Here is a 114531-nt window from a genome sequence, read left to right on the forward strand (position 1 = left end):
TCTGGCGGCGCTGACGATGCCGGTCGCGATCGCGCTGGCCGCCATGTGCTAGCTGGTGCCGGCCAGCCAGAACGTCTGAATCGTCGCGGCCAGATTGTTGATGCCGTGCAGGACGATCGTCAGCCAGGTCGAGTTGGTGCGATAACGCAGATATCCCAGCAGCACGCCGATCGAAAACACCTCGCCGAAAAAGAACCAGTCATACTGCAGATGCAGCGAAGTCCAGGCCAGCGACGACAGAAAGATGGCGCCGGCGACGCCAAGCCGTGATTCCGACCAGCCGCGGTAGAGAAACCCGCGCGCGAATATCTCTTCCCACATCGGCGCGGCGACAGTGAACGCGATCACCAGAAGCCACAGCGCGCCGTCGGCCTGGGCGGATTTCAACACGTCGCCCATGAAGCCCGGCGTCACCTCGCGCCCGAGCGCCCGCGACAGCAGATCCCACCCGCCGACGAGGATCGCCAGCGCCGCAACGCCGATGAAGAAATTGCGCCATGAGGTCCAGCGCAGCGCCAGATAGTCGATAAAAGATATGCGCGTCGGACGGATCGCGATCCATGTCGCCAGCAGCACGGCGGGCAATCCGAGGATGACCGAGAGCGAGACGGTCAGACCGCCGCCGACGACGCGGATCGCTTGGGCGACGTCGAACGATCCGCCCTGCCGCAGCACAAAGTAGGCGATGACCGCGACCTGGCCGAGGAACATCGCCGCAAAGATGAACAGGCCCCATAGCACTGTGCCCCAGAATTTCCAGGCGCGCGGCGGCCGCGGATCGGGGATCCCCGGCGGAACTGCCACCGGAACTGCGGGAGTAAGGGAATCCATCAGACGGCTTTCGTTAGCGAGGTCGTATTCAAGGCAGCGCACGCCCCAGCAGGCCGCTTACGTCGTCATGGGCCAGATCGACTGCGCCGTACATGGCGGCGTGATTTCCGGCAAGGCGCGTGGCCGCGAACAACTGCGCATGCTGCGGCGATACGGCATTGAGCGCGGCAGCCGCCGCCAGCAGCGCCAGCCTTTCGACCGCCAGCCGCGCCACACGCTCGCTGTCCGGCCGGCGGAACGCCTTGCCGATGAAGGTGATGACTTCACCCGCGCCGGGCAATCCGAGCGTCTCGCCGGTCAGTTCATGCACGATGCTGGACGCCACTTCCGGCTCGCGCGACAGCGCGCGGAGCACGTCGAGGCACATCACATTGCCGGAGCCTTCCCAGATCGCATTGACCGGCGATTCCCGGTAATGCCGCGCCAGAATGCCCTCCTCGACGTAGCCGTTGCCGCCTAGACACTCCATCGCCTCATAGAGAAAGCCTGGCGCGCTCTTGCACACCCAGTATTTGATGGCGGGCGTCAGCAGCCGCATGTAGGCGGCTTCCTTGGCGTCGACAGGCGCGCGGTCGAACGACCGGCACAGCCGCATCACCAGCGCGACGGTAGCCTCGACATGCAGCGCCATGTCGGACAGCACCGCCTGCATCAGCGGCTGGTCGGCGAGATGCTTTTGGAACACACTGCGATGCCGCGCATGATGCAGCGCATGCGCAAGGCCTGATCGCATCAGGCCGGCGGAAGCAATCACGCAATCCTGCCGCGTCAACTGCACCATCTGGATGATGGTGCGGATGCCCTTGCCCTCGGCGCCGACGCGCTCGGCATAGGCGCCGTGAAACTCGACTTCCGACGAGGCATTGGAGCGGTTGCCGAGCTTGTCCTTCAGCCGCTGGAACCGGATCGCGTTGACCGAGCCGTCAGGCGCAAAGCGCGGCATCAAGAAGCAGCTCAGTCCCTCTTCGGCCTGCGCCAGCACCAGAAAAGCGTCGCACATCGGCGCCGACATGAACCATTTGTGCCCGGTGATACGGAAGGCGTCCCCATCACGCTCCGCCCGCGTCATGTTGGAGCGCACGTCGGTGCCACCCTGCTTCTCGGTCATGCCCATGCCGAGCGTCATGCCGCGCTTGGTCCACCATGGCGCAAACGCCGGATCGTAGGACCGCGTGCCGAGCACCGGCATCACCTTGGCCAGCAGATCGGGCTGCTCCGCCAGTGCGGCGACAGAGGCCCGCGTCATGGTGATCGGGCAGAGATGCCCGGTCTCGACCTGCGAGGCCATATAGAACTTTGCGGCGCGTATTACCTCCGACGCCCCACCGGCGGGCTTGCCGTCGGCAGTCCAGGTCGAATTATGCACGCCGGCATGCGCGCTGTGCGCCATCAATTCGTGATAGGCGGGGTGAAATTCGACCTCGTCGCGGCGGTTGCCTCTGGAATCGAAGCTGCGCAGCTTTGGCGTGTTCTCATTAGCGACGCGGCCGCGTTCCGCCATCGCCGCCGAGCCCCAATGCTTGCCGAACTCCGACAACTCGCTCTCAGCCGAAGCGCCGCCATTGGCGGCGACCGCCTCGACCAACGGCCGGTCGACCGCATAGAGATCGACATCCCCAAACGGCGGCGACTGATTGAAGACCTCGTGGGTCGAGAATGTTGCCTGGCTCATGGCTGGTCCTGGAACCGTGAATTACTTCCGGGGCGTGATAGGGAAATCATAGGCCTGCCCGCTCGCTGCCGGCAGCGAAAAGTGCCACCACTCTTTCGAATAGTTTACAAATCCTCGCCGCGCCATCACCAGAACCAGCTTCTCGCGCCAGCGGCGCTGGCCCGCGGTAATGGATTTCGCCGCCGTGTGCGACTTGACGTCGGAACAATCATAGCCGGTGCCCATGTCGACGCTTCCGTCCGGCACGCGAAGGTTCACATTGGCGGTGCAGTCGCCATAGTCCTTGGTGGAATCGAACACGGCCGAATTGTCGGCTTTCAGATCAACCAAGGTGAGGTCGAGCGCGGCGCCGGTGGAATGGCCCGAATGGGTGGCGATATAGCCGAGCCGAAACAGGTCGGCCTTGCTGAACGCCGGATTGTAGCGCTTTCCGGCCACCGTCTCCTTGCCGTCGCGCGACCACGCCACCATGTTGGCAACCGCGCGCGTCGGCCGGTAGCAGTCGAACATCTTCAGCGACAGGTTCTGCAGCGCGAGTTCTCCCTGAATGCTCTTCAGCAGCGCGCCGACCTCGCGCTTCACCACGCATTCGGCAGCCTCATATCCCCTTAGCGGACGGCCGACGAAATTATTCGCACCGGCGTAGCGGATGTCCTGGATGATGGACGGATCGATATCGCGCAGATAGACGAAACCGGCCGGCAGCTTTTGGGCCTGTGCGGCGCCGCCTGCCAGGCAGCTCGCCGCGAATACAGCCGCGAGTGCCATCCGCCTTCCGGCGCCCCTGCCGGAGTTCGCCAATAGCCACAACGTGATCCGGGCGGATTGAACGAAATGTTGCGCGTTCTTCACGGCTTGATGCATCGCGCGCACTCTAGCGGAAACTGCCGGCGGGGAACATCGGCCAGCGTTTACCCTGCCGCCGAAGCGCTAGTGGATAAGTCCGGACGCGGGATTTGAAGCTTGCCCTGCGTGGCATCTCTGCCTATAGCAAGGCTTTAATGACCCCTGCATCGAAATCGACCTTCGTCCTCGGGCACCGGCATCTGCTGGGAATCGAGGGGCTTTCCGCTGCCGATATTTCCGGCCTGCTCGACCTTTCCGAGGAATATGTCGAGCTCAACCGCCAGGTGGACAAAAAGCGCACGTCTCTGCGCGGTCGCACCCAGGTGAACCTGTTTTTCGAGGCCTCGACCCGAACCCAATCCTCGTTCGAGCTGGCGGGCAAGCGCCTCGGCGCCGACGTCATGAACATGTCGGTGTCCTCGTCCTCGATCCGCAAGGGCGAGACGCTGATGGATACCGCCGTGACGCTCAACGCCATGCACCCGGATATCCTGGTGGTGCGGCACCACGCCTCCGGCGCGGTGGAACTTTTGGCGCGCAAGGTTGATGGTTCCGTGATCAATGCCGGTGACGGCGCCCACGAGCATCCGACCCAGGCGCTGCTGGATGCGCTGACCATCCGCCGGAATAAAGGCCGGCTCGAAGGGCTCGTGATCGCGATCTGCGGCGACGTGATGCATTCCCGCGTGGCGCGCTCCAATATCCTCCTGCTCAACACCATGGGCGCCCGCGTCCGCGTCGTCGCGCCCTCCACGCTGCTGCCGCGCGGCATCGAGCGGATGGGCGTCGAAGTCGCGCGCGACATGCGCGAGGGCCTCAATGGCGCCGACATCGTGATGATGCTGCGGTTACAGCGCGAGCGCATGAACGGCTCGTTCGTGCCGTCGAGCCAGGAGTATTTCCATTATTTCGGTCTCGACCAGAAGAAGCTCGCTTACGCCAAACCGGACGCGCTGGTGATGCATCCGGGGCCGATGAACAGAGGGGTCGAAATCGACTCGATCGTGGCGGACGGCGCGCAATCGCTGATCCGCGAACAGGTGGAAATGGGAGTGGCGGTGCGGATGGCGGTGCTCGAAGCGCTCGCCCGCAACCTGCCGAACGCGTGAGACCATGCTGACTGATCGACGCCCCATTCTGCTCGCCAATGCCCGCGTCGTCGATCCGTCCAGGGATTTCGACGGCCCCGGTGACGTCCTGATTGCCGACGGCACGATCCGCGACTCCAAGCGCGGCATCGGCGCCGCCGGCGTCCCCGAAGGCACCGACATCGTCAATTGCGCCGGCAAGATCGTCGCCCCCGGGCTGATCGACATGCGCGCCTTTGTCGGCGAGCCCGGCGCCAGCCACCGCGAGACGTTTGCCTCCGCCAGCCAGGCGGCTGCCGCAGGCGGCATCACCACCATCATCTGCCAGCCGGATACCTCGCCGGTCATCGACAATTCGGCGACGGTCGACTTCGTGCTGCGCCGTGCCCGCGACACCGCGATCGTCAATATCCACCCGATGGCCGCATTGACCAAGGGCCTGGGCGGCCTGGAGATGACCGAGATCGGGCTATTGAAAGCCGCCGGCGCGGTGGCCTTCACCGATGGCGACAAGAGCGTGACCAATGCGCAGGTGATGCGCCGCGCGCTGACCTATGCCCGCGATTTCGACGCGCTGATCGTGCACCACACCGAGGACCCGGATCTGGTCGGCGAAGGCGTAATGAACGAGGGCGAGTTCGCCGCGCGGCTCGGCCTGGTCGGCATTCCCAACGCCGCCGAAGCGGTGATGCTGGAGCGCGACATGCGCCTCGTGGCGCTGACCGGCGGGCGCTATCACGCCGCCTCGCTGTCCTCGCTGGAGTCGCTGGAAATCCTCAAGCGCGCCCGCGATGCCGGCCTCGATGTCAGCGCCTCCGTGTCGATCAACCACGTCACCCTGAACGAAAACGATATCGGCCCCTACCGCACCTTCCTGAAGCTGTCGCCGCCGCTGCGCACCGAGGAGGACCGCCTCGCGCTGGTCGCAGCCGTCGCCTCCGGCCTGGTCGACATCGTGATGTCCGATCACAATCCGCAGGACGTCGAGGTCAAGCGGCTGCCGTTCGCTGAAGCGGCTGCCGGCGCGGTCGGGCTGCAGACCATGCTGCCGGCGGCGCTGCGGCTCGTTCATAATGGCGAGATGGACTTCAAGACGCTGATCCGGGCGATGTCGACCCGCCCGGCCGAACTGCTGGGCCTCCCCGGCGGCACGCTACGGGCCGGTTCCCCAGCCGACGTGATCGTGATCGACCCCGATACGCCCTGGGTGCTCGATCCCGCCGACCTCAAATCGCAGTGCAAGAACACGCCGTTCGATGAAGCCCGCTTCTCGGGACGCGTCGTGCGTACTATCGTGAGCGGGCGGACGGTCTATGAACATGTCTGATTCGTCCGGAACGGGCCGCGGTGGGAGCTGCCGCAATGTCTGACGCATTCCTCGTCGTCGCCTTGCTGATCGGCTATCTGCTCGGCTCGATCCCGTTTGGCCTGGTATTGACCAAACTGGCCGGCACGCAGGATCTGCGCTCGATCGGCTCCGGCAATATCGGCGCGACCAACGTGCTGCGCACCGGCCGCAAGGGCCTCGCCGCGGCGACGCTAATCGGCGACGCACTCAAGGGCACGGTCGCCGTCATCATCGCGGGCTATTACGGCGGCGCCAATGCGGCGATGCTGGCGGCGCTCGGCGCCTTCCTCGGCCACCTCTTCCCGATCTGGCTGAAATTCCAGGGCGGCAAGGGCGTGGCAACCTATATCGGTGTGCTGATCGGCCTGTTCTGGCCGGCGGCCGTGATGTTCTGCCTGATCTGGTTAGCTACCGCCCTCACCACGCGCTATTCGTCGCTGTCGGCGCTGGTTGCCGCGTTTGTCACCCCGCTGTTCCTGTGGTGGTTCGGCCACCCCGCACTGGCGTCGCTATTCGTGGTGCTGACGCTGCTGTTGTTCTGGAAGCACGGCGAAAACATCAAGCGCTTGCAGGCGGGGACTGAGGGGCGGATCGGGGCGAGGTAGCCTACTTCCGCCGCAGCGCCTCCTCAACAAATCGCGCCGCCGTCAACGCCTCGGCATCGGCGCGATATCCCGCAATCACCTGCACACCGACCGGTAATCCGCCTTCCGCGATGTGCGCGGGTACATTGACGCAGGGCACGCCCATCAGCGTCCAGAGACGGTTGTAACGGGCGTCGCCGGTCGAGCCCAATCCCTTGGGCGCCACGCCGGGCGCCGACAAGGTCAGTAGCACGTCCACCTCTTCGAACACTTTTGCGAGCGCGTGCCTGGCGCGGTCCGCTACGCCCATTGCCGCGTCATAGTCGGTCGGTGTCATGCCCCTGCTCTCGTCCAGCTTTGCGCGCAGCAGCGGCGCCATTGCGTCGTAGTTTTCACCGTACTCCCAGGCCAGCGCCTGATGTGCTTCGAATTCCTGGATCACCGAATGGGCTTGCCACGCCTCCGCAATGATCTCCGGCAAATCAAGCGCCCGCACCGAGGCGCCTGCCTTCTCCGCCGCCCGCGTCGCGATTCGTAACGCCTCGCCGCCTGACGCTTCCGGCGCGCCGGCGAAATCCTGCGTCACGATGCCGATGCGCGGCGTCGGAATGCTCGGCGGCAGCAGCAGTTCGGGCCGGCCCGTCATCGCGGCAAGCCCGCGCGCCACGTCATCGACGCCGGTCGCAAACAGGCCGACGGTATCGAGCGTCCACGAATAGCACTTCACGCCGACGGTCGGCAGCAGGCGGTAGGACGGCTTGATCGCGGCGACGCCGCAGAACGAGGCCGGCCGGATCACCGAGCCGCCAGTCTGCGTGCCTAATGCGAGCGGAATCATGCCGGCCGCCACTGCTGCCGCCGAGCCGGACGACGATCCGCCCGGCGTGTGGCCATGGTTGCGCGGATTGAGCGTCGGCGTCGGATCCACGGAGGCGAATGCCGTCGTCGTGGTCTTGCCGATGATGGTCGCGCCCGCCTGTTTCAGCATCATCACCACGGCTGCGTCGCCGCGCGGCCGATATCCCCGGTAGATCGGCGAACCCATTTCGGTCGGGAAATCCGCCGTATCCATGATGTCCTTGATACCGACCGCAATCCCGCGCAGCGGCCCGGCGGTTTGCGCGCGAGGACGTTCGTCCCGGCAAACGAAGGCGCCGATGGACTTTTCATGCACACTGGTTGCTTCAAGCGACTGCGCGATCGCAGCGTCTGCGGAAAGGTCACCGGCATCGATGCGGCGCTGAAGTTCTGCGAGCGAGATCATGAAGGCTTTCCTATGATGAGGACACAGGTTACGAAGGGCCTTGGCACGGAGCAAGCGTAACACCCATCACAATCAAACAGGTTGATTGCAATCTCCGGTTGGGCAAAGCTGCTCCGCATGCATGACCGGACACAACTCGCGCCCCACATCTCCGAGACCGACCGGATCGACCGGCTGCGCCTGATCCGCAGCGACAATGTCGGGCCGCGGACCTTTAACTCGCTGCTTAACCACTTCGGCGACGCGCGCACAGCGCTGGAGCGGCTGCCCGATCTGGCGCGGCGCGGCGGCGCGGCGCGTTCAGGGCGCATCTGCAGCGAGGAGGAAGCACGGGCTGAGATCGCCGCGGCGAAGAGGATCGGCGTCTCGCTGGTCGCGCCGGGCGAAGCCGCCTATCCGCCAAGGCTAGCGACGCTCGACGATGCGCCTCCCCTGCTCGGCGTGCGCGGCGCGCTCGATGTGCCGGCGCGGCCGATGATTGCGATCGTCGGCTCGCGCAACGCCTCCGGCGCCGGCTTGAAATTCGCCAGCCAGTTGGCGCGCGATCTCGGCGACGCCGGCTTTGTCGTCATCTCGGGGCTGGCGCGCGGCATCGATCAGGCCGCGCATCGCGCGACGGTCGAAAGCGGCACCGTCGCGGTGCTGGCGGGCGGACACGACCGGATCTATCCGCCGGAGCACGAGAATTTACTGGCGGCGCTGCTTGAACGCGGCGGCGCGATTTCCGAAATGCCGCTGGGCCACGTGCCGCGCGCCCGCGATTTCCCCCGCCGCAATCGCCTGATATCAGGCGCGTCGCTTGGCGTCGTCGTGATCGAGGCCGCGCATCGCTCGGGCTCGTTGATCACGGCGCGGATGGCGGCCGAACAGGGCCGCGAGGTGTTTGCGGTGCCCGGCTCGCCGCTCGACCCGCGCGCCGCCGGCACTAATGATCTGATCAAGCAGGGCGCGGCGCTGGTCACCGAAGCCAGTGACGTCATCAACGCCGTTCAACCGATCCTGGAGCGCCCGGTCGTGCTCGAGGCGCGCGAAGGCGACGACGAACCGCTCGACTTCGATACCGACCCAAGCGAGCGCGAACGCATCGTCTCGCTGCTCGGGCCGAGCCCCGTCAGCCTCGACGACCTGATCCGAATGTCGGGGCTATCAGCCACCATCGTTCGCACGGTGCTGCTCGAGCTCGAGCTCGCCGGACGGCTGGAGCGTCACGGCGGCGGGCTGGTATCGATGGTCTGATCAGGCCTCGCTGTTGCGTGCGTCGAACGTCGTCCGCGCACGTTGGATTTCCGGCTGATGCTCAATCGCCCACCTGCCCAGCGCCTGCACCGGCGCGGACAGGCCACGCCCCAGATCGGTCAGTTCGTAGTCGACCCGCGGCGGAATGGTCGGAAACACCGTTCGCGTCACGAGACCATCCCGTTCGAGGCCTCGCAGCGTCAGCGTCAGCATCCGCTGCGAGATACCGTTGATCATACGCTTGATCTCGTTGAACCGCTTCGGGCCATCGCCAAGCATCATGATCACGAATACGCTCCATTTGTCGCCGACCCGCGCCAAGACGGAGGCCGCGCCGCGGCAGTCACTGTCGAGGTGGGGACCGGGTGGAAAGGCAGGCACTTTTTTGTGCTCGGGTCTCATGGATGTGCTCGGGTGTAAAAAATGTGCGTTCTTGCGGGGTTTTGCCACGGTCACTCATATAGCGCCAGTTACAAACCTATACCGAAGAGTGACATCAACCATGAAACTTCTGCACATCGACTCCAGCGTTCTCGGCCCCCACTCCGTCAGCCGCCAGGTTTCCGCGGCAATCGTCAACCGGCTGCGCCAATCCACCCCCGGCCTCGAAGTCAGCTACCGCGATCTCACGCTTTCGCCATTGGCGCATCTCACCGGCTTACACCTCGCCGCTGGCCAGGGTGGCGCCCCGGAAGCATCGCTGCGCGCGGATATCGCCGCCGGTCAGGCTGTGCTGGAAGAGTTTCTGGCCGCCGACGTCGTCGTGCTCGGCGCGCCGATGTACAATTTCACCATCCCAAGCCAGCTCAAGGCCTGGATCGACCGCATCCTGGTCGCGGGCAAGACGTTCAAATACTCAGCGCAAGGCGCCGAAGGTCTGGCCGGCAACAAGCGCGTCATCGTCGCGATCTCGCGCGGCGGCTTTTACGGCCCGGACACACCGGCCGCCGTCGGCGAGCACCTGGAAACCTATTTGCGCTGGGTGTTCGGCTTCATGGGAATCAAGAATCCGGAATTCATTTCCGCCGACGGTATCCAGGTCGGTCCCGAGCATCGCAAAAAAGCCGTGGCCGGCGCGCTGAAAGCCGCAGGCGATCTGAACGCCGCCTGAGTTGAGGCGACAGCGGCTGCTGTTACCAGGCCCGACGGCAGCCGCTTGCGCATGAACGCGAACAGCCAGGTCAGAAAATGCCGTGCATGCGGCAGATAACTATAACGAGGGAAATCAAAAGACCGACGCCGGAGAACAGCGCAATTGAAACGAACTGAGCCGTATCCGAGTCCCGGAAGGCGGATGAAGAGACGTCGACCCTTTTCGGCATGACTGCTCTCCGGTTCTTTGTTGGCAAGAACTCCTGCCCTCAAAATGTCCAGCAGCTACAGACCGGGTTCAATGCGCATTCTGGCTCAGCGCCAATCCGCCGCAGGGCGCCGAAGCCGGCCAGCGCCCGAGATCGATGTTATCATTCTGACGGCCGGTTCCGATGTTGGCCGAGCCTTAGCCCCGATAGATCGGCGCACCGCTCGGCGAAGCCGTGGCACCGCCATCGACGAACAATTCCTGGCCCTGGATATGCGCCGAATCGTCCGAGGCGAGGAACAGCACCGTCTTCGAGATATGGTCGGGTTCGCCCAAGCGGCCGAGCGGGGTCGAAAGCGCGATGCGCTTTTCAAAGGCCTTTTCGGCTTCCGGCGTGGCGATCGCCGGACCCCAGATCGGGGTGCGGATCGCGCCGGGCGCCACGACATTGACGCGGATGCCGCGCGGCGACAGTTCCGATGCCATGATCCGCGCCATGGCCCGTACGCCAGCCTTGGCCGCGCCATAGGCCGAATAGCCGGGGATGCCGAGCACGGAGATGACAGAGCCGTTGAGAATGATCGAGGCATTGTCATTGAGATGCGGCAGCGCCGATTGCACGGTAAAGAACACAGCGGTGAGGTTGGTACTGATGACCCTTTCAAAAGCCTCGCGCGCGGTGGCGCCAAGCGGCGTACCGCCTGCGATACCGGCATTGGCGAATACGATGTCGTATTTGCCGAACTTGGCGGCCCCCTTCCCGATCGCGGCTTCGGTGGCGGCAATGTCGGTGGCGTCGGCCGCCACCGCTAACGCGTTTGGACCCAGCTCCTTGGCGGCGGCATCGAGCGTCGCCTGATTTCGCCCCGTTATGACGACCCTGGCGCCTTCGGCCACGAACAGCCTTGCGGTCGCAAGCCCGATGCCGCTGTTGCCTCCGGTGATCAACGCCGTCTTGTTCGCGAGCCTCATGGCCGTCCCCAATGGTTGCATAATTAAACTAGATTGCCTACCTAGGGCATCTGGTTTAATATTGCAACTACACAAGGCCGTGATCGGTCTCAGCGCGTTTTCAAGCGAACTGGGGACCGGTTCGCGTGAAGAGCGCGTCAAACAAGGATTCGAACGGAGCCCCGTCATGGTGAAACGGACCAGCTTTGAGCACGACGTTTGCCCGATCGCGCGCTCGCTGGATGCGATTGGCGACTGGTGGTCGATGCTGATCATTCGCGAGGCGCTGCTCGGGGCCAGCCGCTTCGGCGAATTCCAGAAAGGACTGGGGCTGGCCAAGAACATTCTCACGGTGCGGCTGCGCGCGCTGATCGACCAGGGCATCCTGAAGACCGTGCCCGCCTCCGACGGCAGCGCGTATCAGGAATATGTACTGACGCCGAAGGGGCGCGGCGTCTTCCCGATCCTGGTCGCCTTGCGGCAATGGAGCGAGGCGTTCGACGAACGTCCGGAGGAGATCACCACTATCCTGGTCGACAAGGAAAAGGGCCGGCCGGTCCGCAAGCTCGAACTCTATTCGCAGGACGGACGGCTGTTGGGACCGGGAGATACGGCGTTAAAGCCGCGGACGGCCAGGAAGCAAGGCAAGCGCGTTACGGCGTAGCGCTCACCCGTCATCCCTGCGTAACGGCTAAGCCGTTATCGCTGGAGGTGCGAGCGGAGCGAGCCTCGAAGGATGAGCTACCCCACCCCAGCCGCGCCGTCGCCCTTCGAGACGCGCTGCGCGCTCCTCAGCGTGACGGGCTGACAGTGTGCGTCGCCGCGTCCCTTACGACAGCTTGTGCTTACTCCTTGTGCGCAGGCGCTCTTCCGCCTCGAGTTGCGCCATGCCGAGCAAATGGCTGAGCACTTCCAGCCGGTGGCGCTCCGCCAGCTTGACCAGTTCGGCAACGGTTTCCGCGATAAAGGCCACGGCCTCGTCGGGGCCGCCCTCCTCGCCTCGTTCATCGGTGGGCGACTTCCGATTTTTGCCTGAAGCTTTCCGCTTCCGGCCGCCTGCAGCCTTGCTCAAAAAATTTGCATCCTAACGACACAAAGTATTGCCCAGAAATAACCCCTTTGATGGCGCAACTCTAGGGCGTATTTCGCAACTCGATAGATATAAAGTCGCCCCCAAAGGTTCCCTGACGGCATTTGTAGATTTGACAGGGGCCGCCTCACCACCCATGTTCGGGTCCAATCGGTGGGCCGCGAGTCTCGCGGAACCCGCCTTTATCTTTTCCCGTAAGCCATTGGAATGACATGAATATCGTCATCGTGGAGTCGCCGGCGAAAGCCAAGACTATCAATAAGTATTTGGGCGCCTCCTACGAGGTTCTGGCCTCGTTCGGCCATGTCCGCGACCTCCCTGCCAAGAACGGATCGGTCGATCCGGACGCCAACTTTCAGATGATCTGGGAGGTCGACCCCAAGGCGGCCGGCCGGCTCAACGACATCGCCAAGGCGCTGAAGGGCGCGAGCCGCCTGATTCTGGCGACCGACCCTGATCGCGAGGGCGAAGCGATCTCCTGGCACGTGCTGGAGGTGATGAAGGAGAAGCGCGCGCTGAAAGATCAGAAGATCGAGCGCGTGGTGTTCAACGCCATCACCAAACAGGCGGTGACCGATGCGATGAAGGCGCCGCGGCAGATCGACGGTGCGCTGGTCGACGCCTATATGGCGCGCCGCGCGCTGGACTATCTGGTCGGCTTCACGCTCTCGCCGGTGCTGTGGCGCAAACTGCCGGGCGCGCGCTCGGCGGGCCGCGTGCAGTCGGTCGCGCTGCGGCTGGTCTGCGACCGCGAACTCGAAATCGAAAAATTCGTTCCCCGCGAATACTGGTCGCTGGTCGCGACGTTGACCACGCCGCGCGGCGACAGTTTCGAGGCGCGCCTCGTCGGCGCCGACGGCAAGAAGATCCAGCGTCTCGACATCGGCTCCGGCGCCGAAGCCGAAGACCTCAAGAATGCGATCGAAGCGGCGAACTTCACGGTTTCGACCGTCGAGGCAAAGCCCGCGCGCCGCAATCCGCAGGCGCCCTTCACCACCTCGACGCTGCAGCAGGAAGCCAGCCGCAAGCTTGGCTTTGCGCCGGCACACACCATGCGGATCGCGCAGCGGCTCTATGAGGGCATCGACATCGGCGGTGAGACCACCGGCCTCATCACCTATATGCGAACCGACGGCGTGCAGATCGACGGTTCCGCGATCACGCAGGCACGCAAGGTGATTGGCGAGGATTATGGCAACGCCTATGTGCCTGACGCGCCGCGCCAGTACCAGACCAAGGCCAAGAACGCGCAGGAAGCGCATGAAGCGATCCGCCCGACCGATCTGTCGCGCCGACCCGCCGAGATGCGCCGGCGCCTCGATACCGATCAGGCCAAGCTTTATGAGCTGATATGGATCCGCACCATCGCGAGCCAGATGGAATCGGCAGAACTCGAACGCACCACCGTGGATATCGCGGCGAAAGCCGGCTCCCGTGTGCTGGAACTGCGTGCTAGCGGCCAGGTCATCAAGTTCGACGGCTTCCTCGCGCTCTACCAGGAGGGCAAGGACGACGACGGCGATGACGAGGATTCCCGCCGCCTCCCCGCCATGAGCCAGGGCGAAGCCTTGAAGCGGCAGAACCTCGCCGTCACCCAGCACTTCACCGAACCGCCGCCGCGCTTCTCTGAAGCCTCGCTGGTGAAGCGGATGGAAGAACTCGGCATCGGCCGTCCCTCGACCTATGCCTCGATCCTGCAGGTCCTGAAGGACCGGGGCTATGTCAAGCTCGAGAAGAAGCGGCTGCATGGCGAGGACAAGGGCCGCGTCGTGGTCGCGTTCCTGGAAAATTTCTTCGCACGCTATGTGGAGTATGACTTCACCGCGGCGCTGGAAGAACAGCTCGACCGCATTTCCAATAACGAGATTTCCTGGCAGCAGGTGCTGAAGGAATTCTGGATCGGCTTCATCGGCGCGGTCAACGACATCAAGGATCTCCGCGTCGCCGAAGTGCTGGACGCCCTCGATGACATGCTGGGACCGCACATCTACCCCGCCCGCGCCGATGGCGGCGACATCAGGCAGTGCCCGACCTGCGGCACCGGCAGGCTCAATTTGAAGGCCGGCAAGTTCGGCGCCTTCGTCGGCTGCTCGAACTATCCGGAATGCCGCTACACCCGGCCGTTGGCCGCCGACTCTGAGGCAAGCGCCGATCGCGTTCTCGGCAAGGACCCGGAGACCGATCTCGACGTGACGGTGAAGGCCGGACGCTTCGGCCCTTACATCCAACTCGGCGAACAGAAAGACTATGCCGAGGGCGAAAAGCCGCGGCGCGCCGGCATCCCGAAGAATATGTCGCCCGGCGACATGGAACTCGATCTGGCCCTGAAGCTATTGTCGCTGCCGCGTGAAATCGGAAAACATCCGGAAACCGGCGAGCCGATCACCGCCGGCATCGGCCGCTTTGGCCCGTTCGTGCGTCACGAAAAGACCTATGCGAGTCTGGAAGCCGGCGACGAGGTGTTCGATATCGGGCTCAATCGCGCAGTGACGCTGATCGCCGAGAAGATCGCCAAGGGACCGAGCGGCCGCCGCTTTGGCGCCGACCCGGGCAAGCCGCTGGGCGAGCATCCGAGCCTCGGCGGCGTTGCTGTCAAGAACGGACGCTATGGCGCCTACGTCACCGCCGGCGGCGTCAACGCGACGATCCCGAGCGACAAGACGCCCGAGACGATCACGCTCGCCGAGGCGATCGCGCTGATCGATGAGCGCGCCGCCAAGGGCGGCGGCAAGCCGAAGCGCGGCGCCAAGAAGGCTGCGCCAAAGAAAGCTGCCGCGAAAACTGCCGTTTCCGATGCGCCAAAGCCTGCCAAGAAGACGGCAGCGAAGAAAGCAGTAGTGAAGCCGAAATCGGAAGCCGTCAGCAAGGCGCGCGCTCCGGTCGCATCCGCCGCCAAGACATCGGCGGCGAAGCCTGCACCCAAGACGCCTGCGAAAAAGAGCGCGGGCAAGGTCCGGGGATAAGTGAAGAGAAAAAGCGACAATGGTTTTCCAAGCCGGGACGCCATCGTCGCCTTCATCCGTGCGAATCCGGGCAAGATCGGGACGCGTGAAATCGCCCGCGAGTTCGGCCTGAAGAATGCCGACCGCGCCGAGCTGAAGCGCATCCTGCGCGAACTCGCCGACGAAGGCGCCGTAACCAAGCGCGGGCGGAAAATCCACGAGACCGCTCTCCTGCCTCCAACCGTGATCGCCGACATCACCGGCCGCGATACCGACGGTGAATTGCTCGCCGCTCCCACCGAATGGGACACCGAGGAAAACGGTCCCGCGCCGAAGATCCGCATCCACGTCCCGCGCCGTCTGCAACCGGGCACCGCTGCGGGTGTCGGCGACCGAGCCCTGTTGCGGATCGAAAAGGCTGATGATGGGGAAGTCGCCCCCTATCGCGGGCGCATCATCAAAATCATCGATCAGGCCCGCACGCGCCAGCTCGGCATCTTCCGCAACCTGCCTGGCGGCGGCGGCCGGCTCGTTCCTGTCGACAAGAAGCAGGCCGGACGCGAATTGAACATCGCGCCATCGGATACCGGCGGCGCCGAGGATGGCGACCTCGTCAGCGTCGATCTCGTTCGCGGGCGCGGCTACGGGCTCGCCTCCGGCAAGGTGAAGGAGCGGCTGGGCTCGCTGTCGAGCGAAAAGGCGATCAGCCTGATCGCGATCCACGCCCACGAAATCCCGCAAGTCTTCTCGCCGTCCGCGTTGCGCGAGGCCGAGGCCGCCGAGCCTGCGACGCTGAAAGGCCGCGAGGACTGGCGCGAGCTGCCGCTCGTCACCATCGATCCACCCGACGCGAAAGATCATGACGACGCGGTGCATGCCGCGCCCGATCCCGATCCGAACAACAAGGGCGGCTACATTGTCCATGTCGCGATCGCCGACGTCGCCTTCTATGTGCGGCCCGGCTCGGCGCTCGATCGAGATGCGCTGACACGCGGCAACTCGGTGTACTTCCCCGATCGCGTGGTGCCGATGCTGCCCGAGCGCATCTCCAACAACCTCTGCTCGCTGGTGCCGGGCGAAGCGCGCGGCGCGCTCGCCGTGCGGATGGTGATCGGCCCCGACGGCCGCAAGCGCTCGCACGGCTTTCATCGCGTGCTGATGCGCTCGGCCGCCAAGCTGCATTACGCGCAGGCACAGGCTGCGATCGACGGGCGCCCAGACGATACCACTGGGCCGCTGCTGGAGCCGATCCTCAAACCGCTCTACACCGCCTATGCGCTGGTGAAGCTTGCACGTGACGAGCGCGATCCGCTCGATCTTGATCTGCCCGAGCGCAAGATCCTGCTGAAGCCCGACGGCACCGTCGACCGCGTCATCGTGCCGGAGCGTCTCGACGCGCACCGGCTGATCGAGGAGTTCATGATCCTCGCCAACGTCGCCGCCGCCGAAATGCTTGAAAAGAAGGCGTTGCCGCTTATCTATCGGGTGCATGACGAGCCGACCCAGGAGAAGGTTCATAATCTCCAGGAATTCCTGAAAACCCTCGACCTGCCATTCGCGAAAACGGGCGCGTTGCGCCCTGCCCTGTTCAATCGCGTGCTCGGCCAGGTTCGCGGCGAGGATTACGAACCACTGGTCAACGAGGTGGTGCTACGCTCTCAGGCGCAGGCGGAATATTCGGCGGAGAACTACGGCCATTTCGGCCTCAACTTGCGGCGCTACGCGCATTTCACCTCGCCGATCAGGCGATACGCGGATTTGATCGTGCATCGCGCGCTGATCCGCGCGCTCGGTCTCGGCGAAGGCGCATTGCCGGAGATCGAGACGCTGGAAACCTTAAGCGAAGTCGCGGCGCAGATTTCGGTGACCGAACGCCGTGCCATGAAGGCGGAGCGCGAGACCGCCGATCGCCTGATCGCGCATTTCCTCGCCGACCGCATCGGCGCAAGTTTTCAGGGTCGTATTTCCGGCGTGACCCGCGCCGGGCTGTTTGTGAAGCTTTCGGATACCGGCGCCGACGGGCTGATCCCGATCCGCACGCTCGGCACCGAGTACTACAACTACGACGAAACGCGTCACGCGCTCGTCGGCTCACGCAGCGGTGCCATGCACCGGCTGGGTGACGTTGTCGACGTGCGTCTGGTAGAAGCAGCACCGGTGGCTGGTGCGCTGCGGTTCGAGTTGTTGTCGGAAGGTCAGGTCATTCCGCGCGGCAGAAAACGCGACGGTTCGAAGGCGTCGAAATCGCATCCGGGCCGCAGCCCACGCGAAAAAGTTCGCAAGGCCCACAAGGGCAAGTCCGGTAAAGCCAAGCCCGGCAAGTCGAAGAAAGGCAAGTCATGGAAACGGTGAACACTGCGACGACAGTCTGGACCCGGGACGCCGTGCAGGCCGAGAAGCGCGACCTCTGGAGTGCGATGAAGCGCGGCTTCCGCTGCCGTTGCCCGCGCTGCGGCGAGGGCAAGATGTTTCGCGCCTTCCTCAAGACCGCCGATAATTGCTCGGCCTGCGGCCTCGACTTCACCCCGCATCGCGCCGACGATTTGCCGGCCTATCTCGTGATCGTCGTCGTCGGCCATATCGTGGTGCCGGCGGCTTTGTGGATCGAAACCAATTTCTCGCCGGCCGTATGGCTGCAACTGGCGATCTACCTGCCGGTGACATTCCTTTTATCGCTGTTGCTGTTGCAGCCGATCAAGGGCGCGGTGGTCGGCATCCAGTGGGCGCTCCGCATGCACGGCTTTGACGAGAATGGCCCTGGCGACATTCCACCGGTCTAGAGCTTCGGTTCTGATTGAATCAGAACCGAAGCTCTAGATTCTGACGCGTTTTCTTTACGCGAACCGGTATCCACTTAGCTAAACCGGGAGCAACAAGAGCACCAAAAATGGGGATGGGATGAACGACGTCGCGACTGCCGTACAAGAAGGAAAAGAAGCCGATCACCATCCCTATTTCCGGCCCAAGGATGCAGCCACGCTGATCCTGATCGATCGCGCCGGCGACAAGCCGAAGGTTTTGGTCGGCAAGCGCCACGACAAGGTGGTGTTCATGCCGGGCAAATATGTTTTCCCCGGCGGCCGCGTCGACAAGTCGGACAACCGCATTCCCGTTGCCGCTCCGATTTCCGCCGAGCTCGAAGCCAACCTGCTCAAGGGCAGCCCGAAGATCGCGCCTTCGCGGGCGCGGGCGCTTGCGGTCGCCGCGATCCGCGAGGCCTGCGAGGAGACCGGTCTCTGCCTCGGATGCAAGGTCGACAAGCCCGTGAAGCTCGACGGCGCCTGGAAGCCGTTCGCGGAAGCAGGCCTGCTGCCCGATCCGTCCGGCCTGTTTCTGGTCGCCCGCGCCATCACCCCGCCCGGCCGCGTCCGCCGTTTCGATACGCGCTTCTTCACCGCGGATGCTTCCGCCATTGCCCATCGCGTCGAAGGCGTGATCCATGCCGATGCCGAACTGGTCGAACTGGTGTGGGTCGAGATCGGCTCGCAGCCGCTCGCCGACGCGCATGCCATGACCAAGAACGTGCTCGCCGAACTCGACCGCCGCCTCGCCACCGGTCCGCTGTGCCATGACGCACCGGTGCCGTTCTTCCATTTCTACGGCGGCAAGATGCAGAAGGACGTGCTGGGGGCGTAAGGCCCTCCCGTCATTCCAGGCTCGACGCTGCGCGTCGCCCCGGAATGACGATGTCGATGGAGCACGCAAAAACAAAATATTCTTCTGCGCGCCCCTAATGGCGCAACCCTCGCCCGTGCCTATCTCTTCCCCAACAATAACCAGCACGGAAACGGCGCGATGACAAAGCGGCAACTCAAGCTCGGCGCGTTCATGCGGCCGGTCTCCATTCACACCGGCGCGTGGCGCTATCCCGGTGCCTGGCCGGATGCCAACTTCAATTTCCCGCGCATCAGACAATTGATCCAGAAGCTCGAGGCCGGCAAGTTCGATGCCTTCTTCATGGCCGATCACCTCGCCGTGCTGAACATGCCGGTCAATGCGCTCAAGCGCAGCCACACGGTGACCTCGTTCGAGCCGTTCACGCTATTGTCGGCGTTGGCCGGCGCCACTGAACATATCGGCCTGATCGCGACGGGATCGACGACGTTCGACGAGCCCTATCATGTTGCCCGGCGTTTTGCCTCGCTCGACCACATCTCGGGCGGGCGTGCGGGCTGGAATATCGTCACCACCTCCAATCCGGACGCTGCGCTCAATTTCGGGCTCGACGACCACATGGAGCACGCCGAGCGCTACAAGCGGGCGCGCGAGTTCTACGACGTGGTTACGGGTTTGTGGGACTCCTTCGCCGACGACGCCTTCGTGCGTGACGTCGAACAAGGCCTTTATTTCGACCCCGCGAAAATGCACGTGCTCGATCACAAGGGAAAATATCTGTCCGTGCGCGGGCCGCTCAACATCGCCCGCCCCGTGCAGGGCTGGCCGCTGATCGTGCAGGCCGGCGCGTCGGAAGACGGCAAGCAGCTCGCGGCCGAGACCGCGGAAGCCGTGTTCACCGGCGGCGGCAGCCTTGCCGACGGACAAAAGCTTTATGCCGACATCAAGAGCCGCATGGAGAAGATCGGCCGCAACCCCGAACACCTGAAGATCCTGCCCGGCGCCTTCGTCGTGGTCGGCGACAGCGTCGAGGAAGCCAAGGAGAAACGGGCAAAGCTCGACAGCATGGTGCATTACGACAGCGCCATCGCCTCGCTCTCGGTGCAGCTCGGCACCGACGCCTCCGGCTTCGATCCCGACGGGCAGTTGCCGCCGATCCCTGAAACCAATGCCTCCAAGAGCGGCCGCCAGCGCCTCGTCGACGCTGCCGCGCGCGACAAGCTCACGGTGCGCCAGCTCGCCCAGCGCGTCGGCGGCTATGGCGGACTGTCCTTTGTCGGTACGCCGCAGACGATCGCCGACCAGATGGAGGAATGGCTGACCGGCCGCGGCAGCGACGGCTTCAACATCATGTTCCCGTTCCTCCCCGCGGGGCTGGACGATTTCGTCGACAAGGTGGTGCCGGAACTGCAGAGGCGGGGGATTTTCCGGAAAGAGTATGAGGGCAAGACGCTGCGAGAGAATTTGGGGCTGCCGAGGCCGAAAAACCGGTTCTTTGAAGGTTAATTGCCCTGCTTCAAGCGGGTTTTTGCCCCGAAAACCTTGACTTTGGGCGATCAGAAGCTAGGTTGCGCGCAAATGCAGGCCGATTTGGCCGGCGCCCGATATCCCCCTATTTGAGGTTCTGAACATGGCCAAAGCGGTCACCATCAAGGTCAAGCTCGTTTCCACGGCGGATACCGGCTTCTATTACGTCGCCAAGAAGAACTCGCGCACCATGACCGACAAGCTGGTCAAGAAGAAGTACGACCCGGTCGCGCGCAAGCACGTCGAGTTCAAGGAATCGAAGATCAAATAAGGTTCGGCTTGTTGCCGATGGATCAAACGGGGCCTTGTGGCCCCGTTTTTATTTGCGCCCGACATGGCCGCTCCACGCATAAGTGTCATCGCCGGCTTGATCAATCCGCCGAGTATTCCAGAGCCGGTGGTTATCAATCGAGAAGCCGCGGCGTACTGGATCACCCGCCGGAGCCTTTCATCGGGCGGCGCGAATGCGCCGACCCGGTGGCGGGTGATGACGGCTATCGACGCCCTACGCCGTCTGCATCTGCGGCGGCTGACTCGGCCGAATCAGCGCGAAGGCGACCTGGATGATGCCGCCCGCCAGCCCGAGAGCTACGCCGATCCGCCACGCCATGGTGTAGGAGCCAAGCGCGTCATAGAGCACCCCGCCCCCGAAGGCGCCGAGGAAGCTGCCGACCTGGTGGCTCATGAAGGCGAGCCCCTGGATCATCGCCTGCCATTTCAGGCCGAACATCTCGGCGACTGCGCCCGCGACCAGCGGGCCGACACCCATCCACAGAAAGCCCATGATGGCGCCGAACAGCAGCGTGGTCGCCGCCGTCGGCGGCAGCGTGAAATACCAGGCGAGCGCGATGGAGCGGAAGATGTAGATGCCGCCGAGCAGCGCCAGCTTGTTCCAGCGCTCGCCGGCCCAGCCGAAGAAGATGCTGCCGAGCACGTTGAAGCCGCCGATCATGCCAAGCGTCTGCGCGCTCAGCATCGGGTCCATCCCGCAGATCGCCAGATAAGACGGCAGATGCGTGGTGAGAAAGACGAGCTGCATGCCGCAGACGAAATAGGCGCCGGTCATCACCACGAAAGAGGCGTTGGAGAACGCGATCTTGGTCGCGACGCTGGCCGAAGAGTTGCCGATCTCGTCATCGGCGGGCTTGGGCAGCGGAATCTTGTCTACCCTGCCCGCGTACCAGGCCGCGGGAATCATCAGGAGCGACAGCACCACGAAGCCTGCAAGGCCCATCCGCCATCCATAACCTTCGTTGAGCATCTGCCCGATCGGCGCCGACAATAGCGCACCGAGCGACCCCGCACCCGACACCAGGCCGAGCACCGTCGAGCGCACCGACGCCGGCACCGCGCGGGCCGCGACCGACATCGCAATCGCCGCCGCGGTGCAGGCCAGCGACATGCCGATCAAAACGCCGCCGCCGATCATGACGCTGAGAAAACCATTGGCACCCGCCATGAAGGCAAGGCCGGCGACATAGAGCAGAGCGCCCGCCACCATGATGGTGCGAAAACCGTAGCGCACCGTCAGCGCGCCGGCGAACGGCTGCAAAAATCCCCAGGCGAGATTTTGCACCGCGAGCGCCAGCGTGAAATCCGAGACCGAAATCCGGATGTCCTGCGTCAGCGGTTGCATGAATAGGCCGAGCGATTGCCGCAGGCCCATGCTGAGCGTGAGCATGATGGACGCGCCGATCAGGATGGGCAGCGTCGGACGCAGGATTTGCAGCAGGGCCATTGTTTTTATTCTCCCCAAGGGGCGCGATTCGAATGCCGCATCCTGCAACTGATATCTGAAATGGGTACACAGACCTGTGTAACTAGGCTATAAGGGGATGCTGCTGTCAAGCCAAGGTGACCCGCGCATTCGCATGGCTACCCTGCCCGCCAAACCTGACATGAAGGACCGGATTCTCGAGACCGCGGATAGGCTGTTCTATCTGCAGGGAATTCGCGCGGTCGGCGTCGACACCATCGCCGCCGAGATCGGCATCAGCAAGCGCACGCTGTACAATCACTTTCCATCCAAGAACGCGCTGATCTCAGCCTACCTGGCTCGCCGCTTCGTGGCCCCGCGGCCTTCCGACAAGTCGCCGGTCGAGCAGATTCTCGGCACCTTCGATTCGCTGGAGCGGCGTTTTTCGGCAAAAGATTTTCGCGGCTGTCCGTTCGTCAATGCGGTTGCCGAACTCGGCGAAGACCGGACGGTCCGGAAGGTTGCGGTCGCATTCAAGGAAAGCCGCCGCCTCTGGTTTCGCGACCTGCTGGTGCAGCTCGGCGTCGCAGAAGCAGAAGCGCTCGCAACCCAGCTCGCTCTGCTGGTCGATGGTTCGATCGCGCAGGACCTCGTCCGCAATGATCCGGCGATGGCGCGGGCGGCAAAGGAAGCGGCCACGGTGTTGCTGAGGAATGCGGGGGTGAAGGTGGGTGGCGGTCCTGCGAATAAACGCACGGCAAAAAAACGGCAGTCAAAAACTGCTTCTTGAGGCTTTCTCCGTCGTCGTCCCTGCGAACGCAGTGCGTTCGCAGGGACGACAGTTTAGGCCGCCGTGGAAACCACCCTGTTGCGTCCGTCATGCTTCGCCCGATAGAGCGCCATGTCGGCGCGCTTGAGCACGTCGGCGACCGACTCGCCCTTGTGGTCCAGCGTCGCCAGCCCGATCGAGATCGTGACATCGATGCGCTTGGTGCCCTTGTTGACGGCAAAGGTTTCGCCGGCGATCGAGCGGCGCAGGCGCTCGGCGACCATGCCGGCCACCGTCAGGTCGGTCTCCGGCATCACAATGACGAACTCCTCGCCGCCATAGCGGCAGGCGAGATCGATGCCGCGGATCGATTTGCGGATGCGCACGGCGAATTCGCGCAGCACGTCGTCGCCGGCATCATGGCCGTAGGTGTCGTTGATGGACTTGAAGAAGTCGATGTCGAGGATCATCAGCGCCAGCGGCTTGCCGCGGCTCGAGGCCTGCTCGGCGAGCGTCGAGAGATGGCTTTCCATGTAGCGGCGGTTATGCAGGCCGGTGAGCGCGTCGGTGATCGCCATTTCGATCGAATTCTGCACGTTGTCACGCAGATGGTCGGTGTAGCGCCGCTTGCGGATCTGGGTGCGCGCCCGCGCCAGCAATTCGTTCTTGTCGACGGGGCGCAATAGATAATCGTTGACGCCGATTTCGAGCCCGCGCAGCAGCCGCGCGTTGTTGTCGGCATCGGAGATGGCGAGGATCGGCAACTGGCGGGTGCGCTCCAGCGAGCGCGCCTGGCTGCACAGCCGCAGGCCGTCGTAATTTTCGAGGCTGAGCGAAACGATCAGCAAATCGTAATTGCCCTCGGCGGCGTGAAACAGTGCCTCCGCCGGATTGGTCTCGACGTCGATGGTATGCTCGGCGGAAAGGATCGGCGCCAGCCGATCGTAGGATGACGGCCGGTCGTCGACAAGCAGGATCCGCCCGCCGACGCCCTTGTCGGCGATCGCGCTACGCTCGGGCGCTTCCATGCCGATCTCGAGCGAGGTGATGGCGCGCATGCGCAGCTCATCGGTCATCATCTTCAGCCGCGTCAGCGAGCGAACGCGCGCGATCAGCACGACGTCGGACACAGGCTTGGTGAGAAAATCATCGGCGCCGGCTTCCAGCCCGCGAACGCGATCGGACGGGCTGTCCAGCGCGGTGACGATCACGACGGGAATGAAATGGGTGGCCGGATTGGACTTCAGCCGGCGGCAGACCTCGAAACCGTCCATGTCGGGCATCATGACATCGAGCAGGATGATGTCGCATTCGGAGCGCGAACACATATCGAGCGCCTCGACGCCGTTGGAAGCCGTCAGCACGTCGAAATATTCGGCCGACAGACGAGCTTCCAGCAGCTTGACGTTCGCGGGAACGTCATCGACGACAAGGATACGCGCAGACATCGAAACTCACTCCTACCCGATAAAACGCCGCACGGTTTCGATAAATTTGCCGACGGAAATTGGTTTGGACAAATACGCCTCGCAGCCGCCCTCGCGGATACGCTCTTCGTCGCCCTTCATCGCAAAGGCGGTGACGGCAACCACCGGAATGGCGCGCAGCTCCGGATCGTCCTTGATCCAGCGCGTCACTTCGAGGCCGGACACTTGCGGAAGCTGGATATCCATCAGGATCAGATCGGGGCGCAGCTTGCGGACGAGATCGAGAGCCTCGAAACCGTTGCTGGTGCCGGAGGTCTGATAGCCATGCGCTTCCAACAGATCGCGAAAGAGCTTCATGTTGAGCTCGTTGTCCTCCACGATCAGGACGGTTTTTGCCATCCCGTCCCTCCCCTCATCCCAGGAAACAGATCCGGCCTCTCAGTACGCTTGTGTACCGCCGCCGGGCTGTCGAAAAGTGAATTCAAACTAGCGTCAGATTTCGCTCTAAGCCGTTAAATCGATGCGCCAACTTTTGCGGAGTGGTTTCCACTTGCTTGAACATACTCCGCAGACTCGGGCATGATGGTTCCAAACTAGACACCATAAGTTAACGGAAAGGCAAACCCATCTTTTGAAAAAGCCTGTTCACAACCCTCGCGAAGTGGCTGAAATCGTTGCAGTTCAAGCGCTGAGTTTCATTGCCGGCGATCCTGAAAGACTCGGCCTGTTCCTGGCCGAAAGCGGCATCGGTCCGGAGACACTGCGCACCGCCGCGGCCGACCCCCAATTTCTGGCTTCGGTGCTCGATTTTGTCATGCGAGACGATGCAACCGTGAAGGCGTTTGCGAGCGCTTCGCAACTACACCCGACCAACATTGCCGCCGCCCGCCAGGTGCTCGGCGATCCGCAGTGGGGAGCGCGACGTGCCGTGAGCGCGCCTGCGCCAGGCTTAGATGGTCCGCGCGCTTTCTGCCGGGATTGCCTCGGTGACCTCGATATCAAGGCCAGGCGGTGCGGCGAATGCGGTTCCCCGCGCCTCGTCCGGCACCACGCCCTGCCTTCGCTGACGCTGGCGCATATCGACTGCGACGCGTTCTACGCCACCGTCGAGAAGCGCGACAATCCGGAACTCGCCGACAGGCCCGTGATCATCGGCGGCGGCAAGCGCGGTGTGGTATCGGCCGCCTGCTACGTCTCGCGAACCTATGGCGTGCGCTCGGCAATGCCGATGTTCAAGGCGCTGGAGCTCTGCCCGCAGGCAGCCGTGATTCCACCCGACATGGCCAAATATGTCCGCGTCGGCCGTGAGGTACGCCACGCCATGCAGACGCTGACGCCGCTAGTGGAACCGCTGTCGATCGACGAGGCGTTCCTGGATCTTTCCGGCACACAGCGCGTCCACGGCATGATCCCGGCAAAAGTGCTGGCGCGCTTTGCCCGCGACGTCGAGCGCGACATCGGCATCACAGTGTCCGTCGGCCTGTCCTCCAACAAGTTCCTGGCCAAGATCGCCTCCGATCTCGACAAGCCGCGCGGCTTTGCCGCCCTCGACCAGGTTGAGGCGCGCGAGATGCTCGCGGACAAGCCGGTCGGCTTCATCTACGGCGTCGGCCCCGCGACCCAGGAAAAGCTGCTGCAGAGGGGTTTTCGCACCATTTCAGACCTGCAGCGCGCCGACGAGGTCGAGTTGATGAAGCAGTTCGGCGGCGAAGGCCGCCGGCTGTGGCGGCTGGCGCGCGGCATCGACGAGCGCAGCGTGGTGGCGGATCGCGGCGCCAAGACGATATCGAGCGAAACCACGTTCGAAACCGACATCCGGGATTTCGCCACGCTGGAACGGCTGTTGTGGCGGCTCTCGGAGAAGGTGTCGTCGCGGCTGAAGAACGGCAATCTCGCAGGCCTCACCATCACGCTGAAGCTGAAGACCGCCGATTTCAGGCAGCGCACGCGCTCGCAATCGATTCAGTCGCCGACCCAGCTCGCCGCGAAGATTTTTGCGGTGTCGCGCGAAATGCTGGCAAGGGAGATCGACGGCACCGCCTTCCGCCTGATGGGCACCGGCGTCAGCGCGCTGCGCGAGGGATCACAGGCCGACGACAGCGACATGCTCGACCGCCGCTCCGCCCATGCCGAGCGCGCGATGGATGATCTCAGGAAGAAATTCGGCAATGCCGCTGTCATCAGAGGCATCGCGTACAGGGGGCCGGCGAAGGTAGACGACGAGGAGGAGTAGACCGCTCTCACCCCTCCCGCAGCTACACGCGAAGACGTCAATCGACGACGGCCACGGCCTCAATCTCGATCAGCCATTCAGGCGCCGCAAGCGCCGTTACACCGACGAGCGTGCTCGCCGGCGGCTCCATGCCTTCAAAGAACGCCGAGCGCGCCTTGCCGATGATCGGACGGAGCTCCGGCTTGTAGCCGACGACGAAGGTGGTGATCTTCACGATATTGGCGTAACTCGCACCGGCGGCTTTCAGCGCCAGGCCAATATTGTGCATCACTTGCGTCGTCTGCGCGGCCAGATCACCTTCACCGACCACCCGTCCCTCCTCGTCGGTAGATACCTGTCCCGCGAGATAGATCGTGCGCGCACCCGAAGCGACGACGACGTGGGAGTAAGCCGGATTGTGGTGAAGTCCGCTTGGCCGAAGCTGTTCGAGCTTGCTCATGTTTGCGTCTCCCTGACGTTCATGGTTGGGGCTGAAGCCTATCCGGGTCCGGCGCTCTCGACCAGACTGGTCCTCGCAGGATGCTCAGCTCGTCCTAGGGCGTTGCTTCGCTCCGCCGTCCGGGCAGATGGCCGAGCAAATCCATCGGTAGCGGAAAGACCACGGTTGAGGATCGCTCGCCCGCAATGTCATGCAGCGCCGCGAAGTAGCGCAACTGCATCGCCTGCGGCTCCCGCGCAAGCGTTCGGCCGGCCTCGACGAGCTTCTCGGCGGCTTGCTGCTCGCCCATCGCATTGATCACTTTGGCGCGCCGCAGCCGCTCCGCCTCGGCCTGCTTGGCGATCGCGCGCACCATGGTTTCGTTGAGATCGATATCCTTGATCTCGATAGTGGTGACCTTGATGCCCCAGACGTCGGTTTGCTGATCGAGAATTTCCTGAATGTCGGAATTGAGCCGGTCCCGTTCGGCGAGCATCTCGTCCAGTTCGTGCTTGCCGAGCACCGAGCGCAGCGTGGTCTGCGCCAGTTGGCTGGTTGCGGCCATGAAATCGCCGACCTTGATGATGGCGCGCTCGGGATCGACGATACGGAAGTAGAGGACGGCGTTGACCTTGACCGGGACGTTGTCGCGCGAAATCACGTCCTGCGGCGGCACGACCTGCACCATCACCCTGAGATCGGCCTTCACCATCTGTTGCACGACCGGAATCAGGATGATCAATCCCGGGCCCTTCACGCCGGTGAAGCGGCCGAGCGTAAACACGACGCCGCGCTCGTATTCGCGCAGGATGCGAATGGCCGAGAACAGAAATATGATCGCGACCAGCGCGAGTATCCCATAGGTCAAATATTCAAGCATCATGACGTACCTCCCTGGCGGGCGGTCAGCACCGGCCGGCGCCGTACCACCAACGTCAAATCGACCACGTTGGCCACCTCGACCACCTCTCCGGGCTTGAAGGCTTCGGTGCCGCGCGCCTGCCAGCGCTCACCCTGGGTGAAGACGTGGCCTTCGCGCTCGGACCAGTCGAGGATTTCGGCAGGCAGGCCGCGCATGGCTTGCGCGCCGAGCCGTGCCGGGCCTCTTCGGGCACGTAGAAGCGAACCGAGGACAACCAGGATCAGGCCGATGAAGATTGCCGCCGCGATGCCGATCACCGACCATGACAGTCGGAATCCGGGCGCTTCGAACTCGAACAGCATCACTGCTCCGAGCACGAATGCGATGATCCCGCCGAGACCGAGAACCACGGTCGGGTTGAAGGCTTCGATGACCAGAAGCGTGATCCCGAACAGCATCAGGCCGAGGCCCGCATAGTTGATGGGCAGCATGTTGAGCGCATAAAGGCCCAACAGCAGACAGATCGTGCCGATCACCCCGGGCGCGACCGCACCGGGCGACGAAAGTTCGAAAATCAGGCCGTAGATGCCGACCAGCATGAGAATGAAGGCGACGTTGGGATCGGTGATCACCCTCAGCATTCCTGAGACCCATCCGGGATCGATTGCTTCACGCGCGGCGTCGCTGGTCGCCAGATGCCGTGTATCGCCACCCGCAACTTCGACCGCGCGACCATCGATTTGCCTGAGCAGTTCGGCCTGGTCGCCTGCGACGAGGTCGATGACGTTCGCCTGCAATGCGGCATTGGCGGACAGGCTGGCGGCCTCCCGCACCGCCTTCTCCGCCCAATCGGCATTGCGGCCGCGCAACTCTGCAAGACTGCGGATCAGGGCCACGGCATCGTTTGTCGCCTTCGCCATCATGGCATCCTTCGTCTTCGGCTGCTGGTCGCCGCCGTCCTTCTTGTCCTTCCTGTCTTTGTCGCCCTTGTCAGGCGTAGCGTCCGGCAGACCCGGCAGCGGGCCGCCAATCTGCACCGGCGTCGCCGCTCCGATATTGGTGCCCGGCGCCATGGCCGCGATATGCGTGGCGTAGAGGATATAGGTTCCGGCGCTGGCCGCATGGGCTCCGGAGGGCGCAACGTAACCGACGATGGGGATGCGCGACCCCAGCACGTCTGCGATAATCTCGCGCATGCTGGTTGCGAGACCGCCCGGTGTATTCATGCGCAGGACGACGACCTCGGCATGCCGCTCGCTTGCCTTGGTCAGAGCGTCTTTCACGTAACGGACCGTTGCCGGCCCGATCGCTCCGTCGACCGAGACGGTCAGCACAAGCTTGCTGTTGGCCTCTCCCGCCGACGCGGCAAGGGGTGAGACACCCAAAGCTACCGCTGCAGCGGCCGCAACAAGAGTCGCCCGTACAGTCTGCACAGCCAGGACTCCCTTATCGAGATGACATGGGGTTCCCTCGTCGAATCTCAATATGGCCGCGATTGGCTGCCCGCGACCTTTCCCCAATCTATCTTACGAAGCCTGCTCAAGATCCGACTTGAGCGCCATCAGGAAGCGAGCGGCCTCGCCGCCTGTCACGACGCGATGGTCGAAGGTGAGCGACAACGGCAGCACGCGCCTCACCGCTGGCCGGCCCAGATGCGCGACCACCCTTTGGGCAATGCGGCCGGCGCCTATGATCGCCACTTGCGGCGGGACCACGATCAGGTTGGCGAACCGGCCTCCGATCATGCCGAAGTTCGACAGCGTAATCGTCGCGCCGCGCAGTTCGCCCGGAGGTATTGAGCGCGCGACTGCGTCGGCGCGCATTCGGTCGAGCCCGGTTCGCAAATCCGATGCGTCGCGCTCTGCGACGTTGCGCAACACTGGAACGATCAATCCACCCCCGGTATCAACTGCGATGCCGAGGTCGATGCGCTCGATCAGACGCCGTTCGCCAGCGCCGGAATTGTACCAGGCATTGAGCGAAGGCTCTGCCTTGCAGGCGACGGCGATCGCGCGCGCCAGGCGGATGGTCGCGTCCTCGCCCTTTCGCCAATCGTCGATATCGGCGTCATCGGTGACGCTGGCCGGGACGATCTCGGCATTCGCCGCCGTCATGCGCTGAGCCATCGCGCGCCGCAAACCGCGCAAGGGTTCGGCAGGTCCGGTATGGGACAAGCCCTTGGCAGCCCGTTCCACATCCGCACGGGTGATGGTGCCGCCGGGCCCTGTGGCTTCGACCATATCTAGGTCGACATCGAGCTTGCTGGCGAGCGCACGGACCGCCGGAAACACCTGGGCTTTCTGTCCAGCCGCCGGCCGAGAAGATATTGCCGCTGCCGGCGGCTGCTCGCCGGTGCCGAGTTCCCCGACAATTGCGCCAGCGTCTTGCCCGGGGCCTTCGGCAAACTCGACGAGCGGCGCGCCTACCTTCACCACATCTCCCTTGGCGCCAAACAGATGCAGGATGCGTCCGCTCGACGGTGACGGCACCTCGACGACGGCCTTGTCCGTCTCGACGGAAACCAGCGGCTGATCGGTAACAATGTTATCGCCTTCGTTGACATACCAGTTCACGATCTCCGCCTCTTCGAGGCCCTCTCCCAGATCCGGCAAGACGAACTGGCGCATGGGACAAGTCCGCTGAAAATCAACTGAACTGGCAGGCTTTGCGCGCGGCCGTGACGATACGATCGACCGATGGCATCATGTGCTGTTCGAGCCGCGCCATCGGGATGACCGTGTCGTAGCCGGTGACGCGAGCCACAGGTGCGAGCAGAGAGGTCAGACTGCGTTCGGCGATCAGCGCAGCGATCTCGGCTCCGAATCCGCCAGTGCGCGTCGCCTCATGTACGATGACGCAGCGCCCGGTCTTTGTGACCGAACCGAGCACCGTGACTTCATCGTAAGGCTTGAGCGTAGCGAGATCGACAACCTCGGCGGCGATGCCGTCAACGGCGAGCGCGTCGGCAGCCGCCATGGTTTCCTTCAGCATCGCACCCCAGCTGATCAGTGTGACGTCGCGGCCTTCCCGCAGGACAAAGGCGACATCCAGCGGCAGGGCTTCACCGTTGTCCTCCACCTCGCCTTTCGCCGCGCGGTAGATGCGGGTCGGCTCGAGAAACACCACCGGATCAGGATCGCGGATCGCGGCGAGCAGCAATCGGTAAGCGCGTTCTGGCGACGATGGAATGACAACGCGCAAGCCGGGGATATGGGCGAGCATCGCCTCGGTACTTTCAGAATGATGCTCGGGGGCGCGAATGCCGGCGCCATGCGGCGTGCGCAGCACCATTGGACAGGTGAGCCGTCCCTGGGTGCGGTTGCGGATTCGGGAGGCATGGTTCACCAATTGATCGATGCAGGGATACAGAAATCCCATAAATTGGATCTCGCCGACGGGCCTCAATCCCTGCGCCGCCATGCCGACGCAGAGTCCGCTGATCAGGAGTTCGGCAAGAGGCGTATCGAGGACGCGCTCCGGGCCGAAACGCGCTTGTAGCCCGGCGGTCGCGCGGAAGACGCCGCCATTAATGCCGACATCTTCGCCAAGCACGACCACATCAGGATCGTCCTCCATCGCGCGGGCGAGCGCCAGATTGACCGCTTCGACCAGCGTCATCTCAGACATCGCCCTCTCCCGCGAGTTCGCGCCGCTGCGCGGCATAGGCCTCGGGCAGCCTGGCATAGAGATGATCGAACATAGTTTCGGGGCGGCGTTGCTCCGTTGCCAGGTAGCGCTCGACCGCCGCCTCGACGCGCGCATGGCACTCCGCGGCAAGCGCTTCCTCCTCCGCCTTGCTCCACATTTTCTGGCCGACGAGATAGTTCCTGAGGCGCGCAATCGGCTCTTCTTTCCAACGGGTCTGAACTTCGTCAGCCGAACGATATCGTGACGCGTCGTCAGAAGTTGTGTGATCGCCCAGCCGGTAGGTGACGGCCTCGACGAAGCGTGGCCCCTGGCCGTCGCGGGCTGCGACAATGGCGTCTTCAGCCGCGGCGCGCACCGCCACCACGTCGCTGCCATCCACCTGCTCGCCGATGAACCCGGCGGCGATGGCCTTCTGCGCCAGTGTTTCGCAGCCAGTTTGCAGTCGTAACGGTACCGAAATAGCCCATTGATTGTTGGTGACGACGAACACGACCGGCAATCTGTGCACGCCGGCAAAATTCATCGCTTCGTAGACGTCGCCCTTCGAGGTGGCGCCATCGCCGAACATGCATACGGCGACGCGCGGTTCCCTGCGCAGCTTGAAGGCGTAGGCAACACCAGCGGCATGCGGCGCCTGCGATCCCACGGGAACGCAAAACGGGAAATCCTCGACCGGCCCGGAGAAGTGATTGCCGCGTTCGTCGCCGCCCCAGAACAGCAGAATCTCCTCCAGTTTGACACCGCGCCAGATCAGGGCGCCATTGTCCCGGTAGGAGGGCAGCAGGACGTCTTCCCCTCGCATCGCGCTGGCTATGCCAACTGAGACCGCCTCCTGGCCGAGCGAAACGGCATAGGTCCCAAGCCGGCCGGTACGCTGCAATGCGACGGCCTTTCGGTCAAAGATGCGCAGCAACACCATCGCTCGATAGAGCGCGGTGAGAAGGCTGGCATCGGAGGCGAATGCAGGGAGCGGCCGGTTGATCGAACCGTCTGGCGCGAGGTAATTGCGGTGACGCACTTCAAAGCGCGCGATCACCGGGAGCCCTGCGTCTGCCATTTTTTTACTGGCCACGTCCTCGCTCCCAGAGCGATTCTGCATCCCACAGTTCATAATTGGTGCTGGGCCGGCGCAATACAAGATGGGTGCGCCCAATCGCATCGCCATTGCTGCACCGCGGGCTCGCGGGATCAGCCTTCACCATCGTGGAAACGGCGCCACGTCAGCGGTATATCAAGGCACGGCAAACGGTCAGGTTGTCGTTGTCACAACTCGCCGTTGGAGGCGGTTCACCGGGTCGACGGTGCCGTCTTACACGGCTTGGAATCCCTGACATCGAACCGGCCCATCGCGCCCGCAATCACGAAGTCGTTGTAGTCGAGCACCAGCGCGCGGGAGACGCCGTTCTCGAACAGCTCGAACGACATCGCGTAAACCGGCGTCTGCTCGCCTTCGTTGGTCTTGGCATCGCGATCGTAATAGCTCACGGTCACGGGCCAACGGGTCAGCGTCTTCATCTGGTCGTTGGCGGTCGAGGGATCGGGAGACGCGATGCTGCGGCTACCCGGGATCGGCTGCCCGATCACCGACAGCGTGTTGTAGACCTTCTCGCCATTGTCGGAGCCGTCATAGACCATCAGTTCCAGCACCGATTTGCCCTCGCGCGCGGCGGCGATGATGTGCTGGATCTGCTCGGTCGGGAACACGACCTTGCCGTCGAGTTCGAACGTCTTCGCAACCGGCTGCTTCAGTTTGACCGTGATGCGGTCACCGACCCGTTCAGCCACGCCGTCGATTGGAGCGGAATCGGCATCGTTCATCCGGGTGTCGATCTTGAAACGGTAGCTCTTGCCGGCAGCGTCTTCCCAGGAGTGCGAGCGAAGATCGCTCAGCGTCAGCTTGCCCTCGCCGCTGTCGAGTTCGGACACCTGGCGGAATTCGGACGTGTAGCCCTCGCAGGCGCTGCCCGAAAAATTGTAGAGGATGCGCCCGCGCGCCCCTGATATCGCGTTGGTCCCGCGCGACTTGACGAGCTTCAATTCATAGAGCGCCTGATGGGCCAGAAACGGCCCGCCGGCGCCCGCCAGCGCCGGTCCGCTGGCGAAGCCGGAGATCAGGGTTGCGGCAGCAGAGAACGCCAAAGCGCGGACCGGAATCGGGAACGAGCTAGCCATGTCCAGTTTTATCCTCGAAGGAGATTCGCTTACATTAGTGATGGCTCCATTGCGTCGCAACTAGGGCGACGCCTGGGAAACGCACGAATTTGACGCCGGAAGCCTTGCTTTTCGGCAATTTTACAGGCGATTTTCGCTGACCGCACCCGTGCGCCACCGATCCACCCTCGCTTGCAACCGGCGGCGCGATGCGCGAAACAGTGCGGCCTGATCTCGGATCAGGAAAGTCAAATCAATCGGGGAAGAAAAACATGGCGGGTACGGTCGAACAGAAGCTGGCGGCGCAAGGCATCGTCCTGAACGAGCCGCGCACCCCAATGGCGAATTACGTCGGCTTCGTGCGTACCGGCAATTTGCTGTTCGTCTCCGGCCAGGTTTGTGCCGATGCGGAAGGCAAGCTGATCGCCAAGGGTAAGTTAGGCGCCGGCGTCACCATCGAACAGGGCTACGCGGCGGCGCAAGGCTGCGGCGTCAACCTGCTGGCGCAGGTCAAGGCCGCGCTCGGCGATCTCGACAAGGTGGTCCGCGTGGTCAGGCTCGGCGGCTTCATCAATTCCGCGCCTGATTTCCTCGACGGGCCCAAAGTGCTCAACGGCACCTCCGACCTGATGGTCACCGCCTTCGGCGACAAGGGCCGGCATGCCCGCACCACCGTCGGCGTCGCTTCGCTACCCTCGGATGCCGCCGTCGAGGTCGACGCCATCTTCGAGGTGTCCTGAGCGGAGTACCCCTCATGCGCGCGCCGGACTGGCTGACGGCACGGCCGGTCGCCCATCGCGGCCTGCATGATATTGCCCGCGGCATCGTCGAAAACATGCCGGCGGCCGCGCAGGCGGCCGTCGACGGCAATTTCGCTATCGAATGCGACATCCAGCTTTCGTCGGATGGCGAGGCGATGGTGCATCACGACAACACGCTCGGCCGCCTCACCGAAGGTTCCGGCGCCTTGCTCGGCAAGACCGCAGCCGAACTCAAGGCGGTTCAGTTCAAGAACACGCCAGAGCGGATGATGACGCTCGGCGATCTCTGTGCGCTCGTTGCCGGCCGTGTGCCGCTGGTGATCGAGGTCAAAAGCCATTTCAATGGCGACCGCCGGCTGGTGAAGCGGATGGCTGACGTGCTGGCCTCGTATGACGGCCCGGCCGTCGGCATGTCGTTCGATCCGGATCAGGTGGTGGCGCTGCGTGAACTGATCCCGGGCCGCGCCCGCGGCATCGTGGCCGAGCACGAATATACCGCCGAAGAGTGGCCGGAAGCGTCCGCGGAGCAGCGCCGCGGCATGACGCATCTGCGCCATGCCTTCCACACCCGGCCGCATTTCGTTGCCTATTGGGTGGATGAGCTGCCGGCGGCCGCGCCGTGGATCGCCCGCAATATTTTCGGTCTGCCGCTGTTGAGTTGGACCGTGCGCACGCCGGAGCAGCGCGCCCGCGCCGCGCGCACTGCCGACCAGATGATCTTCGAGGGGTTCCTGCCGGGAACCTGATGCGCAGCCACCCACCTTGAACTCGTCCGCCTGATGCACGATCTTTGCAACGTTGGCCACCATGCGCGATGGCTGATCGCACGATGGGATCGGTCCGAATTTTTTAGATGGCGTCATCCGAAATCACCCTCGAAGCCGTCCCCTCCGTCACCGACATACCGGCTGCGGATTGGGATGCCTGCGCCAATCCGCCTGGCGACCCGACCAGTCTCGAAAACCTCGACACGCTGGCCCTCAGCGGCTCTCAAAGCGATGCCTGCAAGCCGGCCTATAACCCCTTCGTTTCTCACGCATTTTTTGCAGCCGCCGAAGCTTCCGGCTCGGCCTGCGCCCGCACCGGCTGGGGGGCGCGGCATCTCGTGGCACGGCTCGACGGCAAGATCGCCGGCATCGTCCCCTGCTATCTGAAAACCCACTCGCAAGGCGAGTACGTCTTCGACCGCGGCTGGGCGGATGCTTATGAGCGCGCCGGCGGACGCTATTATCCGAAACTGCAGGCCTCGGTCCCTTTTACCCCCGCCACCGGCCCGCGGCTGCTGATCCGCGATAGCGTCGATCGCGAGCAGATCGGAACCGCGCTTGCGAGCGGCCTGATGGCGCTGTGCAACGCGACCGACGCCTCCTCCGTGCATGTGACCTTTGCCCGCGAAGCCGAGGCGAAATTTTTAGGGCGGCACGGCTTCCTGCTGCGCAACGACCAGCAGTTTCACTGGCACAATGAAGGCTACGCGAGTTTTGAGGATTTTCTCACGTCGCTGAATTCGCGCCACCGCAAGGCGATCAAGCGCGAGCGGCGCGAGGCCACGTCCGCCGGCGTCACGATCCACCGCCTGACCGGCGCCGACATCACCGAGCAAGCATGGGATGCATTTTTCGCGTTCTATATGGAGACCGGCTCACGCAAATGGGGCCGGCCTTATCTGACCCGAAAATTCTTCTCGCTGATCGGCGAGAGCATGAGCCGCGACGTGCTGTTGGTGATGGCCAAACGCAACGGCCGCTGGATTGCCGGCGCCATCAATTTCATCGGCTCGGATACGCTGTTCGGCCGCAATTGGGGCGCGGTCGAGCATCACCCCTTCCTGCATTTCGAGGTCTGCTACTATCAGGCGATCGATTTCGCGATCCAGCGCGGCCTGAAAATTGTCGAGGCCGGCGCGCAGGGCGAGCACAAGCTGGCGCGCGGTTACCTGCCGCAAACCACTTACTCCGCGCACTTCATTGCCGATCCCGATTTGCGACGCGCGATTGCCGACTATCTGAAGCGCGAGCGCGCCTATGTGGCGGAGGTCGGGCGCGAACTGACCCAGGCCGGCCCGTTCCGCAAGGCAGCCGACGAGGCTTGACCTGTTCAGCTAGCGACGTGAGATTGCACCAAACCTCGAGGGAAAAACTATGCCCGCTTATGACGCCAACAACCCCTTCGCAAAGATCCTGCGCGGCGAGTTTCCCTGCCACAAGGTCTATGAGGACGACCACGTGCTGGCGTTCCTCGACATCATGCCGCGTTCGCCGGGCCATACGCTGGTGATCCCAAAAGTCCCTGCCCGCAACATCCTCGACATCACCCCCGACGACTACGCCCATGTCGCGCGCGCCGCTCACAAGATCGCCACCGCTGCCATGAAGGCCTTCAACGCCGACGGCATCACCGTCCAGCAATTCAACGAGCCCGCCGGCGGACAAGTAGTGTTTCATTTGCACATGCACGTGATGCCACGCCACGACGGCGTCGCGCTGCTGCCACCCGCGAGCCGCAAGGAAGAAGTGAAGGTGCTGGAGGACAACGCGACCAAGCTGATGGCGGCGCTGGGGTAGCCGGGTTACCCGCCGAACTCTACCCGCGTCATTCCGGGGCGATGCGAAAGCATCGAACCCGGAATCTCGAGATTCCCCGATGCGCATCTGAGGTCTGGTGCTGGGGCACCATCCCGGAACGACGCCGCGTGAGAGAGCCCGCTCTCACCGCCGAGGTCTCCTATGGAATTCGATCATTGTTCGGGGCGCGACTTCCTGACATTGCATGACAGTCCGAGGCCGCGCTGCATCGCCCTCAATGCCTTCGATCGTGACGGTCTGGCGACTTTTGCTCCATACGACCCGGCGAGGGACATCAAAATTCATGGACAACGTGACCCCATCCTGACCGACATCCGTCACCTCGCCCCGATACCCTCTTCCCTCTTTGCCGCGCTCGAAGAGCGCCTGTTTCGAAGCAGCATCCATCGTGAAGTACATGTATCCCGCGTCTTCACAGCGGACGGAGATTGGGTGCTGAATCGGATCGCGAACCCGGAAGCTCAAAATGCTTCTCGGCGGGGTGATCGTGCACTGGTGGATCAGTGTCGGCCGAAAGGTGGCGTCATCTATTCCCGGCCAAGTCATCGTCTTTTGATCGCGATCGAAAATCAGGTCGAGCCTTCCCGGAAGGACGGGCACGATGAATTCGATTTTTCCATCTTCCGTGGAAATGATCTCTCCCGAGTATGCATTGATCCCGAAATTTGTTTCGACATTCATCGGTGGCGTTTCAAAGACGACTGCCTTTGCATCGATGTCGAAGGTCGCGAAGTAGGGGCGGACCGGAACGCCACCTTCACACCGCACCGAAAATAATTCAGTCGCTGCTGTGCAATCCAGCGTCAGCACGAGAAAGAGAAGGACAGGGAGGCCCATGAGCCGCTTCATATCGCACGCTCCGTGCGCACATGAGAACCTCCCCCGCGGCTTGGCAGCAACGGAAGGCAGTTCGAATTCTCAACATTGCCGGATGATGAATTGGCCGGATGAACCTGGCGGCCGCGCGATCGAAGTGCGCTGCGCCAATACACACTGCAGGTATTGCGAACGCCAGTCACAACCACAGCCCCTGGGCCGCCAGCACACTGCGTGTCGCTCACCTCAACTGCCCTGCTGCGGACACTAGCATCTCTAAGCTGTAAAGACATGCCGCACACCTAATCGATTCCACGACAGCGTGCATGCCACACAACCAAAATAGTGAAGATTTAATTCAAATTTCTGATTCGCGGTCCAACTGCTCGAAGACGCTCATTCGAACCTCACAACCGGCTCGTTTGCAGATGACAGCCGAAAGACGGCGCTCACTCCGTCTCGAAATCGCCTGCCTGCGGCGGCGCCAACGGGGTGAATTCGCAGCGGTCGGGCTTGACGTCGAGCAGCGGCGTTTCGTCGAGACAGTCGAGACCACGCACGAGGATCACGTTGCCTTCGATCGCAACGAACTTCACGATCGAGGTGCCGATCGGGTTCGGCCGCACCGGCGAGCGCAGCGAAAACGTGCCGCGGGTTTTCTGGTTGTTCTTCGGGCTTTGCAGCACCAGATCGCGGCGCGACTGGTGGAGCCAGTAGATCACTTCGAGATTTTCATAGAAGTCGACGCCCTTGATCGCGGGCACCCACGGCTCGAAAATCTCCAGCCGGCAGACCGGGCCGTCATGGCGGCCCTGCCGCGGCGTCTCCAGCCGCGATTTCCAGGGCGTGCGGATGCGGCCGATAAACACCAGCCCGGCATCGCGGGTCGGCGGCATGTCGACGGTGATTTCGCCCTCGCGGACTTCAGTCTTCTGAACCATTGACCAATCCAGTAAAAGTGGTACCCCGCCAATTCAAGCCATTTTCCTTGCCGCGCCGGACAGTAGCGGATTATCCGCCGCCTGCAATCAACCGAGCCACCATTTCCCGGCCAGCAGCACGATCTCGCCGCAGACCACGCCGGCAAAGATCGAGCGCCGCGTGAGCATGAACACTGCGAATCCGGCGGCGACCGCGCCATAGCGCAGCCAGTCCGGCACGCCGGCGAGCGCGCCCGGCGGTTGCACCAGGATCTGCGCGATGACGCCGGCGAGGATCGCGGTCGCCACCGCCCTGACCCACACCAGGACTTCCGAGCCCTCGTCGACGCCCGCACCGAACCAGAGCCCGGCCATGCGCCAGACCTCGTTGGGCAGGAAGCCCGCGAGCACCAGGACCAACAGCGCGTGCGGGCTGCCGAAAAATTCGTTCATGCGCGCACCTTCCTGCGCCACCGGTGAACGCCGTAAGCAATGGTGCCGGCGGTGACGCCGCTGATCAAAATATCGACGCCGGTATGCAGCATCGACACCAGCGGAAACAGCGCGATCCCGAGCCCCAGCGCCAGCACGTCCGATATCTGCCTGCAGTTGCGCGCGGTCGACAGCAGGAACGCCAGCGGCGTCAGTAGCAGGATCGCCGCGGCAAACAGCGGCGGCAGATTGGCGGCCAGGCCATAACCGAGCGTGGTGGCGACCATGCAAACGGTAACAAGCCCGCAGCCGAGCCCATGTGTGAACGCAATCCGCCGCTCGCGCGGCACCCTTGGCAGCAGCCGGTAGCATTCGACCCACAGCGTGACCGCAATGAAGTGCGTCGCCAGCACGAGGTGGCGGCGCTTGGTCTGCGGTGTCTTCATCAGCGGCAAGACCGACACCACCATCGGAAACAGCCGGATCGCACTCACCGTCACCGCAATCGCCGCCTGTACCGCGGTCGCCCCTGACCCAAGTGTCGAGATCAGGATGATCTGTGCGGGCCCCGCCCAGATCAGCAGCGTGCTGCCGAGCACCCAGCCCAGGCTGAAATGGCTGTCATGGGCCAGCGCGCCGATGCCGAGATAGGTCGCAAACAGCACCAGCGTCAGCACCGTCGACGCGACCGAACTCATGCCCCACGCGAACGCGCGAATGGGGCTTTTCCATTGGGAAGAAGAGAGCTGAGGTAGCGCCAATTGCGACCGGGTGAGGTTTGACCGTCGTGAGCATAGGGCTGACGAAAGCTGCCTGCGTCAAGCAAGCGAAGGCTCAAGGCCGCCATGCAGCAGGTCCGGTAGCTCGGATGGCGCGCAGCGCAATCCGGGGAATCTCACAAGTGGGCACACCGCCCGGGATTTCGCGGAGCCTGTCATCACTGTGCGAGCGCAATTGCGCTCGTCGCGGGGCGCGCATTCGCGCGACCCGTTGGCTCCATCCGGACTTGTATGGGGTAGTAGTTGTCAAGGGGATTGATCGATCAGGGCATGGCTTTGCCTTTGGCATGTTCGGTGGAGGGCGATGCGCCCTTTGATCCCGATGGATAGCCGCTGCGCCGGACGCAGCCACCGTCAAGGTTGGCCGCAGGCCACCGCCGGAGGCGGCGCGGAGCGGCCTTGACGGTGGCGAGGCCGGAGCAAAGCTTTCGGATCGGGACGTTTCGAGGCGCGCGATTGACGGCTTGACGTGATGTCCGGGACTGGGCCGTGACGTCGTTATGCGGCCAACACCGCATCAACTTGTATCCGGTCGGGTGTGGTGGCCCGAACCCTGATCTTTCATGCACGGGTGAAGGTAAGGCCCAGAAGAGACGGGACCCATCTACGAAAGCGGAATCCGAAGACCCAAGCCCGGGTTCGGTCACACGTCTGTCCTGGGTCACGTCGGTCGTCATTGGCGCACCGGCGTTGCTTAAAAGCTCGGACGCATGACGGCGCCGCTCGGCACGAGGCCGGTCTCCAGATAGCGCCAGAGGGCCACCATCAGCTTGCGCGCCAGCGCCACGATGGCGATCTTGCGGATGCGGCCCTTGAGGTTACCAACCCGCTCGCGGAACCAGCGGCTCAGCTCGGTGTCGGGCTGATGCCTCAGCCACAGCCAGGCGAGCTCGATTGCGGTGGTTCGCGCACGGCGGTTGCCAGCTTTGCTGATGCCCTGTTGTCGACGGCGGGCGCCGCTGTCGTAGGGCACGTCGGTTAGTCCGACGCAGCTGCCGAGCTGACGGCGGTTCTTAAAGTCACGGTAGAAGACCTCGTTGGCCAGGAGCTGGGCGATGTGCGGGCCAATCGCCTTGAGTTGGGCAAGCTGAACCGCCTTCGCCTCTGCCGAGTCCTTTGCCGGGGTCCGATGCGCGGCCGCATTCGCTGCCTCGAGCCCCTTGATCTGCTTGTGTACCAATACCAGCCGCTCATGCTCGCGACGGATCTCGTCCTTCAGCCGTGGCGGCAGAACGCGGCCATCGCCGGTACGCATCGCATCCAGACTCGCCAAGAAGCCCGGCTTCAGGGGCATGACATCGCGGATGCCCTGGCCATGCAGCAGCCCCTTGATCCGGTTGCTGTGCCCGGTGCGCTCCTGCAGCAGCCGCTCGCGCTCGCGCGTACGCCGCTTGCGATCCTCGTCCTCAGGCGTGGGAACCCGAACCATGCTGCAAACCCGCGGTTCGCCGCGCAGGTAAGCCAGAAACGAGCGCATCAACTGCGCCAAGTCGATCCGATCGGTCTTGGCCCGCCGTGCCCGCCGGTTCACCTCGATGCTCGACGCATCGATCTCGTGATTGAGCACCTCGTTGTCGGCCAGCCAGCGGTGCAGCCAATGACCGTCGAGACCGGCTTCATAGCACGACAGAATACGAACCAGCTTCCCCGTCTGCTCCGCCTTCGATCGAGCCTTGACCAGCAAAGCTGCCAACGCCGCCAAGTCGCCACCGTCAATCCGGTAACGGCTCATCTTCTCGGTACCGGGCAGCATGATGCCTAGCTGCCATTTCGCCTTGCTCAGTTCGAAAGCAACGTAAACTGTGGCATACTTGCAGCCGGCGGGTGTGTCAGCGTGATCTGTGCACATCGTGGATCCTCTGGGTGAGTGGGTGGTCGCAAACTCAACTTACCCCCTGACCACCTGCCACCCCATAGGATCTACGAGTGATGCTTCACCCCGGCACGCCCCTATTGCGTAACACGAAGCACGCCCCGCCCGCTTTGCGGATGCGGTTGCAGAGATCATCCGCAGCAGATCTTGTGTCGGCGCCGATCCGTACCTGGTAGAAGGCGCGCGTGCCGCGGCTGCGCATCACCGAACTGAGCAGGCTCGGATCCTGGTCGCCGATCACGGCGCTGAGCCGTTTCATGGCGCGCGCGTACATCGCGAGCGCCTTGTCGCGGCTGAAGCCGGCGGCAAGCTGCACGCCCCACACTTTGGCGGCACCGAGCGTGATGCGGTTCTCGAGTTCGGTGATGAAGGGACTGGGCGCCTGTTTCAGCAACGCCATCAACTCGCGGCAGCTCGACGTCGGTATCCGCTCCGGTGGTCTGCCGCCCTTCTGCGCACTGGCCCAATCCTCGACTGTGGAGCCGGTGATGGCTACGACGTAGTTGCGCGTTTCCTGCGGCATCGGGCCGGTCCCGGCAAGCCATTCCTGCACCCGGCGCGGGCCGGCGTTGTAAGCGGCGGCCGCCAGTCCCAGATTGCCGAACTGGTTGCGCAGCTCGTCCAGGAACTCCGCCGATTTTGGCAGTGCCTGCACCGGATTGAAGGGATCGAGCAGGCCGCGCTCGCTCGCAGTGCCCGGCATGAACTGCGCAATCCCCTGCGCGCGCTGGCCGTTGCGCGTCACCGGCCCGATTGCGTCGGAGCGAAAGCGGCTCTCCTGCCAGATGACGCGGGCGAAGAATTCGAGCGGCAGGTTTGAGGCTTTGGCGGCCGACTCGATCATCAGGCACATCGCCTCGCGCGTGTCGCTCTCCCGCGCCCCGTCAGCCGGCTTTTGGGCTGGTATCGCGCCTTGCTCGACACTCGACTGGTTAGCCTCATCCGCGTCCTCCGCGCTGGCAGGCGCAACCGAGGACAACAGCGACACGGTGCACCATAGGGCGCGAAGAAACCGGCCTATTTGCATGGCAGTTTGCAATCCGAGAGCGCATGGCCGTCAAAACGCTAGTCAAACGATCACGGCCAGCAGGTAGATCCGCCGTTCCGGCGCCGCACGCGGGCTTTTTTTGCGCTGCAATTGTCCCGAAATCGGCACCATCGGAACCCCCGCTAATTTACGTTAATGCCGCATTTTGCGTCAGCCGGCCTTCCGCGCGGAACAAAGCGGGGTAAAAGTCTCCCTCTTTGTTGGGAGACATTCAATGCGGGACCGGCGCGAAAGCGTGCGCGACAAGGTGATGTATGGCGGCGTCGCCGAAATCGGCGAAGGCGGCGCGACGCGCGAATGCATCGTCCGCAACATCTCCGACCACGGCGCGACCATCGAATTCAGCGATGACGTCCAGTTGCCGAAAGAACAGCTCTCGTTGCGCATCGCGCGCAAGGGCCGCTCCTTCCTTGCCAAAGTGGTCTGGTGGCGCGACAATTTTGTCGGCGTCGCCTTCAGGGCGGAAAGCCCTGCCGAGCCGGTCTCCGATCTCGAGGAACGGCTGCGCAGAAGCGAGATCAAGAAGCGCCAGCTCCAGCGACAGATCGATGAACTGCTCGGCGAGCGCTGAGCGCTCGCGGGGGCGCGGCAAGTAACGCAACAGACGTCCCACGGTGCCGCAGACAGTATTCCATTCAATCACCGTATCGTTGAAGCCAGCATGTCTCCAAAACCGCCAGATGACCTGCCCGTCTATCGCCTCCTGACCGGCAAGGACGATGCAGCGTTCTGCCGACGCGTTTCGGAGGCAATTGAGCTCGGCTATGTGCTGTATGGCTCGCCTGCCCTGACATTCAACGGTGAGTACGTCGTGGCCGCCCAAGCGTTGATTTGGCCGGACAGCTAAAGTTTTCTAGCGAAAGCCCGCCCGGACTTGATCTGGGATGAGGACCGGTTCGCGTCAAGAAAACGCGTCAAATCAAAAATCTTGAGCCCAGTTGCGATTCCATCGTAACGCGAAAGGCTCCTGGCATCAAAGAGCCGGCGGTCTTGCGACACGCCGGCTCTCCGATTCAGATAAGGCCGCTTACGCCTTGACCAGCGGCCCTCGCGAGGCCGGGCCCTTGGAGCTGCCGCCCCCGTTCGGACCGCCCGGCTTCGGCTTGCGCTTGCGGGCGCCGGGCAGCTTTTCCGGCTTCGGCGTGACCGGTCCCTCGACAAACTCGAAGCCGATCTTGTCCTTGCCGTCCGCGCTCGCCTCGTCCTTCACCAGTACGACGCGGACATGGCCGCCGCCCTTGAGGTGACCGAACAGCACTTCGTCCGCGAGCGGCTTCTTGATGTGCTCCTGGATCACGCGGGCCATCGGCCGCGCCCCCATCTGTTCATCATAGCCATGCTCGATCAGCCAGGCCTTGGCGGACTCCGACAGCTCGATGGTGACGTCGCGGTCGGCGAGCTGCGCCTCGAGCTGCAACACAAACTTCTCGACCACCATGCCGATGACGTCGGCATTGAGATGGGCGAAGGACACGATCGCATCGAGCCGGTTGCGGAATTCCGGCGCGAACTGGCGGTTGATCGCTTCGTGGTCATCGCCTTCCCGCTTGTTGCGCGTGAAGCCGAAGGCCTGGCGTGCAAGATCGGCCGCGCCCGCATTCGTGGTCATGATCAGGATCACGTTGCGGAAGTTGATCTGCTTGCCGTTATGGTCAGTCAGCCTGCCGTGATCCATGATCTGCAACAGCACGTTGTACAGATCCGGATGCGCCTTCTCGATTTCGTCGAGCAGCACCACGCAATGCGGATGCTGGTCCACGCCATCGGTCAAGAGGCCGCCTTGGTCGAAGCCGACATAGCCGGGAGGCGCGCCGATCAGGCGCGACACCGTGTGCCGCTCCATGTATTCGGACATGTCGAAGCGCAACAGCTCGACGCCGAGCGAGGCCGCGAGCTGCTTGGCCACCTCGGTCTTGCCGACGCCGGTGGGGCCCGAGAACAGGTAGCTTCCGATCGGCTTCTCTGGCTCGCGCAGGCCCGCCCGCGCCAGCTTGATCGCTGCGGAAAGCGACTCGATCGCCTTGTCCTGGCCGAACACCACGCGCTTCAAGGTCTGTTCGAGATGCTTCAGCACCTCGGCATCGTCCTTCGACACGCTCTTGGGCGGGATCCGCGCCATGGTCGCGATCGTGGTCTCGATTTCCTTGATGCCGATGGTCTTCTTGCGCCTGTGCTCGGAGACCAGCATTTGTGCGGCGCCCGACTCGTCGATCACATCGATCGCCTTGTCGGGTAGCTTGCGGTCGTGGATGTAGCGCGAGGAGAGCTGCACCGCAGCCTCGATCGCCTCATTGGTGTATTTCAGTCGGTGGTAATCCTCGAAATAAGGCTTCAGGCCCTTCAGGATCGCGATCGCATCCTCGACCGTCGGCTCATTGATGTCGATCTTCTGGAACCGGCGCACCAGCGCGCGGTCCTTCTCGAAATGCTGGCGATATTCTTTGTAGGTGGTTGAGCCCATGCAGCGGATGTTGCCCGCGGCGAGCGCGGGCTTGAGCAGGTTGGACGCATCCATCGCGCCGCCAGAGGTCGCGCCGGCGCCGATCACGGTGTGGATTTCATCGATGAACAGGATGGCATTCGGATGGGCCTCCAGTTCCTTCAAGACCTGTTTCAGCCGCTCCTCGAAATCGCCGCGGTAGCGCGTGCCCGCGAGCAGCGTACCCATGTCGAGCGAGAACACGGTGGCCGCGGCCAGCACTTCCGGCACTTCCGAGTCGACGATGCGCTTGGCGAGCCCTTCCGCGATCGCGGTCTTGCCGACTCCGGCCTCGCCCACGAACAGCGGGTTGTTCTTCTGCCGGCGGCACAGCACCTGGATCGCGCGGTTGATCTCGGCATTGCGCCCGATCACCGGATCGATCTTGCCGTCGCGGGCTTTCTTGTTGAGATTGACGCAATAGGTCTCGAGCGCCTCCCCCTTCTTCTTGGCGTCCTCGTTGCCCTTGGTCTCGGTCTCCTCGTCGACGCCGCGCACGGGCCGCGCTTCGGAGACACCCGGCCGCTTGGCGATGCCGTGACTGATATAGTTGACCGCGTCGTACCGCGTCATGTCCTGCTCCTGCAGGAAATAGGCGGCATGGCTTTCGCGCTCCGCGAAAATCGCGATCAGCACATTGGCGCCGGTCACTTCTTCGCGACCGGAGGACTGGACATGAATCACCGCGCGCTGGATCACGCGCTGGAAGCCTGCGGTCGGCTTGGCGTCGTCGGCTCCGTCCGTCACCAGATTTTCGAATTCGGTCTCAAGATAGTTGACGAGGCTGGTGCGCAGCTTGTCGAGATCGACGCTGCAGGCACGCATCACCGCCGCCGCATCCGAGTCATCGATCAGCGACAGCAGAAGGTGTTCGAGCGTCGCATATTGATGATGCCGCTCGTTTGCAATCGCCAGCGCACGATGCAGGGATTGTTCAAGGCTTTGGGAAAAAGTTGGCATTCGCGTCCTCTATGGCCCCCGGTCATCATGATCGCCATTACCCGGTCAGGCAACAACAACCTTCGTCATTACCTGTCATATAGTTACGCAACGATCGTGGCGAAAGACTGGTTCCGGAAGCGTGGTTTTCCTCCAAATCCACGCACCCTTCCCCCGAAAAACTACCGGGAAATACGATCGGCTTCGTCAACGCCGTCAATGCAAGACCCGTTCCTTCTCTCCGGACGGGTCGAGAGCCATGCGCGGCTATTTCTTTTCCATCACGCATTGCAGGGGATGCTGGTGCTTGCGCGCAAAATCCATCACCTGCGTGACCTTGGTCTCGGCAATCTCGTAGGTGAACACGCCGCACTCACCGATCCCGTGGTGGTGCACATGGAGCATGATCTTGGTGGCCGCTTCGGCGTCTTTCTGGAAGAACTTCTCCAGCACATGAACGACAAACTCCATCGGCGTGTAGTCGTCGTTCAGAATAAGGACGCGATACAGGTTCGGACGCTTGGTCTTCGGCTTGACCTTGGTGATGACCGACGTCGACGGCCCGCTGGTTCCGGCAGTGCGGTTCTCGTCATTGCCCATTCGGGGAGCAGAAGCAGACGACTTTGCCGGCACGGGCGAACAAGCTTTGAAGGTTGACTGCAACATGGCTCAGGCGTTCGAAATTCCAAAGGGGTGACCAGAGAGCGCATTTTGGCCTGCCCGCGATCGGCTCCGGCGTGAGCTACCGCAAAGCACCCAGCAATGCATTTTTTTCCAGATCGCCGCTCCCGCTCCGACCCGTTGGCCGGACCGGTACCTGGAATATGGGTCTGCCGCCGGATCGCCGCAAGCGCATTGATCCTGCGCTGGCGCGACCCGCGGCCGGCCCGATTCCCGGCTCGGCTATCCGCGCCAAGGTTAATCGTTTCTGCCGGATTTGACAAAGGACTGGGACCGCCCGTTTAGCCGGCACTGAAGATAGCAGGCGCTTTTACGGTCGGTTCGAGGGTGCGCGGGTTTTGACCCGTCTTTTGCGGAACCTCGAGTGAGATCGCCCTTCACCGAGATCGCGACGTCGCTCTCGAAGCTGCGCGTCTACCGATAAGCCCGACAGGCCAGCCAACAGAAAAGCCCGGCCGCAAGGGCCGGGCTTTTTATGCTCGAAGTATGAAGTCGCGGATTAGTGCGCGGCCGGCGTGAACTTCGCGACCAGGCCTTCGTAGGGTTTGAAGGTCTGCTTGGCGAGATCGGTGTAGAGGCCGGCGATCTTCTGCGATTCCGCGACGAAGGTCTCGTAGGAAGAGCGCGCGAATTCGGTCTGGGCTTCGAGCGCCTTGTCCAGCGACTTCACGCCGGAGAGCTTTTCGACGAATGATTTGGTGTCTTCGAACGACTTCTTGGCGTAGTCGCCATAGGCGCTCGCGATCGCCTGAACGCCGCTCTGCAGGTTGCTCGCGGAAGCGGCAACCGATTCGAGATGCTCTTTGCCGTAGTTCTGAATGTCTTCAACCTTGACCATCATGGAGTCCTTTCCCAGACTGCAGGTGTGAACCGATTGCCGGGAGGTCCCGGCCCCCTGACAACCCGCCTATATGTGCGCCGCACAATAAAGTCAATAATTATTGTGCGACGCACAAATATGGCGAATTAGCGCAAAAACCCGGGGTCTTCCGCAACGGTTAATTAATCTTTTGGAAACCCGCCCCGCCTAACCTGATTCCTGGACTTGTTCGCCTTCCGACAGACAGCATGAAAGCTGTTTGTGAACAGCACCTTAGCTAGAACAGCGACCTGATCGGCCAACCCGACCGCGCGCAATAGCCGGATCGGGACCTCGAACGGGGGAGCATCAGCGGTTGGTGGGCACAATTTTGCCTCACGAGCCGGTGATCAAGACAGAAATTGGGACGGGGAAGTAAATGCTTCGTACAACCTTGGCTTCCTCGCGCGCTTTGCGAGTGTGCGCCCTCGGACTCGTTACCTTTACGACTGCGATCCTGATCAGCAGCGAGAGCGCCGAGGCCCGCCGCTACAAGCACCGTCGACACCATCACGTCGTGCGCGAGAGCTACAGCCCGCAGTTCTCCTCGATCGTCGTCGACGGCAATTCCGGCGCGGTGCTCTCCTCCAACAATCCCGACGGTATCCGGCGCCCGGCGTCGCTGACCAAGATCATGACGCTCTATCTGCTGTTCGAGCGCCTCGACGCCGGCAAGATGAAGCTGGACACCGAGATGGAGGTTTCCGAACACGCTTCCGAGCAGGCGCCGACCAAGCTTGGCCTGCGCCCCGGCCAGACGCTGAAGGTCGAGGACGCCATCAAGGGCCTCGTGACGCGTTCCGCCAACGACGCCGCCGTCGTGGTCGCCGAAGCCATTGCCGGCGATGAAGCCGAATTCGCCAGGCTGATGACGCGCAAGGCGCGCGCGCTTGGCATGAGCAAGACCACCTACCGCAACGCATCCGGCCTGCCCAACGACGAGCAACTGACCACGGCGCGCGATCAGGCCACGCTCGGCCGTGCGATCCAGGACCGCTTCCCGCGCTACTACCGTTACTTCGCGACCTCGGTGTTCAATTATCGCGGCCAGTCGATCCGCAACCACAATCGCCTGCTCGGCAACGTCGAAGGCGTCGACGGCATCAAGACCGGCTACACCCGCGCCTCCGGCTTCAACCTCGTAAGTTCAATGCGCCGCGGCAACCGCCACCTTGTCGGCGTGGTGCTGGGCGGCCGCAGCGGCGGTTCGCGTGACGCCACCATGCGCAACCTGCTGGCGGAGAACCTGGAGAAGGGCGCGACCAAGCGTACGGTTGCCGCGATCACCGAACGAAATCCCGCGGACGGCACCGTCGATGTGGCCGAAGCCGAGACCGCGTCGCGTCCGGCCGAAGTGGCCCAGTCCGGCAACGCCGTCGCCGCCGCCGAACCAGGGCTCGCAGCCATGCCCGTGACCCGCTCGATCGGGCCGGCAAAGCCGTCGCTGATGGCCGCAGCCGCCGCTGCGCTGCCATCCCCGCCCGCCAAGGTCGAGCAGAGCAAGTTCGAACCGCAAGCCAAGCCCGAACCGGCACCGTTGACCAGCGGCGTGATCCAGACCCAGGCGATCTCCGCGATCCCGGGCTCGGCCGAGCCGATGAAGCCGGTCAAGGTCAAGACGGTTCAGGTCAAGGCCGGCCCGATGAAACTGGCGGCCGCTGGCCCCTCGCAGCCCGCGGCCCCGCCGATCACCAGCGCCATCCCCGCCCGTCCCGAAGTCGCCGAGACCTCCAGCGCCGTTGTCGCCAAGGCTGCCGAGAACAAGACTGAGGCCGCCAAGGAAGCTCTCAGGGCCGCCATGCCGCAACAGCCGGCTGGTCACGGTACCGGAAACGGCGTGCTCGGCGTGTTGCCCGCTTCCAGCCTGGCACATGCCCCCTCGCAAGCCCCACACGCGCAGGCGCTGGCCTATGCCGAGCCGGCACCCCACGCCCAGCCGCAAGTCGTGCAACAGAACGACGCCGCCAAGCCGGCCGCGCCGGCAGTGGTTCGCACCGGCTGGATCGTCCAGGTCGGCGCGCTCGAAAGCGAAAGCGAAGCCAAGCAGCGGATCGATCTCGCCCGCACCAAGGCTAGCGCCCTGCTGAGCAAGGCCGATCCCTTCACCGAGCCGGTCGTGTCCAAGGACAACCGGACGCTGTTCCGCGCCCGATTTGCCGGTCTTGAGCGCGATCAGGCCGAAGCGGTATGCCGCACGCTCAAGCGCGCCGACATTTCCTGCATGACCGTTCGCAACTGATCCGGGCTTCCCGTTGAAATTCGCAAGGCCGGCGCAGCGAGCGCCGGCTTTGTTGTTTCCATAGCGTTTTCAATCAAAATTCAGGAGTTACGGTTCTGACCCGTGAGAACCGTATCTCCGGGAGCACAGTCGCTGCGGCTCTCGCGCGATTGCGCCTGATGCGGCCGGCGAAAACTTCTCGTCAAGAATTTACGGTTAAGTTTCCCTGCAATGAACGATCGACCACGCCGGACAACGGCGGGCGATGTGGGGCGTTAGTCAGAGAATGACAGGTAAGCAACTCTCGGTTTGTAGCGTCGGTGGCGTGAGCCGGAGTTAGCTAGAGATGCGTACGAAGAAGGGTATCCTTGGCCTCGTTTACACGGGCAGCGAGGTACGTCGAGCCCCCCTGGTCGGGATGCAGTTTCTTCATCAGGGCGCGGTGCGCCCGACTGATGTCGTCGCGCCCCGCCCCCGGCTGCAGGCCAAGGATCTGATAGGCCTCCTCGTCCGTCATTTTTCCACCCGCCGCCGCGCGGCGCTGCCCCCCTGCCGTGTCGCCTTGCGCGTTCTGACGCCAAGCGGGAAACCGGCGGTCAAGATAGCTTTCAAGTAAGGCGACGCTCTCGGCGTCGAAGGCCGCTATCATCGCGATCAACTGCGGCAGGTCGAACTCGTCGAGCGAGCGGCCGGCATTCGGTCCGTCCACGATCCGCCCCGACAATTCGCCGCTGTCGTGATCGAGACTCATGTCGAGAAACCGCGAGCGGACGCGCGAGGCCTGTCCCGACGAGCGCTGCCCGCCGCCGAAGATTCCCCCGATATTGCTGAAGCCACCCGGCCCGAATGGCGACCAGCCGAGCAGGCCCGCGCCGAAGATGCCGAGCGGAATGGCAACCGCCAGCTCGCCGCGCAGCCCGGTGAAGGCCGCGACCGCCAGCGCCACCACGCCGCCCACGATCTTGATCACGCGCGCGAGCACGACCGGGTTGGCCGCACGAAACATCTGCAGCAGCAAGTACAGAACGACAACGGCGACGACGCCGGCAATCAGGGTTGGCATGGCTCCAATATAGCGACACCGGCGCCGAAAAGCATGGCGCGCGGCCCGGTGGCAACCAAAGTCGTAATCACTTCATCTGGCCGATCAGCGCGGCCGCGCCGCTGGCGGTTTTCGACAGCGCCAGCAGCGCTTCGCGCCCGCCGGCGGCATAGGCTGCGGCGGCGCGCAGGAGTTCGCGCAGTTGCGCCGCGGCGCCGGGATCGAACCTGCACCATGCGCCGCCGGTGAGCCGCGCAATCTCGCGGAACGCCTGTTCGGCGGCGGCGTCGTGGCCTTCCTGAAACACGAACACCGGCACCTTGAGCAGGCCGAGCTCGCCCGCCTTGGCGCAGAGGTCGTCGACCGCCTCCTCCATGGCGTCGCCGACGAACACCACGGCGCGCACGCCGGACGCCACCGCTTCACGGCGCGCCTCCGACAGCACCTTGCCGATCTGGGTGTTGCCGCCCTGGCAATCGATCTTGCCCATCAACCTTGCCAGTTGCGCGGAATCGGAGATCCAGCCCGTGGCGCGGCATTCGTTGAAGCCGCGGTAATAGACCAGTCTTATATCGAGGCTGCCGAGCGAAGCCGCCTCGCGGAACATGTCGGCCTGCAGCGCGCAGGCCATGTCCCAGGTCGGCTGCCGGCTCATGGTGGCGTCCAGCGCGAACACCAGCCTGCCCCTGGCGCCCGGTCGGTGTGGCGACATCGCGCGCGCTTTCGCCACGAAGGCTGCGATGTCTTCCGCAGCCGATGGCTTGGTCTCCGGCAACCGGCCGCCTTTACGCGCCTCGGCCCTTGCCGCAGCAACATCGCCTGCCGATTTCGGTTTGATGGGTTCGCCGGCCATGAGCGCTCGCTTGTAAGCAGCAGGCTCTATGTGGGACGGCGCGTCGCGCCGGTCAATGCGCCGGACGGCGGCGCAACCGCTCGGCGACCGGGGAGGCCGATTAGTTCGTGACCGACTTGTCCTTCGGCGGATTGCTGGCCAGCGGGACGGACAGCGGCACCGGTCCCGGGCTGCTGGTCAGGATGTCGGGCACCTTGGTCGGCACGGGCTTCAGCACACCGCTCTTGTCGGACTCGTCGAGGAACTTGTCGAGCATCGACTGGATCGAGGATTTGGCGGCGTCAGGTCCGGTGTCCCGCATGTCGTTGTGCTGGAAGCCAGTGTTCACGACCGTGATGCCGGCCTGCTCGCACTGCTCGTCGTCAGGCACCACGCCGGGGTCCGGCTTGAAATGCGTATCCTTGGAACGGAACGACAGGATCTTGAACTTGCCGTCGGTCAGGAACGGCACGCGCAGATTGTCCAGCGTCACGACTTTCTTGATTTCGTCGGGATACTGCCTGGCGAAATACATCGAGATGTCGCCGCCCATCGAATGGCCGACCATCGTCACCTTCTCATAGTCGGCGTTGGGCTGAACCTTCTGCATTTCGTGGATAGCGAAATGAATGTTGGCCACGCCGCGCTGAATCTGCGGCAGACGGCCGACATAGGGCTCGCCGACCCTGGTCACCATCGGCGGATCGCTCGGCAGGTCATGCTGCGGGCTGATCGCGAGATAGCCGCGCGAGGCGAAGACGGTAGACAAGAACGAGTACTCGGTGTTCTTGACGGTGTTGCCGTGATTTAGAATCGCAACCGGCAGTTTGATTAGGCCAGCGTTGGCCTGCGTCTCCTTATCCCGCCGAACGGCGATATGAACGGCGACAAGACGATTGTCGCGGTCGGGATCGTGGAATGCGATGGTCTCGTGTCGGATCGCCCACTTGTTCGCGGTGAAATACGCGACAGCGGCCAGCACGGAGAGTGAAAGCAGAACGAGAATTCCACGTTTCATATTTGTCTTCGTCCTCGCGCCCCGCTAAGGGCCAACCCTGTTTTGAGACTCTTCCGGTCCCTTGTTGATGATATATGTCACGATGGCGTGACATAAAGGCCAAATGTTGTGTATCGACCGCCTGATCGTTGTGCGATGCACCTATCCATTGTGCAGCCGCTCAGTCCCACAAAATTCGACCCCGTTTTTCCTTACGACGCCTCCTATCAAGCTTTGGTTCGAGGGCTAGGTAAAAGTCTAATGAAAACGGGGCAGTGCCGAACTGGTTCCCGGGAGCCGTAGGCCTGCAGGTGCAAAAATACCGGCACCGGCCCCGAAAACTTAGACCGTCGTGTAAATGACGAGTTTCAATGCCGGGTCGTCATTGGCCTGAAAGCTCGCATATTCCAGTTTGAGCCGGCCCTTCTTGGGATGGGTCAAGGATTTTCGTCCGGCCGCGACGCCGCTGACGTCGTGGGCTTCCCACCATCCTGCAAATTCCGGACAGCCTTCCCGCAGGCGCGCCAGCAGGTCGCGGAAGGCGGGATCGCCGGCCCACAGGTCATGGGTCGCGCGGAACTGGGCCACCATGCGTCTGGCCTCATCCGTCCATGACGCGCCAAACAACCGCCGCGTCGCGGGGTTGGTCAGCACCGATAAAAGGCTGTTGCGATCGGCATCGGCGAGCCGGCTGAACGCAAAGATTTCTTCCGCAGCCGCATTCCAGGCGAGAATGTCCCAGCGCCGTCCAGTGACATAGGCCGGCAAATTGAGCTGCTCGACCGTGCGCCGGATCGCGGGTGGAACGGTCTCGCGGACGAAGGCGCGCCGGTCGGAATTTTGCGTCAGCTCCGTCAGATGCCGGTGTTCGGCTTTGGTCAGCCGCAATGCGCGCGCCAAGGCGTCGATCGTCGCCGCTGAAGGGCTGACGGATCGTCCCTGCTCGAGGCGGATGTACCAGTCGACGCCGATGCCGGCGAGTTCGGCCACCTCCTCCCGCCGCAGGCCGGGCGTGCGCCGGCGCCGCCCCTCCGGCAGGCCGACCGCCTTCGGCGTCAGCTTCTGCCGCCGCGACCGCAGGAAGTCGCCGAGTTCGTCTTGTCTCGAATTCGTGCCTGATGCCGCCATGCCTGCCGCGCCTGAGAAGGGGCCTAATAGTCCTAGGATAATACCAGGTCTTGTTGGCACCATGAAGCCCTGCGAGAATGCCGCATCATCGAAACGAGGAGGCCCCATGAAGGCTGCCGTCCTGAATGCGTTCGGATCACCGCTTGCGGTCGAGAACCTCCCCGACCCGCTTCTTGGCACCGGCGAGGTCATTGTCGACGTCGCGGCGAGCCGCGTGTTGGCCTACGCCAACGAGGTCCTCAGCGGGGAGCGAAAGTACCTGCTGGAACTGCCCGTGGTGCCCGGCCCCGGCGCGATCGGCCGCATCCGCGCCACCGGCCCGGATGCGACCCGGCTTCGTCCCGGCGATTGGGTCTATTGCGATCCGACCGTGCGCTCACGCGACAATGCGCTATCGCCCGACATCGCCCTGCAGGGCCTTACTGCCGGCAGCGAGGGCGGCCTGCGCCTGCAGCGGTATTTCCACGACGGCGCCTGGGCCGAACAAATGCGGCTGCCGACGGAGAATGCAGTCCCGATCGGCGACATCGACGAAGACGACGCGGCGCGATGGTGTGCGCTCGGCACGCTGCTCGTGCCCTATGGCGGGTTCCTCGCCGCGCAGCTGCAAGCCGGAGAGATCGCGCTGGTCAACGGCGCCACCGGCAGCTTCGGCAGCGCCGCCGTTGCCGTGGCGCTCGGGATGGGAGCGCAGTGCGTGGTCGCGACCGGGCGGAACGAGCAGGCGCTGGGTGAATTGACGCGGCGGTTCGGCGCCCGCGTCCGGACCGTGCCGATGCGCGGCCACGAGGCCGACGACCGCGCGCGCATCCTGCAGGCGGCACCCGGCCCGATCGACTGCGTGCTCGACATCCTCCCGCCCGCGGCCAGTGCCATGCTGGTGCGGACCGCCATCCTGGCGGTGCGGCCGCACGGGCGGGTGGTGCTGATGGGCGGCGTCGGCATGCAAGACGGCGGCGGCGTCGACCTGCCCTACTCGTGGATGATGCGAAACGGCATCATGCTCCGCGGGCAATGGATGTACCCGCCGCATGCGGCCACCCTGATGGCCGGCCTGATCCGCGCAGGCCTGGTCGACCTCGATCATTTCGAAGTCACGGCGTTCGATCTCGACCGCGCCAACGAGGCGGTCGCGCATGCCGGCGCCAACGCCGGTCCCTTCAAAATGACGGTAATAAAGCCGCGATAGGCCAAGGCTCAGGCGCTGATAGGGCTCAGGCGCTGATGATGTCGCCGATGATGTCATGGACTTCGAGCGGCTTGTCGACCTGGGTGAACCATTCGGCGCGGTTCGCGGCGCGGCGGCGGCCGCGTTCGTCGAGCGGGAGTTTCAACTGCCGTAACAGGCTGGTCACCTCCTCGCGCGCCGTCACGTGGCCCATGCTTGGCCGGGTGCCGAGGGTGGCCTCGTCGATGTCGTCCAGCGCCGTCAGTCCGCGCGGGAAGAATTCGCGGTAGACCACCCGTTCCGCAAACCCGTCGATCGAACGGAAGCCGAGCCGCAGCGAAAGGTCCTTCAGGCTGTCGGCGACCAGTTGCTTGTTGCGCGAGCCGATCATCGACAGGCGGTTGCGCACCACGATCCAGTCGGTGGTGGCGCCGTCGACCTGGCGGCGCTTGCGCCTGACGTCGCGCACCATTTCCGCGTAATGGCTCTCGCCGGTCACGGAATAGGTCGCGGGATCGACGGTGCCGAGCACGTCGAAATCGAGAAAGCTGTCGTTGATCGGGGTCACCAGCGTGTCGGCCATCGAATGCGCCAGCCGCATCAGATAGGAGTCCGAACCCGGCGTATCGATGACGATGAAATCGTAGGCGCGCTCGACCGTGCCGACCGCCTGGGCGAACTGTTGGAACTCGGAGTTTTCATTGTCGGCGATCTGCATCGTCTCGCCGAGCTTGATGCAATAATGCACCGGAATTTCGAGATCGAGACCGGTGCGGCGCGCCCAGGCGCTGCGGTTGGCGATGTAGCGGGTGAAACTCTGCTGGCGGCAATCGAGATCGATGGTGGCGACGCGCTGTCCGGCCTTCATCAGGGCAACAGCGATGTGCAGGGCGGTGGTGGATTTTCCGGATCCGCCCTTCTCGTTCCCGAGCACGACGACATGCGCCGACCCGAATTGACCCTGACTCGCCTGAACCAACATGACTCAACCCCCGCACGATATCTTCAAATCACGCGCGGCTGCGGTCAAGTGAAATGCACGACGACGCATTCAAATCGCTCGCGGTGTGTCTTTAATCATGAATCCCGATGGTGCGGATTTCGTTCCGTTGCCGCGATCGGCCCGCAGACTTGTTGAATCAACCGGGCGCGCGTGGACTCGCGTTGAGCTGCCGTAGGCTTGCCATTCCCGAGCAAGCAATCTTGCCGAGCAACCTTGGCGGCAATGCTCCGGCCTTATAAGGTCGGCGCGCCCGCCGAAAGCCTTGGGGACCAAAGTCCCCTCACCCACCAGAAGCTGCAAGAGATCGAGGCCAGATGTCGCGAAGTCCCATGGTCGTCCGTACCGTTCCTGCATTGCGTCGCGCCGTCGAGGCCTTGCGCGCCCGAAAGGCCGCCGTCGCGCTGGTGCCGACCATGGGAGCGCTCCATGACGGGCATGTGTCGCTAGTGCGGCTCGCCAAGCGCCGCGCACAGAAAGTGGTCGTATCGATCTTCGTCAACCCGACGCAGTTCGCACCGACGGAGGATTTCGGCTCGTACCCGCGCACCTGGAAGGCCGATCTCGCCCGGCTCACCGCCGAAAAGGTCGACCTGATCTGGAATCCGGACGTCAAAGCGATGTACCCGGACGGCTTCGCCACCCGCATCGTGCCTGAAGGTCCGGCCATCGCCGGCCTCGAGGATCGTTTCCGGCCGCATTTCTTCGGCGGCGTCGCCACCGTGGTCGGCAAGCTGTTCACCCAAGTCCGGCCGGACGTGGCGATCTTCGGCGAGAAGGATTTTCAGCAATTGCGGGTGGTGGCGCGGATGGCCGCCGATCTCGACCTCGGCGTCAAGGTGATCGGCTCACGCACGGTGCGGGAACGCGACGGGCTCGCGATGTCCTCGCGTAACGTCTACCTCTCGGCCGAGGAACGGCAGACGGCGCCGACGCTCTCCCGCGCCATGAAGGAAAGCGCCAGGCGGCTGAAGGCCGGCGAGGATTTGGCGGCCGCGATGGAAGCCGGCCGCGAACTGATCAGCGCCGCCGGCTTCGCGCTGGACTATTTCGAGGCCCGGCACGCCGAGACGCTGGCGCCGATCACCTCGATGAAGGAAGGCCCGGTGCGGATTCTCGTCGCCGCGAAGCTCGGCACGACGCGCCTGATCGACAATATCGGGGTTTAGCGCGGCAGTTCGGTCAGAGCAGCCCCAGATCGCGCAGTTCGCGGCGCATCGGTTCCGGCATCGCGGCCACGCTGGCGGCTGAGGATTTGGTCAGGTCGGCCGGCGCGGCATCCTCGGTCAAATAGCGCCAGCCCTGGAACGGGCGCATCGGCCGCGGCGAGACCGCAAACACCTTGGGCTGCATCACCAGGCGGCACCGCCCGATACCGTCCTTGTCGCGGAACGGCTCGATCGCGATGATCTTTTCGCGCGCGGCGATTTCACCCTTGATTACCCAATAGAGCGAACCGCCGGCGAGGATTTCCGCGTCGCGCTTCGGCGTCATCCGTGTGATGTGGACGTGGCGAAGCGGCAGGCCCTTTTTCTTGGCGGTTGCCATGCGTTCGGCAACCCAGCCCTTGAGTTCCTTGACTGACTCGCAGCCGACGGCAAGCTTGATGAGATGAAGCGGCATGATCCCGCTGATGTAGCGGCCCGGGCACGCTTTGAAAAGATCACTCGTTGTTGTCAGCTGTGGGCGCCGCAGCCGTCGGCGCCAGTTGGACCGGAGTTGCGCTGGACGGCCGCTTCGGCGCCGGCGGCGGCTTCTTGGCGGCGGTCTGCGCCGGCGGCGATGCCGGCGGTGTCGCCGCGGCCGGACGCGGCGCGGCAGGTGACGCCGGCGCAGCCGCAGCGGATGACGCCGGCTTCGGCGCCGCCCCGAGCGGCGGCTCGGGCGTCATGATGTTGACCGGCGGGGTGGAGGCCGAGGTCGGGAATTCGGCGTTGGTGGGCTTGCCCGTCGGGACCGACGGCGGCAGCGCCGCGATCATGCCCGTCGCGGCCTGCGGCGCGTTCCACGCGGACGCGTAGCGCATGATCAGGCTTTCATAGACGCGATCTTCCATATTGGCCGCAATCTGACGCGTCTCGGTCAGGGAGCGGAACGCGCGGCAGGAAGATGGCGTGCAACGGTCCCGCGCCGTCAGCACATAGGCCATCAAGCCGTAACGGTCGCGCTCGACGGCGCGGCGCAGCGCCAGCAAATCGGAGCCGGCGCCCTGGTTCGCCGTGGCGACATCTCCGAGCGAGGTCAGCAGCGTGATCTGCGAGGCGGCGTAGGCCACGGCCGCGGCCACCGACTCGGCCGAACCGAACAGCGCCTTCTCGCACGCGGCGAGGACGGCATCGCCGGCCAACTCGTCAATGCACGAAAGCTGCGGCAATGGCGCGGTAGCGATCTGAACCGGACGCGCCTCGGTCGACTGAACCACGTTTGCCGTGCCGAAGCCGCGGAAGGTCACGGCCCCCGCGACACCGACCGCAAGCAGCGTGATGAGCGCAAGCACGCCGTTGGCCACGGATCTCTCCGACCGCAGCAGCGTGATCAGAACGATGATCCCGACAAATCCGGCGGTGGCCAGCGTCAGGTACAACGGAAGGTTCGGCGAGCGCCAGATGTGATCCAGCGAAGCAGCCCAGGCCCAGCTCATGCGCGGTGTCCCTTAACGCAGCATCAAACGCGATCGAACGACGAATGCGTCTTTGTCGCATTCGCTTTTCGGCAGAATGGTTCTGCGAACGGGGCCTTTTGACGGCGACCGAGGTGGAACCCCGTCAGCCGGCTGCTTGCACACAACTGTTTCAGGAAATCGCGAGCTGGCTTTCCTTGGCGACCCGTTCGAAAGCTTCGGTCGAGCTTTTGATGCGATACTGGCAGTCGTCGCCATCAGTCGGCAACAGACGGATCACCTCATAGGTGCCGCTGGCGGCCGGACGGGCAACGTTGCTGGCAGTAAAATAGACAGTCTCTCCAACGGAGTACTTATGCTTCAACGCCCTCTCCATTACGCAAGAACGCCGGCCGCGCTCACGGTCCCGCTAGCTTTCGGCCGACTTGAGAACCCTATCGCAACCTAGCACAGCCGACCGCCTAAAAGCCAGCAGCATCAAGGCATGGCAAATACGCAAATTCCGCATGTTTTTCAGGGCGATAAGTGTTAATCTTGGGGTTCCCGGGAATTCCGCATTCTCCCGCATTGCGGCCGCTTTTCCCAAAATCGGACACCCGGCTGGAAGATCAGCAACGCCGGCGCTGCGGGGAGCCGTGGCGCCCCGCCCGGGCCCCGGCGCCCGAAATCAGACTGTCTCGAACCGTTCGATGACGAGCGTTTCGGCAAGACCTGCGCGGGTCCATTCCTGGAATGCCGGCAACGACATCATGGCATCGAAATAATGCCGCGCCTCGCCTCTCACCTCGATCGCATAGGTGCGAAAGCGGTGCACCACAGGCGCAAACATCGCGTCCGCGCCGCCGAAGGCGCCGAACAGGAACGGTCCTTCCTTGCCGTAACGGCGGTGGCAATCTGCCCAGATCTCCAGGATGCGCGCCACAATTGGCGCGCGCGTCGTCCGACAGATCGATCGCGCCGACCGGACGGTGCAGGTTCATGCCGCATTCATTGCGCAGCGGCATGAAGCCCGAATGCATTTCCGCCGAGATCGAGCGCGCATGCGCCCGGCGTGCGCGCTCATCCGGCCACAGTCGGCTTTGCGGGAATTTCTCGGCGAGATACTCGATGATCGAAAGCGAATCCCACACCGTGACGTCGCCGTCGATCAGCGCTGGCACCTTGCCCGAATCCGAAAAGCTCAGGATCCGGTCCTTGTCCGCCTTGTCGTCGGTGTAGAGCGGGATGAACACTTCCTCGAACGGGATGTCGTTGGCGCGCAGCGCCAGCCATGGCCGCATCGACCATGACGAATAGTTCTTGTTGCCGATGACCAGTTTCAACATTTTGGGGGAAATCCTGTTGGGGCCGGCATCTTGCCATAGTGCACCGCACACGTTCAACCTGTATCACATTTGCAAGCCATCACCGGGGATGCCGCCACATGGGCGCCTATAGGGTCGATATCGTCGCGGTCGCATTCTTCGTCGTCGAATGGCTGATCTACGGCTTCACGCTCGAGCACACGGCCTACGGCCGCGACAGCCTGTCGACGCGCATGAACCGCTATCGCGAGGTTTGGGTGCGGAACATGCTCGATCGCGAGGCGCGCATGGTCGACATGCAGATCATGGCCTCGCTGCAGAACGGCACCGCCTTCTTCGCCTCCACCAGCCTGATCGCGATCGGCGGCGCGCTGGCGCTGCTGCGGGCGACCAACGATGCGCTCGCCGTGCTTCGCGAGCTGCCGGTCGATCTCACCCCTTCGCCCGCGCTGTGGGAAATCAAATGCGTCGGCCTGATCCTGATCTTCATCTACGCCTTCTTCAAATTCGCCTGGTCGTACCGCCTATTCAACTATGTCGCGATCCTGCTTGGCGCGATGCCGCCGTCATCACAGCGCGACACGACGGAAGCCGAAGCCCATGTGATGCGCACGACGCGCCTGTTCGAGGCGGCGGGCCGGCATTTCAACCGCGGCCAGCGCGCGTTCTTCTTCGCGCTGGGCTATCTCGGCTGGTTCGTCAGCCCCTGGTTATTGATGCTGACGACGGCGCTGGTCGTGATCGTGACCTGGCGGCGGCAGTTCGCCTCCAACGCCTGGCGGGCAATGGGGAATTAGCGCGCCTGGACCTCAGCCTCTCGCTGCGGCCTCCAATCCCGCAATGTCGAGCTTCACCATCTTGAGCATGGCCTCGGCGACGCGCTTGGCCTTGTCGCCGTCGGGATCGCGCATCAACTCGCCGAGCCGTTTGGGCGCAATCTGCCAGCAGAGGCCCCAGCGGTCCCGTACCCAGCCGCATTGCTCGATCTGTCCGCCCTCCTTCAACGCGTCCCACAGGCGATCGATCTCGGCCTGTGTGTCGCATTCGACCATGATCGAGAAGCTGTGGTTGAACGGGTCGAGGGGACCGGCCTCGATCGCCATGTAGTGCTGGTCGCCCAGGGTGAAGGCGGCGATCTTGACGCTGCCCGCGGGACCGCTCGGGGTATCGGCCGGTAATGTCGAAACCCAGTCGACCGACGAGCCGCGGACGAGCGAGGTGTAGAAGCCGATCGCGGCTTCCATGTCCTTCTCGAACCAGAGATGCTGTGTAACCTTCATCGCGGTGTTCCTTTCGTCTGCCAAATGGGCCGAGCCGGCCGCGCGTACGCGCCGCTCTTGTCCAAGGACGAACGACGGGGGCCGTTTCCGACATGGCGGGTGAATTTGTCGCAACGGTTCGCACCGAAAGGAGAAAGAAAAAATCAGGACGCGGAAAAATCCTGCGGCGTGAAGCTGAGGTCGAGCACCTTCCATTCGCCGTAGCGGTCGACCGGCAGCATCGCGTAGGGCTGGCAAGCCTGTAGCGCGCGGATCGCGCCCTGCATCAGCAACGGCCCCTTCATCGACGCGCTGGCCTCGATCAGGATCGGTTCCGCGGCGAGCCTGCCGTCCGGCGTCATCAACACGCGCAGCTTGACCTTGATGTCGTCGGCGCCCGACAGCGAGGCCGGCAGTTTCGAGCAGGTCTTGAGGTGACGCCGGAATTCCGCGATCAGCGTGCTCGCGATATCGGCGGCCTCGGTCGCGGGCCCATCGAAATTGTCCTCGCCCTTGTTGCGGGCGTGCGCCGGAGCCGGCGGCAGCGGCGAGAGATCGGGCGGCAGGCCGAGCAGCACCTGATACTTGATCGAGATGTCCGGCTCGGGCGGATTGTGGCCCAACACCGCTGCTTGCGATGGCGGCGCCACCTGCTGCGATGGCGGCTGCGGCTGGGCCGCTTGCGGCGTCGCGAGCACAGCCTGCTTCTGCGGCCGCGCGGCGGGCGCAGGCGGCGCGGCCGGCGGGGCTGCCGTGGCAGCGGCGGGCTTGTCGAGCAGGGAGAAGTCGGGCTGTGGCGACGGCACCGGTTCCGGCTTGTTTTCGGCAGGCGGCCCGTCGGGAGGCGCCTGCTTCTCGGCAAGCTCTTGCGGGGTCACGATCTCGACCGGCATCTGCTCGGCGGTCACTGCGCCGAACGGATGGACCTCGGAAAACAGCAGCACCAGCGTCAGCAGCGACACATGCGCGATCGCCGACGCCGTGATGTCAGTGGGTATGATCCGCCGCAGCTCCATTGCATCGGAACGATGTTCGATTTTCCTCTGGCCCGCCAGCATAGCGTCGGGCGGCGCCACGCCTCAATCCCATTTCGGCGCGAAACCGAAATCCGTGAGCCGGCCGCTGGCGCTGCCCATGTCGGAAATCTGCTGCATGTCCGCTTCCGACAGCTCGAAATCGAAGATCTCGATGTTCTCCGAGAGCCGCTCGAGTTTCGACGTTCGCGGAATCGCTGCCACGCCCTGCTGCACCAGCCAGCGCAGGCAGATTTGCGCCGCCGTCTTGCGATAGCGGTCGCCGATCCGCTGCAGCGCGCGATCGTTCTTGATGCGGCCCTTGGCGACCGGACTATAGGCCACCACGGCCATGCCGTTGCGCGCGCAGGCCTCCCTCACTTTCGTCTGGTCGAGATAGGGATGGTACTCGACCTGGTCGCAGACCAGCGGTTCCGAACATGAAGCCACCGCCTCCTCGATCAAGGCCACGGTGAAATTGGACACGCCGATATGGCGGGCGAGTCCCTGCTGCCTGATCCGCGCCAGCGCGCCGAGCGTCTCCACCAGCGGCACCTGCGGGTTCGGCCAGTGCAGGAGCAACAGATCGACCTCGGGCAGGCGCAGCTTCACCAGGCTTTCCTTGACGGAACGCTCCAGATCGTGGGGCGTGAAATGCGTTGGCCAGACCTTGGTGGTAATGAAAACCCGATCGCGCTTCACCCCCGCAAGCCGCAGGCCTTCGCCGACCTCGCGTTCGTTGTCGTACATCTGCGCGGTATCGATATGGCGATAACCGAGCCGCAAGGCCTGCTCGACGAGCCGCGCGCAGGCGCGTCCGCGCAATTCCCAGGTGCCCAGCCCGATCGCCGGAATTTTTGCGCCATTGGCTTCGACATACAGCATCGGTTGTATCCGCGGACCGGCCCCATTATGGGCTGCGGAAACAGCCATGCCAACCGATAGCGCCTTCGAGCGGGGAACAGCGGCGGACCCGATCCGGGGCACGCCCGATTTGCGGAAAGAAAACCGTCAAACCGCGAACTAGGCGGGCGACGGTTCCTCCGTGGCCAGCGCGGCGAAAACGGTTTCCGGCGAATGGGCGATCACGGCGAGCAGCGCCCGCGCTGGCCCGCGGGGGGCGCGCTTGCCCTGCTCCCAGTTTCGGATGGTTTCGACGGGCACGCCGAGCCTTGCCGCAAATTCGGTCTGCGTCAGCCGTGCGCGCCGGCGCAGGTCGCGCACCGCGGGCAAGGCCGGGGTGTCATAGGTCGTTTCGGCAGGCGATGTCGGCAAGGCCGCACGCCCGGACATCGCCGGCGCGGGCTCGGGCATCGGCGGCGCAAGCGGGAACTCCTGCCCGTCCCGCAGTTCGACGATCCGTCCGTCCGCTTTCAGCCGCAAGCGCTGCATGTTGACCTCGTGAGCCAACATCATCGGACAAGCGCCTTAAGACTCGATTAACGATAAATGAGGCGCTACCTGAGCCCGAACCACAGCGTGGCTATGCCGAGGAACGAGAAGAACCCGACCACGTCGGTGATCGTCGTGACGAAGGTTCCCGACGCCACCGCGGGGTCTGCGCGCACCCGTTCCAGCACCATCGGGATCAGGATGCCGCCGAGCGCGCCGGCAACCAGGTTGCAGATGATGGCAAGCCCGATCACGAGGCCGAGCCCCGGGATCTTGAACCAGGCCACCGCAGCGACGCCGGTGATCACGGCAAAGGCGAGCCCGTTGACGAGGCCGACCATCGCCTCGCGCATCACGACGCGGAACGCATTGTTGGAGCCAAGCTCACGGGTCGCCAGCGCCCGCACCGCCACCGTCATGGTCTGGGTCGCGGCATTGCCGCCCTGGCTCGCGACGATCGGCGCCAGTACGGCGAGCGCCACCATCTTCTCGAGCTGGCCCTCGAACAGGCCGAGCACGGAGGATGCCAGAAACGCAGTCGCCAGATTGACCAGCAGCCAGTTGAAGCGGGCGCGCGCGATGGTCCAGACATTGTCGGACAGTTCTTCGTCGCTGGTGACGCCGCCCAGCGCCTTGAGGTCCTCGTCGGCCTCTTCCTCGATGACGTCGACGACGTCATCGATGGTGATGACGCCGACAAGCCGGTTGGTGGTGTCGACCACGGGAGCCGCGACCAGATTGTACTTGCCGAACATCCGCGCGACCTCTTCCTGGTCGTCCAGCACGGAGACACGGCGGCGGTCTTCGTCGATCAGATCGGCGATCGGCACCGGCCGGCGCGCGCGCAGCAGCGCGTCCAGCGAGATGGCGCCCTGCCAGAGCTTTTCGGAATCCACCGCGTAGATCTCGTAAAACCGGTCCGGCAGATCAGGGGTGTCGCGCATGTAGTCGATCGCCTGCCCCACGGTCCAGTCCGGCGGCACCGCGATGAACTCCGACTGCATCCGGCGTCCCGCAGAATTCTCCGGATAAAGCAGGCTGCGCTCCAGCGCGACGCGCTCGGACGGCGGCAGCTTTTCGAGGATCTCCTCCTTGTCCTCCTCGTCGAGCCCTTCGAGCAGTTGGACCGCGTCGTCGGATTCCAGTTCGCGAACGCCCTCCGCGACCGTCTCCGGTTCGAGTTCCTCAAGGATCTCCTCGCGGACGGCATCATCGACTTCGTTCAGCGCCGAGAAGTCGAAATCGGCACCGGTGATCTCGACGAGGGTGACGCGGTCCTCGGGTTCGAGGGCCACGATCAAATCGCCGAGATCGGCCTCGTGAAGTTCCGCCACCACCTCGCACAACAGGGGCCGGTCGGCGGCGTGGATGGCGCGCGTGATCTCCTCGACAAACTCGTGGCGAAGCTGCCCCTCTTCGTCCCGCATCCGCAGGCGGTCGAGTACCGAGCCCTGCGCTGCTTCGCCGGCTTGGGCAACGTCGATATTCTCGGCCATGCCACGCCTCGCCAGTTTGACAGATTGAGGGAACTTGTCTGAGTTACGTTGCACGCTTACCCAATCGGCAACACCCAGCGCAATGCCAAATATGTCCAGCCAGAAATGACCCGAAATTTTAGCGCGGTACTGTGCTCGGCGGTCGCGGCACTAATGGGCTTCATTGCGGCGGCTCAGGCTGCCGAATGCAGCCGCAAGGACGCGCTCGGCACCTCACGCGTTCTCGCGGTAGACGCCGCCACCTACCCGCGGGTGGGCCTCAAGAGCTTTCCTCAAACGCTGCCGCTGGAAGACCACGAAGTGGTTCTGACCTTCGACGACGGGCCATGGCCTCCGACGGACCAGAAGATACTGGCGGCGCTGGCGCATGAATGCGTGCACGCCACCTTCTTCCTGATCGGAAAGCCGGCCTCCGAACATCCCGGCCTGGTGCGAAGACTGGCGGCGGAGGGCCATACCATCGCGCACCACACCTGGACTCACCACAATCTGAAATACATGAAGCCGGAGGCGGCTATCGGCGAGATCGACAAGGGCATATCGGCGGTCGAGATGGCGCTTCACGGAAAGGCCAGCACGACCCCGGGCACGCCGTTTTTTCGCTTTCCGTTTTTTGAAATGACGCCCGCGACGCTGGATGTTCTGCAAAAGCGCGGCATCGCCGTATTCGGCGCCGACCTCTGGGCCAGCGACTGGATTCCGATGACGTCGGCGCAGCAGTTGAAACTGCTCACCGAGCGGCTGCAGATCGCCCGCAAGGGCATCATCCTGCTGCACGATCCCAAAGCGCAGACCGCTGCCATGCTGCCGGCCTTGCTGCGCTACCTCCGTGACAACCGTTACCGCGTGGTCCATCTGGTCCCGGCCGGTGCCAAAACCGTGTCCGACAAAGCACATTAGATCACGATCTCTTTGGCTGACGCGGTTCTGCGGCCAGGATCACGCCCCGAAGCCAAATTAGGTGTGGAATTCAGATGATTAAGGCGGCATTCATGGCGCCAGATGTAAGCCGTTGCGTGCTCTTGGTGCGTGCTCTTGGAATGAAGCCGGGGTTCAATGATCGCTAGCGTATTTGGAGGGCATTGGCGGCGGCCTTGGATCGCTCTGTGCGTGGGCCTGCTGACCTCTGTCGCCGCGCAGGCTGCATCGGCCGCCGATTGCCCAGGTCATCCCGACGCCATCGGCACGTCACGCACCCTCGTGGTCGACCCGCGCGCCTATCCCATTATCGGCACCATGCAGTATGGCAAGACGCTGCCGCTCGAAGACCATGAGGTGGTGCTGACCTTCGACGACGGCCCGCTGCCGAAATACAGCAACCAGATTCTCGACATCCTCGCCGCCCATTGTGCCAAGGCGACGTTCTTCCTGGTCGGAAGCCAGGCCCACGCCAATCCCGAAGGCGTGCGCAAGGTGCGCGATGCCGGACACACGGTGGCCACCCACACTCAGAACCATCCCGGCGGCATGGATCGCTTGCCGCTCGACCGCTCCAGGCAGGAGATCGACCAGGGCATCGCGTCGGTGACCGCGGCGCTGGCCGACGGAACTGCGCCCGCGCCGTTCTTGCGCATCCCCGGCCTGCGCACCAACGACGGGATCGAGGAATTTGCCGCCGCCAAAGGACTTCAGGTCTGGAGCGCCGACTTTCCCGCCGATGACTGGCGCAACGTGTCCGCCGCGCGCGTCTATGAACTCGCGATCAAGCGACTGGAGGCCAAGGGAAAAGGCATCCTGCTGCTGCACGACATTCAGCCGCGCACAGTTACGGCGCTGCCGAGGATTCTGCACGAATTGAAAGTGCGCGGCTATCGCATCGTCCATGTCGTGCCGGCAACACCGGAGCGGCCGGCAACGCCGACCGAGCCGCAGCAATGGCAGTTGCGTCCGCCTTCGGAGATGGTGGCGATTTCGCGCTGGCCGAAGGTCCCGAAATTCGCTTTTGCTGGCACGGCAGCGCTCCCCGTCCCGGCTTTGTCCAATCTCGACTGGCACACGACCGACCTTGACGTCCGCGCAACCCGGCGCGGCGTTCCCCTGCCGGCGGTGGCGCCATGGCCACGGCAAACGGTATTGCCACCAGCCGGTACGCTGGCCACGCTGCCGGTTCCGGCGGCGAGCCTTTTCATAATCCCGGAATCGGCGCGCGTGACCATGCTGGCCGCGGCCGCGCGCCGGACCACAACGATTGCGCAGGCGCATTCAACGGAAATCTCCGCCGCAAAGCTTGCCGGCAAATCGCGCCGCCACGGCCGCGCCGCCGCGGCCGAACCACCGGCGTCCGGACAAGTCGCGCAGGCGCCGCAAAGCGCTGACGGGACCACGCCCAAGCCGGCGGTCCAAGCCAAGCGGAATGGGCGATCGGTCCGTGTCGCCGGTTTGAAGAAGCGATGATCGGCCGGTTCTGATCGGATGGATCAGGACCATCAGCTAATCATTTGTTTTGATGGGCTTTCCTGATCCCAGCGCCTGTCCGCCATTGGGACAAGGCTCAATTCGTCACGATCTTGGCGATGCAGAGCAGGATGACGATGGCGAGGAACAGGAGGTCGATATAGGCCTTGATCTCGCCGGCATGGCGGAGCGCGCCGACGTCGGTGATGACCTGCTTGCGCGTAGACGTCGAATTGGGCCCCTCGCCCAGCGCCGCCACGAGGCGGCGCGCCTCCAGTTCCAGCCGCTCGATGCGCTGGAAGAAGTGAAACGACCGAAGCGCCGACGCCGCATGCATGCCGGCATAGACCAACACGAGAACGGCAACGACCACGCGGTGTTGATACTTCTCCAGGAAGTTCAGCGCGAAATAGACCAGCGCCAGGAACACGAAGTTGGAGAGGAATCGATAGGCGTAGCTCAGAAACAGCATGAAGATGCTCCGGGTGGTCTTGGCAGTGTCGAACTTCCTGGAAACGCCGAACGGCGGGAGCCGGCAGGAATCAGCAGCCGGCCGGCGCGTCTAGTTTACGCCACCGGTGCGACAGTAGGGGCAACAACCCGCACAGCGCGCCAAACGATTCGCGTGCCGTGGCATTGCGGACACGCGAACACCTCGCAGAATTGTATCAGGTCCAAACTGCAACATTGTGGTGCGCTCGGAGCGCATCGAAGCACCCAAACATACCAAGCTGTTACAAACGGGGGCGGACCTGCCTGATCAGCCACTGCGGCCACCACAGCACCGCTGTGAGGCTATTTTGACCGTCGGATACCGCAAAGAGGACCCGCCATTTGCGGCGGGTGCGAGTCTAGGGAGAAGATTACAAACTAAGCTGATTCGCGGCACCAAAGCTGTACCGCAATTCACACACGCTATTCAAAAAACACGGCCTTCCGTCGAGACGGCAAACCTGAGCGAGGTTCCGGATATCTCACGGCGGCTATACTTTGCCCTCGATCATCTTGAGTTTGACGGTCTCGCAGGTCTTCCGAACGTGCTCGGTAAAGATCGCGCATTCTTCGATGCGCTTGAAGATCTTTTTGGCTTCCTCACGATACGAGGCAGCGGTATCGCGCATGAAGGCAATGGCATTGTGAACTTCAGCGGTCATCGCCTCGCATTTCCTCGCCGCGTCGATCAGCTCTGCTCCCATGGCTTCGATTTCCTTGGCGGCGGCTTCATAGTCGCGGACCACAGCCTCGGCAGTGAGCGCGCCGACGCGCGTAACGCCCTCTTCATGCTCGACGTAGTCCGGCATCGGCCCCGATGGAGCCGCCCTGATCGCGGGAAGGCTCCCTACGACATCTTCTTCAAGCTTGGCTAAATCCAGCGGCGCAGTTCTGTGCAGTCGTTCGATACTCGCCATAGGCGTTCTCCATCACTCGATGAACAACCCCCAGCGCGCAAGCATAGCGACCGATTCGTGGCGGAATCCGGCATCGAAGGAAGCAACGAGAAGGCGGGCGTGTGAATACAAGCGCCGTGGGATGGCGCCGAGCGCTTCCATTCACGCGAAGCTGCACAGGCCCGAGCATTAACCATGCCGGAGCATCAGGCTGCGCGTGGCCTACGCTTAATGCGCGTTTAACGGTTTTGCTTCATTGATTGACGATCCAGCGCAACATCCTTCAAGCCGCAAGAATTGCGGGCCGCACTCAACCTCTTTAGGAGGATCGATTGAGGACGCTCCTTATTTGCGCGCTGGCTGCGACCCTGGCCGGTTGCAGTAGCCAGCAATCAACGCAGCCATCATGCGTCGGCCTGAACCCGTTGGCCTGCCTGACCGCGGTTCATGTGCCGCTTGAACCTGAATCATATGACAGCGATTCTGCCGCAGGGAAACCTGTGTCCATCGTCGCCTGGCGCGGCGACAGCCCGCCCCGATCTCACGCGAACCACGCCGTCCGTCGAACTCCCAGGCCAATCAAGCTCGCGGCGAAAGCTGCACCTGCCATTCCCCTGCCGCTTCGTTCTCCGCAAACGAACCAGCAGACGGCGGGCAATGCCGTTGCTTCCGACGCGGCTCGCGCAAGCGCCAGCGATCCGCATTCGACGCCCGACGCTCCGCCGACCCGAACGACACAGGAGCAGGTGGCGGCCGCCTCTGCCGTCGCAGAACAAATGTCGGTCCCGACGTTGGATGCGTCGCTGGACGCGCTCGTGGCCGTCCTCGTGGCGGGTCCCGACGTCAAGTCGGTATCCGACCTGACCGGCAAGACAATTGCGATCGACGATCGATATTCCGAGACATCCATCAGCCGCGTCAGGACCGCGATGGCGGCGGCGGGCGCACCCGAAGTCCAATTGAGCAAAGGTCAAACCACGGCGATCAATCGGCTGCTCAGCAAAGAAGTTCCGGCCGCGGTCGTCGGGTTACTCTCTGCCGGCGCCGCGAACAGCTTTCCCGAGCTCCCGCGATTGAAGACCTTTCAAATCCCGCTCTCGGCTCGTTCCTCGAACAAACAACCACCGTAAGCGATGCGGCAGCGGAAAAGTCCGGTCTCCTGCACGGAAAAAGGCGGCCGCATTGGCGGCAGGGTGAGCCCTGCTTTGGTCAGGCAGGCCAAACGGCCGACAGGCATCGAGACAGATACGGACTTGATCGAGTTTGCCCTGGCGACGGTCGCGATCGAGGATAACTTCGCAGACGTGTTCAAGGAGTCTCGTGGCAAGGTCGACCCGAAGCTGAAGCTCGGTTTTTGAGGTGGCGGAGTTCGATTTCGACGCCGCCCGGCGGTGAGCTCGCTTCGATCCATGATATTCTACTTCAACTCGTTCCAACTGAACGCGTGCTGTTCTATCGTCCGAAACACACGCAGTCACTCGAGTCCGATACGTAGGAGGGCTCGTGCCACCTCCAGCTCGCTGATAGCTTCACATAGTGCTTTTCGCGCTGCTGCCTTGTCGCCATTTTCGCAGGCCGCACACAACTCCTTGATATAGTCGGTCGCCGCTTCCGCTTGTGCGACAAGCTCCGCAGCACCAATAAAACTGCGCCGCCGTTTTGTGTCCATCATGAACCCAGTCCCGATTTCGTCTGCCCACCGTGTTGGCGGCATTCGCGAACGTGCTATGGGCGCAGCATTCGCCGCTGGCTGCACGGGCCCTCGGTCCGGCTCGTTCAGTCGGCGACTTAGGCCCTCTTATCCGGTTCGCGGTGGTCGGTTGCTGCAGCTCCCGCCCCGTCGATCCGCAGGAAAACACTCCGTCGCGTGTGCGAGGCCCGCCAGCAAGCTGCGCTCCCGGGCAACTGAATGCTCGCCAGCATTGAACTTAGGAGCGTCCCTCGACAGATTTCAAGAAGGCATCGTTTGGGGATGTATTTAAAACGTACCTGAGTGGTGTTAGATGCATGCGACATTGGAACTGATGCACAGGATGAGCTTTGACATCGGCATGCTGCAGCCTGGCGAAGATCAACTAGATGGCTGATCGGTAACTGCGATGAAAGCGTACGACGGCATCCCTTTGGTGGTTCCGAAATGCTGAGGCCCGATGAAGTTCCGATGCTCTCAGCCACACGACGATGACGCTCAATTGAACAGAGTCGGCCGAGGTGAACGATGCCCGATTGTATCTTCTGCAAGATCGTCGGCGGCGAGGTTCCGTCTACTATCGTCTATGAAGACAAAGAATATGTTGCTTTCCTCGACATTCGTCCACAGTCGCCAGGTCATACCCTGGTGATCCCCAAAAGCCACGTTCGATGGGTTTGGGATGTGCCGGATGTCGGCGCATACTTCGAAGTGGTGCGAACGATCGCGCGGGCCATGCAGAAGGCATTCTGTCAGGAAATACACGCGCGCATTCTGGGTGAAGAAGTGCCGCATGCGCACATTTGGCTCTACCCTGCTCCGGGCCGGACAACGGGCGACCCGAGCAATCTCCAATCGAATGCGAAGAGGATTCGCGACGCACTTGCGACCTCATAGCCAACGATCCAGAAGAGGCGGCCGACGACGCCCGTCGATATTCCCGGCCGCACGACTTATGGAGCAAGGTTTTGAATGCGGCCCCACGTGCTCTTGGTGCCCCAAATGCCGGACCGCAGCGCCTCGAGCTGTATGATCTGGCTGTGATCAACGAACAGATTGACCTCGTTCCCATAGTTCTTGATGTACCATTCGAATACTGCGGGATCAGCGCCTTCGAACATGACCTTTTCGAGCCCAAGCTGATTGATGATACGGGCCACCACGTCGGTGCGCCATGCGCTCACATTTTCGGTGATACCTTCGCTTTCGATCATGATGATGTCGGCGCCGGCGTCGAGCGCGCGCTCGGCCTGGGCGATCAGCCAGCCGACATCCTTGGTACCCTCGGCAGCGAGTTCCTCGGCCGCGGTGCTACCGCCGGCGCCGAACTGAATGCCGAGTTCGGGCTTGGCTTTCAGCCCGGCGCTTTTCACCTTCTCGATCAGGCGCAGGATACTATCCGTCGGCAAGCTGATGAAGCCGCTCGAGATTTCAATGACATCGAAGCCAAGCGCCTTGGCTTCCTCAATATAGCGATCAACCACTTCCGGTCCAAAACGCAGCACGTTTTCGATCCAGCCGCCGGTCGACACGTAAACATCATGATCGTGTGCCAGCCTGTTTATGCTCTTCACGGCGTCCGCGGGCATCAGCGCGAACGATCCGCCCGCATACTTGATCCCATCGACCCAGGCACCGACCGTCTCCAGGACATCGGCGAGATGACGCGGACCATAAGCGCTGTAATAGGGCCCTCGAACTTCGGTAAGTCCCGTTTTGCGCGGCTTTGCCGAGCGCGCCGCCCGGGGGATGAAAGAAAATGTGGTTTCGGTCATCGGTCTCGTCCTTCTATGCGCACGGATATCATGTGCTAGCGACATGCGAGCGAATACCGCCGAGCGACTTCGTCAGGTCAGCGATCGGGCGTTCGTCGAGCGTGGCAATCACATCGGCAATCGCCGCCTGCTCCGCCGCGGTGATGAAGGTACGGCTCACGCGATCGAATTTGGCTCGCGCTGCCGTCCAATCAAAGGGACTGGTGTGAAAGCCGTGATAGTCTTCCCGCCGCACGGAAAAGACGGTGCCATCCTCCAATTCCACTTCGAGCTCGGCTGGCAGGCGCTGCGGGAATAGTGCCGATAGCCGTGCTTCCGGCGTAACGGTTACGTTGCGCAGCATCTGCTGGACGTCGGGGCCGGCTATGCGATCGGGCGCGTACTGCTCGGGTTGCACCTGGCCGTCAATAAGGGCAACCGCCAGCATATAGGGAAGGCTGTGATCAGCTTCCTCCTTTGTTCGCACAATTCGCTTGTCGCCTTCCTCTCCGCCACCGATGATCTGATGGGCCACCGCAAAGGTCTTGAGCCGCACCGCCCGCGCCGCGATGGCTGCAAAGTGCGGATTCGCGCGAATATCCAGGGCCGCATCGATAGCCGACTGCGCATGGATTTCGGCATTGTGCTTTTTCAATATGGTAAGGCGCACACGCTCCAGATCTTCCTTCGACCAGTCGATCTCGAATGGCCCGGCGATCGTGTCCATGAACCCCTTATTGCCCTCAAAAACCGCTTCCGGTCCGGTAATGCCGCGTGCCGCAAGCAACGCAGCATGTGTTGCCGCCATGGCTGTATTCGGATAGGCGAGGCCCTTCCAGTGTGACAGCGCGCCGGTGCGGGTCACGCGCAGTGCGTTGTTCGCAGTGCCGCTGATGGCGATTGCGTTGGCAATCTGATCGCGAGAGAGAGCGAGCGCCTTGGCAGCTCCGGCCGCTGCGGCATAGGCGCCTTGGGTTGTGTGATCGAACCCCTTGTCTCGCACCGGAGCAACATCGCTCAAACGGGTATGGATCTGATATGCGACTGCAAGCGCGGTCAAAAACTCAGCCCCGGTCGCCTGCTTCATCTCGGCTGCCGCCAGAACCGCGCCGAGATTGTCGGACGGATGACAGGTCTCGCCTTCGGCGAGATAGCTGTCCATGAAATCGAGATATCGGCTGAGCGCGCCGTTGAAGAAGGCCGCCCGGTCCGGCGCGGTCTTGCCGCCGCCGATGAGCGTCGAAAGAGGCCGGCCACCGAGCTCGGCTACCAGCTTGCGAATGGCGCCGATGGGCCCAGCGTCAAGTGCGCCAAGCGCTACGCCAATGGTGTCCAGCACGCGGATTTTCAGCTGCTCCACGGCCGCAATGCTGAGGTCAGCAAAACGCGCACGCTCGACAAAACCGGCCAGCATCTGCACCTGGGTCATAGCCGGGCTCCTTGATTTAGATGTGGTATGGAAGGATCGAATGATCAAACGACATCTGCTCGGCAAGGGCCTCATCGCGCTGAGCCCGAAGGGCCTCTGGTCGGGTTCCGTCGCAGCGTTGATCGCGGCCGCCTGGACGATGGCCACGGCTCACCGACATTGCGCTGCCCTGCTTCCTCATCCTTCTCCGGCCGCCGGCCCGCAACCGCCAGCCGAAGCGACTCCAAACATCCGTGTCCCGACGCGACCCGCCGGGCCCGCCGGCATTGTCGTCCCCGGCCTCGTTCGTAGTTCCTTTGCGCGTCTTGAGGAGCCCGCGCAGCGTGGTGACGGAATCCCTGCAGGTTCGGTCTTTCGGAACTGGGATCTTCGCGGTCTCGCGTCGCGCGCACCCAGGGATGGGAACACTATCGCCTCGCTTCGATTGAAGTAGATGATCCGTTGTTCAGAGGGGCGGGCTGGGATCCTGTGAAGGGCGCAATACTTCCGCCACTCGTACCTCGAAAGCGATCGGGCGAGCGAGGAGCAGCCGGTCGCGTTGGAAGCTGAAGTTCGCCATGGCAGAAAATGCCGTTCGCAATTTCACCATCAATTTTGGGCCGCAGCACCCGGCCGCGCATGGTGTGCTGCGCCTCGTGCTCGAGCTCGACGGCGAGGTGGTGGAGCGGGTTGATCCGCACATTGGGCTCTTGCACCGCGGTACCGAGAAGTTGATCGAGCACAAGACCTACCTGCAGGCGATCGGGTATTTCGACCGGCTCGACTACGTCGCGCCGATGAACCAGGAGCACGCCTTCTGTCTCGCAGCGGAAAGGCTGCTCGGCATTGAGGTGCCGCGTCGCGGCCAATTGATCCGCGTGCTGTTCTGTGAGATCGGACGCCTGCTGTCGCATCTGCTCAATATCACCACGCAGGCGATGGACGTCGGCGCGCTGACGCCGCCCCTGTGGGGCTTCGAAGAGCGCGAAAAGCTGATGGTGTTCTATGAGCGGGCTTCCGGCGCGCGCATGCATGCAAATTACTTCCGTGTCGGCGGCGTGCACCAGGATCTGCCGCCGAAGTTGATCGACGACATTGAAGCGTTTTGCGATCCCTTCCTGGGCGTGGTGGACGATCTGGACCGGCTGCTCACGGGAAATCGCATCTTCAAGCAGCGCAATGTCGACATCGGCAAGATGACGCTGAAAGACGCCTGGGGGTGGGGTTTTTCCGGCGTGATGGTGCGCGGTTCGGGCGCGGCCTGGGATCTGCGCAAGGCGCAGCCTTACGAGTGCTACGCCGAGATGGACTTCGATATTCCGGTCGGCAAGAACGGCGACTGCTACGATCGCTACCTGATCCGCATGGAAGAGATGCGCCAGTCTGTGCGTATCATGAAGCAGTGCATCCAGAAACTGCGCCAGCCAGACGGCCAGGGGCCGGTTGCGGTCGAGGACAACAAGATCTTCCCACCGCGCCGCAGCGAGATGAAGCGCTCGATGGAAGCGCTGATCCACCACTTCAAGCTTTACACCGAAGGTTTTCGCGTGCCCGCCGGAGAGGTCTACGCCGCGGTCGAAGCTCCGAAAGGCGAGTTCGGGGTCTATCTGGTCTCCGATGGCACCAACCAGCCATATAAGTGCAAGATACGGGCGCCCTCGTTCGCGCACCTCCAGGCGATGGATTTTCTCAGCCGCGGCCACTTGCTGGCCGACGTCTCGGCGATCATTGGCTCGCTAGACATCGTGTTTGGGGAGATCGATCGATAATGCCGCAAACCGAGGGAGCTCGCGCACCAATCGCCCGAATTTCGCAAGTCCTGGAATCGGTTCGGAAAGCTGGCCGACGGGATCGATCCCCATCTGTACGAGGTCGTCGAAACAAACTTCTCGATCACCGTCGCGTCGCGCCTGAAGGTCTGTTCCGGCAACCGCGTCTATACTTGATTGGCGAAGCGCCAGGTGCCGTGGAAGCCGCGCAGGGCAAACCCTTCGTCGGGCCGGCCGGCAACGCATTGCGGAAAATGCTGGAGGAAAGTGGAATCGACCCTGGACAGCTCCGTTTGGCGAATGCCATTCCATTTCGGCCCATCGAGTGCTCGAAAGGCCGCAAACCACGCAATCGCAGTCCGACGACTGGGGAAATTCGGCACTATGGTGCGGCGGTGCTCACCGACATCCGACGTTCTAGCCCGGCTGTGATCGTTGCCCTTGGCAGCACAGCGGCTCGTCTATTCGGCGAGTCGCAGTTGATTCGAGCAGCCCGCAAGGCAAAGCTGCAATTTGAGGGCCATCCGCTGCGCATCACGTTCCACCCAGCCTACGTCCGCCGCTTCGGCGGAAGAAACGGCGACGCTTGGCGTCAGACGGTCGCCGACTTACGCCAAGCGTGGGAGGAATCGGGGTCATCGAGCGCTTGAAGCCACTCGGCGAGGCGCAGCGCTCCGGGCCGCCGCATCCGCGTCAGGTCGTACGCAAAAATGGCGGCGCAGCTTGCGAAGGGCAAGGACCAAATGCCGGGCGCCAGAGCTGAACTAACCAAATCGGGCGCAATGCCTTTTCAGGACCGCGCCTCGCCACCGACTCGCGGACAGAAGCGGTTCTTCGGGCCGTCCTTCTTCGCTCCAGCGTCGAAATCGCACGACGGCGCGCGCGTGTCGGATTCATGCCCATATGTTCGTCCTCAGTGTACACAAGGGATCCAAAGCCATGTCTGAACATGCCAGCAGCGAAGAGACCCGGATCAAAGCCCTTCTCGAAACCTGGGCGGACGCGGTCCGTCGGCACGATGTTCCCGCCATTCTCGCTCATCACGAGCCGGACATGGTGATGTTCGACTTGCCGCCGCCTCTGCAATGCAAGGGGGTCGAGGCGTACGAACGGACCTGGGACCTGTTTTTCCGCTATCACAAGCCCGGAACGGCCTTCGACATCCAAGAGCTTGCCGTGACCGCGGGACAGGACGTCGCGTTCGCGGTCGCGATCATGCGCTGCGGTCCCAACTCATCCAGTAACCCCGCGGACAAGGACGGTTTTCTATTTCGGCTGACCGTGGGCCTGCGCAAGGTCGACGGCGACTGGCGCATCGCGCATGAGCATCACTCCGTACCTGCGAACGACTAGTCCACCTGCAGCCGACGATTTTGGCCAAGGAGGAGCCTCACGATGACCATCACGATTACCGCCTTTGAACGGTCACCCGATGGCGGCAAGGGACTGGCGCGTGATACGCGCGTTCGCTGGGCGCTGGAAGAAGTGGGCCAGCCCTACGAGGTTCGTCTTGTTTCGTTCAGGGCGATGAAGGAACCCGCACATCTGGCGCTTCATCCTTTCGGGCAGATTCCGACCTACGAAGAGGGCGATCTCGGCTTGTTCGAGACGGGGGCGATCGTGTTCCACATCGCGCAGCGCCATGCGGGCCTGCTGCCGGACGATGCCAATGCCCGGGCGCGCGCGATCACATGGATGTTCGCCGCGCTCAGCACGGTGGAGCCGCCGATCCTTGAACTTGTAACCGCCAGGATCCTTGAGGGCGACCAGTCCTGGTCCGCGCAACGCATGCCTCTCGTCGAGGATCGCGTCCGTAACCGGCTGGGCCAACTTTCCCGTCGCCTTGGCGATGCCGACTGGCTCGATGGCGCGTTCAGCGCGGGCGACCTGATGATGGTGTCGGTGCTGCTCAGGTTGAGAGCGTCGGGCTTGCTGGACGAATATCCGAACCTCTCCGCCTATGTGGCCCGTGGCGAAGCGCGGCCCGCCTACAAGCGTGCCTTCGACGCTCAATTGGCGGTCAACACCGGTAAGCCACCGAGCGGCTGATCGAGGTCCGTCCTGGGCTCGAAAGCATGACGCAGGCGAAGCTCGCCAAGGCGGACGTTCTAATCAACCACCGTCATCTTGCGGCGGCGCGGTAGACCCTTTCGTTCTCGATCCGCGCCTGTTCTAGCCGAGATCCGAAGAAGCGGGCCTACCCGCCACCAGCAACGTCCACCGCGCCTTTCCCCGCTGTATTTCGATAGTGGAATCGACTTGCGGTACTTCTCCGCGCAGCGTAATTTTCAACTACACGTAGTTCATTCGAAAGCAATCTATCGGGTTCGGCCTGGCGGGAGAGAACGATGGCGGACATCCCATGGCACCTTTCCGGTGACTATTTCGAGAATTGCAGTTGCAGCATCGTGTGTCCCTGCCTCGTGTCGGCGGCGCCCCCGTTGGCCTCGCGACCGACCGAGGGCTTCTGTAACGTTCCGCTGATCTTCCACGTCGAAAGCGGCCGCTATGGCGACATCGCGCTCGATGGGCTCAACGTTCTGGTTATCCTCCACGCACCTGGGGTCATGGCAGACGGAGATTGGTCGGTGGCCGCCTATATCGATCAGCGCGCCAACGATGAGCAGACCGAGGCCCTAGCTGCGATCTTCACCGGCGCCGCCGGTGGTCCGATGGCCGCGTTTACACCGCTGATCAGCAAGAACCTGGGGGTGAGCAAGGTTCCGATCACATTCCGCATCGACGGCAAGACGCGCTCCGCGGAAATCCCTGACATTCTGCATATGTCCGTCGATCCTTTGCCGACCATGCATCCGAGCGGAGAAATGTGGGCGAACATCGGCCATCCGGTTAGCCCCGACAAGATGGTGATGGCCGTCGGCGCTCCCGGCAATACGTTCAGCGATCATGGCATGCGCTGGGATAATTCCGGCAAGAACGGCCTCTATGCACCAATCCGCTGGTCGAACCAGGCCTGATGCAACTCCTGATACCGGCCCTGCGACAAGGCCGGCAACGTCAATCGCAAATGACCGACAGCACCCTGGAAACCGTGCTTCGGCGCGATCGCTGGGTCGTCGGCGGCGCGATCGGAATCATTGTCGCGTTGGCATGGAGCTATGTGCTCTGGCTCGTCAACGACATGGACATGGGCGGCATGGACATGAACGGGCTCCGCATGATCCCGGCCGGGATCGGAATCATGTTGCCGGCCAACGAGCCATGGCGAGCGATCGAGTTCGCGTATGTGTTCCTGATGTGGGCGGTGATGATGGTCGGAATGATGGCGCCCTCGGCAGCGCCCATGATCCTCATGTACGCCCGGGTGGGTCGACAGTGGAAAGCGCAGGGCAAGCCGTTCGCCGCGACCGGCTGGTTTGCGGCCGGTTATCTCCTCGCCTGGAGTGGCTTTTCGCTGGCAGCCACCTTTCTCCAATGGGTGATCGAGCGGGCAGCCTTGCTGGATTCCCAGATGGCGATCGCCAGCAACCTTCTCGGCGCAATCGTACTGGTCGCGGCGGGAGTCTATCAATGGACACCGCTCAAGGACGTCTGTCTCGCCCAATGCCAGTCGCCGTTTCAGTTCCTGATGCGCCACGGCGGCTTTCAGAACCACCTGCGAGGCTGCCTGCTGCTGGGGCTTCGACACGGAGGCTATTGCGTCGGCTGCTGCTGGGTTTTGATGGCGCTTTTGTTCGTAGGCGGGGTAATGAATGTGCTTTGGATTGCGTTTCTGGCGCTGCTTGTCCTTTTGGAGAAACTTACGCCGGTCGGACGATGGATCGCGCGTGCTGCCGGGATTGCATGTGTGGCCGCGGGCGCGTGGCTGCTGGTGTCCTTGCCGCAGTGATGAGCAACCTGCGGCTTCCTGATCGTCTCAGCGTCCGAGCTTGGCTCGACCTTCTTTCGGAAAATGTCGGCCTGCTACGCCATTCTTGAGGGCATCACGGAGGAACTCTACGGCCGCGTGCGCCTCCTTTTGCGATCACATGAAGCCTGGGTTGCGCGGCAGATACTGGGCCCAATTGCCGAATTCTCGCGACGACATCAGCAACATAGGAAACTTGATCCGCATTCCGTGCTCCATCGCGACGTTGAGAGCCGCCTTGCCTGCGCCAGGCAGGAACGCCGATACCCGCGACGAGCCGCTCTCGGCCGCCAGGTGCAGCGCTGTTCTCAAGGCGGGAGCGACAGCGTGGGGCTCCATGACTGCGAGCGGCCCGATATGTCCGCCGGCGTCCACGTAAGTATAGCCCGCCCAATCGCTTCGGTCGTAGAGATTGAACCCTCGCGTCCCGCTATCGTTGACTAGATAGCGGTGATGCTTTTCGCGCGAGACGCCAAGAACCCGCTCGTCCGCTTGCGCAAGACGACGTAGGGTCAAAGCTTCTGCCTTGAGCGGCGTGACGTCGTATCGCGAGCCGTGCAAATTACCGATCAATTTCTCTCGCGATGCGCTGACGCCGTAGATGGGAAATCGCGGCCAAGCCGACCCCGAGCATTACCGCCTATGATCTGGTCCTGTTGGGGAATGAGCGGTGGCGTCAGTTGACCGTGAGGGGCATGGCGGAAGCCAGGGAGTATTTTCGGAACGCCGTCGCGCTTGACCCGCAATATGCCCGCGCTCACGTCAACATCGCCTGGACCATAGTCTGCGATGTGTTTCTCGAATCGCCCGCCACTGCGACTTTGGACGAGGCGCTTCGCGAGATCGAGACCGCGCTCGATATCGACGACGGCGACGCCTGGTCTCATGGTGTCTTCGCACAGCTGCTGTTCCTGCTGAATGAAGACGTCAAGGCCGAAATCCATTTCAGCCGCGCGCTCGCGCTCAATCCAAACGATGCTGATGTCGCCGCCGTTTTCGCTAACATCCTGGTCTACTGGGGACGGTGGCGCGAGGCGCTCATATGGATTGCGACAGCCAAACGGCTCAATCCCTTTCCGCCCAACCTGTACCACTGGTATCACGCGCTTGCCCTCTATTCGGGGCGCGAGTACGAGCGGGCGGTCAAAGCGTTGATGGAGGCGCGATCGCTCGATAGGTGGTCGCACGGCCTCCTCGCGGCCTGCTATGCGCAGATGGGACGGCTCGGCGAGGCGCAGTCCGAAGCAGACACGTTCGTCAGCGAACGGCGTCGTGAACTGAATGCGAATGGCGAAGCCGCGCCCGCGAAGACCCTCGACCTCGCTCGGGCCCGAGCCGAAAGGTATCGCGATTCCACGGACCGCAAACACTTCCTCGACGGATTGCGCAAGGCGGGTTTCACCAGTTGACCGCTCGCAGCCGTCTCTCTTGATCGAACGCGGAGTAACAAAGTGGGAGTGGAAGGATCTAAAGATATCTTTTCATATCAATGATTTACGCCATTGGTGCGCTCGGAGGGCGGAGAAGATGTTAGGAACTTCAATAAGTTGCAGAGTTGGGTGAAAGTCCGAAGTGCGTTTCCCGCCTATTGGTGCTTTTCAAGCCGAGCGCTAGAGCTGAACTAACCAAATCGGTCGAGAATGTTTTTGACAACAATTACTGGGCCGGTGTCGCGAGCTTTCACCTCGGCGGAGGGTGCGCCGTCGAACGGTGAAGTTGTCCTTTACGACGGACTTCTGAGCCCGGCCAGCCCCTGACGGTGGGGCGTCAGATTGCGTCATCGACGATCAAATGCGGCTTGCCCTGCGAACAGGGCTCGACACGCGCCCTGATGCGAAAGGTTGCGGCAAGGTTTTCCGGCGTCAGGACGCCGGCCGCCGTTCCGAAATCGTGCAACGTTCCATCATAGAGGATTGCGACCTTGTCGGCGAACTTCAATGCGAGGTCGAGATGGTGCAGCGCGATCAGCACGAGCATGCCGCCGTCATGCGCAAGGCTGCGCACCTGCCGCATCGCTTCCAATTGGCGGTGCATGTCCAGCGCGCTGGTCGGCTCGTCCAACAGCAGCACCTGCGGTTCGCGCACGAGACATTGGGCAAGCCCGACGAGCTGGCGCTGTCCACCGCTCAGCTCGGAAAGAATTTCATTGGCAAGATCGCCCATATCGAGTGCTGCCAGCGCTCGATCCACCGCGATCAGATCAGACCTCTCCAGACGCCAGCCGCTGACCTGCTTGCGCGCAAGAAGGACGGATTCGAATACAGTCAGCACTGCGCCTGCCGTTTGGTCCTGAGGCATGTAGGCGATGGCGCGATCCGCATCGCGCACACCTTCCAGCCGGCACTCGCCGGATCCCGGAAGAATGGCCGCCAGGCGCCGGAACAGCGTCGACTTGCCCGCAGCATTCGGCCCAATGACGGCCACCACCTCGCCACCATGACAGGGCGGAAGCGTCACATCGCGCAGTACCTGGCGTGATCCGAAGCGGGCGCCGAGGCGATGCGTGCTCAGCACTACCATATCTCTCTTCCGCTTCTCAGGATCAAATAGAGGAAGACCGGCAATCCGATCGCTGAAGTGACGATGCCGATCGGCAGGACGGCGCCGGGTACCACGATTTTGGCGAGGATCGAGCTGCACGACATGATCAGCGCACCGGTCAGCGCGCTCGCGGGCAGCAGGAAGCGCTGGTCTTCGCCGACCATCATGCGGGCGATGTGCGGGCCGACGAGACCGATAAAACCGATCGTGCCGACAAACGCAACGGGGATCGCCGTCAAAAGCGAGACCAGGATCAGGGTTTCGAGCCGCAGGCGCCGCACGGGAATGCCGAAGCTCGCCGCGCGCGCCTCGCCAAGACGTAATGCAGTCAACTGCCACCGGCGGTGCAGAAAGACCGGCAAGGTTATAACCACGACCAGCGCGGTGATAGCGAGCTTGGGCCATGTTGCCTTGGTGAGGCTGCCCATGGTCCAGAAGACGATGGCCGCGACCGCCTGCTCGGCAGCGAAATACTGGGTGATAGCAAGCGCCGTATTGAAACTGAAAACCAGCGCGATGCCCAAAAGCACGATCACCTGGATCGAGGCTCCGCGCCGCAGGCTGGCCAAATGGATCAGGAAGGCGGTTGCCATGGCCACGACGAAAGCATTGGCCGCGACAATGTAATCGCCCACCATGGGAACCAGCGCGACACCGAAGGCGAGCGCCAGGGCCGCGCCAAAGCTTGCACCGGCGGAAATGCCCAGCGTGAACGGACTCGCCAGCGGATTGTTCAAGATGGTCTGCATCTGAGCGCCGCCGATGGCAAGCGCCAAACCGACCACGACGCCCATAAGGGCCGATGGCATGCGGATCGACCAGATAATGACGCGCATCTGCGCATCCGCCTCTGCTGGCAGGACGAGCGTGCGCACAACATCTTCAAGCCCGTAGCTGGCCGGCCCGGTCGAAAGGTCGCCGACCAATGCAATGCAAACCCCGACCACCAGCACGAGGAGAACGATCCACCGCCTGACGCTGAGCGCCTGATAGGCGTCGCGTCCGGCTAATGTCAGCGCTTCGGTATGGAGATCTGTCATCGCTGGTTATCGGAAAGGCTGACGCTATAGCCGGGCCGGTAGTCTATCGGCAGGAAGCGACGATGGTATTCGGCAAAGGTTGCATTGGGATCCAGATAGGCAAACAAGTCGGGGTGGAACCACTTGGCCAATTGTTGGACGGCAACAAATTCGTATGGGCTGTTATAGAACTGGTGCCAAATGCCGTGAAAATTCCGCGCCTTCTTTGCTGCGATACCGGTATAGGCGTCGCGAGTTGTGAACCATTCGAGCTTCTTGCGCGTCAGCCGAGGATCCGCCCCCGGTCCCAGCGGAATCCAGTGGCCGCCGGGCACATAGGCTTGCCAGTCGGCGCTGGTAACCACCACATGCACGGGATCGGCGACGATGACCTGTTCGGGGCTGACCTGCCCGAAGGTCGAAGGAATGATATCGCTGCCGATATTATGGCCGCCAGCGAGTTCGACATATTTGCCGAAATTCTCTGCGCCGAAAGACAGGCAACAATCCTGCGAGTAGCCGCCGATCCGCTCGACGAACACGTTGGGGCGTTTCGGTTGCTTGGCGGCAAGGACGTTGGTAACCGCAGCCATGGCCTGGCGGCGAAACGAGATGATTTCCTCCGCACGCGCCTCGCGCCCCATGATCCTGCCCAGGAGCCGGATGGTCGGCTCGGTATTTTCCAGGGGACGGTGGCGAAAATCGACATAGATAACCGGTATGTTCAGCGCCGCGAGCTTCTCGATGTAGTTGGCGTCCTTGTTGGCCTGCATGGCTTCAAGATTGAGCAGCACCACATCAGGCTTCTGGATGATCGCCGATTCGATGTCGATCAGGCTATCCTCCTGGCCCTTAAAGGCAGGAAGCTTCGCTAGTTCAGGAAACACTTCGAGATACTGCGCGTAGGTGGCCGGGTCGGCCGCGATCAGATCGGTGCGCCAGCCAACCACATGGGCCAGAGGATTCTTAGGTTCCAGCGATGCGATGAGATAGAGCTGCCGGCCTTCCCCAAGTAGCATTCGCTTGACGGGCGCGTTTAGCGTCACCTGGCGGCCCGCGATATCCGTGAGCGTAAGCGGCGCTTGTGTCTGTGCCAGTCCAGATTCGCCGGCAAATGCGGCCAGCGGAAGCAAAGCGGTCAGGACAAGAGCCGTCACCGCAGCATGCAGCAGCGATCGGTATTTCGTCATGATCGGCTTCCTTTTTGTGTGGGCTGCCTGATTTTCAGCCATATGCCGAGAGCCGACAAAAATGACAAGGCGTAAAGCGTGGCGACGAGCGGGAAAGCGGCTTCGAGACCAAAGAGCTGAGTGACCGCGACGCCGGCAATGATGCCGCTCGCGGAAGCACCTTGCAGGGAAGCTTGCGCAACGCCCAGAATCGAACCTTGCCGATCATTAGCCACGGCTGCCGAGATGAGTGCAAGAAGGACCGGCGTCGTTCCCCCGAGAAGCGCTCCCCAGATAAAATATAGGAACGCGAACACGGCAACGGAGCCCGTGCTTCCCGCCAGATGCGTAACCAAAACGCACGCGGCCGAAATCAGCACGTTGCCGCCCAGCACATAGGATGGCGTTCGATTCTCGAAGAGCCGCGCCCATAGCGGCGCGGCCACGACAAAGCCGCACGCCAGCAGCCCGTAGGTGAAGCCGGCGACCCAATGCCGGGCGCCAAATACCTGGGTCATGTACAGTGAGAAAGGAACCTGCAGGACCATGCGGCTGGCAAGCAGCATCCCCATCAAGGCAAGAAGAGCCGCGATCGGAACACCTGTCGGCGCCTTCGGCTTTCCGATGCCCGCGTTTTCGGGGCTGGCGGCAACAGCTCCCGGCCTCGGTACGGGCAGGCTCAACCAGGCAACGGCAGCGCACAGCGCACAAATTGCCCCAGCGGTCAGATTTATTGCGGCAAAAGGGAAGCTATCGAGAATGAGCCCGCCCAGGAAGGCGCCGCCCAGCGAGCCCACATTGGTGGCGACCTGAAGCCAGGCGAACAGGCTTGCGCGATCCTTCCCGCCGGTAATCTGCACGCCGTAGGCCTGCGCTGGGGCGATATAGCCGGCGCAGGCGCCCTGCAGGAAACGCAGCGCCATGATCGTCCAGACATCCTGTGCAACGGCAACAAGCAGTTGCGTGGCCGCTAGACCGCCGAGCGCCCGAACCATCATCAGCCGATTGCCGTAGCGATCGCCCATTCGCCCCCAGAAGGCGCTGGTCAGCGACATGCCAATCATCGGGCAAACGTAGACACCCACACCTGCCAGTCCAAAGACGCTGTCCGAAGGGCTCAACGCTTTGATTTGGATCGGCCAGAATGGACCACTCATTTCCATGGCACCCATGGAAACGAATTGCAGCCCGAACAGCAAAGCAAAAACAGGTCCGAAGCCGCGAAGCGCGGCGGAAACATTTGTCATTCCGCCCATGTTGGCGCATTGAGGCAAACTTTCATATCGCCAGCCTGATTTTATGAGCAGGAACCGTTCATGCAGCGCCCTCGGGATGGCACCGTTTCATTGATGCGGATGCACAGCGATAACGAGAACAGAGGGTTTTGCAACCATGAAGCGTCTCACCAAATTGCAAGAGCAGCGACTACATGTCCACGGTCATCGAAAGCAGATACGTGCGCGGTGCTCCCAGGAAGAACGTTCCAAATGAGGCCACGCTCGACCAGTAGTTCTCACCGGTCACATTCTGAACGTTGGCGCGGAAAACCGTCTTCCTGCCGTTGATTGCCGTCGTGTAGCGGGCGCCGAGATCGAGCCGCGTCCAATCCGGGATCGGCTGCTTGTTGTCCGCATCCACGAACTGCCTGCCCGTGTAGATGACGGCCCCATTCAGCGTGAGCCCGTTCACCCACGGCAGATCCCACTCGGCGCCAATATTGGCCTGTACGTTCGGAACGCCGATCGGCGTATTGCCCACGCGCGACGCGATAGCGGATTTCGTCAGGGTGCCATCCAGCAGCGAAACGCCTCCGAGGACGCGAACGTCGGGCCTGAGCTCGCCGAAGACGTTGAACTCTATCCCACGTACCTGCGTTTCGGCGGTCGCCGCGGCGCGCCCAGCCACCAGTTCGCCACTCCCCTTCGATATCTCGAAGGCGCTAAAGGTGGTTGCGACCCGGCGCCGAAGTCCACCTTGATGCCGGCCTCGTACTGTTTGGCGATGTGGGGCGGGAGCAGTTCGCTGCCATTGGAAACATTCGGCTGCGACGGCGCTATATCGCCCCGACTTAGACCTTCGATGTAGTTCGCATACAGGGAGACGTTGTCCCGGGGCCGGACGACGAGGCCGACCACTGGAGTGGTCGCGCTCTTGTCATAGGAGTTCAGCAGCGTCCCGACATTGGCGAAATAGTTGTTCGCCTCGACGCCCTGGCGCCGGACACCCAAGGTCAACAGGACACGCTCATCGAGCACGGACATGGTGTCGGCAATCGAGAGCCCCGTGAGTTGGCTGTCCGAGAGCCGAGGGCGATCGCTGATCTCGTTTGCGAACTGAGTTGGCGCCACGGTCGGGCTATAGATGTTCGAGGAGACCTGACTGCCATTGGTCGTCCGCCGGTGCAGCACGTCGTGATAGACGGAGGCCTGGAAGGTGACGGCATGCCGGACGAAGCCGGTATCGAAGCGGGCGCGGACGCCGCCATCATAGGTGTGTCGATCGATGCTGAGCCCGAAGAATTGCGGCGTCGAAGTGGTGTTGCCGCTAGCACTGGTGATCGTCGGAAGACCGAAGAACCGCTCGACATTGGTCCGCGATCCGCCGACGTCGGCGAACAGCGTAACCTGATCGTTTACATCGTATTCGTTGCGCCACAGGACGGATTGATCGTTGATGCGCGACCACTCCCAGCGCTGCATCACGTTCAGCCGGCCGTCCGGCGCTTTGGGCACTTGCAGATTGGGCTGTTGGGGATCCATGAGGAACGGACGTGACGGAGCGTCGAACCGGTCGGTCTGGGCGATCAGGTAGAGCCAGGACCGGTACCGTTCGCCCTGATAGTCGAGGGCCAGCGATCCGACGCCCGTCGTTTCAGATTGGCGGTCAATCGGTGTGTCGCCGCCGCGCAGGCTGCCGGTGGCGCGCACGCCCCATTCCCTGCCCTCGCCGTAGCGCCTCGCGACGTCCCAATGGCCGCCGAACCGCGCGGTCGAACCGTAACCGGCGGTGAAGCGGGTCAAGTCCTCTCCCGCGCGCTTAGGCACCACATTGATGACGCCGCCGACGCCGCCATTGGGCGCGATCCCCGAGAGCGCGGCTGACGGACCCTTGAGCACCTCGATGCGCTCGACGTAGTCCGTGAAGATGCGGTAGCTCGGCGCGATGCCGTAAAGGCCCTCGAAGGCGAATTCACCATTGTTGCCTTCGTTGATCGGGAAGCCGCGAATATTGAAGGAATCGACCACGCCGCCCGTAGGGTGGGAGCTGCGCACGGAAGGATCCAGGATCAAGGCATCCGCACCCGTCGCCGCCTGCTGATCCCGGATGAATTTGTCCGTGTAGCTCGTCACGTTGAACGGTGACTTCATCGTGTTGGTGTTGCCGAGCATTCCCAACCGCGCGCCTTGAGCGACCTGGCCGCCTGCAAAGGCGGGGACGACACCAGGCTGCGATTGCACCGCGGGCGGTTTCGGCTTGCGGCGTGGCGGGAACGGTGGTCCGCCGTGAAGCCGATCGGACCCGGGCGTCACTTCGCTTGGTTGGCGCGCGGCGGACCGACTGCTGCGCCGGAGCATCGACGGTAACGGGTGGAAGGGAGTTGCCGCCTTGCGGTGCCTGCGATTGAGCAGGCGATTCGAATGCCGCCAGCAACGCCGCTCCACCCAGCAATGTCGCACCAAAGCGAACTACCGTCCCAACTCCACCCGCACGTCGCATTCCAGATAGTCCCCCCATCAAAAGCACGTCGCCCAACGTGACATGGCTCTACGCTCGACCAGCAACGACCATGGACCGAAGACCCCGCTCTCCGCGTCCGAGTTCGGCCAACACTCATCGCCCTGTGAATCAGATCCGCCCGCAGACTCGCACCCCCGGGTTGGTTGTGTGCGTCTTATCGGCAAAGTCCGATTGCTAGGGATCTGCACCGCCTCTTTAGAGAGGCTCTATGGTGACAGCAACGCAAATGCATGCGCTACGACTTAGAATGTCTCGATCATCGGCGAATCGAGTCCGTTGACGCCGTGTTTAGAAAAATTCCAAATGAGTGCAGTTGAAATTTGGCGGGAACGATAGACGAGCGCTCTCGCCAGCGGCCATGCTTTCCTGGGCGCAACAGCATAATAGGCCTCGCTTTTTCAGGAACGCTCCAGACCTTGTAATGGTCTGACTGTTGCGCGTCACCATTTCGTTCCTGTCCGCTCCGGACGTAGGTATTGACGTAGCCAGAATCCGCGATGACATTTTGCTTCGTGCGCTCGTTATCGCTCAGAATGTACGTCAAGAGCTTGGCATGGTCTTGCGATATACCCTCCTCGCCGGGCGCGAGATCAGGGATGGACTGTCGAAACCGACCAGACGATCGTCCCGTCCATAGGCTTTTATACGCAAGGAGGCCGAAACTGCCGTGGTGTTGGTATCGGCCACGCGTGTCGTTACCATCTGCCCGTGCTTGGGCTAGGTCGCGTGAAGCGCATTGATGAGAGCGCGAGCCCGCCGATTTCTACTCTGGACTACGCTAATGCCGTCTCGTTACCAAACAGCGGTTTTCGTTCGCGGAGTATTGGTTCAAGAAGGCTGCCAGGACCACGTGAGCGAGGCTCGACGATGACATCAAACATTGAGATGCGGAATAGCATTCCAGCAATCGTCGCGGGTAACAACGTGGCGCTTGAGGGATTGCGAAAACATTTCTCGGATCAATGACTTATGATACCTGGTGCGCTCGGAGGGCGGTCGCATTTGCTGTGATTTCAAGGGGTTGACAAGCTCTGTCAAAGCATAAGGTTCATTTCAAACTCAAAAGTGCGTTTGGACAGACCTATGCCCGGCGCTTTTCGTACTTTCGCTTCACGCCTAAGTCCAAGCTCTTGATTCCCGGCGAGAGCCGGGGATTCTGCTCCCGGAAGGGCGTATTCTCTGGCAGTCGATCTCTCAAAAAGCTCGCGCCGCTGGGATCAACCATGGACAAGAGGCCCCTCCCCTTCACTGTCTTATTGGACACCAATAGCCAATGAACCGGGCCTGGGCTGGCACGGCGCCTTTGTAGATATCCGTGGAGACATCATGCAGGTCGTAATTTGCGGAGGCGGCGTGATTGGAGCCTGCATCGCATACTTCCTCGCTCGGCGCGGGATCGACGTCATTGTCATCGAGCGGACCGAGGTGGGGGCGGCGGCATCTGGCAAGGCTGGCGGATTTCTGGCGCTCGACTGGTGCGCCGGCACTCCGCTCGATAAGCTGGCGCGCCGAAGCTTTCAGCTTCACGCCGCCCTGCCTGACGAGGTTGCGGGCGATTGGGGCTACCAGCGCATGACTGCCTATAGCGGGTTCGTCGTCGGCGATCGTGACGCTCGCCGTCATACGCCGGCAAAACTCGCTTGGCTCGCCAGCGGCATTATCATCGCCGATCAACTCGGCACGCCGGCAACAACTGCTATTGTTCACCCGCGCAAATTCACTTCCGCAATCATGAGCGCCGCACAAAAGCACGGCGCCGAACTGCGTGCAGGACAGGTCACCGGGATAGTCTGGAGCGCGGATAGATCGACGGTAAGAGGCATTGAGGTCGGCGGCGCCCTGTTGGAGGCCGATACTGTCGTGATCGCGATGGGGCCTTGGTCGCTAATGGCCGCCGCGTGGTTGGATCTGCCCGCTGTCTTTGGGCAGAGAAGCCCGAGCCTTGTCTACGAAACCGGCACGGATGTTCCGGCCGATGCCCTTTTCCTCGAATGTCAGGAAGAGAGCGGTGCGATTGTCTCGGTCGAGGTCTTCCCTCGCGGCGACGGGAGTACCCACATCACCGCCTTCTCCAATGAGGCGCCTCTGCCCCTCGAACCGGCCGCTGTGACGCCGGACCCGAGCGAAATCGATCGCCTCCAAGCAATCTGCGGGCGGCTATCACCTGTGCTCCGATCGGAAAGGATAACCGCACGGCAAGCCTGCTTCCGTCCGGTTACGCAAGACGGTCTGCCGCTGATCGGTAAGGTGCCACAAAGCGACGGCGCCTACGTGGCCACCGGCCATAGTGTCTGGGGCATCCTAAACGGACCGGCAACGGGTGAAGCCTTGGCGGAGCTAATCGCCGAGGGCGTATCGCCCACTTTGGATCTGACGCCTTTCGACCCGGGCCGACTCCCGCCATTGCACCCACCGCTGCTGCGCTCCGGCTAGCTAACCAATGCTCAGCCTTGTTCCTATCCGAATGAGTCCACCACCCGGTCCCTCGCGGGATGCACCCGGTTCTTGACCTTCACCCATAAGTTTGGGACCACGTTCCATCATCAGCCTGGACGGCCGAACATTCATCGCTCAGAGGGCAAGACCAAACAATCCTCCCATCGAATCTTCGTATTCAGATTGGAAGTCTTCGCACTTACGTAGTGTTTTCAACACCCATTCCGACATTTTGCAGCTTTGCGGGTGATTGGGATCATTACAGAATTTCTCGTTGTCAGAATGGCGGTTGCGAGTCCCGCGGTCGCAGCCAAAACCCGTTTTGCACCTCTATGGAAATCCGTGAAGTAATGGTGGCAGCGCCCGTATCAGCAGCACGGTGCTTCCGCCCAACACGCTGCCACCCACGACGAGCAGGGACAGGACCCGCTCCCAAAGCATCTCGTTGCTGGCAACATCATTCGAATTTGGCATCTTTGTGCACCCGCATTTTCGGGCCACGGAGACGTCATAGACTGAGTCGCGGGATCGCCGAGCGGCGAAATTTGCCGGAAAATTAACTCATGATTCACCGACTCGGACGCCCTCCCCGATTGGTGTTGGTGTCGGTTTGGACCGCCTGCGATTCGCTCCTGATCCGGCGCCCCATATGGACGCTATCGAGCGACATCCGAAATAGAGAGGATTAGAACAGATCCCTAGTCCGAGGTCGGCTGCCAAGCCACCCGCATCAACTCACGACCGAACGTGGATATCATTTCAGGTTCACCGTCCCGACGGAAGTCGTGGCTCAACCCTTGTTTGGCGTCTCAGCTTTGTTGCGGGGACGTGCAAGCGCGTTTGTTACAACTTCTGGCCGAAGCGACCTCCGACGGCCAGCGGCGAGGTCAAGAATAGCCATCAACTCGCCGCGTAGGATGGCGTGGCTCTCGCCCCGCTTATCGCCGGGGGTTATCACCACCTCGCCAACCAGAGAGCGGATGTCCTCTCGGGCTTCCCCGTTGGACTCTGGCTCGGCCAGCGTTTCGGCGAGGCGGATCACCTTGGCGCGGTAGTGCTCAGCGATGTTCGGATGCAAATCCGGCAGATCGGCGGGGGCCTCGGCAAGACGCGCCTTAATTTCGGCTTTCTGGTGCTCCAGCTCACCCATCCTCGCCTTCATCGCCGGCTGGTACATACCGTCTTCGATGGCATCGAGAATCCCTTTGATACCACGCTCGATCTTCTCAAGGGCGCGGCGGCTCGTTTCTGCTAGCGCCCGCCGTTCATGGTTCTGGCGGTTGGTCTCTTCCGCATAGGCACGCACCGCGGCCGCTACAGCCTCGGGAGATACCAGCTTATCGGTAAGACCCGCCAGCACGCGCCGCTCGATGTCGTCGCGGCGAACGGTGCGGCCATTGGTGCAGATCCCCTTGCGGAAATGACTGAGACAGCCGTAGCGGTCGTTGACGACGATGCCATATTTGCCGCCGCAGCATCCGCAGGTGAGCAAGCCGGACAGAAGAAAAGCAGGACGACGCAGGCGGTTCAACCGTTCCGCGCGAGCGGCACGGACTCCCTTCGTCGTTGCCTCGAACTGCTTCGCAAGCTCGGCCTGGCGCAGTTTCACCCGCTGCCACAACTCGTCATCGACAATGCGTAACTCCGGCACCTCGGTCCTGATCCATTTGGCCTCGGGGTTCGGACGCGACACACGCTTGCCCGTGTTTGGGTCTTTGATGAAGCGCTGCCGGTTCCAGACCAGCGCGCCGGCATAAAGCTCGTTGTTGACGACGCCGTTGCCCCGGCAGGCGTGACCCCGGATCGTCGTGTCGCCCCAGGTGCGGCCCAACGGACCGGGAATACCATCCCGGTTCAGATCGGTCGCGATGGCGCGTGGCGATTTTCCCACTGCGAATTCCCGGAAGATGCGTCGGACAACCGCGGCCTCGGCCTCATTGATCTTGCGTTCGCCCCGAACCGGCTCGCCCTCGCTGTCGCTGCGCTTCACCACGTCGTAGCCGTAGCAAAGCCCGCCACCCGCCTTGCCCTTCTCTACTCGTCCGCGCAAACCACGATGGGTCTTGGCGGCGAGGTCTTTCAGAAACAGAGCGTTCATCGTGCCTTTGAGACCGACATGAAGCTCGGAGATTTCACCTTCGGCCAAGGTGACGATCTGCACGCCGGCAAAGCGCAGATGCTTGAACAGTGTCGCCACATCGGCCTGATCGCGCGAGACGCGGTCCAGTGCTTCGGCGAGCACAATGTCGAACTTGCCACGCCGGGCGTCCTGCAACAGCGATTGAAACGCCCGGCCGGAGAGTGACGCTGGCGCCGGAGATGGCCGCGTCATGATAGGTATCGACGACCTGCCAACGCTCCCGGCCCGCATGCTCACGACAGATGCGGAACTGGTCCTCGATCGACGCCACGCTCTGGTTGTCGGTCGAGTAGCGGGCGTAGAGCGCAACCTTGAGCATGACATTCTCTCCGGATCGGGCCTTCACATCGATTCTACAAATTCCGCTGCCGTCAAGATACATGTTTGCAGCGGCATCCGTCGACACCGTCTCTGTCCGTTTCGCTCCGGGGGTCTGACCGTCGCCTGTGCAAACGCGCCAAGGAGATGAAGGTGTAGCTCAAGAACCTGTTTCTATCGTGGCCATGGTTCGTTGTCATTGGCGACGGCCGGCGGCCTGGCCTGCTCGCGGGCGAGCTGTCGGCCGATAGCTTCAGCAATCCGCAGAATTCGTGGGTCGAGCGATTCACCGGTACCCAATCCGTTGTCATTGGCCGGACGAAGCCCTTTCTCTTCCTCTTCTGCCGCCATTCCGACCCTCCCTCGTCAGGTCCATCGAACGAAAAGCAACGTGGAAGCGCAGAGCGGAAGTCAGGAAGTCGGAGCGTCGTAGCGGGGCGCAAATATACTTGCGAGCGGCGACTTCTGCTGGTCGGCTGCCAATATCCCAAGACATTTCGAGCGGTGTGGTGCTCGCAAGAAGGCGACGCCCGCCCCCGAACTCCCTGTCAGGATGAGGAAGCGTTCGGTTTCCCATCAAGCCTTACCTGCTTGACAGGCCCCTGCCGGACCGGCGACAGCTCGTCAAGGCCGTGAGCCGCGAAGCGGGGGCGCGGAACGCGCCAGCCTTGACGGGATGACGCTGGTCCGGCCTGCTTGACTTCAAGCAGGCAAGGCTTGCTCTTCCGCTCACAACTCCAACCCGCGCTTTCTGCCGAAGCTCCATTCAATGTCGCCGCCAGTACGCATGAGGCCGGAGATGTGCTGCCCGATGCGCTTGTCGAGCACGGGCTGCCACGGCACGAGACTGAAGCCAAGGCCACCATCGCCGCTCAGGGTTTCGATGATGGCGAACCGGCCGCTGGATAGCTGGGTGGAGCCGACGAGCTGTCCGCTCACGTAGTTACCGGGAACGGTGGGCCGCCATTGCAATCCGCTTTTGGCGGAGAGCGCCTTGCCGGCTCGCTCGATACCGGCAGACTCAAGTCGCCGGATCAGATCCTTGGGTGCACGGACGCGGCCGTCGCCGAGATCGGTGATGTGACCCATGTTCGCGAGCGCCTGTTTGCGCTTCTCCAGCGCCGCCCTCACCTCCTGGCCGAATCCCTCGCTGGCGAGCGCGACGCGCTGGCGGGACACCAGTTCGCGATCGAGCCAGGTCGCGCCGTCTTGGTCGATCTGCTGGTCGAGGCCAGTGGAAGACAGGACACTGATGCGGATGTTCGCGCGGTCCCGCGCCAGATCGTAGGCTTAGCCGCGCTCGGGAAGATCGGCAGGGACGCGCCAGTGATCCGCATCGATCCGCTCGGCATGGCCGGCCCGGCGAAGCGCTTCCAGCCGGCGGACGTGGGATCGAACGAAGGCCTCGGGGTCGCCACCGATGCGGTCGATGGCAGTTCTCGCCCGCTCCAGATGCTCGGACGGTCGGTAGATGCCTCGATCTGCAATATCCATGATGTTGCGATCTGCGGCGCGGGGCCCGGGAGGGGCGGAGCCCGCCGCGACGATCATGCCTCGGCCGACCTCCTCGGCGCGGGCGGCATCCATCTCGATATGATGCACACGCCCGTCTGCCCCATCGATCACCAGCCGGACCCGCTCGCCCATCTCGTCGCCGCCGAGCCCCTTGTCCAGCACCCGGCCGACGATCCGCTCAGTCGCGTTCTCGCGGTGCAGGACGTAGCGCGCGGGGTGGCGATCCTCCGCCAGGCCCTCCCGCTCCAGCGCCCGGTGCATGGTCTTGATGATGTCGCCGCGCTCGCCAAGCTCGCGCAGCGCCGGCTCGGCTTTGGGCGACACGATCCATTGCCCAGTCTCGACCTCGGTAGCCAACCCCATGCGCTCAAGCTTGCGCGCCCGCTCGATCAGCAGGGCGCGGTTCTGACGGAACGTGTCTCGCAGATCCCGGTCGGGACGCAGGTCGGCAAATTCCTTCCCCTGTTGCTCGGCGATCAACATCCGGTCGAGCCGGGTGAAACGATCGGCATCCACCTCCCGCTCAAGCTGCTTTGTCACTTCAAGTTCGGTCTGCCGCCCCAGTTCTCGGGTGACGACCTCGCTCGCGCGCTCGCGAGTCCCGTAGGCAATATAGTCGCCGGCGATGTTGAGGGTCTTACCGTCCTCGGTGACGCCGCGCACGATGATGTGGGTGTGGGGATGGCCGGTGTTGTGGTGGTCGACCGCGATCCAGTCGAGTTTCGTCCCGAGGTCGGCTTCCATCTGCTTCATCAGATCGCGGGTGGTCTCGCGCGGGTCGGCAAGCTCCACGCCGTCCTCAGCCGAGACGATGAAGCGGAACTGATGGCGATCCTCGCGACCCCGGTCGAGGAAAGCGCGGCCATCCTCGACGTCGCGCTCGGCCGAATAGACCTGGCCTTTCTCGCCGTCTTTCGTCACGCCATCCCGTTCGAGATAGCGCAGGTGCGCGTCCACCGCCTTGGCGCTGACGAACTGCCGTCCACGCGCGGCTCCGCGCTGCGGGTTGAGCTTCACCACGCGAGCCTTCACCGCCACTCGCCGCGCCCGCGTGCGCACGCCGTTCCCGTCGCGGCTCCACGCGCTCCGATCTTTGAGAGTCAGTGCCGTCGCAGCGCCCCGGCCCCGTGCATTGAATCGGCCGCTTCCCTTTCCGGCCCTGGCCAAGCGGTCGGGGTTGCCGCCGGCCCGACGCATGGCCTGTTGGACCTCGCCGAGGAAGCTGGCCGGGCGCCGGCGCATCCCGCCGATCCGGCGCGCGCGTGTCCTTACACCACCACGATCCCGGACCTTGCCGGGACCGATGCGAAAGTCGTCTTCGTCACGTGCCATGAGATGACGATTGGAAGTCGAAACACTTCCGGCAAGAGCCGAAATGCGCCAATCGCGGAGGAGCGCAGAAACACTTACGCCAGCGTAAGCGCGTCGGTCTCGCGCATCCGGCACATTGCGAGCGACGTCGCTGAGACCGTTGGAAACAAAGAAGAAAGCATCGGAAGCGCCCCGCCGCACCTCACCGGACAAGGAGCGAGCCCCGCAAAAGCAATGTGCAGACAAAAACTTAGGAACGAAGTTCCGGCAGCGAGGCAACTCGCTTTATCTTGCCATCCCCCGCCGGCTTCGTAAGCGTCCGAATCTTGCACGGCTTTCTGAGAGTGCACTGTCCTTCCATATCGGGTTCTCTGCTGCATTGGAGAATCTCTGGTGGGTCCGAAACATTTCCAGAACAAAGCCAGACGCGAGTGGTGGTCGATTCACATCGAGGCGAGGCAACGCAGCGGTTTGTCGCAGCGCCGCTACTGTCGGATTCACCGCCTCACAGACACAACATTTACGCGTTGGCTGCGCGTGATCACGGATGCGGAAGCGGCCAAAATCCGGGCGCAAAACGCTAAAATCCTTGCCGAAACCGAGCGCGACGAGCGTCGAAGGCAACGCAGAGGAAGACCGCTCAAGCTGTCGGCGGACAAACGTAACCAAGCGGTGCAGGCGTTCTGGGCGATGCATGTGGAGACGCTGAACTGGAGCGGGATGACGCTCACGCATTACGCCGCGGCGGCGAAAATCTCGAAATCCAGCCTGCGCCGCTGGCGCGATCTGATCGATAGTGGCGAGGTCGAAATTGACTGGCGAGCGCGGCTTCATCCGAGTACCCGCCCGCAAATAAGCAGCGATGTTAGCAGCGCTGCTAAGGACCGGTCGGACGAAACTGTCTTGACAGCCTCTGTGCCGGGTGATCCGCCGCGTGACCGTCGATCGAACAGGCGCAGCTTCACGGACGAAGAAAAGCTCGCGATCGTGATGGAAGCGGAGCAACCCGACGTGAGCGTGGCGGCTGTCTGCCGCCACCACGACATCGCCACCAGCATGGTGTTCCGTTGGCGTATCCAGTTTGGCTTTGGCCCAGACGAGCGCGCGCGATTGGCAGCAGTCAAGGTGATCGACAGACGGCCGGGCGCATCATCGACGCCCGTTGTGCTGCACGACCTGTTGCGGCCGGCCGATGGCATGACCGCGGTCGAACTGGGCGATGGCCGGCGGGTTTTTGCGCCTGAAGGCAGCGATCCCGAAACAGTTCGGCGCCACGTCGCCGATCGGGAGACGGCACGATGATGATCGTTCCGGCCGGCGTGAAAGTGCACCTGGCGTTGGGGTCACCTGTTTGCCTTCCGCGGCAAGAAAGCATCGATGCTGAAGATCCTGTTCTGGACGGCAATGGGCTCTGCTTGTTCACCAAGCGGATCGACCAGGGCCGCTTTGCCTGGCCGGTAATGGCGGGCTACGTCGGTTCGATCACATTGACGCTGGCACAGCTTGCGATGCTGATCGAAGGCATCGACTGGCGCGCACCCGAGCGCGTGTGGAAGCCGGCGCTCGCAGGCTGAATCGCAGAAACCCGCATAGAATATAGCGAAGTTGCTTCTTCGAATCGGCGTGTTCGAGTAGAATCGGACATGCAGCTCGATCTCAACAATCTGCCGTCCGATACGGCGCTGTTGCACCGTCTGGTGCGCGAGATGGCTGTTGTCGTCGACAGCCGCGACGGTGAGATCGAGCGCCTCCAACTCATCATCAAGAAGTTGCAGCGAGCGCAGTTCGGGCGGCGCTCCCGTTCGTGGGCGATGCGTCGAAGAGGTGTTTTCTCGATTTGTATCGATCCGGACCATGGCTGCCGAGCCATTGCTCCTGCGTGAGGTATCTTCTCGCGCCTTCTGGGGACTATCCAAGTTGCTTGATGGCCGCGGCGATATCGTCGCCGCTCTTTTGGAAGTCGATGAGTGCCCTTTTCCGGAACAGCCCGTTATTTTGAACGTCCACCTTTGGCGCGCATCGTTATCGCTTTTGTTCGTCGAAAACCATGTAAGCTTCGAACGCCTCAGACGTCGGACAGATTTGGTAGACACCGCGCTTGTTTATTCGAGTGGATTTCGTGGCGCGGCATTGCGCCTTCGCAAGCCCCAGGGAGCGAGCATCTATTACTCGCGCGGATGCCCAGATGACGCTACTGGCGCTTTCGAGTTCGCGCTGTTCTCCGTGCCCGATATTTCCACGTTCTTTTGGGGGGATCTTGACTATTCAGGCATGGCGATACTTGCAGCGCTACGGTCGACTTTCCCCAATGCCCAGGCATGGCGTCCAGGCTACGAACCGATGGTCGAACGCCTTAGAAGCGGCGAGGGTCACTCACCGTTGGAAAGCGGCAAGGAGGGTCAACGTCCCATCGATTTGACTGGCTGTCCCTACGCTGATGAGGTGTTGATTCCAACCCTCAAAGCGTCAGGACTTTTCATCGATCAAGAATGAAAATTCGCCTTCGAGAATGAAGCGCCGAATCTTCAGTGCGCTTTGGACCCAAAAGAAGACATGGTCCTGGTTACGCTCGGCTGGGAGATTCGTCCGAGTTCGCCGTTTTATTCTGAATGGCGGCATGGCGCGCCATTCCGAAAAAATCTACGAACTCATACTCAATTGAAATTGCTTATGATTTTGTCGGACGCAGCCGACGGCTCGGCGGTTCTCGAAGCCGTTTTGGTCCCGCCGCCACCGTGGGCATTTCCGCGCGCGCCCCCGAGACTCTGCGCGCCTTGGCCGCTCCAGGGTGATAGTATTGTCGAAGCTGTGAGACCGGAGATTTGGTAGGCAATCGAATCGCGGTCAAAGAACGGCGCTCAAACAGGTGCACTCCAGAATCAGGCCGACGATCGCGACTGCGGTCGGACCGCGTGAGAAATGGAGGACGTTATGGAAGCGTGGCGAGACGACAAGGCCCGGGCAACGCTGATCCGCGAGGCAGCCGGAAGCGCGCAACTGGGCAAAACCCCCCGGACGTTTGCCGAGCTGCTGTTCGGCCACACCAATAGCGAGGATCTCGCCAACTACGACGCCACCTCGCTGGCCTTCCTGGCGGAGCAGGCCTGGGAACATGTGCAGCGGCGCACGCCGGGCAGAGCCGATATCCGCGTCATCAATCCCATGATGCCGGACGGCCGCGAGATTTCCGTGCTCGAAATTCTCAACGACAACATGCCCTTCCTGTTCGATTCCACCCTGGCGGAGCTCGCCGAGCTGGGCATCGAAGTCGCCCTGGTCGCTCACCCGATCATCGCCGTGGAGCGCGACGAGCAAAGCAAGCTCATGCGGTTCCACGGCGATACACTGCCGGAGGGAGCAAGGGGCGTCCGCGAAAGCCTGATACATCTTCACATTACCCGCATGGACGTCGAAGCCGACCGCCAGAAGCTGATCGACGGGCTGACCAGAACGTTGAATGACGTACGTGCCTGCGTCACCGACTGGAAACCCATGCGCGCCCGGATCGAGGAAGCGATCAAGACCTTCTCTTCCAATCCGCCGCCGCTGCCGATAGACGAGGTCGCCGAAGCCAACCAGTTCCTGCAATGGCTGTGCGCGGATAATTTCACCTTTTTGGGCGTGCGCGAGTATCGCTTCTCGCCCGATAGCGTGGACAACATCTCGACCGGTGAAGGCCTCGGCATCTTGCGCGATCCTGACGTGAAGGTCCTGCGCCGCGGCAGCGAAATGGTGGTGATGACGCCGGAAATTCGCGAGTTCATGCGCGAGCCGACGCTGCTCATCGTGATCAAAGCTAATGTCTCCAGCCGCGTTCATCGCCGTATCCAGATGGACTATGTAGGCATCAAGCTCTACACGCCCGATGGCCGGCTCGAGGGCGAATTGCGCCTGGTCGGTCTGTTCACCTCGGGCGCCTACACACGCTCGGCTCGGCAGATCCCCTATGTCCGCCACAAAGTGGAGCAAGTGCTGCAACGCGCCGGCTTCGACCCGAACAGCCATTCGGGCAAGGCCCTCACGCATATTATCGAAGAATATCCGCGTGACGAGCTGTTCCAGGTCGACGTCGACACCCTCTACAAATTCGTCATGGAGATTCTGATCCTCTACGAGCGCCCCCGCGTTCGGACGCTTTCACGGGTGGACAAGTTCGATCGGTTCGTCTCCATCCTCGTCTTCATTCCGCGCGAGAAATACGACACAGACGTGCGCACGCGCGTCGCAAATTTCCTGGCGCAGGCCTACAAGGGGACCCTGGCCGCCTCCTACGTGTCGTTCCCCGAAGGATCGCTTGCGCGGGTCCACTACATCATCGGGCGCTATGAAGGCAAAACGCCCGTCGTTGAGCGCGCGACACTCGAAGCCGGGATCAGCGCGATTGCCGCGACCTGGGCCGACAAGCTGAAAGCCGCGCTTAATGCGTCTACCGATGGCATGCGCGCGCGCTTGCTCGCCAACCGCTATGCCCAGGCCTTCGCCGGCGGCTATACCGAGGTCTTCAGCGCGGAACAGGCGATCGCCGACATCGCCACTATCGAAAAGCTCACGCCAGCGCGTCCCGTGGCGATTTCGGTTCACCGCGACGAGGGCCACGACGATCTCAGGCGTTTCGGCTTGAAGGTCTTCTCGGACTCCACACCGCTGTCGCTATCCTACCGCGTGCCGGTGATCGAGAATCACGGCCTGCGCGTGGTCAACGAACGCACGTATCAGATCGTGCCCGGCGCCAGGCCGGCGCCGGTGTGGCTGCACGATATGACGATCGAGACCAGCGACGGCAAGCCGCTTGCGATCAGCCCGGAATTCAACCGCCGCCTCGAAGCCTCGATGATGGCGGTAATCCGCGATCGCGCCGAATCTGATGGCTATAACGCGCTGATCCTGCGCACGGCGCTGAGCTGGCGGGAAGTTTCGACGATCAGGGCGCTGTCACACTACCTGCACCAGATCCGCGCGCCGTTCAGCCAGGACTATATGTGGGAAACCCTGCGCAAGAACGTTGCGATCACCGCCAACATCGTCGCCCTGTTCCAGGCCCGCCTCGATCCACGCCTCGCCGCCACCGGAGCTGAACGTTCGGCGCGTGAGACCGCCCTGCTTGCGGAGATCGAGGAACAGCTCAAATCTGTCGACGCGCTCGATGAAGATCGCATCCTGCGCCGGTTCACCAATCTGGTGCAGGCGATCATCCGCACCAACCTGTGGCAGGTCGGCGAGGACGGGCATCCACGTCCAGTGATCTCCTTCAAGTTCGACGCACACAAGATCGAAGACCTGCCGGCTCCGCGACCGCTCTACGAGATTTTCGTCTATTCGCCCCGTATCGAGGGTATTCATCTGCGCTTTGGCAAGGTGGCGCGCGGAGGCTTGCGCTGGTCCGACCGGCCGCAGGATTTCCGCACCGAGATCCTTGGCCTGGTCAAGGCTCAGCAGGTCAAGAACGCCGTGATTGTGCCGGTCGGCGCCAAGGGCGGCTTCGTGCCCAAACGCCTGCCGCCGCCCTCCAATCGCGAGGCTTGGCTGGCGGAAGGCACCGAAGACTATCGCATCTTCGTTCGCTCGCTGCTCGAGCTCACCGACAATCTCGACGGCGACACCATCGTGCCGCCGGACTCTACCGTGCGACACGACAGCGACGACCCCTATCTCGTGGTCGCCGCCGACAAGGGTACCGCCACCTTCTCAGACATAGCCAACGCGATCTCGGCCGAGAAAAACCATTGGCTGGGCGATGCCTTCGCCTCCGGCGGCAGCCAGGGCTATGACCACAAGAAGATGGGTATCACGGCGCGCGGAGCCTGGGAGGCGGTCAAGCGTCACTTCCGCGAGCTCGGCACCGACATTCAAACCATGCCGTTCACCGCGGCCGGCGTGGGCGACATGTCCGGCGATGTCTTCGGCAACGGCATGCTGCTCTCGCCGGCGACGAAGCTGGTCGCAGCTTTCGATCACCGCGACATCTTCATCGATCCTTCGCCCGATCCGGCGATCAGTCACGCTGAGCGCAAGCGCCTATTCGATCTGCCGCGATCGAGTTGGCAGGACTACAACAAGTCGCTTATCTCGTCAGGCGGCGGCGTGTTCTCGCGCTCGCTCAAGGCAATTCCGCTCGCACCCGAACTGCGCACCCTGCTCGACCTCGACAAGCCGCAAGCGACGCCCTTCGAAGTGATGACGGCGATCCTGAAAGCGCGCGTGGATCTTCTGTGGTTTGGCGGCATCGGCACCTATATCCGCGCGTCGGCGGAAAGCGACGATCAGGCCGGCGACCGCGCCAACGATCCGATTCGCATCACCGGCGCCGATGTCCGTGCCCGGGTGATCGGCGAAGGCGCCAATCTAGGCGTCACCCAGCGCGGCCGCATTGAGGCGGCGCAGAAGGGCGTAAAGCTCAACTCCGACGCTATCGACAATTCGGCCGGCGTGAACACGTCCGACGTCGAGGTCAACATCAAGATCGCGCTGGCGCGCCCGGAGCGTGAGGGCCTAATCGGTCCGGCCGACCGCAACAGCCTGCTCGCCGCGATGACCGACGAGGTCGGCGCGCTGGTACTGCGCAACAACTATCTGCAGACGCTGGCGCTCTCGCTTGCCGAACGGAAAGGTCTGGCCGAGATCGGCTTTCTCACCCGCCTGATGCAATCGCTCGAGCAGCGCGGCCTGCTTAGCCGCGCTGTCGAATTCTTGCCCGACGATGCGGCGATCGCCGAACGCTCGAGGCGGGGCCAGCTCTTGACGCGGCCCGAACTTGCCGTGTTGCTCGCTTACGCCAAGCTGACGCTCTACGATGACCTGCTCGCCACCGGCGTGCCCGACGATCCTTATCTCGCCCGCGAACTGTCCCAGTATTTTCCGCGCGAGATTACGGACAAATTCCCGACAGCGGTGCAGTTGCATCGGCTCCGGCGGGAGGTCATTGCGACCAATCTCGCCAACGCCGTGATCAACCGCGGCGGCCCGGCCTGTGTCGTACGCCTGATCGACGAGACCGACGCCGATATTCCGACCATCGTCATGGCCTATGTGGCGGTCGATGAATCCTACGGGCTCAAGCGGCTGAGTGCCGCGATCGACGCACTTGACACCCGCATCGACGGGCAATTGCAACTTGGCCTCTACGCGGCGCTTCAGGATCTCCTGCTCTCCCGCATGGTCTGGTATGTGCGCAATGTTGACTTCAATGCCGGTCTGGATGCTGTGATCGCGCGCTTCGCCCCCGGAATCCGTCAGATCGCCGCTGGGCTCGACCAGGCCCTGCCGGGGGACTTGCAGGCTGGCCGCACCAAGCGGCGGCAGAGCCTGATCGATGCTGGCGTACCGGCAGAGCTTGCTGCCGAGCTTGCTGATCTCGATGCATTGATGTCGGCACCGGACATCGTGATCGTCGCCGAGCGCACCAACCGCGCCATCGGTGACGCCGCCACGACCTTCTTCGCCGCCGAGGCCGATTTCAGCCTCGATCGCATCATCGCCGCCGCGCGCAGTGTGCCGGCAACCGATAATTTCGAACGTCTCGCCATCGATCGCGCCGTCGACCAGATCGCGGCCGCAGAAAGAGGGCTGGTCGCCAACATGCTGGCAAACGGCGAGTCCGGACGGGTGGCCGCCGGCAACTGGCTGGCGGCTCATCCGGAGGCGATCCGCATCCGCCGCTCGGTCGAGGAGATCGCGGCCAGCGGCCTGACGCTCGCCAAGCTGACGGTGGCGGCCAATTTGCTGGGGGACTTGGCTAACGGACACGCACGGCAGAGAGCGCCCCAATGATCCGCGCTACCTGCCACACCGCGGATAATGTCCTGTGTCTCGAGTTCGATGCCACGCCATGGTTCAGCGAGGCTAATGCTCCGAGCATTATCGATCTGGCCCAGAAGGGGTGGACCAGCGCGGCAATTGCGGAAGCTCTCGAACGCCGACCGGGATACGCACACTTGCATGACCTCGTTGAGTATGCGGCGAAGCGACTGCAAGCAGAATCTCTGGAGGACCCGACCTGGAGTACTTTCGAATGTATCGTTGACGGCTCAGAGGCTGTGGCCTGGCTTGAGAAGAATCGGCCGGATGTCGTAGCAGGAATCCCGAGCTGGAGCCCGCCGTGAAGAAGCCCGCTTTCGCCGGAGCGCCGAGAATCTGACAGGGCAGGCCGCGTCTCCTGCCAAGGCGGAAAGCAACGGCAAGCGATACTTGGCGATCGTTACCGTACCATGTCGTCCATAACGAATGGCGCGCCATTCAGAATAAAATACGAACTTTTATGTCATTGAAATTTGCTACGAATTCTTATGGAAATCAACCGTCTCGGACAGCGTCCAATACATAGTGTCCGGACTTCCGCGCGCGGAATCATGTAGAAGCCATTCGACAGATCAAACAGCCAACTAAACTCCTGACAACACTCGACGAGGCCACAGGTCGATCGAGAGGCCGGTGCCGCATCAGAACCGCACCGTCACACGTCCCCTGACGGCATGATCCTGGACCGTATCGGCTAGCTGGCCGACATAGGAGAGGCCGACCGTGGTGTTGCGGGCGATGGCGGCATCGAACCCGGCGTCGATCAGCGCCGCGTCGCGAGCGAGCGGCACGCCGGCGACGGTGAAGCCGGCGCCGGTGGCGAGGAACGCGAGAGCGGTCTGCGGCGTCACGTCGCCGAGCGCGTGCTGCCAGGCCAGCGTCAGATGCGGCATCACGGTGCTGCCGGCGATCGCCATTGTCGTCGCGGTGCGCATGCCAAGGCTGGTGTAGCCGACCTGATAATGCGTGCTGCGGGCGGTGAGCGCCGCGGCGCCGCCGAGCTCGTTGAATCCGCCGGTCTCGACCCGGACGTAGGCGAGACCCGCAAAAGGCTCGACCGCAAATTGCCGGAAGCTCATGCCGTAGCCGACCTCGCCGAACGCCTGCACGGTGTTGCCGTGATAGCTGTTCTGAAGCATGTCGAAAAAGCCGGGGAACGCGGCGGTGCGGTTGACGCCGATCTCGTGCCAGGCCGCGGCCGCGCCGGAGCGCAGGTTGAACGCCCCAAACGCATGGCCGAGATAGCCGGCAAGGTGCGCGCTGTCGATATTCGCCGCGCTTGCGCGCGCATCGACATTGACACGCGAAGAGGTATAGCCGGCCGCAAGCCCGGCGCGCGTGCCGTCCAACCAGCGCCGGTCGGCACCGGCGATGAAGGCGCCAAGCGAGCGCTTGGTCTCGGCGGCGTTTCCGTCGGAGTTGAACTGGCCCCACGCACCAACGCCCTGTGCCCAGAATGTCCAGTCCGGGGTGGCCGCGCGAGCGGGTGGCGGCGCCTTGGCCGGTAAATCCGCCGCATGGGCGTTCAGCCATTGCGGCGCATAGGCAGGCGCCGTTACGACCGCCTGGTCGACACTCGCCAGCAGCGGCCCACCCAGAGCGAGCGAGCCCATCGCGCTGCCGTCGCCGAGATAGGCCGCCTGCCGCAGCCGTCCAAGCACCGCAGAGCGCATCACGCCGCTGTCGTTTGCCAGCGTAGTCAGAGTGCTGGCGTGGACCTCGCCGGACAGCGCATCGAGCGCTGCCGGAAACTGACCCGGCGTCAAGCCGCCGAAGCCCGGGAATACGCCGTTGCCGGCGTTGAACGCGGCGTCGAGCGCAGATGCAACAGCCCGCTCGTTGGGCGTCAGGCCCGTCACCGAACCGAGGTTCGAAACCAGCGTCAGCAAAGCTTCGTTCGGTGCGTAGGCGAGGCTGGCGGTCAGGAATGCCGGCAGGTTGGTGGTGGTGAGCGCGTCGAAAGTTCCGACACGTGTCCCGGACGAGAGAATGGTGTAGGTGGTGGCATTGTACGAACCTGGCTGGAACACCGCGTTGACGGTGCCGCCGAGCGTCGCGGTGCCGGTGACGGTGGCGCTCGAGGCGGTCGCGGGATTGACTTGCACAAGGTAGACCGCACCCGATTGGAACGCGAGGTCGCCGGCGACCGTCGTCGACGTGCCGGGTGTGCCCGACCCGGGCGCGAAAATGCCGCCGCTGTTGATCTGGGTGTTGCCGGCGGTGCCGGTGCCGGAAAGCATCGCGCCCGCATTCACACTCGTCAGGCTCGACGCCGCGATCGAGCCGTTCACCACCAGCGTGCCGGCATCCACGGTGGTCGCTCCCGTATAGGCATTGGCGCCCGCAAGCGTCAGTGTGCCGGTGCCGACCTTGACGAGCGAAGCGCCCACTCCACCGAACGAGCCACCGTCCTGGATCACCCCGCTGACGGTAGTCGACAGATTGTTGCTGCCCGCCGTGAACTGCTTGGAGCCGAGGAAGTAGGTCCCCGCGCCCTCGATCGAGCCCGCGGTGGTGCCGGCCAAGCCAAGGTCTGAAATATCGAAGGAGCCGCCGGCCTGGGTAATGAAGCGCGCATTGCCGCCGCTGCTATTGCCGGTAAGCTGGGTCGTTCCGCCATTGGCGGTGATGATGGTGGCGCTGCCGGTCGTGCTGTTGCCGGTGAAATCCAGGACCAAGTTGTTGACGATGGTGGCGCTGCCGGCTGTGCTGGAACCGGCGAAAGTCACGAGGAAGTTGTTGGTGATCGCCGCGCTGCCGCCGTTGATAACGATGCCGGCGCCGTTGAAATTAAGGATCTGATTGTTGGTGAAAGTGTAGGCCGCGGCGCCGGGGTTGAATGTCCAACCGCCGACCGTGGTGGCGGCCGAAAACGACAGCCCCGTGGTGCTCGACGTGCCGAACAAGGCGGTGCCGGTCGGCACCGTGGCTGGATTCCAGTTGGCGCCGGTGTTGAAGTCGCCCGAACCGGGATTGGCGAGCCAGGTCGCATCCTGCGCGGCGGCCGGCAGCGTTGCCGCGGCTAGTGCAGTGCTGGCAACGAGCCGGGCCAGCAGCTTTTGTGTGAGCGTGTGCGCGCTTTTCCGATGATGGCAGGTGACCACTGTCAGTGCGTGTGCGCGCAGAATACCCATCTGCCACCTCCCATTTCAGATGATGGCGACGTTCTATGTTTGTCAGATTCTCCCTGTTGTTGAGTTCCGTCAATTCCCGAAACCACAGCATGAACATTTTGCGGGTGTACTGATGCAGTCATGCAACCAAATGGAACTTTCGTTTCATTGTAGATCACGCGCTTAGGTTGATCGGGTCGCGCATAGTGGCACCTCGATCAGCACAGCGACAACGGAGACGACGATTAAGCTCTCGGCTGAGGTTCCGGTTTCCGCACCACGCATCTAAAGCCGACATGGCTGGTCGAGGTGTCGACCGCTTCGGCATGGCGCGCGGCGGGGCGATAGCGCTGGCAGTAATTTGGCGCACAGAGATGGGAGCCGCCCTTCAGGACTTTTCGTGGAATTTTGATCTGAGGCTGGCAAGGATCGTAGCTCTGCTCCTCACGCCCACCGCGCGGATTTTCGGGAATGCAGCAGGCCTTCGGCGCATCGGCCTCGTGCTTTGCTGAGAACCAGTCCGAGGTCCATTCCCAGACATTGCCGATCATGTCGTAGATGCCGTAGCCGTTCGGCGGAAACGCCTTGACCGGCGAGGTTCGCGCGAAGCCGTCGCGGTTCAGGTTCTCGCGCGGAAAATCGCCTTGCCAGGTATTTGCGCGATGCTCGCCATCAGGCGTGAACTCGTCGCCCCAGGCATATTCGGCGCCGTCGAGCCCTCCCCGCGCCGCGAATTCCCACTCCGCTTCGGTCGGCAGGTCCTTGCCGGCCCAGCGTGCATAGGCGAGCGCGTCGGAGTAGGCGACATGCACCACCGGGTGGTGGTCAAGATTGTTGATGTTGCTCTTTGGACCATAAGGACGCCGCCAGTTCGCGCCTCTCAGGAATTGCCACCATTGGCTCCAGTCGTTCAGTTTCACCGGATGCGATGGCGGCATGAACACCAGCGAGCCCGCATACAGCATGTGCGGCAACGCACCGGGATAATCCTCGGCCCTGGGCGGGATTTCCGCGAGGGTCACGTGGCCCGTCGCCTTCACGAAGTCCTTGAACTGCCGGTTGGTGACGGGCGTCGCGTCGATCCAGAAGCTATCGACCGTCACGCGGTGCACCGGCCTCTCTTCCGGATAATGCTGGTCCGAACCCATGCGGAACGTGCCGCCGGCAATGACGATCATGCCGTCTCTTGAGGTGTCCAACGCGGATTCAAGCTGCCTGGTCATGCCGGTGAAATTGCCTCCGTTGTCCGACGCTTGGGGCGCCCGCCAGTGACACGAGCATCAGCTCATTTTGCGGGCGCGTTCGCCTTTGCGACATACAGCGGGACGGCAAGCGTCAAAAAGCCGCCCGCGCCCTCCAACCGGTTCTCGACATGCACTTCCTTGTAGACCTTGAGCCGCACCGACCAAGGTAGCTGCCCTACGTCAAAATTGAAGCCCATGGTGCCACCAAGCGCGACGACGTTGCCCTTGAACGGCCCGAGCGTCGCGCCTAGCCCGCTGTCGCCGGTGATCTGCTGGTAATAATAGCCAATCAAGCCCATCGAAAATTGCTTGCTGAAATGCTGCTCGGCTGCCCATTCCAGATGGAACTCGTTGCCAGTGCGATATTGTGTGAAATCGTTGGTGCCATTGAAGGTCACGCCCGCTGCCAACGACAGGTCGAGGCCGATCTTGGGATCGAGCCAGGTGAAGGCGCCGTAGACGTCGCTGCCCCAGCGGTGGAATGCGATGTTGGCGAGAGCGCCTTCCCTGTAGTCGCCGATCGGCGTGTTGACCATCACGCCCGTCTGCCAATGGAAATTGCCGTGATGCCAGCCGACCATGGCCGCAAGAACAGGATCGCCAATGGTAAATACCGAGTCATGCAATCCGGTTGCGATCGTATTACCGAGCGGACCGGTCAGCCGCGCGCCGACATCAATCGAAGGCCCCCCAATCGGCTGGGTGACGGAGAACGCGAGATTGCCGCCTAATATCTGCACCGGGGTCGACCACAGCAACGTCGGCATTTCCACCCAGATGCGGGCGTCGACGCCAGCGACAATCTGTCCGTTGAACGGCAGGCTGCGCGAAGCACTGGCGTTGCCGTTGTAGTAATAGGCGTCGTTCTGAAAATAGACGCCGGGAGGCGGAATGAATCCGGCCATCGGTCCGCGCGAACCAAGCAGATAGAAGCCGACGCCGTTCTCGGCGGCGCCGGCCGGAGCAACGCCCGCAGCCACCAGCGACATTGTGAGCGCGATAGCTGTCCATCTGATCTTTGTCATCTGTATGCCTCCCCAATCTGATGCTCGTTGCTATCCCGAGCAAAATGCATTGCCAGAGCGGATATCTTCATCACCCAGCTCCATGGTTACGAAATCGGGCCGGCCGCACCTCGACGGCATCAATAGGGCGGGGTGCAATAATCCCAGTACCCCTGGACTTGCGAGGAATCGACCCAGAACCAGCACATGTTCGGCGCCGGCGCGACCGGGGTCGTTCCCGCAACAGTCGCGGCGACAATGGTGCCGAGCGCGATGCCACCGACCACCGTGCCGAAATAAGGTCGCGGGACCCAGGGCCGCACCGGACGCACCACGACACGGCGGTTGACGTTGACGTTCACGTTGCGGCGCGCCGCACGGTTCACATTGACATTGCGATTGACATTACGGTTCATGTTGACATTGCGGCTGACGTTGCGATTAACATTACGATTGACGTTGACGTTTCGGCCACCGCCCCCAACACGTGCACCTCCAACCCGCGCGCCGCCACCACCGCGCGCCCGGGCAGAGAAATCCGTGGCGTCCGAGATGACCTGCGCCGAGGCCGATACGGCCGTGGCAGGTGACGGCATCGCGTATCCCAGTGCGATGAACGCAGCCGTTATTGCGCCGAATTGTAGGCTGATCCCAGTCATTGTTTTCTCCCTTGCAGATGTTGACCCCGATATTCCGTCGCTTTTCTCACCGCCCATTGCTAGGCACTGAAGAACAGATAATTGGTCCAAACGCCGGCGTTGCCCTGCGTGCCTGCCGGCAAGCGACGCGCCGCGTTCACGTCGACTAGTCGACCGGACCCTGTTCGTTGACGTGGCCGGAGAGAGCGGCCGCGCCGACGCCGGTGCCCTTCTGCCGCGGCGGAAAGTCCCTGAGGCTTGTGACGTACCGGTTCACATGCGGCGCCAGGATCGGCAGGATCCAGCTCTTCTCCTTCATCCAGCCGAAATGACCGGGCGCTTCCGGCGTGCGCTCGAACGGGTCGAGCTTGATATCGATGACGAGCCCGCCCGGCACCTTCTCGGCAGACTTCAGCCATTCGTTCTTGAGCGCGATGTGGACCTTCCACTGATCGACACGCGCCGCGTTTAATTCCGTCTCGCCGTAAAAGAAGAATTCATGACGCTTGGTCGGCCCCTTGCCCGTCAGCATGTCAAGCTGGTTGTAGCCGTCGAGGTGCACCTTGAAAGTCTCGGAACCGATCTTCTTGCCCTTCAGAAGCTCGTCCTTGACATTGTCTGCGCCAGCCGCCGCCATCAGCGTCGGCAGCCAGTCTTCGGACGCCATCAATTCACCTGTCCACTGCCCGGACATGATTTTTCCCGGCCAGCGCACAAGCATCGGTACCCGGAAGCCGCCGTCCCACGTCGTGCCCTTCTCGCCCCGGAATGCCGCCGTGCCGGCGTTCGGCCAATGCGCGAGATTGACCCCGTTGTCGGAGGTGAACAGGATGATGGTGTTGTCTCGAATTCCGAGACGGTCCACTTCGTCGAGGACTTGCCCGACGAGCCAGTCGAGGTGCAGCAGAGCGTCGGCATAAGCGCTGTGACCGCTCTTTCCTTCCCACTCTTTGCTGACATGAATCTGCTGATGCATCCGCGAAGGATTGAACCACAGGAAGAACGGTGTCTTCGCCGACACGTTGGCCTTCACGAATGCGAGCGATCGATCCAGCACGACGTTGTCGAACGTCTTCTGGCGCTCGGCGCCGAGCGGGCCGTCATCCGTGATGACCTGCCGGCCGACGCGGCCCCAGCGTGGATCGACGGTCGCGTCGTCCTTGTCGCTGGCCTTTGCGTAAATGACATTGCGAGGCCGGCCAGCAAAGTTCGGGTCTGTCGGGAATTCCGTTTGTTCGGGCATTTCCATCATATTGAGGTGATAGAGGAAGCCATAGAACTCATCGAAACCGTGCACCGTCGGCAGGAACTCGTTCCGGTCACCGACGTGGCTTTTGCCGAACTGGGCTGTTGCATAGCCTTCAGTCTTCAGCAGTTGCGCGAGCGTGACGTCTTCTTTCTGCAGGCCAACCGGTGAACCGGGCTGTCCAACCGACGTCAATCCGGTCCGGATCGGGTATTGGCCGGTGATGAATGCCGCCCGACCGGCCGTGCAGCTTGGTTGCGCGTAGTAGTCGCTGACCATCAAGCCTTCTCTGGCGATGCGATCGATATTCTTCGTCGTGACCGAGCCAAGCCCGCGATGGTAGGCCGAGATGTCAAATGGAGGGGCATCGTCGGCCATAATCACGACGATGTTCGGCTTGGCTTGCTGTGCAACTGCGATCGGGCTGAAAGCAAGCGCGACCGAGAAAATGCCGGCCAAGGCAGCTCCCCGCATCCAACAAAGGCTTGACCCGGTTCGCTTGAACTCAGCGATTCGTGTCAGAGATTGGTTGACATCGTCGTCCGTCATCGGTCTCTCCATTTCAGGTCGTTTGATGCACTGCATTCGTAGGCATCGTTCAAGTTCTCTATGCGCTGAAGAACAGATAATTGGTCCAGCTCGTGATGCGCATCACCGCCATGCGAATGATGCCGGCAAGCTGGACGTTGCCGGTGTAAACGGCGGCGTTGCCCTGTGTGCCGGCCGGCAAGCGAAGCTTCTCAGCGTCATCGAGCTTGATGCGGACGGCAAAGCGCGCGGTGCCGGGAGCGTTGGCGCCGGGAAACAAGCCGCTGGCGCTCAACTGCCCTTCGCTGGCGAGATCGATCGTCGTGAGCACTTTTCCGGAAAACACCTGACCCGGATACATGGGGAATACGACTTCCGCGTAATCGCCGGGATTGATGCGCAGATAAGGCCCCTGCATGAACGAGGCGACGACCACTCCGGCATTGTGTTCGTCGCGGTCGCAGACAAAAGGCAGCACCGACGCCGCCGCACTGACGACGGCGCCCGGGACCAATTGAATGTTTGTCGCATAGCCGTCGCACGGCGCCCGGACGATCGATTCCTCGACGTTGTACTTCGCCTGCGCGAGTTGCTGCCGGGCCTGGGCGACCGCGGTATTCTCGCTGCCGATATTGGACTGGTAGGCCAGCCGCGCGCGGTCTTCCGCGGCCTGCGCGCCCGCGACTGCCTGCTTGGCCGACTCAAGGTTACGTTCGGACCGGTCGAGGGTGGCCTGCGCGATGACCTTCTTCTCGAACAGCTCGTTCTGGCGCCCGAAATCGGCCAGCGCGAGGTTGAGTTGAACATTGGCCTTTTCGACCCCGGCGGCGGCCTGGTCGACGGATGATTTCAGTTGCGGCACGCTCTGCTCGGCCGCCGCCAATGCGGCTTCCAGGCGCTTGCCGTCGAACTGAAACTGCTGCGGATCGATGGTGAAGACCACATCGCCCTTTTTCATGGGCGCGTTCGGCTGCGCCACCACCTCCTGAACGCGGCCCGGTGCAGTGATATGCGGCACCACCTGCACGACGCGCTGAAACACCCGCGCGTCTGCCGACGACGGATGGAAGTTGTTCATCGAGACGATGATGTAGAAGGCAAAAATCGGCCCTACCGCCGCCAGGACAAGCGCGAGCGGAAGGTCCAAGCGGATCAGCCGCAGCTTGTCGAACAGAAGCCAGATGATGGCCGCATAGGTAATGAAGATGGCGGCCATCATCGGGCCGTCTCCCGCCCTTTGATGCCGTCAAGCCGCGCTTCAATTGAATCGAGGCGCTGATTGAGCTTGTCCAGCTCGGCGCCGAGGCTGGTTGCTTCACTCCCGCCTGTTGCAGCGGGTTGCGGCTCCTGTTCTGCCTTGAGCTTGCGATAGAGGTAGATGACGTAGGCGGAACTCAGAAGTGCCCACAACATGGCTATGCTCTCGTCCGCTGCGGCAGCTTGCTCTCGATGGCGGCGATCCGCCGTGATGCTTGTTGAAGCTTAGCCGTCAACGACGCCTGGTCTTTGATCGCGCCGGGCTCCGGCCCGACCATCGGCTTGCCGGGAACGAGACACGCCCACACCATCGCAATCGGCCACAGCACGATCGTGATGATTCCCATCCAGCCGCAGATATTGATCGCGTCGGCCTGCGGATGCCCGCGCGATCTTGCGATCGATCCGGGAAGGCTGCCGAGCTTGTAGATCACATAGCCTGCAAGCACCGGAAAGACGCAGAGAACGCCCAGCGTCATCCAATGCAGGAACGGACCGAGGCCTTGTAGTGTAAAGCCCATCTGAGTCCTCCTCCCTGGGCCGCGTGCGCTACTTGCGGGCACCCCCGACGGTGGTCTCGGACTTCAGCTCGACTGTCACGCGGCTGATCTTGCCGGTAAAGGCGAAGGGCGCCTCCGCGCGGTAGGTCTCCGACACCGGCGCACCGAGGTCCATGCCGATGTCGAGGGTTTCGGTGGCCGAAAAGCGGAACGGGACGACGTGTTCGATGCGTCCCTCGCCGGCGGGCTGCCCGTTGACGAAGAGCTTGCCGACGCCGCCGCTGGTGGGCTCCGTCCCCTGGCCCTGCTCGTAGTCGAAGGCGACCTGGAGCTTGCCGGCCGGGAGCGGCCTGTCGGAGGTGACCCTGTAGCGGCCCTTGCCGAAGAAGTTGTACTCATAGACGAGCCGCCGGCCCTTGACGTATAGCGTGTAGCCTGCCGCGCTTCCTCCAGTCGCGATGATCACGCCCTCGGAACTCTCCTGCGGCAACTCGATCTCGGCTGTAATGCGGTGTGAGCGCCGATAGATCGCCGGCGCGCTGCCTTCAGGTATTCGCGTCGTGCCCGCGGCGTAGGTGAAGATGGTTCGGCCGCGGGTTACGGACGGACGGTTCGGATCGGCTGCGCGCTCGGCGAAGCGATCGTCGAGCGGATACACGTTGTACTTCCGCGCCTCCGCGTCGAAGGCCGCCTGCAGCTCCTTCAGCTTTTGCGGATTCGCCTCCGCGAGATCGTTCGCCTGAGAGAAGTCCTTGGTCAGATCGTAAAGCTCCCATCTGTCCTTGTCGAAGGGAGCTGTGCCCGTCACAGTCCAGGGCACGCCATGTCGCGCGCATGCCACCCATCCGTCGTGATAGATGGCCCGGTGGCCGCCATTCTCAAAGTACTGCGTGGTTCGGCTCGAAGATGCATTCGGCTGGTCGAAGGTGTAAACCATGCTGACGCCTGCGATCGGCACCTGCTTCACGCCGTTGATCAGTTCGGGGAACTTGACGCCGACGGCCTCGTAGATCGTCGGGGCGATGTCGATGCAGTGGTGGAATTGCGTGCGCAGGCCGCCTTTGTCGGCGATGCGCTTGGGCCAGGAAATGATCGTGCCATTGCGCGTCCCGCCAAGGTGGGAGGGCACACGCTTCATCCAGGCGAAGGGCGCGTCGCCCGCCCAGGCCCAGCCGACGGCGAAGTGGTTCTCGTGCTTGGGACCGCCGAGCTCGTCGATCTCGCGAAGTTGTGAAGCCACGTCATCGGGCACACCGTTCTGGGTCATGATGTTGTTGGTGGTGCCCGTGAGGCTTCCCTCGGCACTCGCGCCGTTGTCGCCGACAATGTAGACGACGAGCGTGTTGTCGGCGTCGGGCAGTGAACGGACGGTGTCGAGCAGCCGGCCGACATGATGATCGGCGTGCGCGAGGAAGCCCGCGAACACCTCCATCTGGCGCGCATAGAGACGCTTGGCATCCGGCGACAGACTGTCCCAGCTTTCGATCTCAGCCGGGCGCGGGGTCAATTTGGTGTCCGCTGGCACGACTCCGAGCTTCTTCTGCCGTGCCAGTGTCTCCTCCCGCATCCTGTCCCAGCCGATATCGAATTGGCCCTTGAAACGATCAATC

The 114531-nt window shown here is 62.9% G+C and carries 104 protein-coding genes and 3 pseudogenes (2 of these 107 only partly in view); 42 read left to right on the forward strand and 65 right to left on the reverse strand.

The features are described 5' to 3' along the window. Positions 1-52, forward strand: the 3' portion of a protein-coding gene (locus V1288_RS30815) for an AEC family transporter (protein ID WP_334360605.1). Its footprint begins 878 nt before the window's first position; the window shows 52 of its 930 coding nt (coding positions 879-930); its start codon lies beyond the left edge, outside the window; it ends in the stop codon at positions 50-52. On the opposite strand, the gene V1288_RS30820 is transcribed toward V1288_RS30815, so the two are convergent. The 3 genes from V1288_RS30820 to V1288_RS30830 are packed head-to-tail and all read right to left on the reverse strand — an operon-like array spanning position 49 to position 3271. After that, a complete protein-coding gene (locus tag V1288_RS30820) occupies positions 49-831 on the reverse strand; it encodes a CPBP family intramembrane glutamic endopeptidase (RefSeq protein WP_334360606.1) in 783 nt (260 codons plus the stop codon). The two genes, V1288_RS30815 and V1288_RS30820, sit on opposite strands and share 4 nt — an antisense overlap. Before the next feature lie 28 nt (positions 832-859). Next, a complete protein-coding gene (locus tag V1288_RS30825; protein WP_334360607.1) occupies positions 860-2503 on the reverse strand; it encodes an acyl-CoA dehydrogenase family protein in 1644 nt (547 codons plus the stop codon). A 21-nt stretch (positions 2504-2524) separates the two neighbouring features. Further along, on the reverse strand, positions 2525-3271 hold the full coding sequence (locus tag V1288_RS30830) for a M15 family metallopeptidase (RefSeq protein WP_334360608.1): 747 nt from the start codon (positions 3269-3271) through the stop codon (positions 2525-2527). A 233-nt stretch (positions 3272-3504) separates the two neighbouring features. On the opposite strand from V1288_RS30830, the gene V1288_RS30835 reads away from it, so the two are divergent. Genes V1288_RS30835 through plsY form a run of 3 tightly spaced genes read left to right on the forward strand, consistent with a single transcriptional unit; the run spans position 3505 to position 6390 of the window. Continuing rightward, positions 3505-4458 carry an aspartate carbamoyltransferase catalytic subunit gene (locus tag V1288_RS30835; RefSeq protein ID WP_334360609.1) on the forward strand — a complete coding sequence of 318 codons (954 nt, stop codon included), beginning with the start codon at positions 3505-3507 and terminating at the stop codon, positions 4456-4458. A gap of 4 nt (positions 4459-4462) precedes the next feature. Continuing rightward, the gene (locus tag V1288_RS30840; protein WP_334360610.1) at positions 4463-5764 is read left to right on the forward strand and encodes a dihydroorotase; all 1302 of its coding nucleotides are present in this window, start codon (positions 4463-4465) and stop codon (positions 5762-5764) included. A gap of 35 nt (positions 5765-5799) precedes the next feature. After that, complete coding sequence (gene plsY, locus V1288_RS30845) at positions 5800-6390, forward strand: glycerol-3-phosphate 1-O-acyltransferase PlsY (RefSeq protein WP_334360611.1); 591 nt, start codon at positions 5800-5802, stop codon at positions 6388-6390. A 1-nt stretch (position 6391) separates the two neighbouring features. On the opposite strand, the gene V1288_RS30850 is transcribed toward plsY, so the two are convergent. Further along, positions 6392-7633 carry an amidase gene (locus V1288_RS30850; RefSeq protein WP_334360612.1) on the reverse strand — a complete coding sequence of 414 codons (1242 nt, stop codon included), beginning with the start codon at positions 7631-7633 and terminating at the stop codon, positions 6392-6394. 117 nt (positions 7634-7750) lie between these two features. On the opposite strand from V1288_RS30850, the gene dprA reads away from it, so the two are divergent. After that, entirely contained in the window at positions 7751-8869 is a 1119-nt protein-coding gene (gene dprA / locus V1288_RS30855; protein WP_334360613.1) for a DNA-processing protein DprA, read from the forward strand. Here dprA and V1288_RS30860 read toward each other — a convergent pair whose 3' ends face one another. Continuing rightward, the gene (locus V1288_RS30860; protein ID WP_334360614.1) at positions 8870-9271 is read right to left on the reverse strand and encodes a winged helix-turn-helix transcriptional regulator; all 402 of its coding nucleotides are present in this window, start codon (positions 9269-9271) and stop codon (positions 8870-8872) included. A 100-nt stretch (positions 9272-9371) separates the two neighbouring features. Between V1288_RS30860 and V1288_RS30865 the strand changes: the two genes are divergently transcribed. Next, positions 9372-9980 (forward strand): FMN-dependent NADH-azoreductase, encoded by a 609-nt coding sequence (locus tag V1288_RS30865; protein WP_334360615.1) that lies wholly within the window; start codon positions 9372-9374, stop codon positions 9978-9980. Positions 9981-10367: 387 nt separating this feature from the next. Here V1288_RS30865 and V1288_RS30870 read toward each other — a convergent pair whose 3' ends face one another. Next, positions 10368-11141 carry an SDR family oxidoreductase gene (locus tag V1288_RS30870; protein WP_334360616.1) on the reverse strand — a complete coding sequence of 258 codons (774 nt, stop codon included), beginning with the start codon at positions 11139-11141 and terminating at the stop codon, positions 10368-10370. Positions 11142-11307: 166 nt separating this feature from the next. Here V1288_RS30870 and V1288_RS30875 point away from each other — a divergent pair, with 166 nt between their 5' ends. Beyond that, positions 11308-11784, forward strand: coding sequence for a winged helix-turn-helix transcriptional regulator (locus V1288_RS30875; RefSeq protein WP_334360617.1), 477 nt, complete (start codon positions 11308-11310; stop codon positions 11782-11784). A gap of 165 nt (positions 11785-11949) precedes the next feature. Here V1288_RS30875 and V1288_RS30880 read toward each other — a convergent pair whose 3' ends face one another. Then, complete coding sequence (locus tag V1288_RS30880; protein ID WP_334360618.1) at positions 11950-12192, reverse strand: hypothetical protein; 243 nt, start codon at positions 12190-12192, stop codon at positions 11950-11952. Between the two features lie 230 nt (positions 12193-12422). On the opposite strand from V1288_RS30880, the gene topA reads away from it, so the two are divergent. From topA to rpmG, 6 genes are all read left to right on the forward strand, one after another. Beyond that, a complete protein-coding gene (gene topA / locus V1288_RS30885) occupies positions 12423-15173 on the forward strand; it encodes a type I DNA topoisomerase (RefSeq protein ID WP_334360619.1) in 2751 nt (916 codons plus the stop codon). Then, positions 15174-17504 carry a ribonuclease R gene (gene rnr, locus V1288_RS30890; protein ID WP_334360620.1) on the forward strand — a complete coding sequence of 777 codons (2331 nt, stop codon included), beginning with the start codon at positions 15174-15176 and terminating at the stop codon, positions 17502-17504. Then, complete coding sequence (locus V1288_RS30895) at positions 17492-17932, forward strand: DUF983 domain-containing protein (protein ID WP_334360621.1); 441 nt, start codon at positions 17492-17494, stop codon at positions 17930-17932. The genes rnr and V1288_RS30895 overlap by 13 nt, the downstream gene beginning before the upstream one ends. A gap of 118 nt (positions 17933-18050) precedes the next feature. After that, positions 18051-18788: an NUDIX hydrolase gene (locus V1288_RS30900; RefSeq protein WP_334360622.1), complete on the forward strand. Its 738-nt coding sequence runs from the start codon at positions 18051-18053 to the stop codon at positions 18786-18788. Positions 18789-18947: 159 nt separating this feature from the next. Then, on the forward strand, positions 18948-20273 hold the full coding sequence (locus V1288_RS30905; RefSeq protein WP_334360623.1) for an LLM class flavin-dependent oxidoreductase: 1326 nt from the start codon (positions 18948-18950) through the stop codon (positions 20271-20273). Between the two features lie 124 nt (positions 20274-20397). Next, positions 20398-20565 (forward strand): 50S ribosomal protein L33, encoded by a 168-nt coding sequence (gene rpmG / locus V1288_RS30910; RefSeq protein WP_027537094.1) that lies wholly within the window; start codon positions 20398-20400, stop codon positions 20563-20565. Between the two features lie 234 nt (positions 20566-20799). Here the strand turns inward: rpmG and V1288_RS30915 are convergent, their stop codons facing one another. Continuing rightward, complete coding sequence (locus V1288_RS30915) at positions 20800-22032, reverse strand: MFS transporter (protein ID WP_334360624.1); 1233 nt, start codon at positions 22030-22032, stop codon at positions 20800-20802. Positions 22033-22165: 133 nt separating this feature from the next. Here V1288_RS30915 and V1288_RS30920 point away from each other — a divergent pair, with 133 nt between their 5' ends. Beyond that, a complete protein-coding gene (locus tag V1288_RS30920; protein ID WP_442893877.1) occupies positions 22166-22780 on the forward strand; it encodes a TetR/AcrR family transcriptional regulator in 615 nt (204 codons plus the stop codon). Positions 22781-22833: 53 nt separating this feature from the next. Here the strand turns inward: V1288_RS30920 and V1288_RS30925 are convergent, their stop codons facing one another. Both V1288_RS30925 and V1288_RS30930 read right to left on the reverse strand, forming a co-directional pair. Then, a complete protein-coding gene (locus V1288_RS30925) occupies positions 22834-24207 on the reverse strand; it encodes a PleD family two-component system response regulator (RefSeq protein WP_334360625.1) in 1374 nt (457 codons plus the stop codon). A gap of 12 nt (positions 24208-24219) precedes the next feature. Beyond that, entirely contained in the window at positions 24220-24585 is a 366-nt protein-coding gene (locus V1288_RS30930; RefSeq protein ID WP_027538546.1) for a response regulator, read from the reverse strand. A gap of 262 nt (positions 24586-24847) precedes the next feature. On the opposite strand from V1288_RS30930, the gene V1288_RS30935 reads away from it, so the two are divergent. Next, positions 24848-26419 (forward strand): DNA polymerase IV, encoded by a 1572-nt coding sequence (locus tag V1288_RS30935; protein WP_334360626.1) that lies wholly within the window; start codon positions 24848-24850, stop codon positions 26417-26419. 37 nt (positions 26420-26456) lie between these two features. Here the strand turns inward: V1288_RS30935 and V1288_RS30940 are convergent, their stop codons facing one another. The 7 genes from V1288_RS30940 to V1288_RS30970 form a co-directional block, all read right to left on the reverse strand. Beyond that, the gene (locus tag V1288_RS30940; RefSeq protein ID WP_334360627.1) at positions 26457-26858 is read right to left on the reverse strand and encodes a RidA family protein; all 402 of its coding nucleotides are present in this window, start codon (positions 26856-26858) and stop codon (positions 26457-26459) included. 94 nt (positions 26859-26952) lie between these two features. Further along, a complete protein-coding gene (locus V1288_RS30945; RefSeq protein WP_334360628.1) occupies positions 26953-27720 on the reverse strand; it encodes a slipin family protein in 768 nt (255 codons plus the stop codon). After that, on the reverse strand, positions 27717-29132 hold the full coding sequence (locus V1288_RS30950; protein ID WP_334360629.1) for an NfeD family protein: 1416 nt from the start codon (positions 29130-29132) through the stop codon (positions 27717-27719). Before V1288_RS30950 ends, V1288_RS30945 begins: the two co-directional genes overlap by 4 nt. A gap of 93 nt (positions 29133-29225) precedes the next feature. Continuing rightward, positions 29226-30326: a dihydrolipoamide acetyltransferase family protein gene (locus V1288_RS30955; protein ID WP_334360630.1), complete on the reverse strand. Its 1101-nt coding sequence runs from the start codon at positions 30324-30326 to the stop codon at positions 29226-29228. A gap of 19 nt (positions 30327-30345) precedes the next feature. Then, a complete protein-coding gene (locus tag V1288_RS30960; protein WP_334360631.1) occupies positions 30346-31326 on the reverse strand; it encodes an alpha-ketoacid dehydrogenase subunit beta in 981 nt (326 codons plus the stop codon). Next, on the reverse strand, positions 31319-32404 hold the full coding sequence (pdhA, locus tag V1288_RS30965) for a pyruvate dehydrogenase (acetyl-transferring) E1 component subunit alpha (protein ID WP_442893996.1): 1086 nt from the start codon (positions 32402-32404) through the stop codon (positions 31319-31321). The genes V1288_RS30960 and pdhA overlap by 8 nt, the downstream gene beginning before the upstream one ends. Before the next feature lie 230 nt (positions 32405-32634). Further along, entirely contained in the window at positions 32635-33519 is an 885-nt protein-coding gene (locus V1288_RS30970; RefSeq protein WP_334360633.1) for a cell envelope integrity EipB family protein, read from the reverse strand. Positions 33520-33770: 251 nt separating this feature from the next. Here V1288_RS30970 and V1288_RS30975 point away from each other — a divergent pair, with 251 nt between their 5' ends. From V1288_RS30975 to V1288_RS30990, 4 genes are all read left to right on the forward strand, one after another. Further along, positions 33771-34238 carry a RidA family protein gene (locus V1288_RS30975; RefSeq protein WP_334360634.1) on the forward strand — a complete coding sequence of 156 codons (468 nt, stop codon included), beginning with the start codon at positions 33771-33773 and terminating at the stop codon, positions 34236-34238. 14 nt (positions 34239-34252) lie between these two features. Then, a complete protein-coding gene (locus V1288_RS30980) occupies positions 34253-35005 on the forward strand; it encodes a glycerophosphodiester phosphodiesterase family protein (RefSeq protein WP_334360635.1) in 753 nt (250 codons plus the stop codon). A gap of 107 nt (positions 35006-35112) precedes the next feature. Then, positions 35113-36351, forward strand: coding sequence for a GNAT family N-acetyltransferase (locus V1288_RS30985; RefSeq protein WP_334360636.1), 1239 nt, complete (start codon positions 35113-35115; stop codon positions 36349-36351). Between the two features lie 49 nt (positions 36352-36400). Next, positions 36401-36823: an HIT family protein gene (locus tag V1288_RS30990; RefSeq protein ID WP_334360637.1), complete on the forward strand. Its 423-nt coding sequence runs from the start codon at positions 36401-36403 to the stop codon at positions 36821-36823. Between the two features lie 144 nt (positions 36824-36967). On the opposite strand, the gene V1288_RS30995 is transcribed toward V1288_RS30990, so the two are convergent. The 6 genes from V1288_RS30995 to V1288_RS31020 all read right to left on the reverse strand — a co-directional run bounded on the left by V1288_RS30995 (position 36968) and on the right by V1288_RS31020 (position 42691). Then, positions 36968-37693, reverse strand: coding sequence for a hypothetical protein (locus V1288_RS30995; RefSeq protein WP_334360638.1), 726 nt, complete (start codon positions 37691-37693; stop codon positions 36968-36970). A 416-nt stretch (positions 37694-38109) separates the two neighbouring features. After that, the gene (gene tsaA / locus V1288_RS31000) at positions 38110-38601 is read right to left on the reverse strand and encodes a tRNA (N6-threonylcarbamoyladenosine(37)-N6)-methyltransferase TrmO (RefSeq protein ID WP_334360639.1); all 492 of its coding nucleotides are present in this window, start codon (positions 38599-38601) and stop codon (positions 38110-38112) included. An 87-nt stretch (positions 38602-38688) separates the two neighbouring features. Next, positions 38689-39033, reverse strand: coding sequence for an AzlD domain-containing protein (locus V1288_RS31005; RefSeq protein WP_334360640.1), 345 nt, complete (start codon positions 39031-39033; stop codon positions 38689-38691). Continuing rightward, positions 39030-39773 carry an AzlC family ABC transporter permease gene (locus V1288_RS31010; protein WP_334360641.1) on the reverse strand — a complete coding sequence of 248 codons (744 nt, stop codon included), beginning with the start codon at positions 39771-39773 and terminating at the stop codon, positions 39030-39032. The genes V1288_RS31005 and V1288_RS31010 overlap by 4 nt, the downstream gene beginning before the upstream one ends. Positions 39774-40485: 712 nt before the next feature. Beyond that, positions 40486-41640, reverse strand: a complete 1155-nt coding sequence (locus V1288_RS31015) for an IS110 family transposase (protein WP_334356434.1) — start codon at positions 41638-41640, stop codon at positions 40486-40488. Between the two features lie 85 nt (positions 41641-41725). Continuing rightward, the gene (locus tag V1288_RS31020; RefSeq protein ID WP_334360642.1) at positions 41726-42691 is read right to left on the reverse strand and encodes a lytic transglycosylase domain-containing protein; all 966 of its coding nucleotides are present in this window, start codon (positions 42689-42691) and stop codon (positions 41726-41728) included. Between the two features lie 235 nt (positions 42692-42926). On the opposite strand from V1288_RS31020, the gene V1288_RS31025 reads away from it, so the two are divergent. Together V1288_RS31025 and V1288_RS31030 are read left to right on the forward strand one after the other, a co-directional pair. Then, positions 42927-43283: a PilZ domain-containing protein gene (locus V1288_RS31025; RefSeq protein WP_334360643.1), complete on the forward strand. Its 357-nt coding sequence runs from the start codon at positions 42927-42929 to the stop codon at positions 43281-43283. A gap of 90 nt (positions 43284-43373) precedes the next feature. Next, on the forward strand, positions 43374-43559 hold the full coding sequence (locus V1288_RS31030; protein ID WP_442893878.1) for a DUF1737 domain-containing protein: 186 nt from the start codon (positions 43374-43376) through the stop codon (positions 43557-43559). A 180-nt stretch (positions 43560-43739) separates the two neighbouring features. Here the strand turns inward: V1288_RS31030 and clpA are convergent, their stop codons facing one another. The 3 genes from clpA to V1288_RS31045 form a co-directional block, all read right to left on the reverse strand. Next, positions 43740-46151: an ATP-dependent Clp protease ATP-binding subunit ClpA gene (gene clpA, locus V1288_RS31035; protein ID WP_334360644.1), complete on the reverse strand. Its 2412-nt coding sequence runs from the start codon at positions 46149-46151 to the stop codon at positions 43740-43742. Between the two features lie 246 nt (positions 46152-46397). Next, positions 46398-46730 (reverse strand): ATP-dependent Clp protease adapter ClpS, encoded by a 333-nt coding sequence (gene clpS / locus V1288_RS31040; RefSeq protein ID WP_334360645.1) that lies wholly within the window; start codon positions 46728-46730, stop codon positions 46398-46400. A gap of 580 nt (positions 46731-47310) precedes the next feature. Next, complete coding sequence (locus tag V1288_RS31045) at positions 47311-47649, reverse strand: phasin family protein (protein ID WP_334361451.1); 339 nt, start codon at positions 47647-47649, stop codon at positions 47311-47313. A gap of 400 nt (positions 47650-48049) precedes the next feature. Here V1288_RS31045 and V1288_RS31050 point away from each other — a divergent pair, with 400 nt between their 5' ends. Continuing rightward, on the forward strand, positions 48050-49909 hold the full coding sequence (locus tag V1288_RS31050; RefSeq protein ID WP_334360646.1) for a serine hydrolase: 1860 nt from the start codon (positions 48050-48052) through the stop codon (positions 49907-49909). Positions 49910-50228: 319 nt separating this feature from the next. Here the strand turns inward: V1288_RS31050 and V1288_RS31055 are convergent, their stop codons facing one another. From V1288_RS31055 to V1288_RS31070, 4 genes are all read right to left on the reverse strand, one after another. Continuing rightward, positions 50229-50951: a DnaJ domain-containing protein gene (locus tag V1288_RS31055; protein ID WP_334360647.1), complete on the reverse strand. Its 723-nt coding sequence runs from the start codon at positions 50949-50951 to the stop codon at positions 50229-50231. Between the two features lie 67 nt (positions 50952-51018). Then, positions 51019-51783, reverse strand: a complete 765-nt coding sequence (locus V1288_RS31060; protein ID WP_334360648.1) for a VWA domain-containing protein — start codon at positions 51781-51783, stop codon at positions 51019-51021. A gap of 100 nt (positions 51784-51883) precedes the next feature. After that, a complete protein-coding gene (locus V1288_RS31065; protein ID WP_334360649.1) occupies positions 51884-52780 on the reverse strand; it encodes an alpha/beta fold hydrolase in 897 nt (298 codons plus the stop codon). 321 nt (positions 52781-53101) lie between these two features. After that, positions 53102-53887 carry a helix-turn-helix transcriptional regulator gene (locus V1288_RS31070; protein WP_334360650.1) on the reverse strand — a complete coding sequence of 262 codons (786 nt, stop codon included), beginning with the start codon at positions 53885-53887 and terminating at the stop codon, positions 53102-53104. Positions 53888-53993: 106 nt separating this feature from the next. Between V1288_RS31070 and V1288_RS31075 the strand changes: the two genes are divergently transcribed. Then, positions 53994-55076 (forward strand): zinc-binding dehydrogenase, encoded by a 1083-nt coding sequence (locus V1288_RS31075; protein WP_334360651.1) that lies wholly within the window; start codon positions 53994-53996, stop codon positions 55074-55076. 25 nt (positions 55077-55101) lie between these two features. Here V1288_RS31075 and V1288_RS31080 read toward each other — a convergent pair whose 3' ends face one another. Then, positions 55102-56037, reverse strand: coding sequence for a division plane positioning ATPase MipZ (locus V1288_RS31080; protein WP_334360652.1), 936 nt, complete (start codon positions 56035-56037; stop codon positions 55102-55104). Positions 56038-56372: 335 nt separating this feature from the next. On the opposite strand from V1288_RS31080, the gene panC reads away from it, so the two are divergent. Beyond that, on the forward strand, positions 56373-57224 hold the full coding sequence (gene panC, locus V1288_RS31085) for a pantoate--beta-alanine ligase (protein WP_334360653.1): 852 nt from the start codon (positions 56373-56375) through the stop codon (positions 57222-57224). A 13-nt stretch (positions 57225-57237) separates the two neighbouring features. Here panC and V1288_RS31090 read toward each other — a convergent pair whose 3' ends face one another. The 4 genes and pseudogenes from V1288_RS31090 to V1288_RS31105 all read right to left on the reverse strand — a co-directional run bounded on the left by V1288_RS31090 (position 57238) and on the right by V1288_RS31105 (position 60000). Beyond that, positions 57238-57678: a DUF1489 family protein gene (locus V1288_RS31090; RefSeq protein ID WP_334360654.1), complete on the reverse strand. Its 441-nt coding sequence runs from the start codon at positions 57676-57678 to the stop codon at positions 57238-57240. Between the two features lie 40 nt (positions 57679-57718). Beyond that, positions 57719-58696, reverse strand: coding sequence for a hypothetical protein (locus V1288_RS31095; protein WP_334360655.1), 978 nt, complete (start codon positions 58694-58696; stop codon positions 57719-57721). Positions 58697-58847: 151 nt separating this feature from the next. Further along, positions 58848-59051 (reverse strand): hypothetical protein, encoded by a 204-nt coding sequence (locus V1288_RS31100; RefSeq protein ID WP_108517906.1) that lies wholly within the window; start codon positions 59049-59051, stop codon positions 58848-58850. 291 nt (positions 59052-59342) lie between these two features. Further along, positions 59343-60000 (reverse strand): annotated as a pseudogene (locus tag V1288_RS31105) (glutathione S-transferase family protein). A 98-nt stretch (positions 60001-60098) separates the two neighbouring features. Here V1288_RS31105 and V1288_RS31110 point away from each other — a divergent pair. Beyond that, complete coding sequence (locus tag V1288_RS31110; protein WP_334360656.1) at positions 60099-60776, forward strand: DUF599 domain-containing protein; 678 nt, start codon at positions 60099-60101, stop codon at positions 60774-60776. 12 nt (positions 60777-60788) lie between these two features. Here V1288_RS31110 and V1288_RS31115 read toward each other — a convergent pair whose 3' ends face one another. The 5 genes from V1288_RS31115 to mgtE form a co-directional block, all read right to left on the reverse strand. Continuing rightward, the gene (locus tag V1288_RS31115) at positions 60789-61259 is read right to left on the reverse strand and encodes a VOC family protein (RefSeq protein ID WP_334360657.1); all 471 of its coding nucleotides are present in this window, start codon (positions 61257-61259) and stop codon (positions 60789-60791) included. Positions 61260-61402: 143 nt separating this feature from the next. Further along, positions 61403-62314: a hypothetical protein gene (locus tag V1288_RS31120; RefSeq protein ID WP_334360658.1), complete on the reverse strand. Its 912-nt coding sequence runs from the start codon at positions 62312-62314 to the stop codon at positions 61403-61405. Between the two features lie 3 nt (positions 62315-62317). Continuing rightward, entirely contained in the window at positions 62318-63136 is an 819-nt protein-coding gene (locus tag V1288_RS31125) for an aldo/keto reductase (protein WP_334360659.1), read from the reverse strand. A gap of 138 nt (positions 63137-63274) precedes the next feature. Then, the gene (locus V1288_RS31130; protein WP_334361452.1) at positions 63275-63643 is read right to left on the reverse strand and encodes a helix-turn-helix domain-containing protein; all 369 of its coding nucleotides are present in this window, start codon (positions 63641-63643) and stop codon (positions 63275-63277) included. 65 nt (positions 63644-63708) lie between these two features. Next, positions 63709-65139, reverse strand: a complete 1431-nt coding sequence (gene mgtE, locus V1288_RS31135) for a magnesium transporter (protein WP_334360660.1) — start codon at positions 65137-65139, stop codon at positions 63709-63711. A 105-nt stretch (positions 65140-65244) separates the two neighbouring features. On the opposite strand from mgtE, the gene V1288_RS31140 reads away from it, so the two are divergent. Both V1288_RS31140 and V1288_RS31145 read left to right on the forward strand, forming a co-directional pair. Further along, a complete protein-coding gene (locus V1288_RS31140; protein ID WP_334360661.1) occupies positions 65245-66039 on the forward strand; it encodes a polysaccharide deacetylase family protein in 795 nt (264 codons plus the stop codon). A 210-nt stretch (positions 66040-66249) separates the two neighbouring features. Further along, positions 66250-67533 (forward strand): polysaccharide deacetylase family protein, encoded by a 1284-nt coding sequence (locus V1288_RS31145; RefSeq protein WP_442893879.1) that lies wholly within the window; start codon positions 66250-66252, stop codon positions 67531-67533. 97 nt (positions 67534-67630) lie between these two features. Here the strand turns inward: V1288_RS31145 and V1288_RS31150 are convergent, their stop codons facing one another. Together V1288_RS31150 and V1288_RS31155 are read right to left on the reverse strand one after the other, a co-directional pair. After that, the gene (locus V1288_RS31150; RefSeq protein ID WP_334360663.1) at positions 67631-68005 is read right to left on the reverse strand and encodes a hypothetical protein; all 375 of its coding nucleotides are present in this window, start codon (positions 68003-68005) and stop codon (positions 67631-67633) included. A gap of 511 nt (positions 68006-68516) precedes the next feature. Then, positions 68517-68942 (reverse strand): hypothetical protein, encoded by a 426-nt coding sequence (locus tag V1288_RS31155; RefSeq protein ID WP_334360664.1) that lies wholly within the window; start codon positions 68940-68942, stop codon positions 68517-68519. Positions 68943-69253: 311 nt separating this feature from the next. Between V1288_RS31155 and V1288_RS31160 the strand changes: the two genes are divergently transcribed. Further along, positions 69254-70051: a hypothetical protein gene (locus V1288_RS31160; RefSeq protein ID WP_334360665.1), complete on the forward strand. Its 798-nt coding sequence runs from the start codon at positions 69254-69256 to the stop codon at positions 70049-70051. Positions 70052-70395: 344 nt separating this feature from the next. Here V1288_RS31160 and V1288_RS31165 read toward each other — a convergent pair whose 3' ends face one another. Then, the gene (locus V1288_RS31165; RefSeq protein ID WP_334360666.1) at positions 70396-70593 is read right to left on the reverse strand and encodes a hypothetical protein; all 198 of its coding nucleotides are present in this window, start codon (positions 70591-70593) and stop codon (positions 70396-70398) included. A gap of 546 nt (positions 70594-71139) precedes the next feature. Here V1288_RS31165 and V1288_RS31170 point away from each other — a divergent pair. Beyond that, entirely contained in the window at positions 71140-71508 is a 369-nt protein-coding gene (locus V1288_RS31170; RefSeq protein ID WP_334360667.1) for an HIT family protein, read from the forward strand. 56 nt (positions 71509-71564) lie between these two features. Here V1288_RS31170 and V1288_RS31175 read toward each other — a convergent pair whose 3' ends face one another. After that, positions 71565-72386 carry a phosphosulfolactate synthase gene (locus tag V1288_RS31175; RefSeq protein ID WP_334360668.1) on the reverse strand — a complete coding sequence of 274 codons (822 nt, stop codon included), beginning with the start codon at positions 72384-72386 and terminating at the stop codon, positions 71565-71567. 28 nt (positions 72387-72414) lie between these two features. Continuing rightward, positions 72415-73794 carry an MmgE/PrpD family protein gene (locus V1288_RS31180; RefSeq protein ID WP_334360669.1) on the reverse strand — a complete coding sequence of 460 codons (1380 nt, stop codon included), beginning with the start codon at positions 73792-73794 and terminating at the stop codon, positions 72415-72417. A gap of 557 nt (positions 73795-74351) precedes the next feature. Between V1288_RS31180 and V1288_RS31185 the strand changes: the two genes are divergently transcribed. The 6 genes from V1288_RS31185 to V1288_RS31210 all read left to right on the forward strand — a co-directional run bounded on the left by V1288_RS31185 (position 74352) and on the right by V1288_RS31210 (position 79392). Then, positions 74352-75542 carry an NADH-quinone oxidoreductase subunit D gene (locus tag V1288_RS31185; RefSeq protein ID WP_334360670.1) on the forward strand — a complete coding sequence of 397 codons (1191 nt, stop codon included), beginning with the start codon at positions 74352-74354 and terminating at the stop codon, positions 75540-75542. Then, positions 75542-76192 carry a uracil-DNA glycosylase gene (locus V1288_RS31190; protein WP_334360671.1) on the forward strand — a complete coding sequence of 217 codons (651 nt, stop codon included), beginning with the start codon at positions 75542-75544 and terminating at the stop codon, positions 76190-76192. Before V1288_RS31185 ends, V1288_RS31190 begins: the two co-directional genes overlap by 1 nt. Before the next feature lie 289 nt (positions 76193-76481). After that, positions 76482-76895: a YybH family protein gene (locus tag V1288_RS31195; RefSeq protein ID WP_334360672.1), complete on the forward strand. Its 414-nt coding sequence runs from the start codon at positions 76482-76484 to the stop codon at positions 76893-76895. A gap of 42 nt (positions 76896-76937) precedes the next feature. Beyond that, a complete protein-coding gene (locus tag V1288_RS31200; RefSeq protein ID WP_334360673.1) occupies positions 76938-77591 on the forward strand; it encodes a glutathione S-transferase family protein in 654 nt (217 codons plus the stop codon). Between the two features lie 299 nt (positions 77592-77890). Further along, a complete protein-coding gene (locus V1288_RS31205; RefSeq protein ID WP_334360674.1) occupies positions 77891-78520 on the forward strand; it encodes a DUF1326 domain-containing protein in 630 nt (209 codons plus the stop codon). Positions 78521-78570: 50 nt separating this feature from the next. Beyond that, complete coding sequence (locus V1288_RS31210; RefSeq protein ID WP_334360675.1) at positions 78571-79392, forward strand: DUF2182 domain-containing protein; 822 nt, start codon at positions 78571-78573, stop codon at positions 79390-79392. A gap of 135 nt (positions 79393-79527) precedes the next feature. Here the strand turns inward: V1288_RS31210 and V1288_RS31215 are convergent, their stop codons facing one another. Then, positions 79528-79983, reverse strand: coding sequence for a hypothetical protein (locus V1288_RS31215; protein ID WP_334360676.1), 456 nt, complete (start codon positions 79981-79983; stop codon positions 79528-79530). Between the two features lie 122 nt (positions 79984-80105). On the opposite strand from V1288_RS31215, the gene V1288_RS31220 reads away from it, so the two are divergent. After that, the gene (locus V1288_RS31220) at positions 80106-80819 is read left to right on the forward strand and encodes a tetratricopeptide repeat protein (protein ID WP_334360677.1); all 714 of its coding nucleotides are present in this window, start codon (positions 80106-80108) and stop codon (positions 80817-80819) included. Positions 80820-81177: 358 nt separating this feature from the next. On the opposite strand, the gene V1288_RS31225 is transcribed toward V1288_RS31220, so the two are convergent. From V1288_RS31225 to V1288_RS31250, 6 genes are all read right to left on the reverse strand, one after another. Beyond that, positions 81178-81930: an ABC transporter ATP-binding protein gene (locus tag V1288_RS31225; protein ID WP_334360678.1), complete on the reverse strand. Its 753-nt coding sequence runs from the start codon at positions 81928-81930 to the stop codon at positions 81178-81180. Continuing rightward, positions 81924-82991, reverse strand: coding sequence for a FecCD family ABC transporter permease (locus V1288_RS31230; RefSeq protein WP_334360679.1), 1068 nt, complete (start codon positions 82989-82991; stop codon positions 81924-81926). The genes V1288_RS31225 and V1288_RS31230 overlap by 7 nt, the downstream gene beginning before the upstream one ends. Beyond that, the gene (locus V1288_RS31235) at positions 82988-84160 is read right to left on the reverse strand and encodes an ABC transporter substrate-binding protein (protein ID WP_334360680.1); all 1173 of its coding nucleotides are present in this window, start codon (positions 84158-84160) and stop codon (positions 82988-82990) included. Before V1288_RS31235 ends, V1288_RS31230 begins: the two co-directional genes overlap by 4 nt. Further along, entirely contained in the window at positions 84157-85386 is a 1230-nt protein-coding gene (locus tag V1288_RS31240; protein WP_334360681.1) for an MFS transporter, read from the reverse strand. Before V1288_RS31240 ends, V1288_RS31235 begins: the two co-directional genes overlap by 4 nt. A 178-nt stretch (positions 85387-85564) precedes the next feature. Continuing rightward, positions 85565-86044: a TonB-dependent receptor domain-containing protein gene (locus tag V1288_RS31245; protein WP_334360682.1), complete on the reverse strand. Its 480-nt coding sequence runs from the start codon at positions 86042-86044 to the stop codon at positions 85565-85567. Continuing rightward, positions 85996-87528 (reverse strand): TonB-dependent receptor, encoded by a 1533-nt coding sequence (locus tag V1288_RS31250; protein ID WP_334360683.1) that lies wholly within the window; start codon positions 87526-87528, stop codon positions 85996-85998. Before V1288_RS31250 ends, V1288_RS31245 begins: the two co-directional genes overlap by 49 nt. A 1675-nt stretch (positions 87529-89203) precedes the next feature. Here V1288_RS31250 and V1288_RS31255 point away from each other — a divergent pair. Next, positions 89204-90310 (forward strand): NAD(P)/FAD-dependent oxidoreductase, encoded by a 1107-nt coding sequence (locus V1288_RS31255; protein ID WP_334360684.1) that lies wholly within the window; start codon positions 89204-89206, stop codon positions 90308-90310. Between the two features lie 793 nt (positions 90311-91103). Here the strand turns inward: V1288_RS31255 and V1288_RS31260 are convergent. The 4 genes and pseudogenes from V1288_RS31260 to V1288_RS31275 form a co-directional block, all read right to left on the reverse strand. Beyond that, positions 91104-92645, reverse strand: a complete 1542-nt coding sequence (locus V1288_RS31260; RefSeq protein ID WP_334360685.1) for a recombinase family protein — start codon at positions 92643-92645, stop codon at positions 91104-91106. 4 nt (positions 92646-92649) lie between these two features. Continuing rightward, positions 92650-92835, reverse strand: a pseudogene (locus V1288_RS31265) (hypothetical protein); the annotation flags it as partial. 110 nt (positions 92836-92945) lie between these two features. After that, positions 92946-93122 (reverse strand): hypothetical protein, encoded by a 177-nt coding sequence (locus tag V1288_RS31270; protein ID WP_334360686.1) that lies wholly within the window; start codon positions 93120-93122, stop codon positions 92946-92948. Between the two features lie 378 nt (positions 93123-93500). Continuing rightward, a pseudogene (locus V1288_RS31275) lies at positions 93501-95618 on the reverse strand (DUF3363 domain-containing protein). 372 nt (positions 95619-95990) lie between these two features. On the opposite strand from V1288_RS31275, the gene tnpA reads away from it, so the two are divergent. The 5 genes from tnpA to V1288_RS31300 all read left to right on the forward strand — a co-directional run bounded on the left by tnpA (position 95991) and on the right by V1288_RS31300 (position 103364). After that, positions 95991-96899: an IS66 family insertion sequence element accessory protein TnpA gene (gene tnpA, locus V1288_RS31280; RefSeq protein ID WP_334360687.1), complete on the forward strand. Its 909-nt coding sequence runs from the start codon at positions 95991-95993 to the stop codon at positions 96897-96899. Next, the gene (gene tnpB / locus V1288_RS31285; protein ID WP_334360688.1) at positions 96896-97171 is read left to right on the forward strand and encodes an IS66 family insertion sequence element accessory protein TnpB; all 276 of its coding nucleotides are present in this window, start codon (positions 96896-96898) and stop codon (positions 97169-97171) included. Before tnpA ends, tnpB begins: the two co-directional genes overlap by 4 nt. A 69-nt stretch (positions 97172-97240) precedes the next feature. Next, entirely contained in the window at positions 97241-97480 is a 240-nt protein-coding gene (locus V1288_RS31290; RefSeq protein ID WP_334360689.1) for a hypothetical protein, read from the forward strand. Continuing rightward, the gene (locus V1288_RS31295; RefSeq protein WP_334360690.1) at positions 97452-98090 is read left to right on the forward strand and encodes a Wadjet anti-phage system protein JetD domain-containing protein; all 639 of its coding nucleotides are present in this window, start codon (positions 97452-97454) and stop codon (positions 98088-98090) included. The genes V1288_RS31290 and V1288_RS31295 overlap by 29 nt, the downstream gene beginning before the upstream one ends. Before the next feature lie 426 nt (positions 98091-98516). After that, the gene (locus V1288_RS31300; protein ID WP_334360691.1) at positions 98517-103364 is read left to right on the forward strand and encodes an NAD-glutamate dehydrogenase; all 4848 of its coding nucleotides are present in this window, start codon (positions 98517-98519) and stop codon (positions 103362-103364) included. Between the two features lie 668 nt (positions 103365-104032). Here V1288_RS31300 and V1288_RS31305 read toward each other — a convergent pair. The 9 genes from V1288_RS31305 to V1288_RS31345 all read right to left on the reverse strand — a co-directional run. After that, entirely contained in the window at positions 104033-106525 is a 2493-nt protein-coding gene (locus V1288_RS31305; protein ID WP_334360692.1) for an autotransporter outer membrane beta-barrel domain-containing protein, read from the reverse strand. Positions 106526-106749: 224 nt separating this feature from the next. Further along, complete coding sequence (locus V1288_RS31310) at positions 106750-107682, reverse strand: formylglycine-generating enzyme family protein (RefSeq protein ID WP_334360693.1); 933 nt, start codon at positions 107680-107682, stop codon at positions 106750-106752. 107 nt (positions 107683-107789) lie between these two features. Next, on the reverse strand, positions 107790-108773 hold the full coding sequence (locus tag V1288_RS31315) for a SphA family protein (protein WP_334360694.1): 984 nt from the start codon (positions 108771-108773) through the stop codon (positions 107790-107792). A 119-nt stretch (positions 108774-108892) separates the two neighbouring features. Then, positions 108893-109411 (reverse strand): hypothetical protein, encoded by a 519-nt coding sequence (locus V1288_RS31320; protein ID WP_334360695.1) that lies wholly within the window; start codon positions 109409-109411, stop codon positions 108893-108895. A 145-nt stretch (positions 109412-109556) separates the two neighbouring features. Further along, on the reverse strand, positions 109557-111095 hold the full coding sequence (locus tag V1288_RS31325; RefSeq protein WP_334360696.1) for an arylsulfatase: 1539 nt from the start codon (positions 111093-111095) through the stop codon (positions 109557-109559). A 148-nt stretch (positions 111096-111243) separates the two neighbouring features. Further along, positions 111244-112383, reverse strand: a complete 1140-nt coding sequence (locus V1288_RS31330; RefSeq protein WP_334360697.1) for an HlyD family secretion protein — start codon at positions 112381-112383, stop codon at positions 111244-111246. Beyond that, entirely contained in the window at positions 112380-112577 is a 198-nt protein-coding gene (locus V1288_RS31335) for a hypothetical protein (RefSeq protein ID WP_334360698.1), read from the reverse strand. The genes V1288_RS31330 and V1288_RS31335 overlap by 4 nt, the downstream gene beginning before the upstream one ends. Before the next feature lie 2 nt (positions 112578-112579). Then, the gene (locus V1288_RS31340) at positions 112580-112942 is read right to left on the reverse strand and encodes a DUF3302 domain-containing protein (RefSeq protein ID WP_334360699.1); all 363 of its coding nucleotides are present in this window, start codon (positions 112940-112942) and stop codon (positions 112580-112582) included. Positions 112943-112970: 28 nt separating this feature from the next. Then, positions 112971-114531: the 3' portion of an arylsulfatase gene (locus V1288_RS31345; RefSeq protein ID WP_334360700.1), read on the reverse strand. 842 nt of this gene lie beyond the right edge of the window; only the last 1561 of its 2403 coding nucleotides appear in the window; its start codon lies off the right edge, out of view; the stop codon is at positions 112971-112973.

Origin of the sequence: Bradyrhizobium sp. AZCC 2176 (genome assembly GCF_036924645.1) — a bacterium.
GTDB lineage: Bacteria > Pseudomonadota > Alphaproteobacteria > Rhizobiales > Xanthobacteraceae > Bradyrhizobium.

Coding starts and splice junctions, on each gene's coding strand:
- V1288_RS30820 (WP_334360606.1), bottom strand. CDS start 831: ATGGATTCCCTTACTCCCGCAGTTCCGGTGGCAGTTCCGCCGGGGATC.
- V1288_RS30825 (WP_334360607.1), bottom strand. CDS start 2,503: ATGAGCCAGGCAACATTCTCGACCCACGAGGTCTTCAATCAGTCGCCG.
- V1288_RS30830 (WP_334360608.1), bottom strand. CDS start 3,271: ATGGCACTCGCGGCTGTATTCGCGGCGAGCTGCCTGGCAGGCGGCGCC.
- V1288_RS30835 (WP_334360609.1), top strand. CDS start 3,505: ATGACCCCTGCATCGAAATCGACCTTCGTCCTCGGGCACCGGCATCTG.
- V1288_RS30840 (WP_334360610.1), top strand. CDS start 4,463: ATGCTGACTGATCGACGCCCCATTCTGCTCGCCAATGCCCGCGTCGTC.
- plsY (WP_334360611.1), top strand. CDS start 5,800: ATGTCTGACGCATTCCTCGTCGTCGCCTTGCTGATCGGCTATCTGCTC.
- V1288_RS30850 (WP_334360612.1), bottom strand. CDS start 7,633: ATGATCTCGCTCGCAGAACTTCAGCGCCGCATCGATGCCGGTGACCTT.
- dprA (WP_334360613.1), top strand. CDS start 7,751: ATGCATGACCGGACACAACTCGCGCCCCACATCTCCGAGACCGACCGG.
- V1288_RS30860 (WP_334360614.1), bottom strand. CDS start 9,271: ATGAGACCCGAGCACAAAAAAGTGCCTGCCTTTCCACCCGGTCCCCAC.
- V1288_RS30865 (WP_334360615.1), top strand. CDS start 9,372: ATGAAACTTCTGCACATCGACTCCAGCGTTCTCGGCCCCCACTCCGTC.
- V1288_RS30870 (WP_334360616.1), bottom strand. CDS start 11,141: ATGAGGCTCGCGAACAAGACGGCGTTGATCACCGGAGGCAACAGCGGC.
- V1288_RS30875 (WP_334360617.1), top strand. CDS start 11,308: ATGGTGAAACGGACCAGCTTTGAGCACGACGTTTGCCCGATCGCGCGC.
- topA (WP_334360619.1), top strand. CDS start 12,423: ATGAATATCGTCATCGTGGAGTCGCCGGCGAAAGCCAAGACTATCAAT.
- V1288_RS30895 (WP_334360621.1), top strand. CDS start 17,492: ATGGAAACGGTGAACACTGCGACGACAGTCTGGACCCGGGACGCCGTG.
- V1288_RS30900 (WP_334360622.1), top strand. CDS start 18,051: ATGAACGACGTCGCGACTGCCGTACAAGAAGGAAAAGAAGCCGATCAC.
- V1288_RS30905 (WP_334360623.1), top strand. CDS start 18,948: ATGACAAAGCGGCAACTCAAGCTCGGCGCGTTCATGCGGCCGGTCTCC.
- rpmG (WP_027537094.1), top strand. CDS start 20,398: ATGGCCAAAGCGGTCACCATCAAGGTCAAGCTCGTTTCCACGGCGGAT.
- V1288_RS30915 (WP_334360624.1), bottom strand. CDS start 22,032: ATGGCCCTGCTGCAAATCCTGCGTCCGACGCTGCCCATCCTGATCGGC.
- V1288_RS30920 (WP_442893877.1), top strand. CDS start 22,166: ATGGCTACCCTGCCCGCCAAACCTGACATGAAGGACCGGATTCTCGAG.
- V1288_RS30925 (WP_334360625.1), bottom strand. CDS start 24,207: ATGTCTGCGCGTATCCTTGTCGTCGATGACGTTCCCGCGAACGTCAAG.
- V1288_RS30930 (WP_027538546.1), bottom strand. CDS start 24,585: ATGGCAAAAACCGTCCTGATCGTGGAGGACAACGAGCTCAACATGAAG.
- V1288_RS30940 (WP_334360627.1), bottom strand. CDS start 26,858: ATGAGCAAGCTCGAACAGCTTCGGCCAAGCGGACTTCACCACAATCCG.
- V1288_RS30945 (WP_334360628.1), bottom strand. CDS start 27,720: ATGATGCTTGAATATTTGACCTATGGGATACTCGCGCTGGTCGCGATC.
- V1288_RS30955 (WP_334360630.1), bottom strand. CDS start 30,326: ATGCGCCAGTTCGTCTTGCCGGATCTGGGAGAGGGCCTCGAAGAGGCG.
- V1288_RS30960 (WP_334360631.1), bottom strand. CDS start 31,326: ATGTCTGAGATGACGCTGGTCGAAGCGGTCAATCTGGCGCTCGCCCGC.
- pdhA (WP_442893996.1), bottom strand. CDS start 32,404: ATGGCAGACGCAGGGCTCCCGGTGATCGCGCGCTTTGAAGTGCGTCAC.
- V1288_RS30970 (WP_334360633.1), bottom strand. CDS start 33,519: ATGGCTAGCTCGTTCCCGATTCCGGTCCGCGCTTTGGCGTTCTCTGCT.
- V1288_RS30975 (WP_334360634.1), top strand. CDS start 33,771: ATGGCGGGTACGGTCGAACAGAAGCTGGCGGCGCAAGGCATCGTCCTG.
- V1288_RS30980 (WP_334360635.1), top strand. CDS start 34,253: ATGCGCGCGCCGGACTGGCTGACGGCACGGCCGGTCGCCCATCGCGGC.
- V1288_RS30985 (WP_334360636.1), top strand. CDS start 35,113: ATGGCGTCATCCGAAATCACCCTCGAAGCCGTCCCCTCCGTCACCGAC.
- V1288_RS30990 (WP_334360637.1), top strand. CDS start 36,401: ATGCCCGCTTATGACGCCAACAACCCCTTCGCAAAGATCCTGCGCGGC.
- V1288_RS30995 (WP_334360638.1), bottom strand. CDS start 37,693: ATGAAGCGGCTCATGGGCCTCCCTGTCCTTCTCTTTCTCGTGCTGACG.
- tsaA (WP_334360639.1), bottom strand. CDS start 38,601: ATGGTTCAGAAGACTGAAGTCCGCGAGGGCGAAATCACCGTCGACATG.
- V1288_RS31005 (WP_334360640.1), bottom strand. CDS start 39,033: ATGAACGAATTTTTCGGCAGCCCGCACGCGCTGTTGGTCCTGGTGCTC.
- V1288_RS31015 (WP_334356434.1), bottom strand. CDS start 41,640: ATGTGCACAGATCACGCTGACACACCCGCCGGCTGCAAGTATGCCACA.
- V1288_RS31020 (WP_334360642.1), bottom strand. CDS start 42,691: ATGCAAATAGGCCGGTTTCTTCGCGCCCTATGGTGCACCGTGTCGCTG.
- V1288_RS31025 (WP_334360643.1), top strand. CDS start 42,927: ATGCGGGACCGGCGCGAAAGCGTGCGCGACAAGGTGATGTATGGCGGC.
- V1288_RS31030 (WP_442893878.1), top strand. CDS start 43,374: ATGTCTCCAAAACCGCCAGATGACCTGCCCGTCTATCGCCTCCTGACC.
- clpA (WP_334360644.1), bottom strand. CDS start 46,151: ATGCCAACTTTTTCCCAAAGCCTTGAACAATCCCTGCATCGTGCGCTG.
- clpS (WP_334360645.1), bottom strand. CDS start 46,730: ATGGGCAATGACGAGAACCGCACTGCCGGAACCAGCGGGCCGTCGACG.
- V1288_RS31045 (WP_334361451.1), bottom strand. CDS start 47,649: ATGGTCAAGGTTGAAGACATTCAGAACTACGGCAAAGAGCATCTCGAA.
- V1288_RS31050 (WP_334360646.1), top strand. CDS start 48,050: ATGCTTCGTACAACCTTGGCTTCCTCGCGCGCTTTGCGAGTGTGCGCC.
- V1288_RS31055 (WP_334360647.1), bottom strand. CDS start 50,951: ATGCCAACCCTGATTGCCGGCGTCGTCGCCGTTGTCGTTCTGTACTTG.
- V1288_RS31060 (WP_334360648.1), bottom strand. CDS start 51,783: ATGGCCGGCGAACCCATCAAACCGAAATCGGCAGGCGATGTTGCTGCG.
- V1288_RS31065 (WP_334360649.1), bottom strand. CDS start 52,780: ATGAAACGTGGAATTCTCGTTCTGCTTTCACTCTCCGTGCTGGCCGCT.
- V1288_RS31070 (WP_334360650.1), bottom strand. CDS start 53,887: ATGGCGGCATCAGGCACGAATTCGAGACAAGACGAACTCGGCGACTTC.
- V1288_RS31075 (WP_334360651.1), top strand. CDS start 53,994: ATGAAGGCTGCCGTCCTGAATGCGTTCGGATCACCGCTTGCGGTCGAG.
- V1288_RS31080 (WP_334360652.1), bottom strand. CDS start 56,037: ATGTTGGTTCAGGCGAGTCAGGGTCAATTCGGGTCGGCGCATGTCGTC.
- panC (WP_334360653.1), top strand. CDS start 56,373: ATGTCGCGAAGTCCCATGGTCGTCCGTACCGTTCCTGCATTGCGTCGC.
- V1288_RS31090 (WP_334360654.1), bottom strand. CDS start 57,678: ATGCCGCTTCATCTCATCAAGCTTGCCGTCGGCTGCGAGTCAGTCAAG.
- V1288_RS31095 (WP_334360655.1), bottom strand. CDS start 58,696: ATGAGCTGGGCCTGGGCTGCTTCGCTGGATCACATCTGGCGCTCGCCG.
- V1288_RS31100 (WP_108517906.1), bottom strand. CDS start 59,051: ATGGAGAGGGCGTTGAAGCATAAGTACTCCGTTGGAGAGACTGTCTAT.
- V1288_RS31110 (WP_334360656.1), top strand. CDS start 60,099: ATGGGCGCCTATAGGGTCGATATCGTCGCGGTCGCATTCTTCGTCGTC.
- V1288_RS31115 (WP_334360657.1), bottom strand. CDS start 61,259: ATGAAGGTTACACAGCATCTCTGGTTCGAGAAGGACATGGAAGCCGCG.
- V1288_RS31125 (WP_334360659.1), bottom strand. CDS start 63,136: ATGCTGTATGTCGAAGCCAATGGCGCAAAAATTCCGGCGATCGGGCTG.
- V1288_RS31130 (WP_334361452.1), bottom strand. CDS start 63,643: ATGCAGCGCTTGCGGCTGAAAGCGGACGGACGGATCGTCGAACTGCGG.
- mgtE (WP_334360660.1), bottom strand. CDS start 65,139: ATGGCCGAGAATATCGACGTTGCCCAAGCCGGCGAAGCAGCGCAGGGC.
- V1288_RS31140 (WP_334360661.1), top strand. CDS start 65,245: ATGACCCGAAATTTTAGCGCGGTACTGTGCTCGGCGGTCGCGGCACTA.
- V1288_RS31150 (WP_334360663.1), bottom strand. CDS start 68,005: ATGCTGTTTCTGAGCTACGCCTATCGATTCCTCTCCAACTTCGTGTTC.
- V1288_RS31155 (WP_334360664.1), bottom strand. CDS start 68,942: ATGGCGAGTATCGAACGACTGCACAGAACTGCGCCGCTGGATTTAGCC.
- V1288_RS31165 (WP_334360666.1), bottom strand. CDS start 70,593: ATGATGGACACAAAACGGCGGCGCAGTTTTATTGGTGCTGCGGAGCTT.
- V1288_RS31170 (WP_334360667.1), top strand. CDS start 71,140: ATGCCCGATTGTATCTTCTGCAAGATCGTCGGCGGCGAGGTTCCGTCT.
- V1288_RS31175 (WP_334360668.1), bottom strand. CDS start 72,386: ATGACCGAAACCACATTTTCTTTCATCCCCCGGGCGGCGCGCTCGGCA.
- V1288_RS31180 (WP_334360669.1), bottom strand. CDS start 73,794: ATGACCCAGGTGCAGATGCTGGCCGGTTTTGTCGAGCGTGCGCGTTTT.
- V1288_RS31185 (WP_334360670.1), top strand. CDS start 74,352: ATGGCAGAAAATGCCGTTCGCAATTTCACCATCAATTTTGGGCCGCAG.
- V1288_RS31190 (WP_334360671.1), top strand. CDS start 75,542: ATGCCGCAAACCGAGGGAGCTCGCGCACCAATCGCCCGAATTTCGCAA.
- V1288_RS31195 (WP_334360672.1), top strand. CDS start 76,482: ATGTCTGAACATGCCAGCAGCGAAGAGACCCGGATCAAAGCCCTTCTC.
- V1288_RS31200 (WP_334360673.1), top strand. CDS start 76,938: ATGACCATCACGATTACCGCCTTTGAACGGTCACCCGATGGCGGCAAG.
- V1288_RS31205 (WP_334360674.1), top strand. CDS start 77,891: ATGGCGGACATCCCATGGCACCTTTCCGGTGACTATTTCGAGAATTGC.
- V1288_RS31210 (WP_334360675.1), top strand. CDS start 78,571: ATGACCGACAGCACCCTGGAAACCGTGCTTCGGCGCGATCGCTGGGTC.
- V1288_RS31220 (WP_334360677.1), top strand. CDS start 80,106: ATGGCGGAAGCCAGGGAGTATTTTCGGAACGCCGTCGCGCTTGACCCG.
- V1288_RS31225 (WP_334360678.1), bottom strand. CDS start 81,930: ATGGTAGTGCTGAGCACGCATCGCCTCGGCGCCCGCTTCGGATCACGC.
- V1288_RS31230 (WP_334360679.1), bottom strand. CDS start 82,991: ATGACAGATCTCCATACCGAAGCGCTGACATTAGCCGGACGCGACGCC.
- V1288_RS31235 (WP_334360680.1), bottom strand. CDS start 84,160: ATGACGAAATACCGATCGCTGCTGCATGCTGCGGTGACGGCTCTTGTC.
- V1288_RS31240 (WP_334360681.1), bottom strand. CDS start 85,386: ATGACAAATGTTTCCGCCGCGCTTCGCGGCTTCGGACCTGTTTTTGCT.
- V1288_RS31250 (WP_334360683.1), bottom strand. CDS start 87,528: ATGCTCGGCAACACCAACACGATGAAGTCACCGTTCAACGTGACGAGC.
- V1288_RS31255 (WP_334360684.1), top strand. CDS start 89,204: ATGCAGGTCGTAATTTGCGGAGGCGGCGTGATTGGAGCCTGCATCGCA.
- V1288_RS31260 (WP_334360685.1), bottom strand. CDS start 92,645: ATGACGCGGCCATCTCCGGCGCCAGCGTCACTCTCCGGCCGGGCGTTT.
- V1288_RS31270 (WP_334360686.1), bottom strand. CDS start 93,122: ATGGCGGCAGAAGAGGAAGAGAAAGGGCTTCGTCCGGCCAATGACAAC.
- tnpB (WP_334360688.1), top strand. CDS start 96,896: ATGATGATCGTTCCGGCCGGCGTGAAAGTGCACCTGGCGTTGGGGTCA.
- V1288_RS31290 (WP_334360689.1), top strand. CDS start 97,241: ATGCAGCTCGATCTCAACAATCTGCCGTCCGATACGGCGCTGTTGCAC.
- V1288_RS31295 (WP_334360690.1), top strand. CDS start 97,452: ATGGCTGCCGAGCCATTGCTCCTGCGTGAGGTATCTTCTCGCGCCTTC.
- V1288_RS31300 (WP_334360691.1), top strand. CDS start 98,517: ATGGAGGACGTTATGGAAGCGTGGCGAGACGACAAGGCCCGGGCAACG.
- V1288_RS31305 (WP_334360692.1), bottom strand. CDS start 106,525: ATGGGTATTCTGCGCGCACACGCACTGACAGTGGTCACCTGCCATCAT.
- V1288_RS31310 (WP_334360693.1), bottom strand. CDS start 107,682: ATGATCGTCATTGCCGGCGGCACGTTCCGCATGGGTTCGGACCAGCAT.
- V1288_RS31315 (WP_334360694.1), bottom strand. CDS start 108,773: ATGACAAAGATCAGATGGACAGCTATCGCGCTCACAATGTCGCTGGTG.
- V1288_RS31320 (WP_334360695.1), bottom strand. CDS start 109,411: ATGACTGGGATCAGCCTACAATTCGGCGCAATAACGGCTGCGTTCATC.
- V1288_RS31330 (WP_334360697.1), bottom strand. CDS start 112,383: ATGATGGCCGCCATCTTCATTACCTATGCGGCCATCATCTGGCTTCTG.
- V1288_RS31335 (WP_334360698.1), bottom strand. CDS start 112,577: ATGTTGTGGGCACTTCTGAGTTCCGCCTACGTCATCTACCTCTATCGC.
- V1288_RS31340 (WP_334360699.1), bottom strand. CDS start 112,942: ATGGGCTTTACACTACAAGGCCTCGGTCCGTTCCTGCATTGGATGACG.